Source organism: Chryseobacterium sp. BGA-UO-ETr-SB22, from assembly GCF_059567885.1.
Genome location: NZ_JCAQOV010000003.1, coordinates 288,357 through 394,913 on the forward strand (window position 1 = coordinate 288,357; position 106,557 = coordinate 394,913).

The 106,557-nt window shown below is 36.3% G+C and carries 104 protein-coding genes, 2 tRNA genes and 1 rRNA gene; 62 read left to right on the forward strand and 45 right to left on the reverse strand.

What is annotated here, in order from left to right; genetic code table 11:
• Positions 1-114 precede the first annotated feature (114 nt).
• A complete protein-coding gene (gene deoD / locus AC57AW_RS03185; protein WP_309434035.1) occupies positions 115-825 on the forward strand; it encodes a purine-nucleoside phosphorylase in 711 nt (236 codons plus the stop codon).
• A 60-nt stretch (positions 826-885) separates the two neighbouring features.
• Here the strand turns inward: deoD and AC57AW_RS03190 are convergent, their stop codons facing one another.
• The 7 genes from AC57AW_RS03190 to AC57AW_RS03220 all read right to left on the reverse strand — a co-directional run bounded on the left by AC57AW_RS03190 (position 886) and on the right by AC57AW_RS03220 (position 7,494).
• Positions 886-1,671, reverse strand: a complete 786-nt coding sequence (locus tag AC57AW_RS03190) for a TatD family hydrolase (RefSeq protein ID WP_496350796.1) — start codon at positions 1,669-1,671, stop codon at positions 886-888.
• A gap of 116 nt (positions 1,672-1,787) precedes the next feature.
• Positions 1,788-3,719: a hypothetical protein gene (locus tag AC57AW_RS03195; RefSeq protein ID WP_496350797.1), complete on the reverse strand. Its 1,932-nt coding sequence runs from the start codon at positions 3,717-3,719 to the stop codon at positions 1,788-1,790.
• Complete coding sequence (locus AC57AW_RS03200) at positions 3,706-4,227, reverse strand: hypothetical protein (protein WP_496350798.1); 522 nt, start codon at positions 4,225-4,227, stop codon at positions 3,706-3,708. The genes AC57AW_RS03195 and AC57AW_RS03200 overlap by 14 nt, the downstream gene beginning before the upstream one ends.
• 207 nt (positions 4,228-4,434) lie before the next feature.
• A tRNA-Gly gene (locus AC57AW_RS03205) sits at positions 4,435-4,506 on the reverse strand.
• An 88-nt stretch (positions 4,507-4,594) separates the two neighbouring features.
• Positions 4,595-5,959 (reverse strand): SDR family oxidoreductase, encoded by a 1,365-nt coding sequence (locus AC57AW_RS03210; RefSeq protein WP_496350799.1) that lies wholly within the window; start codon positions 5,957-5,959, stop codon positions 4,595-4,597.
• A 167-nt stretch (positions 5,960-6,126) separates the two neighbouring features.
• Positions 6,127-6,777, reverse strand: coding sequence for a tRNase toxin domain-containing protein (locus tag AC57AW_RS03215; RefSeq protein WP_496350800.1), 651 nt, complete (start codon positions 6,775-6,777; stop codon positions 6,127-6,129).
• Positions 6,778-6,780: 3 nt separating this feature from the next.
• Positions 6,781-7,494: a DUF434 domain-containing protein gene (locus AC57AW_RS03220; RefSeq protein WP_496350801.1), complete on the reverse strand. Its 714-nt coding sequence runs from the start codon at positions 7,492-7,494 to the stop codon at positions 6,781-6,783.
• A gap of 285 nt (positions 7,495-7,779) precedes the next feature.
• Between AC57AW_RS03220 and AC57AW_RS03225 the strand changes: the two genes are divergently transcribed.
• Complete coding sequence (locus AC57AW_RS03225; protein ID WP_496350802.1) at positions 7,780-8,619, forward strand: DUF4822 domain-containing protein; 840 nt, start codon at positions 7,780-7,782, stop codon at positions 8,617-8,619.
• 79 nt (positions 8,620-8,698) lie between these two features.
• Here the strand turns inward: AC57AW_RS03225 and AC57AW_RS03230 are convergent, their stop codons facing one another.
• The 4 genes from AC57AW_RS03230 to AC57AW_RS03245 form a co-directional block, all read right to left on the reverse strand.
• A complete protein-coding gene (locus tag AC57AW_RS03230) occupies positions 8,699-9,748 on the reverse strand; it encodes an MBL fold metallo-hydrolase (RefSeq protein WP_496350803.1) in 1,050 nt (349 codons plus the stop codon).
• A gap of 13 nt (positions 9,749-9,761) precedes the next feature.
• Positions 9,762-11,342 (reverse strand): Na+/H+ antiporter, encoded by a 1,581-nt coding sequence (locus tag AC57AW_RS03235; RefSeq protein WP_496350804.1) that lies wholly within the window; start codon positions 11,340-11,342, stop codon positions 9,762-9,764.
• 133 nt (positions 11,343-11,475) lie between these two features.
• A complete protein-coding gene (locus tag AC57AW_RS03240) occupies positions 11,476-12,039 on the reverse strand; it encodes a hypothetical protein (RefSeq protein WP_496350805.1) in 564 nt (187 codons plus the stop codon).
• A 253-nt stretch (positions 12,040-12,292) separates the two neighbouring features.
• Positions 12,293-14,044: an alkaline phosphatase D family protein gene (locus AC57AW_RS03245; RefSeq protein ID WP_496350806.1), complete on the reverse strand. Its 1,752-nt coding sequence runs from the start codon at positions 14,042-14,044 to the stop codon at positions 12,293-12,295.
• Between the two features lie 198 nt (positions 14,045-14,242).
• Between AC57AW_RS03245 and AC57AW_RS03250 the strand changes: the two genes are divergently transcribed.
• A complete protein-coding gene (locus AC57AW_RS03250) occupies positions 14,243-14,869 on the forward strand; it encodes a hypothetical protein (protein WP_496350807.1) in 627 nt (208 codons plus the stop codon).
• A gap of 42 nt (positions 14,870-14,911) precedes the next feature.
• On the opposite strand, the gene AC57AW_RS03255 is transcribed toward AC57AW_RS03250, so the two are convergent.
• A tRNA-Ile gene (locus AC57AW_RS03255) sits at positions 14,912-14,985 on the reverse strand.
• A 62-nt stretch (positions 14,986-15,047) separates the two neighbouring features.
• A complete protein-coding gene (mce, locus tag AC57AW_RS03260; RefSeq protein ID WP_047377770.1) occupies positions 15,048-15,446 on the reverse strand; it encodes a methylmalonyl-CoA epimerase in 399 nt (132 codons plus the stop codon).
• A 93-nt stretch (positions 15,447-15,539) separates the two neighbouring features.
• Between mce and rbfA the strand changes: the two genes are divergently transcribed.
• From rbfA to AC57AW_RS03305, 9 genes are all read left to right on the forward strand, one after another.
• On the forward strand, positions 15,540-15,899 hold the full coding sequence (gene rbfA, locus AC57AW_RS03265; protein WP_047382198.1) for a 30S ribosome-binding factor RbfA: 360 nt from the start codon (positions 15,540-15,542) through the stop codon (positions 15,897-15,899).
• A 3-nt stretch (positions 15,900-15,902) separates the two neighbouring features.
• Positions 15,903-17,108: an ABC transporter permease gene (locus AC57AW_RS03270; RefSeq protein ID WP_496350808.1), complete on the forward strand. Its 1,206-nt coding sequence runs from the start codon at positions 15,903-15,905 to the stop codon at positions 17,106-17,108.
• 80 nt (positions 17,109-17,188) lie between these two features.
• Positions 17,189-18,979: an endonuclease gene (locus AC57AW_RS03275; RefSeq protein WP_496350809.1), complete on the forward strand. Its 1,791-nt coding sequence runs from the start codon at positions 17,189-17,191 to the stop codon at positions 18,977-18,979.
• Between the two features lie 61 nt (positions 18,980-19,040).
• Positions 19,041-19,778 (forward strand): shikimate dehydrogenase family protein, encoded by a 738-nt coding sequence (locus tag AC57AW_RS03280; RefSeq protein ID WP_496350810.1) that lies wholly within the window; start codon positions 19,041-19,043, stop codon positions 19,776-19,778.
• A gap of 74 nt (positions 19,779-19,852) precedes the next feature.
• A complete protein-coding gene (locus AC57AW_RS03285) occupies positions 19,853-21,655 on the forward strand; it encodes a DUF349 domain-containing protein (protein ID WP_496350811.1) in 1,803 nt (600 codons plus the stop codon).
• A 63-nt stretch (positions 21,656-21,718) separates the two neighbouring features.
• Positions 21,719-22,744: a bifunctional diaminohydroxyphosphoribosylaminopyrimidine deaminase/5-amino-6-(5-phosphoribosylamino)uracil reductase RibD gene (gene ribD, locus AC57AW_RS03290; RefSeq protein WP_496350812.1), complete on the forward strand. Its 1,026-nt coding sequence runs from the start codon at positions 21,719-21,721 to the stop codon at positions 22,742-22,744.
• Between the two features lie 61 nt (positions 22,745-22,805).
• Positions 22,806-22,970, forward strand: a complete 165-nt coding sequence (locus AC57AW_RS03295) for a bacteriocin-like protein (RefSeq protein ID WP_496350813.1) — start codon at positions 22,806-22,808, stop codon at positions 22,968-22,970.
• 33 nt (positions 22,971-23,003) lie between these two features.
• The gene (locus AC57AW_RS03300; protein WP_496350814.1) at positions 23,004-23,186 is read left to right on the forward strand and encodes a bacteriocin-like protein; all 183 of its coding nucleotides are present in this window, start codon (positions 23,004-23,006) and stop codon (positions 23,184-23,186) included.
• A gap of 119 nt (positions 23,187-23,305) precedes the next feature.
• Positions 23,306-23,911, forward strand: a complete 606-nt coding sequence (locus tag AC57AW_RS03305) for an IMPACT family protein (RefSeq protein ID WP_496350868.1) — start codon at positions 23,306-23,308, stop codon at positions 23,909-23,911.
• On the opposite strand, the gene AC57AW_RS03310 is transcribed toward AC57AW_RS03305, so the two are convergent.
• Positions 23,908-24,618, reverse strand: a complete 711-nt coding sequence (locus tag AC57AW_RS03310; protein WP_496350815.1) for a zinc metallopeptidase — start codon at positions 24,616-24,618, stop codon at positions 23,908-23,910. The genes AC57AW_RS03305 and AC57AW_RS03310 overlap by 4 nt on opposite strands.
• A gap of 105 nt (positions 24,619-24,723) precedes the next feature.
• On the opposite strand from AC57AW_RS03310, the gene AC57AW_RS03315 reads away from it, so the two are divergent.
• The 19 genes from AC57AW_RS03315 (at position 24,724) to AC57AW_RS03405 (ending at position 44,541) form a co-directional block, all read left to right on the forward strand.
• The gene (locus tag AC57AW_RS03315; RefSeq protein WP_496350816.1) at positions 24,724-25,854 is read left to right on the forward strand and encodes a GTP cyclohydrolase; all 1,131 of its coding nucleotides are present in this window, start codon (positions 24,724-24,726) and stop codon (positions 25,852-25,854) included.
• 188 nt (positions 25,855-26,042) lie between these two features.
• Complete coding sequence (locus tag AC57AW_RS03320; RefSeq protein WP_496350817.1) at positions 26,043-26,219, forward strand: hypothetical protein; 177 nt, start codon at positions 26,043-26,045, stop codon at positions 26,217-26,219.
• A gap of 67 nt (positions 26,220-26,286) precedes the next feature.
• Positions 26,287-27,333, forward strand: coding sequence for a T9SS type A sorting domain-containing protein (locus tag AC57AW_RS03325; RefSeq protein ID WP_496350818.1), 1,047 nt, complete (start codon positions 26,287-26,289; stop codon positions 27,331-27,333).
• Between the two features lie 115 nt (positions 27,334-27,448).
• Positions 27,449-27,820, forward strand: coding sequence for an NADH-quinone oxidoreductase subunit A (locus tag AC57AW_RS03330; protein ID WP_047377762.1), 372 nt, complete (start codon positions 27,449-27,451; stop codon positions 27,818-27,820).
• Positions 27,821-27,911: 91 nt separating this feature from the next.
• Complete coding sequence (locus AC57AW_RS03335; RefSeq protein WP_002983540.1) at positions 27,912-28,472, forward strand: NADH-quinone oxidoreductase subunit B; 561 nt, start codon at positions 27,912-27,914, stop codon at positions 28,470-28,472.
• 6 nt (positions 28,473-28,478) lie between these two features.
• A complete protein-coding gene (locus tag AC57AW_RS03340; protein ID WP_496350819.1) occupies positions 28,479-28,973 on the forward strand; it encodes an NADH-quinone oxidoreductase subunit C in 495 nt (164 codons plus the stop codon).
• Between the two features lie 75 nt (positions 28,974-29,048).
• Positions 29,049-30,272 (forward strand): NADH dehydrogenase (quinone) subunit D, encoded by a 1,224-nt coding sequence (nuoD, locus tag AC57AW_RS03345; RefSeq protein ID WP_103234090.1) that lies wholly within the window; start codon positions 29,049-29,051, stop codon positions 30,270-30,272.
• 104 nt (positions 30,273-30,376) lie between these two features.
• A complete protein-coding gene (locus AC57AW_RS03350) occupies positions 30,377-30,886 on the forward strand; it encodes an NADH-quinone oxidoreductase subunit NuoE family protein (protein WP_047377758.1) in 510 nt (169 codons plus the stop codon).
• A gap of 103 nt (positions 30,887-30,989) precedes the next feature.
• Positions 30,990-32,348, forward strand: a complete 1,359-nt coding sequence (gene nuoF, locus AC57AW_RS03355; RefSeq protein WP_496350820.1) for an NADH-quinone oxidoreductase subunit NuoF — start codon at positions 30,990-30,992, stop codon at positions 32,346-32,348.
• Positions 32,349-32,354: 6 nt separating this feature from the next.
• Complete coding sequence (locus AC57AW_RS03360; protein WP_496350821.1) at positions 32,355-33,266, forward strand: hypothetical protein; 912 nt, start codon at positions 32,355-32,357, stop codon at positions 33,264-33,266.
• 41 nt (positions 33,267-33,307) lie between these two features.
• Positions 33,308-34,306 (forward strand): NADH-quinone oxidoreductase subunit G, encoded by a 999-nt coding sequence (locus tag AC57AW_RS03365; RefSeq protein WP_318848599.1) that lies wholly within the window; start codon positions 33,308-33,310, stop codon positions 34,304-34,306.
• 89 nt (positions 34,307-34,395) lie between these two features.
• The gene (nuoH, locus tag AC57AW_RS03370; protein ID WP_124530867.1) at positions 34,396-35,460 is read left to right on the forward strand and encodes an NADH-quinone oxidoreductase subunit NuoH; all 1,065 of its coding nucleotides are present in this window, start codon (positions 34,396-34,398) and stop codon (positions 35,458-35,460) included.
• A 151-nt stretch (positions 35,461-35,611) separates the two neighbouring features.
• A complete protein-coding gene (locus AC57AW_RS03375; protein ID WP_040996950.1) occupies positions 35,612-36,169 on the forward strand; it encodes a NuoI/complex I 23 kDa subunit family protein in 558 nt (185 codons plus the stop codon).
• A complete protein-coding gene (locus tag AC57AW_RS03380) occupies positions 36,169-36,666 on the forward strand; it encodes an NADH-quinone oxidoreductase subunit J family protein (protein WP_318848598.1) in 498 nt (165 codons plus the stop codon). Before AC57AW_RS03375 ends, AC57AW_RS03380 begins: the two co-directional genes overlap by 1 nt.
• A gap of 4 nt (positions 36,667-36,670) precedes the next feature.
• Positions 36,671-37,000 (forward strand): NADH-quinone oxidoreductase subunit NuoK, encoded by a 330-nt coding sequence (nuoK, locus tag AC57AW_RS03385; protein ID WP_047494345.1) that lies wholly within the window; start codon positions 36,671-36,673, stop codon positions 36,998-37,000.
• A 2-nt stretch (positions 37,001-37,002) separates the two neighbouring features.
• A complete protein-coding gene (gene nuoL / locus AC57AW_RS03390; protein ID WP_496350822.1) occupies positions 37,003-38,916 on the forward strand; it encodes an NADH-quinone oxidoreductase subunit L in 1,914 nt (637 codons plus the stop codon).
• Positions 38,917-38,918: 2 nt separating this feature from the next.
• Entirely contained in the window at positions 38,919-40,412 is a 1,494-nt protein-coding gene (locus AC57AW_RS03395) for a complex I subunit 4 family protein (RefSeq protein ID WP_496350823.1), read from the forward strand.
• A gap of 151 nt (positions 40,413-40,563) precedes the next feature.
• On the forward strand, positions 40,564-41,943 hold the full coding sequence (locus AC57AW_RS03400) for an NADH-quinone oxidoreductase subunit N (RefSeq protein ID WP_318848595.1): 1,380 nt from the start codon (positions 40,564-40,566) through the stop codon (positions 41,941-41,943).
• Between the two features lie 285 nt (positions 41,944-42,228).
• Entirely contained in the window at positions 42,229-44,541 is a 2,313-nt protein-coding gene (locus AC57AW_RS03405; protein ID WP_496350824.1) for a GAF domain-containing protein, read from the forward strand.
• A gap of 9 nt (positions 44,542-44,550) precedes the next feature.
• Here the strand turns inward: AC57AW_RS03405 and AC57AW_RS03410 are convergent, their stop codons facing one another.
• Together AC57AW_RS03410 and AC57AW_RS03415 are read right to left on the reverse strand one after the other, a co-directional pair.
• Entirely contained in the window at positions 44,551-45,474 is a 924-nt protein-coding gene (locus AC57AW_RS03410) for a bestrophin family protein (RefSeq protein ID WP_496350825.1), read from the reverse strand.
• A gap of 21 nt (positions 45,475-45,495) precedes the next feature.
• A complete protein-coding gene (locus AC57AW_RS03415) occupies positions 45,496-46,671 on the reverse strand; it encodes a Pycsar system effector family protein (protein ID WP_496350826.1) in 1,176 nt (391 codons plus the stop codon).
• A gap of 26 nt (positions 46,672-46,697) precedes the next feature.
• On the opposite strand from AC57AW_RS03415, the gene AC57AW_RS03420 reads away from it, so the two are divergent.
• Both AC57AW_RS03420 and AC57AW_RS03425 read left to right on the forward strand, forming a co-directional pair.
• A complete protein-coding gene (locus AC57AW_RS03420; protein ID WP_496350827.1) occupies positions 46,698-50,414 on the forward strand; it encodes a metallophosphoesterase in 3,717 nt (1,238 codons plus the stop codon).
• A gap of 336 nt (positions 50,415-50,750) precedes the next feature.
• A complete protein-coding gene (locus AC57AW_RS03425) occupies positions 50,751-51,449 on the forward strand; it encodes a hypothetical protein (protein ID WP_496350828.1) in 699 nt (232 codons plus the stop codon).
• An 83-nt stretch (positions 51,450-51,532) separates the two neighbouring features.
• Here AC57AW_RS03425 and AC57AW_RS03430 read toward each other — a convergent pair whose 3' ends face one another.
• From AC57AW_RS03430 to ruvX, 6 genes are all read right to left on the reverse strand, one after another.
• The gene (locus tag AC57AW_RS03430; RefSeq protein ID WP_496350829.1) at positions 51,533-52,333 is read right to left on the reverse strand and encodes a hypothetical protein; all 801 of its coding nucleotides are present in this window, start codon (positions 52,331-52,333) and stop codon (positions 51,533-51,535) included.
• A 37-nt stretch (positions 52,334-52,370) separates the two neighbouring features.
• The gene (locus AC57AW_RS03435) at positions 52,371-53,243 is read right to left on the reverse strand and encodes an SdiA-regulated domain-containing protein (protein ID WP_496350830.1); all 873 of its coding nucleotides are present in this window, start codon (positions 53,241-53,243) and stop codon (positions 52,371-52,373) included.
• Positions 53,244-53,299: 56 nt separating this feature from the next.
• On the reverse strand, positions 53,300-54,067 hold the full coding sequence (mazG, locus tag AC57AW_RS03440; RefSeq protein ID WP_318848587.1) for a nucleoside triphosphate pyrophosphohydrolase: 768 nt from the start codon (positions 54,065-54,067) through the stop codon (positions 53,300-53,302).
• 288 nt (positions 54,068-54,355) lie between these two features.
• Complete coding sequence (locus tag AC57AW_RS03445; RefSeq protein WP_496350831.1) at positions 54,356-54,910, reverse strand: DUF5606 family protein; 555 nt, start codon at positions 54,908-54,910, stop codon at positions 54,356-54,358.
• 75 nt (positions 54,911-54,985) lie between these two features.
• Positions 54,986-55,558: a peptide deformylase gene (gene def / locus AC57AW_RS03450; RefSeq protein ID WP_318848585.1), complete on the reverse strand. Its 573-nt coding sequence runs from the start codon at positions 55,556-55,558 to the stop codon at positions 54,986-54,988.
• The gene (ruvX, locus tag AC57AW_RS03455) at positions 55,555-55,971 is read right to left on the reverse strand and encodes a Holliday junction resolvase RuvX (protein WP_318848584.1); all 417 of its coding nucleotides are present in this window, start codon (positions 55,969-55,971) and stop codon (positions 55,555-55,557) included. Before ruvX ends, def begins: the two co-directional genes overlap by 4 nt.
• A 115-nt stretch (positions 55,972-56,086) precedes the next feature.
• Here ruvX and AC57AW_RS03460 point away from each other — a divergent pair, with 115 nt between their 5' ends.
• Together AC57AW_RS03460 and AC57AW_RS03465 are read left to right on the forward strand one after the other, a co-directional pair.
• Positions 56,087-56,563: a SixA phosphatase family protein gene (locus AC57AW_RS03460; RefSeq protein ID WP_318848583.1), complete on the forward strand. Its 477-nt coding sequence runs from the start codon at positions 56,087-56,089 to the stop codon at positions 56,561-56,563.
• Positions 56,544-57,437 carry a Zn-dependent protease gene (locus AC57AW_RS03465; protein ID WP_496350832.1) on the forward strand — a complete coding sequence of 298 codons (894 nt, stop codon included), beginning with the start codon at positions 56,544-56,546 and terminating at the stop codon, positions 57,435-57,437. Before AC57AW_RS03460 ends, AC57AW_RS03465 begins: the two co-directional genes overlap by 20 nt.
• A 271-nt stretch (positions 57,438-57,708) precedes the next feature.
• On the opposite strand, the gene AC57AW_RS03470 is transcribed toward AC57AW_RS03465, so the two are convergent.
• Positions 57,709-59,253, reverse strand: a complete 1,545-nt coding sequence (locus tag AC57AW_RS03470) for a serine hydrolase (RefSeq protein ID WP_496350833.1) — start codon at positions 59,251-59,253, stop codon at positions 57,709-57,711.
• A gap of 98 nt (positions 59,254-59,351) precedes the next feature.
• Here AC57AW_RS03470 and AC57AW_RS03475 point away from each other — a divergent pair, with 98 nt between their 5' ends.
• The 6 genes from AC57AW_RS03475 to rsmD all read left to right on the forward strand — a co-directional run bounded on the left by AC57AW_RS03475 (position 59,352) and on the right by rsmD (position 62,830).
• Entirely contained in the window at positions 59,352-59,816 is a 465-nt protein-coding gene (locus tag AC57AW_RS03475) for a hypothetical protein (RefSeq protein ID WP_496350834.1), read from the forward strand.
• Positions 59,817-59,900: 84 nt separating this feature from the next.
• A complete protein-coding gene (locus AC57AW_RS03480; protein WP_309434000.1) occupies positions 59,901-60,350 on the forward strand; it encodes a hypothetical protein in 450 nt (149 codons plus the stop codon).
• A complete protein-coding gene (locus tag AC57AW_RS03485; protein WP_318848578.1) occupies positions 60,350-60,847 on the forward strand; it encodes a metallophosphoesterase family protein in 498 nt (165 codons plus the stop codon). The genes AC57AW_RS03480 and AC57AW_RS03485 overlap by 1 nt, the downstream gene beginning before the upstream one ends.
• Positions 60,848-60,943: 96 nt before the next feature.
• Complete coding sequence (locus AC57AW_RS03490; RefSeq protein ID WP_496350835.1) at positions 60,944-61,438, forward strand: DUF8465 domain-containing protein; 495 nt, start codon at positions 60,944-60,946, stop codon at positions 61,436-61,438.
• Positions 61,439-61,456: 18 nt separating this feature from the next.
• On the forward strand, positions 61,457-62,173 hold the full coding sequence (locus AC57AW_RS03495) for a DUF3822 family protein (RefSeq protein WP_318848576.1): 717 nt from the start codon (positions 61,457-61,459) through the stop codon (positions 62,171-62,173).
• A gap of 84 nt (positions 62,174-62,257) precedes the next feature.
• On the forward strand, positions 62,258-62,830 hold the full coding sequence (gene rsmD / locus AC57AW_RS03500) for a 16S rRNA (guanine(966)-N(2))-methyltransferase RsmD (RefSeq protein WP_318848575.1): 573 nt from the start codon (positions 62,258-62,260) through the stop codon (positions 62,828-62,830).
• Here rsmD and AC57AW_RS03505 read toward each other — a convergent pair.
• Positions 62,827-63,174 (reverse strand): winged helix-turn-helix transcriptional regulator, encoded by a 348-nt coding sequence (locus AC57AW_RS03505; RefSeq protein WP_318848574.1) that lies wholly within the window; start codon positions 63,172-63,174, stop codon positions 62,827-62,829. The two genes, rsmD and AC57AW_RS03505, sit on opposite strands and share 4 nt — an antisense overlap.
• Before the next feature lie 82 nt (positions 63,175-63,256).
• On the opposite strand from AC57AW_RS03505, the gene AC57AW_RS03510 reads away from it, so the two are divergent.
• Entirely contained in the window at positions 63,257-63,856 is a 600-nt protein-coding gene (locus tag AC57AW_RS03510; RefSeq protein ID WP_496350836.1) for a nitroreductase family protein, read from the forward strand.
• Positions 63,857-63,937: 81 nt separating this feature from the next.
• Here the strand turns inward: AC57AW_RS03510 and murI are convergent, their stop codons facing one another.
• From murI to AC57AW_RS03535, 5 genes are all read right to left on the reverse strand, one after another.
• Complete coding sequence (gene murI / locus AC57AW_RS03515) at positions 63,938-64,768, reverse strand: glutamate racemase (RefSeq protein WP_426477153.1); 831 nt, start codon at positions 64,766-64,768, stop codon at positions 63,938-63,940.
• A 61-nt stretch (positions 64,769-64,829) separates the two neighbouring features.
• A complete protein-coding gene (gene hemW, locus AC57AW_RS03520) occupies positions 64,830-65,954 on the reverse strand; it encodes a radical SAM family heme chaperone HemW (protein ID WP_496350837.1) in 1,125 nt (374 codons plus the stop codon).
• A gap of 51 nt (positions 65,955-66,005) precedes the next feature.
• On the reverse strand, positions 66,006-66,956 hold the full coding sequence (locus AC57AW_RS03525; RefSeq protein WP_318848570.1) for a PorP/SprF family type IX secretion system membrane protein: 951 nt from the start codon (positions 66,954-66,956) through the stop codon (positions 66,006-66,008).
• Between the two features lie 51 nt (positions 66,957-67,007).
• Positions 67,008-68,081: an RluA family pseudouridine synthase gene (locus tag AC57AW_RS03530; protein ID WP_496350838.1), complete on the reverse strand. Its 1,074-nt coding sequence runs from the start codon at positions 68,079-68,081 to the stop codon at positions 67,008-67,010.
• A gap of 73 nt (positions 68,082-68,154) precedes the next feature.
• A complete protein-coding gene (locus tag AC57AW_RS03535) occupies positions 68,155-69,234 on the reverse strand; it encodes a PASTA domain-containing protein (RefSeq protein ID WP_496350839.1) in 1,080 nt (359 codons plus the stop codon).
• Positions 69,235-69,390: 156 nt separating this feature from the next.
• Here AC57AW_RS03535 and AC57AW_RS03540 point away from each other — a divergent pair, with 156 nt between their 5' ends.
• From AC57AW_RS03540 to AC57AW_RS03560, 5 genes are all read left to right on the forward strand, one after another.
• A complete protein-coding gene (locus tag AC57AW_RS03540) occupies positions 69,391-70,374 on the forward strand; it encodes a D-alanine--D-alanine ligase (RefSeq protein WP_496350840.1) in 984 nt (327 codons plus the stop codon).
• An 84-nt stretch (positions 70,375-70,458) separates the two neighbouring features.
• Positions 70,459-70,923: a pantetheine-phosphate adenylyltransferase gene (gene coaD, locus AC57AW_RS03545; RefSeq protein WP_076356137.1), complete on the forward strand. Its 465-nt coding sequence runs from the start codon at positions 70,459-70,461 to the stop codon at positions 70,921-70,923.
• A gap of 23 nt (positions 70,924-70,946) precedes the next feature.
• On the forward strand, positions 70,947-71,318 hold the full coding sequence (locus tag AC57AW_RS03550; protein WP_496350841.1) for a four helix bundle protein: 372 nt from the start codon (positions 70,947-70,949) through the stop codon (positions 71,316-71,318).
• Between the two features lie 49 nt (positions 71,319-71,367).
• Positions 71,368-72,003 (forward strand): trimeric intracellular cation channel family protein, encoded by a 636-nt coding sequence (locus tag AC57AW_RS03555; protein WP_318848566.1) that lies wholly within the window; start codon positions 71,368-71,370, stop codon positions 72,001-72,003.
• 4 nt (positions 72,004-72,007) lie between these two features.
• Positions 72,008-72,541, forward strand: a complete 534-nt coding sequence (locus AC57AW_RS03560) for a hypothetical protein (RefSeq protein WP_496350842.1) — start codon at positions 72,008-72,010, stop codon at positions 72,539-72,541.
• Positions 72,542-72,576: 35 nt separating this feature from the next.
• Here the strand turns inward: AC57AW_RS03560 and AC57AW_RS03565 are convergent, their stop codons facing one another.
• Both AC57AW_RS03565 and AC57AW_RS03570 read right to left on the reverse strand, forming a co-directional pair.
• Complete coding sequence (locus AC57AW_RS03565; protein WP_496350843.1) at positions 72,577-73,143, reverse strand: DUF2892 domain-containing protein; 567 nt, start codon at positions 73,141-73,143, stop codon at positions 72,577-72,579.
• A gap of 133 nt (positions 73,144-73,276) precedes the next feature.
• Entirely contained in the window at positions 73,277-73,774 is a 498-nt protein-coding gene (locus AC57AW_RS03570; protein WP_318848563.1) for a dihydrofolate reductase, read from the reverse strand.
• 73 nt (positions 73,775-73,847) lie between these two features.
• On the opposite strand from AC57AW_RS03570, the gene AC57AW_RS03575 reads away from it, so the two are divergent.
• From AC57AW_RS03575 to AC57AW_RS03595, 5 genes are all read left to right on the forward strand, one after another.
• Entirely contained in the window at positions 73,848-74,453 is a 606-nt protein-coding gene (locus AC57AW_RS03575; protein ID WP_047377718.1) for a LemA family protein, read from the forward strand.
• A gap of 3 nt (positions 74,454-74,456) precedes the next feature.
• Positions 74,457-74,885: a TPM domain-containing protein gene (locus AC57AW_RS03580; protein WP_318848561.1), complete on the forward strand. Its 429-nt coding sequence runs from the start codon at positions 74,457-74,459 to the stop codon at positions 74,883-74,885.
• Entirely contained in the window at positions 74,866-75,684 is an 819-nt protein-coding gene (locus AC57AW_RS03585; protein ID WP_496350844.1) for a TPM domain-containing protein, read from the forward strand. The genes AC57AW_RS03580 and AC57AW_RS03585 overlap by 20 nt, the downstream gene beginning before the upstream one ends.
• 196 nt (positions 75,685-75,880) lie before the next feature.
• Positions 75,881-76,402 carry an NAD(P)H-dependent oxidoreductase gene (locus tag AC57AW_RS03590; RefSeq protein WP_318848559.1) on the forward strand — a complete coding sequence of 174 codons (522 nt, stop codon included), beginning with the start codon at positions 75,881-75,883 and terminating at the stop codon, positions 76,400-76,402.
• 3 nt (positions 76,403-76,405) lie between these two features.
• Entirely contained in the window at positions 76,406-78,295 is a 1,890-nt protein-coding gene (locus AC57AW_RS03595; RefSeq protein WP_496350845.1) for a monovalent cation:proton antiporter-2 (CPA2) family protein, read from the forward strand.
• A gap of 1 nt (position 78,296) precedes the next feature.
• Here AC57AW_RS03595 and AC57AW_RS03600 read toward each other — a convergent pair whose 3' ends face one another.
• On the reverse strand, positions 78,297-79,124 hold the full coding sequence (locus AC57AW_RS03600; RefSeq protein WP_318848557.1) for a GIN domain-containing protein: 828 nt from the start codon (positions 79,122-79,124) through the stop codon (positions 78,297-78,299).
• A 259-nt stretch (positions 79,125-79,383) separates the two neighbouring features.
• Here AC57AW_RS03600 and AC57AW_RS03605 point away from each other — a divergent pair, with 259 nt between their 5' ends.
• Positions 79,384-81,525 (forward strand): M3 family metallopeptidase, encoded by a 2,142-nt coding sequence (locus AC57AW_RS03605; RefSeq protein WP_496350846.1) that lies wholly within the window; start codon positions 79,384-79,386, stop codon positions 81,523-81,525.
• A gap of 144 nt (positions 81,526-81,669) precedes the next feature.
• Entirely contained in the window at positions 81,670-82,047 is a 378-nt protein-coding gene (locus tag AC57AW_RS03610) for a YchJ family protein (RefSeq protein WP_496350847.1), read from the forward strand.
• Positions 82,048-82,260: 213 nt separating this feature from the next.
• Here the strand turns inward: AC57AW_RS03610 and AC57AW_RS03615 are convergent, their stop codons facing one another.
• Together AC57AW_RS03615 and AC57AW_RS03620 are read right to left on the reverse strand one after the other, a co-directional pair.
• Entirely contained in the window at positions 82,261-82,761 is a 501-nt protein-coding gene (locus AC57AW_RS03615) for an FKBP-type peptidyl-prolyl cis-trans isomerase (protein WP_318848552.1), read from the reverse strand.
• A gap of 118 nt (positions 82,762-82,879) precedes the next feature.
• On the reverse strand, positions 82,880-83,131 hold the full coding sequence (locus AC57AW_RS03620) for a VF530 family protein (RefSeq protein ID WP_318848551.1): 252 nt from the start codon (positions 83,129-83,131) through the stop codon (positions 82,880-82,882).
• A 120-nt stretch (positions 83,132-83,251) separates the two neighbouring features.
• Here AC57AW_RS03620 and AC57AW_RS03625 point away from each other — a divergent pair, with 120 nt between their 5' ends.
• The 3 genes from AC57AW_RS03625 to AC57AW_RS03635 are packed head-to-tail and all read left to right on the forward strand — an operon-like array spanning position 83,252 to position 87,701.
• Positions 83,252-83,407 (forward strand): hypothetical protein, encoded by a 156-nt coding sequence (locus AC57AW_RS03625; RefSeq protein WP_318848550.1) that lies wholly within the window; start codon positions 83,252-83,254, stop codon positions 83,405-83,407.
• 49 nt (positions 83,408-83,456) lie between these two features.
• Positions 83,457-84,662: a metallophosphoesterase family protein gene (locus AC57AW_RS03630; protein ID WP_496350848.1), complete on the forward strand. Its 1,206-nt coding sequence runs from the start codon at positions 83,457-83,459 to the stop codon at positions 84,660-84,662.
• 3 nt (positions 84,663-84,665) lie between these two features.
• Positions 84,666-87,701 carry an AAA family ATPase gene (locus AC57AW_RS03635; RefSeq protein WP_496350849.1) on the forward strand — a complete coding sequence of 1,012 codons (3,036 nt, stop codon included), beginning with the start codon at positions 84,666-84,668 and terminating at the stop codon, positions 87,699-87,701.
• A 75-nt stretch (positions 87,702-87,776) separates the two neighbouring features.
• On the opposite strand, the gene AC57AW_RS03640 is transcribed toward AC57AW_RS03635, so the two are convergent.
• Together AC57AW_RS03640 and AC57AW_RS03645 are read right to left on the reverse strand one after the other, a co-directional pair.
• Entirely contained in the window at positions 87,777-88,802 is a 1,026-nt protein-coding gene (locus AC57AW_RS03640) for an LLM class flavin-dependent oxidoreductase (RefSeq protein ID WP_496350850.1), read from the reverse strand.
• A gap of 329 nt (positions 88,803-89,131) precedes the next feature.
• Positions 89,132-91,270: a S9 family peptidase gene (locus tag AC57AW_RS03645; RefSeq protein WP_496350851.1), complete on the reverse strand. Its 2,139-nt coding sequence runs from the start codon at positions 91,268-91,270 to the stop codon at positions 89,132-89,134.
• A gap of 437 nt (positions 91,271-91,707) precedes the next feature.
• Here AC57AW_RS03645 and AC57AW_RS03650 point away from each other — a divergent pair, with 437 nt between their 5' ends.
• Both AC57AW_RS03650 and ygiD read left to right on the forward strand, forming a co-directional pair.
• Complete coding sequence (locus AC57AW_RS03650; RefSeq protein WP_496350852.1) at positions 91,708-92,220, forward strand: YceI family protein; 513 nt, start codon at positions 91,708-91,710, stop codon at positions 92,218-92,220.
• A gap of 85 nt (positions 92,221-92,305) precedes the next feature.
• Positions 92,306-93,133: a 4,5-DOPA-extradiol-dioxygenase gene (gene ygiD / locus AC57AW_RS03655; RefSeq protein WP_496350853.1), complete on the forward strand. Its 828-nt coding sequence runs from the start codon at positions 92,306-92,308 to the stop codon at positions 93,131-93,133.
• 72 nt (positions 93,134-93,205) lie between these two features.
• Here ygiD and AC57AW_RS03660 read toward each other — a convergent pair whose 3' ends face one another.
• From AC57AW_RS03660 to hutH, 4 genes are all read right to left on the reverse strand, one after another.
• A complete protein-coding gene (locus AC57AW_RS03660) occupies positions 93,206-94,687 on the reverse strand; it encodes a S8 family peptidase (RefSeq protein ID WP_496350854.1) in 1,482 nt (493 codons plus the stop codon).
• Between the two features lie 91 nt (positions 94,688-94,778).
• Positions 94,779-95,225, reverse strand: coding sequence for a GNAT family N-acetyltransferase (locus AC57AW_RS03665; protein ID WP_496350855.1), 447 nt, complete (start codon positions 95,223-95,225; stop codon positions 94,779-94,781).
• 83 nt (positions 95,226-95,308) lie between these two features.
• The gene (locus AC57AW_RS03670) at positions 95,309-95,758 is read right to left on the reverse strand and encodes a DUF2059 domain-containing protein (RefSeq protein ID WP_496350856.1); all 450 of its coding nucleotides are present in this window, start codon (positions 95,756-95,758) and stop codon (positions 95,309-95,311) included.
• A 5-nt stretch (positions 95,759-95,763) separates the two neighbouring features.
• The gene (gene hutH, locus AC57AW_RS03675) at positions 95,764-97,257 is read right to left on the reverse strand and encodes a histidine ammonia-lyase (protein ID WP_496350857.1); all 1,494 of its coding nucleotides are present in this window, start codon (positions 97,255-97,257) and stop codon (positions 95,764-95,766) included.
• Between the two features lie 130 nt (positions 97,258-97,387).
• Between hutH and AC57AW_RS03680 the strand changes: the two genes are divergently transcribed.
• A complete protein-coding gene (locus AC57AW_RS03680; RefSeq protein ID WP_496350858.1) occupies positions 97,388-98,149 on the forward strand; it encodes a hypothetical protein in 762 nt (253 codons plus the stop codon).
• A gap of 86 nt (positions 98,150-98,235) precedes the next feature.
• Positions 98,236-100,029, forward strand: coding sequence for an excinuclease ABC subunit UvrC (uvrC, locus tag AC57AW_RS03685; protein WP_496350859.1), 1,794 nt, complete (start codon positions 98,236-98,238; stop codon positions 100,027-100,029).
• Between the two features lie 423 nt (positions 100,030-100,452).
• Here uvrC and AC57AW_RS03690 read toward each other — a convergent pair whose 3' ends face one another.
• From AC57AW_RS03690 to AC57AW_RS03700, 3 genes are read right to left on the reverse strand one after another with little or no spacing between them, the layout of a single operon-like run.
• Positions 100,453-101,193, reverse strand: coding sequence for a hypothetical protein (locus tag AC57AW_RS03690; RefSeq protein ID WP_496350860.1), 741 nt, complete (start codon positions 101,191-101,193; stop codon positions 100,453-100,455).
• 10 nt (positions 101,194-101,203) lie between these two features.
• On the reverse strand, positions 101,204-102,283 hold the full coding sequence (locus tag AC57AW_RS03695; RefSeq protein ID WP_496350869.1) for a putative type IX sorting system protein PorV2: 1,080 nt from the start codon (positions 102,281-102,283) through the stop codon (positions 101,204-101,206).
• 16 nt (positions 102,284-102,299) lie between these two features.
• A complete protein-coding gene (locus AC57AW_RS03700; protein ID WP_496350861.1) occupies positions 102,300-103,178 on the reverse strand; it encodes a DMT family transporter in 879 nt (292 codons plus the stop codon).
• 492 nt (positions 103,179-103,670) lie between these two features.
• On the opposite strand from AC57AW_RS03700, the gene AC57AW_RS03705 reads away from it, so the two are divergent.
• Positions 103,671-105,299 carry an acyl-CoA carboxylase subunit beta gene (locus AC57AW_RS03705; RefSeq protein ID WP_496350862.1) on the forward strand — a complete coding sequence of 543 codons (1,629 nt, stop codon included), beginning with the start codon at positions 103,671-103,673 and terminating at the stop codon, positions 105,297-105,299.
• A gap of 191 nt (positions 105,300-105,490) precedes the next feature.
• Here AC57AW_RS03705 and AC57AW_RS03710 read toward each other — a convergent pair whose 3' ends face one another.
• The gene (locus AC57AW_RS03710; protein WP_496350863.1) at positions 105,491-105,685 is read right to left on the reverse strand and encodes a hypothetical protein; all 195 of its coding nucleotides are present in this window, start codon (positions 105,683-105,685) and stop codon (positions 105,491-105,493) included.
• Between the two features lie 802 nt (positions 105,686-106,487).
• A 5S ribosomal RNA gene (gene rrf / locus AC57AW_RS03715) occupies positions 106,488-106,557 on the reverse strand; the annotation flags it as partial.

Here is a 106,557-nt window from a genome sequence, read left to right on the forward strand (position 1 = left end):
TTTATTGATAACATCTTATATATTGTGTTGATGTGAGAAGGCTTCCTTGTTTCCATTATCGTAATCGCGGAGACAATCTAAAAGTTATTATCTTTGTCCATTCAAAATAACATTATGAGTATTCACATCAGTGCAAAAAAAGGAGAAATTGCCAAAGTAGTATTGCAGCCGGGGGATCCGCTTCGTGCACAGTATATTGCTGAAAATTATTTAGAAAATGCCAAACTGGTAAGTAAAACCAGAGGAATTCTTTATTATACAGGTCTTTACAAAGGAAAAGAGATCACTGTAGGAGCTAGTGGAATGGGTTTCCCAAGTATCGGGATCTATTCTTTTGAGTTATTTACAGAATATGAAGTAGAGACGATTATCAGAATCGGGACTTGTGGTGCTTACAATACGGATCTTAAGCTTTTTGATATTTTAAATATTGAAAATGCTGCCAGCGAAAGTACTTATGCCAAATATGCATGGGGAATTGAAGATGAAATCCTTCCTCACCAGGGGAATATCTTTGGTACCATCAATGAAACGGCTAAAGAATTATCATTAAATGCTAAAGCAATCAACATCCACAGTAGTGATATTTTCTACAGAAAAGATCCTGCTACTCCTGAAATTGCTACAAAATACAACTGTCCTGCAGTAGAAATGGAAGCATTCGGTTTATTTGCCAATGCTCAACATTTAGGAAAAAATGCAGCGACTATTCTTACGGTAACGGATATCATTCCTACTCATGAAAAAATCTCTGCTGACGAAAGAGAAAAAGCTTTGAATCCAATGATGGAACTGGCTTTGGAATCAGCAATAAAGAGTTTATAAGAAACGAAAGACAATTTTGTTTATAAAAAAAGAGCTTTACTTTATCAGTAGAGCTCTTTTTTATAGTCTGAAAAAATTTCTGGCCGTTTCTGTGGTCTCATCTGCGACCTCAGAAATACTTATCCTCTTCAGATGGGCAATTGTTTGTGCTACATAAGGTAAAAATGCTGGTTCATTTCGCCTGTTCTGCATTCTGGGCATATTTTTCGGCAGCATAAAAGGAGCATCTGTTTCAATCATCATTCGGTCAAGAGGAACATATTTTATAACGTCTTCGAGATGTTTAAATCTTTTCTCATCACTGATGGCTCCGGTAAATCCTAAATACAATCCTTTGTCCAGATAGCTCTTCGCCTCATCCAATGTTCCGGTAAAGCAATGTACAACGGCTTCTGGCAATTGGGAAAGGTATTCATCTGTGATCTCATTAAATCTTTTAAATGCGGATCTTTCATGAAGAAAAAGTGGTTTATTGACTTCTATAGCAAGCTCCAGCTGTGCTTTGTAGCATTTTTCCTGAACAGGTCTGGGAGAAAAATCCCTGTCAAAATCCAGTCCGCACTCGCCTACTGAAACCACATGATCCTGTTTTAATAACTTCCTAAGTTCAATGATGCTTTCTCCATTAAAAGATTTGGCATCATGAGGGTGAATTCCGGCTGTTGAGAATAGAATATCCGGATATTCTTCTGCAATTTCAGCAGATTCTTTACTTCCTCTTACGCTCGTACCTGTGAGAATCATATGTTCTACACCCTGGTCCAAAGCGCGGTTGATAATTTCTTCGTGTTCATTATAGAACTGTTTATTGGTCAGATTAATGCCAATATCAATGTATGTGTTCATTTGTTTTTAAATTTAATTACATTTTTTAGTTTAAAAAAAATAGAAACAGACCGGGTTTGAACCGACAATTTTCCTTTGAGTGGAAGGTTTTTCCAGTTAAACTACTGTTTCTGATTTTAAGTTTCTGCTCTCAGGAGATTAAAATATTCTGACGCTGTCAAAGGTCTTATCTCTCCGGATGGAGCTATTTTTTCCTTCAATTCGCAGATCAGCAAATCTCCCTGTCTTTTTAAGCATTTTATATATGGGATCAAATTATGATGTATCCTGAAAGTAGATGCAATAGCTGTTAATGCATCATCTTTATATTGCTGTTCTATCCACAGCCAATGCTCTTTTTTGGTGGAAGGACACCAGCATTTTACTGCATAAGAATACTGCTGTCTTCCGCCCCATACAAACATTCCCAGTTTCTGATTTTCAACTTCGTGAACTTCATAACGGTTTGTTTTCCTAATTAATTTTTGGTTTCCGTTTTCATCATATTCGATGTAATCAACTTCAATTTCTTTTTCATTGATTTTTTGAGCTTCCAATTTTTCCATCAGATTTCCTACTCCATAATAACTAAAGCAGAAAAGCTTAAAGTTACGGTCTTCTGTATTAAAAAATTCTTCATACTTCATCGGCTCCACCTCATCCCAAAGACTTTCAATTTTATCTAAGATCTGTGTAAAAAACGGAGTTTCAAAATTTTCCCATTGTCTTTTATATTCACGGGTCTCGAAATTCTGAAAACTGCTGTGTCTTAATTTTAGAATCGCAATCAGTTTTCTCAGGGGATAACGTTTTTCCTGAAAAATATAAGGAAAAGTCGACCTGGAAATAATAAATTGATCTTTCATAAGATATATATTATTATTTATTTTAAAATAAATATTCTTTGCGACCTCTTCAAAGCCTGGATTTGTATGGTACAAATAATTGGTAACACATTTCAAAGCCGGAAATTTCAACTCCTGCAACCTTGGACCTCCCCATTCTCCGAGATACTCCAATGATGTAAAATCTATATGAACGTCCGCATGATAAGGAATCTGAATTTTTCCATTAATTTTCTGAAGGTGTCTGAAATCACCATTTTCATGGATAATCAAGTCACCTACCTCAGCAATATTGGGAGCAATAGTTTTAAATATATTGAAACTACCTTTTACATATTGAAGCGCATGCAGATAGCAGGTTTCAGAACCATAATACTGGTAGTTTCCGTTGATATCAGTCAACACCGGAAATGCTACTCCGCTTCCACCATTGATCATAACATTTCCACATTTCTCAAGCACCTGAAAGTTAACATAAGATCCATTTTGCAGATTAATGCTTCCGCCGGCTTCCTGAAGTTTTGGAAACAAAACTCTTGTATTGTCCAGTCTCAGATTACCAATCAGTTTTTTCAGTTCCGGAAAATGATGGGTAAACCTGTGTCCGGATGCCTCATTACATCTTATTCTAAGCGTACCATGAACAAATTCCAGATTTGGGAATGAGATATTTTTACCCACAACATTGATCTTACCCCGCATTTCCCGATGAGGAATGACAATATTGTCTCCAAGAATATTGATATCAAAAATACCATCATTCAAAAGCGCATCGGCCTGGAACTGATACTGAACAGGAATCACGACCCGCGTTTTCAGCAATTGCCCGTATTTATTATATACTGTAGTATTTTTTACTGAAACATACCCACCAATTATTTCCAGATTTTTAAAAGTACAGTTGATGATACATTTAAAATGACCGCTTACTTTTTTAAGCAGATCCAGCTGAGTATAACAATGCATTTTAAAATGTCCTTCCACCGTTTCAAGAAGTGGAATTTCACAGTTCGGGGCATCAATAGAAAGATTTCCCTTAATGTGTTTCAGTTCCGGAAAATGGCAGCCTTCGCCACGTAAAAGCAAGCTTCCTTCAATTTCTGTGCAATGAAAAGTCATGTTTTTAGCATATACCTCTATCAAAGCATGTTCATTAAAAACAATCTCCTTCCAGTCTTCTTCGGAGAATATTTTATATCGTCGTATGGTATCAGTCGTATGCATTTTCTATCATTTGAGTGATCGGGTTGTATTCCTGCTGAATATATTTTACAAAGCAATCGCTTTCTATTCGCAGCATTTTATGTTCATTATGGGCTATAAAAGCATCTTTTGCAATCAGGAATGTTTCTGTAGTTCCGTTTTTAGCATAGATATGATAGTCTTCAGCTTTCAGCATGTGCTGATTGCTTGTTTTTTCAAGACAGTATTCTTTATAACCTTTTGTATATTCTTCCAGATTTCTAATTCTGTTCAGATAGTTTCTGTTGGTTTTTCTTTCTCTTCCTTTTGAAAAGTATTCCTGTATATTTTCATCTTCGGTTGCGATTTTACTTTCAAAAGTTTTCTGTGTACTTTCCATCGAAATCACTTCCGGTTCTCCCACCTGTTCTGTTTTAGAAACTCTTGGCCTTACGACTCTTTCTACAGGTTTTCTTTCCTGCCACTGCATCGGTACAGGAACTTTTACTTCGTTAATGATATTCAAAAAAATCAATAAATCTTTAAGCATGGTATTATATTTTAAAATGAAAGCCAAACAGACCGGGATTGAACCGGCATCCTATCCTCCGTGGATATATTTTTCCAGATTACACTACTGTTTGGGCTTTCGGTTAGGGAGATAAGCGTGATTCGAACACGCAACCATTCTGTGCAGAAATGATTTTTCCATTTAAACTATTATCTCCATTATTTATATTGGGAATATGTATCCTTTTGAAACGGGCGGGACTCGAACCTGCAGCCTCTGACTTGGAAGGTCAGCGTTCTTCCTTTGAACTACCGTTTCCAGGATTGGGAGATAAGCAGGAATCGAACCTGCAACTCATTTTAGCAAAATGTATTTTTCCATTATTACTATTATCTCCGTATAGATTTTACCAGGTATGAACTTTATAATTTTTCAATAAAACTCCACTCAGATAATTTCCTTTTATACCTTCTATAATAGGATGTAAAATTCTCGCTGCTCCATCCACAGAATCCAGCGGCGGAATGTATCCCATCTCAAACTGTTTCTTTCTAAGACTTTCCTTGGCTCCTGTGGAAATCCATCCTACATCTACTGCACTCATATAGATCTGATCGGCTTCAAATTCTTTTGCAGAAGTAAGTGTCATCATATTCAAAGCAGCTTTTGTCATATTGGTGTGCGGATGAAAAACTGTTTTATTTTCGTAGCTGAAAATTCCTTCTGATGAGGTCACATTGATGATGAATTTTTCTTTAAATGCTGAGTTTTTCATCAATGGTTTCAGTTCTTTGATCAGGAAATAGGGCACTATATGATTGATAAGATTGACTTCTACCAGCTCATACATAGAAACTTCCTCCAAAGTAGAATTCCAGCTTGTTTTTTCTCTGTTATCCACAGGCTGTCCAAAACGGGTAAGCGCAATATGAGTTTCTTCATTTTGGGCATATTCCAGTTTTGCTGTTTCACTTGAAATCTCTGTCTGATTCGGAATCAGCGTCTGAATATTTTTAAACTCTACCAGTTTTTCTTTTTCTCGTTTTATAATCGGCAAATAATATTCATCGGGATATTTTATTGTTTGAGCGGCATTATTGATCAGAATATCCAGCGTATCAAAATTGAATTTATAGAAGTCTATAAAATCCTGAATAGCCTTCAGATTTCTTAAATCCAAACCGTAAATCCACAATCTGTCTTTCCAGTTGTCATAATCTGCTTCCTGCTGCATCAATTCCATCGCCAGTGCCGGAAAACGGGTTGTCAAAACCAAATTGGCCCCGTTTCTCAATACTTTCAGTGCGATGGCAAAACCTACCTTTACTCTTCCTCCAGTAAGGATTACGTTTCTTCCCGTAAGATCTGCCGTTTCAAAACGCTTTTCATAGTTTTCTTCAGCGCAGACAGGACATAATCTGGAATAAAAAGAGTGTGCATATTGATAGCTCTGGTTACAGCAGTAGCAGTTTTTGGGAATCTGAAGTTTTGTAAGCTGTACTTCTTCTCTTTCATCATCATAAAAAGCAGAAACTCCCGCCAAAGCATTCTGCATCAATACAGAAGTAGAATTTACTGTCAGATCATGAGATTTCATCTCTGAATAATTCTCGTGACGACTTTGTCTTTTGGCACTTTTATGAATTTTTGTAATCAGCCCTGAAAATGTTTTATTATCAGGATTCAGGAAAGGGTCTTCTTTCAAGGCATTCAAAACCTTGAGACATGTTTCCCATTCTTCGGTTGAAAATCTTTGGTCTGATTGATTCATAGCTTCTGTTTTATGTCTGCAAAACTAGAAGGCTTCTGCGCAATGTTTTTACGCAGTAAAATAAGAATGAAAAAGGTGAAAAGTAAAATTGCTAAATCTGCTTGATCTGAATAATTTACGAGAGTTTTATTTTTCTCACAGATTTTGCAGATGACACAGAGGTTTATTTATTCGTTGATGAATTTTTCAAGAAAGCCGATCAGTTTTGTTCCTCCATGGCTCCAGCGGATGCCGTGGCCTTCTTTTTCCCTGACTTCAAAAACCAGTTCGTGTTTGTAATGGAAGAAAACATTCCACCAGGTTCTGTTGTCAAGGATATCATGAATTTTCGCCATTACTTTTTCCTGTTTCTGCTGATTGTTTCCTTTGATTTCTCCCCAGAAATCGTCATCCATTCGTCCAATGTGTTTTTCCCAGGCTCTTTGTGCAATGGTAATTTCAGTGTTGAAGGGTTCCTGACAGGCATTGATCAGCATTGTTTTCAAAGGCGGGATCGCACTTTCATCACGGATGCTTGCGGAGGTTAATCTTTGTCCTAAGATATTCAGCCAATGTTCAAACGGCGTGGTTTCCAGAGATTTTGCTTTCACCTCATCTGAGTCGTTACTTTCAAGAATAGTAATCAGTTTTTCAAAGCTTTCTTTTCTGTCGATTATTATTTCTTCATTAAAATAAGGCAGGTGCAATTCTAAAGTATCATCCTTAAACTTCTGAATATTTTTTTCAAGATGCTCAAGATGTTCTTTTTCTAAAATTGCTTTGTATTTGTCTTTCCATGCTTCAGAAAAGAGAAAAATATAAGGGTCAAAAAGATTCATATTTTACATCATTTTAATCAGATTAACAGAAAGTTTTTCTTCTTTGGTCAAATAGCCAATCAGGTTAAACCATTCTTTACAGTGATCCAGAATCCAGGCATCGGAAGAAATAATGACTTCTGAACTTTCAGCCAAAAATTTATCCGGATTAAATTGCAGATCACCTTCCCAATTGAGTTGGTACTGTTCTGCGAATTCAAGAATAATCTGTTTAATCCGTCCACTGTTGGAAACCGGTTTATCAAAGATCCAGACAAGTTTGTGAATCTGATTTTTCTGGTAAAAAGCAGCCACCAATTCTATAGCTCTTAAGGTCTGATTCACTCTTTTATACGTTCCATGAACTCCGGAAAGATCCCGGAAACAGCCATCCAGTCCTTCAAATATGTACGCTTCTGAAAGGAGACTTTCCAAAAGGATCAGGACATTAAAACCATCAAGATAAACTGTTTTTCCTTTTAAATCTAAAGTTTCTACGTGTTTCAACTGTCTGTTGTAAAGTTGTGAATCTGCTGCTGATGCTCCCCGTAAAGCCTGTATCTGGCGGGTTTTCAATCTATATCTGTTTCCAACAAGGTCAGAAGCCGCTTTTTCCGGGTATTCTCTGGTTAGCAGATACCGCATATCTTCAACAGCCAATTTCAGTTTGCCAATCTGCTTCTCTGAACCGAACAGGGTATCATCACCCGTGTTTTTTCCGCGGTTTCTGTTATTCATACTCAAAAATAGAATTTTTAGTGTAAGATATTGTTTTTATTTTGGGATATTAAACCACCCCGTCAAAAATTCTTTGAATTTTCGCCACCCCTCCAGGAGAGGGGAATTATACCCATACAGTAATCCTTGTCAACGTTATTGATATCTTGAAGAGAGGCCCCAATTAACACTATTTCTTTCATTCCAATTTCTGATCTGTTATGTTTTCTACAACAAAAGAGATATTCTGTACAACGTTTTGATATTTATTAGAAATAAGTTTGCAAAGACTTAAAAAATACTCTTATGAATACACTGAAAAAATTATGTTATCTGTCTGCAGCAATGCTGTTATCAGCATCCTTCGTTTCATGTTCAAGTGATGACAATGAAATCATGTTTGAACAGCAGACTCCCTCACAGGTATTATCTTCTACTCCATGGGAAACTACCGGCGCTAAGGATAAAACTGGAAATAATGTAGCACTTACCGATGCCAGCGTTGCCGGATATGTAGGTTTTGCCTATTTTAAAGCAGACGGAAAGTTTGCCATTTATAACCTGACTGATGTATTGAGATCTATGGGAACATGGTCTGTAGATGCACAAGGAAAAACAAGAACAATTGCCGCACTGAACCCGGATGGAACTACTATTTTCACTCGTGATGTTGAAATTCTTGTTTTGAACAAAAATGAATTCACGTACAGAATTAGTCCTAACTCAAGTGATCCTTCTGTATATTATGACATCATTCACACAAGAACTTCTCATACGGAACCAACCAACGGACAGCTTACTTTAGCTTCTACTCCATGGGAAACAACTGGTGCGAAGGATAAAAGTGGAAATAATGTTGCATTAAATGATGCCACTGTTGCCGGATTTGTAGGATATTCTTACTTCAAAGCGAACGGAACTTTTAAAATTTTCGGATTAAATGATGTATTGAGATCTGAAGGTACATGGTCTATTTCTCCTGACGGGAAGAAGAGAACTCTTACCACTCCAACTTTTACTCGTGTTGTGGATATTCTGGTTCTGAACGAAACTACGTTTACTTACAGAATTACACCTGACGCAACCAATCCAACTATATTTTACGACATCATTCATACTAAGGTCAACCATAAGGAGCCTTTGTAGTGATTATTTTTTTAATAAGAAGGAAAAACCTGCTCAGTGATGGGCAGGCTTTTATATTTTAATGTACGCTCGTAATGCATTACCAACAGTCCTCCCACCATTTTTTCCAGTTTATGGTTCCTAACTGATCCAGATCTACTTTTTCTCCGATCATAGGAAGGGTAATTGGTACATTGTTTTCTTCTGCATGTTTTGAGGCTAGTTCCAGAGGTTCATACCATGTGTGCTGTGCCAGCTTGAATTTGGAATTGTGGACAGGAATAAAGTTCTTAGCTTTCAGTTCTTTTATTTCTGTCATCAGCTGATCTGGCAAGGTATGAATGTAGGGCCACTTTTCGTTATACTGACCGTTTTCCATTACAGCTAAATCAAATGGTCCATATTTATCACCAATTTCTGCAAAATGATTTCCATAGCCGCTGTCACCACCCAAAAACAATTTTTTCGTAGGTGTTTTCAGGACAAAGGAAGTCCAGAGTGAGATATTGCGGTTCAGTAATCTTCCTGAAAAGTGCCTTGCAGGTGTAAGCGTAATTCTGAAACCTTCTGCGATGTCTATGCTTTCCCACCAGTTTTTTTCGATGATTTTGTCAAAACTCCAGCCCCAGTATTCAAAATGCTGGCCAGTTCCCAAACCACAAATCACTTTTCCTACTTTATCTTTTAATTCCTGAACAGTTTTATAATCCAGATGATCCCAGTGGTCATGTGAGATAAGCAGGAAATCAATATCCGGCATATGTTCCGGTTTATAATAATCGGCTCCCTGAAAAGCTTTTATGGATCCTGGCATTGGGGAAGCATTTCCACTGAAAACAGGGTCTATCAGAAATTTTTTGCCATCCACCTGTATGAAATAAGAACTGTGCCCAAACCATACGAGAACGTTTTCTTCCGGCTGAAGGTTCTTTAGATCAGTTACTACAAATGGAAGTTCTGTCTTTGGTGAAGTGTTCTCTACTTTACACAGAGTATGAAAAAGTACCTTGGTCATACTTTCTCCTTCTAATAAAGGAGGTGTCGTCAATATATTCTGAAATCTCCCATTAAGATAATTGGGAAGTGTATTGAAATATTCTTTTCTTTTTTCATCGGGAAACTGCCCGAGCTGCTTTTTTAAATTTTTCATTCCCTTTATTTTTTTACATTCTAAGCCTTTCTTCTTCAAGGTCCAGTCTTGTTAGATAATGTCTTATATATTCTTCGTCAATATTTGGGTTGCGTCTGTTTTCTTCCCGGAGCCAGATTCTTTGCTGTTCGAGGGTTTCAAAATAGATTGCTTTCGCTTCTTCAGACAGTTTATGAATAGAATCTTCTTTATCTTCCTGTTCCCAGCGGTCCATCAGTTTGCTAAAATATTCATTTTCGCTTCTTCTTTCTTTATAATTTTCATCCAGATATTTAAAGGCTACCCTCCGCATTTCCCTTCTTAAGAAATGTTCAGATTCTTCTTCTGACAAATACCCTCCTCCAATATCTGATAAATCTAGTTTTTTAATCAAAGTAGGTAATGTAAGTCCCTGGATAATCAAAGTAGCAAGAATCACAATAAAGGTAATGAAGAGAATGAGATCACGGTGTGGGAAAGGCTGCCCGTTTTCCATCACTACCGGAATAGATAATGCCGCTGCAAGAGAAACCACCCCGCGCATTCCCGTCCAACCCATCAGTATTGGAGCTTTCATTCCGGGGTTTCTATCGGCTACATTAATAAAGTTTCTCATAATCAATGTTACAAAAACAGCACCGAAAGAAGAAAGCAAACGAACAATGATCAGTACAACTGTAATCAGCAGTCCGTAACCAACAGCATCGGATAGACTTATTCCTTCTTTGTTTAAACCTACCATAATTTCCGGAAGATCCAATCCGATGAGTAAGAACACGATTCCATTGATCAGAAATACAAAACTTTCCCAGACATTGGAACCTTTTAACCTGGATTGTGAAGTTCTGAAAATTTCATGTCTTCTTACTGAAAGAAATAAACCTCCGCTCACTACAGCCAGTACTCCCGAAGAATGAACTTCTTCCGCGGCAATGTACATCACATAAGGAGCTACCAGACTTAGTATAGCATCCATATTAACATCGGTAGGAAATATTTTTTCAATTTTAAGGAATACAAAAGCCAATACGACTCCAATTCCCAGACCTCCGAAGACCATCCATCCAAAACTAATGGCAGCATCCTGCCATATAAACTGTCCTGTAGCCACTGCTACCATTGCAAACCTGAAAATGATCAGAGAGGAAGCATCGTTGAACAGGCTTTCCCCTTCCAGAACGGTTGATAGATTTTTAGGAACTTTTACAAATTTTAAAATAGCTCCGGCACTCACAGCATCTGGTGGTGATACAATTCCACCCAATACAAAGCCTAATGCCAATGAAAATCCAGGAATGTATGAATTCGCTACAAAAGCTACAGTTATTGCGGTAAGAAAAACCACAATGAAGGCAAAACTGGTGATAATCCTCCTCATTTTCCATATTTCCTTCCAGGAAACGGCGAAAGCTGCTTCGTATAAAAGCGGAGGCAGGAAAATAATAAAGATCAGTTCGGGATCAATTTTTAACACCGGCAGTCCGGGGATAAAACTGATAAGAAGTCCCGCAATAACCAGTATGATAGGATAGGCTACTTTCAGCCGATTAGCCAGCATAATGGCCCCGATAATGACAAGGACCAGTCCTAAATAATAAATAAAATTTTCCACCATTGCTTTTTCAATTAATTTTAAACTATGTCCCTGTTTACCAAATAACAAAATTTAAAAGAAAAATAAATATAAGCATAAGATTTTGAGATGTGAAAATAAATTTGATTGAGGGAAAATTTTAACAGATGGATTGTTAATGTAAATAAATCTGATCTTTAGAAAGCCATTTAGCCAGTCCCAGCATAATACATCCCAATATAGAGCATAATAGAATCATTACTGCTAAAGTCTTCGCAAACGCTGTCCAATATTCCTTTTTATCAAATGTAAAATCTACAGGATTGATATTGTATGTAGTATAAACGGAAGGATTGATACGCAAATTCGGTCTGAAGTAAACAATTCCCTGAATATATTTTCTCCGCAAAGCTTTGAGATTGACAATATAGCTAGTGTAACCCGCATCCACTCCATCAAAATCTACGTTTGTTACAGAGTCATTATGTTTTACTTTTAATACATAGATTTTATTTCTGGGGCTAAGATCTACATCATATTCATCCGCAAGGTTATATTTTTCCAGATTCTGGTAAAGAATATGATCAATTGTACCATCTTTTCTTTCATAATGAACTCCCTTATCATCAACTATAATCTTTTTAACTTCTCTTTTTCTGACTGTCTTCTGATAAAGAATAAAACGGTATAAACCAAAACCTAAGGCCGGATAGAACAATATTGATACTACAACAAGCATTGCAGTATTTTTACAAATAATAACGGGCAATATCAATAACACTAAAAACATCACCAATAATAAAAGTACGGCCGACGTTCTGGTCAGCCACGTCATGAACCTCCATGACTTAGAAACTAACGGCAAAAAATCTTTTCTTATTTCCTCTTGCATCTGTTCAAGATACAAAAAAAGTCAATAACATAAAAGAGCCACAGTGGCACACCATGACTCTTTTTACTCAAATTGAAAATAAGATATAATTAAATTGAAACTATGAAATCGTATATGTTTTTTCTGTCGTTGTATTGTACGTATCGGAGATGACGTTGTCTACAAATCTCCATTCTGCCATAGAACTTCCCATTGTAAATTTCACATGCAGATACCCTCTTTTATAGAGATTGGCATAATCCAGATCATCAATCAGCAATGAAAATGCCTGCGCCAGTTCTATTGCTTTTGTAGGATCAGAGGTGATTCCCAGATAGCCTTCCAATCCCGGAGAAGAAACGGAGCTGCATGCCAGTTCGGTTCCGATAAATTTCCCTTGAGCATCAGTTAACTTTCCTAACCATGCATTGTGGGTATCTCCTGCCAGTACCACTACATTTTTTCCTGCAAGAAGGGAATACAGCTGTTCTCTTTCCATGAAATATCCATCCCACGCATCCAAATTATACGGCAAAGTAGTTGTGATTCTTGCAATTTCCTGTGGTGTTAATGTCGGATCCTGCTGTTGGTGTCTTGTCTTAAGAATAATTAATTGTGTGATGGTACTCTGAAGGGCCTGCATGGTGGCCGGCTGTGCATTTCCGTGTTGTTTTATTTCTGCTAAAATCTGATTCAGTAACATTAGAAGTTCTGCAGGAACCATCATTTTAGTCATTAAAATCTGCTGTCCAAGCACCTTCCATTTTGCAGTATCCCCATTCATCTGAGAACCCAGCCATGACATCTGTTCATTCCCGATCAGTTTTCTGCTGGTACTCAGAAAATCTGTTTTAAATTGCACCTGATTGAAATTCCCTGCATTATCCAGATAATCAGAATATTCCATTTGTTTATCTCTTGCAATCACCCTCGTATCCATCATATAAAGAGAAACAATATTTCCGAAATTGAAGCTTCTGTAAATTCTCATATCTTTCCCCGTTTTAAGAGGAATATATTCGCTGTATGCCTGGAAAGCAGCCATTTTTCTGGCCTGAAAATCTCCTTCGTTGGGTTGATGGTTCTCTGCCCCGGATTTATAGGTATCATTGGCAAATTCATGGTCATCCCAAACACAGATGAATGGTTTTTTCTGATGAAGAAGCTGAAGGTTTTTGTCGCCTCTATACTGTCTGTATCGTTCTCTATAATCGCTGAGGTTAAGAATTTCCTTAGCCGGCTGATGAGCTCTTCCTAATTGATTGGTGTAAGGATTTGTTCCATATTGTCCAGGAGCATATTCATAGATGTAATCTCCAAGATGTACCACTACATCGGCTTCAGATTTTGCAATCGCCCCATAGACATTGAAAAGCCCAGCAGGAAAGTTGGAGCAAGACACTACTGCCATTTTTACTTCATTTACAGCATCTGATTTTGAAGGCAAAGTAAGGGTTTCCCCTGTTACACTTACTTCTTTACTTTTGCTATTATAGAATCTGTAGTAATATTTGGTATTGGAAGAGATATTCTGTACATCTACGGCTACCGTAAAGTCATTGATTACTGTTGCATTCGCTTGACCTCTTCTTACAATGTCTAAAAAGTTGCTATTTTTACTGATCTCCCATGTAATTTCCGCATCTGTACCCTTAGAATATCTTGTCCAGATGATGATTCCCGTAGCGCTTGGGTCAAAGCTTGCTACTCCGGATTCAAATCCTCCGTTTTTAAGATCATCAGGGGCATTCCCGCTTTCAGTAAAATCATCGCTGCAGCTTTCAATTAAAGGAGCTATAAAAATTCCTCCGGCTGCTAAAAGTGAATTTTTAAGAAATCTTCTTCTGTTGAATTGGTTATTGTTTTCCATCATTACTTTTTTTGCAAAGCAACGGTATCTGTGGAAGAAGGCTGTTAACTGAATTTTAATTAATCCTTATACTTTTTTAAACATTTGTTTAGCATCTGATTTTCTTCAAAAAAAATTAAAAACTCATAAGAGTAAATTTCTACGCAAAAAGACTGCGTAATTATATTTTTAATTTGCTTCATAATCATACAATTAAAAAAAATGAAACCTATTGCAGCAGATAATAATTTCATCCCTGATCTTCATGATTTAGATAAATTTTGGGAAAATGTTCACTATAAAGTTATTGATAGAGAGTTTAATTTCATCACTTTGCTGAGAAAGAGCATTGGTGGGCTTCTTTTATTTAAAGGATTCCAGTTTGAAGAAAATGATTTATTTGACTGGTATTTTGGAAGAGGTTTACTTCATGATATAAACTTTACTGATTATTTTTTACGCTCTAAAACTGTTTTAAATGAGTTTAGAACATGTAGTGTTTTTCCAGGTGAAATGATAGAAATCGGTGAAATTTCTACTATTGATAAAAAGCCCGATTTCACTTATATTAATGGGCTTTGTCTTGATGGTTCTTTAGCATCTCTTCTTTGCTATGGAGGTGCTTACCGATCAAAATTTGAAAGTTCTGTTCTGGAAAGTAAAAGGTTTGCCCGTGAATTCTGTATGGAACTTTTTGATGAAGAGTATGATCAACAATCTTTATTGTGCTGGAGTTCCAATACAGCCTGGAACAGCTGGTTCATAGATTTTATTATGGATGAAACCTTTCTGATCTTATGTAAGAAAACAAGGACCTTATGGATATTGGCACATACAGACCAACCCTGAAAAAAACAAACCGCTCACATTACGTAAGCGGTTGATTTTCTGTGGTCCCACCTGGGCTCGAACCAGGGACCACCTGATTATGAGTCAGGTGCTCTAACCAACTGAGCTATAGGACCTCAAAACTTGGTTAAATTTTGTGTTTGCAAAAATAGTAAAATTTCTTTTACTACAAAATTTTTTATTGCTTTTCTTGGCAAAGTTCTACCAGCACGCCGTTTGTAGACTTTGGATGAAGGAAGACAACTAATTTATTATCAGCACCTTCTTTCGGTTCTTCAGAGATAAACTGAAATCCTTCTTTTTTCAGTCTTTTCACTTCTTCCACGATATTTTCAACTCCAAATGCCAGATGATGGATGCCTTCACCCTTTTTATCGATGAATTTTGAGATCGGACTTTCAGGATTACTGGCTTCCAACAGCTCTATCTTACTTTCTCCTGTTTCATAGAAAGAAGTTACAACCCCTTCCCTTTCTACAGATTCTTTTTTATAGGATTCTTTTCCTAGTAGTTTAGCAAAAAGCTCGTCAGAAACTCCTAAAGACTTTACGGCAATACCAATATGTTCTAGCTTCATAAATACTAATAAATATAATTAAATCGTAAATTTGATACTACAGTGTAATTTCAAAGTATCAATTCAAACAAAAGTACTAAATTTGCAGAAATTATGGAAAGTAACAGACAAAGAAAAGTAGCACAGATTATTCAGGAAGACTTCGCAGAGCTTTTCCGCAAACAGGCTTCAGAAAGCAAACAGAGCATTTTAGTATCTGTTTCAGATGTAAAAGTAACTGCTGACTTAGGAATTGCTAAGATTTATTTAAGCATTTTCCCACAGGAATTTCGTACCGCAGTGATGAAGGAGATTGAAGAAAACAAACCTCAATACAGAAATTTCATCGGACAGAAAATGTCAAAACAGGTACGTATTATTCCACAGCTTAACTTCTACCTTGATACTGCTCTGGATGATGTTGAAAAACTGGAAAGAGAATTAAGAGGCGAAGGCGACAATCCTGTTTTATAAATCTTGAAGAATATTGCATTTTACATAGCATCCAGATACCTTTTGGCTAAAAAAGGCAGCACCGCGGTTACGTTCATTACGTGGTTGTCTGTAGGTGCCATGACGGTTGCTGTGACTGCAATGTTCGTCATTATTTCTGTTTTTTCAGGCCTTGAGGATCTGAACAAAGACCTTATTTCTAATCTTCATGCTGACCTTACTTTAAAAAGCACTTCCGGAAAAACTATTAAAAATCTGGACACTGTCAATAAGGTGCTAGGTTCGCAAAAAGAAATCAGCAGCTTCTCCCGTGTTATTGAAGAAAAAGTATACATCAGTTTCAACGGAAAAGGAGATATTGCTTATTTAAGAGGTGTTGATTCTGCATACACCAAAGTAAACCCTATCAATAAAGACGTTTTCTACGGAACTTATCCAAGCTTCAAATATTCCAATGAAGTATTGATGGAAAATAGTCTGGACAACAGACTTTCTATTCCTGTGGATTCTTCCAACCATTATGCAACAGTCTTTATGCCTAAACCCGGAACAGGGATCATCAATAAAGAAGAAGACATTTATAACAAAAGAGATATCTCGGTAACCGGTGTTTTCCCCGGAAAAGATCAGCTGGACAGCTATATTATCTCCCCCATTGAGCTTGCGGAAGAATTACTTAACCTTCCCAAAAAATCTGCTTACCAGATTGTCATTAAACTAAAAAATCCGGAAAATGCAGATGCTGTAAAACAAAGTCTGCTTTCTTCTCTCGGAAAAAATATTGAGATCAACACCAAGGAAGAAGAAAATGCAGCTTTCTGGAAGATGATCAACACTGAAAAACTTTTCATCTACCTTATTTTTGCACTGGTTATATTCATTACCACTTTTAATCTTGCAGGAGCGATTATTATCCTTCAGATTGATAAAAAGGAGCAGGCAAAATCACTTATTTCATTCGGTTTTCCTTTGAGTCATTTAAGAATGACCTATTTCTACACTGGCCTCCTGATTGTTGTTTCCGGAGTGATTACCGGATTGATTCTTGGAACTGCACTTTGCTACTTCCAACTCTACACAGAATTCTTCAGAGCCAATGAAGTGCTTCCTTTCCCTGTAAAAATTGTAGGCAAAAATTATCTTATTGTAGCCCTTACAGCTTCTCTGTTTGGGATCACTATTTCATGGTTTTTCTCAAAAATCAGCAAGGAATATCTTACTAAGAACTAATCTACTAGGTTCGTATATTACATTAAGTTAATACACTTCGTTTTCATTTTTTCGTACCTTTACGCCCCAATTTTAAATAAATGAAACGAATTTTATCTTTTTTACTGTTAAGTATGACATTTATCGGCGGTTTTGCACAGGCTCCCGCAGGATATTATAATCAGCAGGCAGGATTAACGGGTGCTGCTCTTAAAACAGCTCTTAAAAACATTATCAGCAATGGACATGTTGACCATGGATATGGCGGTTTATGGACAGCCTATGCTACCACTGACCGTGATTACTTTTATGAAAACGATGGAACCATTCTGGATATTTATTCTGAAAATCCCAATGGGGCGGATCAGTATAATTTCATCCTGGGAACCAATCAATGTGGATCTAATGGCTACTCTAATGAAGGTGACTGCTACAACAGAGAGCACGTAATTCCTCAGAGTTTATTCAACAGTGCTTCTCCTATGGTCGCTGATATTCATTTTATCCGTGCTACTGATGGAAAAGTAAACGGAATGAGATCCAACTACCCTTTCGGAGTTGTTGGCGCTACTTCTTTTATCTCTAAAAATGGATCAAAACTAGGTACATCTGTATCACCAGGATACGCAGGTACTGTATTTGAGCCTATTGATGCTTTTAAAGGAGATATTGCCAGAATGTTCTTTTATTTTGTAACAAGATACGAAGGCCAACTTCCTAATTTCACTACCGGTGATATGCTTGGCAACACAGCATTCCCGGGACTGCAGCCTTGGGCACTGAATCAATATTTAGCATGGAATGCAATGGATCCTGTATCTGCGGAAGAAATTGCAAGAAACAATGCTTCTTATACATACCAGGGAAACAGAAACCCTTTCATTGATCACCCTGAGTATGTTACTCAAATCTGGGGATCTCCGGTAATTGATAACCAAGCACCTACAGCAGCAACTAACGTGGTTGCCAACAACCCTACTTCAAACTCTGTCGCTGTAAGCTGGACTGCCGCTACAGATAATGTAGGTGTAACTTCTTACCAGGTTTATGCTAACGGTACTTTAAAAGCTAATGTTTCCGGTATAACAACATCTACTATTGTATCAGGATTAGCTCCACTTACTCAATATACTTTCTATGTAATTGCCAAAGATGCTTTTGGAAACTCTTCTCCACAAAGTACAACCGCTACAGAAACTACTCTTGACACCCCTGCAGGAGGCGGAAGCTGTGGGACCGAGGATTTTGAAATGATCACAGGAGCAGCAAATACTTATCTGACAGCAACCTGGACAAACAACGGAATTTCATGGACTGCGACAGACGCAAGAGTTGACCAAACCATCAACAATAAAGCAATCACAATCAGAAATGGTTCTTTAACAAGTTCAACACTTTCAAGCGGAATCCAGAATTTAACTTTAACAACACAATTAAAATTCTCCGGAAACGCAGGATATTTCAATGTTTTTGTAAATGATGTTAATGTAGGAACTATTCCTTACAGTAATGTTGTCACTACAACTACCATTAACAATATAAACGTAAGCGGAAATGTTGTTATAAAGCTGACAAATTCTTCTACTTCCAACAGAGTTGCTCTGGATGACCTTAGCTGGGCATGTTTCGGTACATTAGGAACAGCTGAAACTCAAAAAGACAAATCAGAATTCACTATCTATCCTAACCCAGTAAGAAACAATGAATTATTTGTAAAAGGAGAAAACCTTAACAAAATTTCAAAAGCCGATATCTATGACCTTTCAGGAAAATTAATTGAAACGATCAATAATCCTTTCAAACATTCAAATAAAATCAACCTTAAAGGTGCTGTAAAAGGAACTTACATCCTGAAAACAGATAATTTCTCTACAAAATTTATCGTAGATTAATTATTAAAAAATATTTCAAACCAAGGCCGGATTTATCCGGTCTTTTTTTTACTTTTGATCTATGGATTCCAATAAAAAATTAGGATTGATAGGAAAAAATATTTCCTATTCTTTTTCTAAAAAATTCTTCGAAAATAAGTTCCAGAAGCTCATGCTGAAGAACTTCTCCTATGATATTTTTGATCTGAACGAAATCAATGAAGTGGAAAACCTTTTTTCTACTCCTGACCTTTTAGGATTCAATGTTACCATTCCCTACAAAGAGAAAATCATTGATTATCTCGATGAATTAAGCGATGAAGCAGAGAAAATAGGTGCCGTAAACTGTGTTCTTATTCAGGATGGAAAAAAAACAGGGTATAATACGGATGCTTTCGGATTTGAAAAGACCCTTCTTTTACACAAAACCCCTTCTCAGGACAAAGCACTGATCTTAGGAAACGGCGGCGCTGCAAAAGCAGTCAAATATGCTTTAGATAAACATAACATTCCTTCTATAACCATTTCCAGAAGTACAGAAGTTAATTTTGAAAACCTTGATAAAGAAACCGTTGCGGAACACAAAATAATCATTCAGTGTACACCAGTAGGTACTTTCCCGAATGTTAAAGACTGTCTGAATTTCCCTTTTGAAGGACTTTCTTCTGAACACCTGATCATCGATCTTATCTACAATCCCAACTATACCCAATTCATCATCAATGCCTCTGAAAAAGGAGCAAAGACCGTGAATGGATATTATATGCTTGAACAGCAAGCAGAAAAAGCTTGGGAAATTTGGAATTTTCAAAAAAAATAACATAAATTAGTGCTTTAATTGGCCTTAAAGCTATATTTAAAGGATATAAACGCCATTCACATAAAAGATTTGCTATGACTACAGAAAACAATCTTTCTGAAAACGAAGAAAAGAACAATCCTAACGAAGTATCTCAGGACACATCAGAAAACCCGGTTTCTCATGATGCAAACCGACATGAAGATGATGCAGAGCACCTGGAAGAACATGAAGAGGTAGAAATTTCTCTGACTGATGCTTTAAAGGAAATGGAAAAAATCATCAACACTCCCAACGCCGGTGAGAATTTCAAAAGATTCAGCCAGCTGAAGGAAAAAGCAAGTCATTATATCCATGATGAAGTGGAAGACAAAAAGCATGAATATGTAGAAGCCGGAAATCCTGCTGAAAATTTCAGCTATGAGCATCCTTCTCAGACTAAATATTCTGCATTGGTGAATATTTTCAAGGAAAAACATGACAACTTCCAGAAAGGACAGGAAGAGGAGCAAAAGAAAAACCTTGAACACCGTCAAAGCATTATCGAAAGACTTAAAAATCTATATACCAATTCTGAACCGGGAGTCAATCTTTTCAAATCCATCCGCGAAATTAAAGAAGAGTGGTCAAAAGCCGGACAGGTTGCAAAATCTGAATTCAAAATTCTTAACAATAATTACTTCCACCACCTGAATCAGTTTTATCAGATGCTGGATCTTAATAAAGAATTTCTTGAGCAGGAATACAGCCACAATCTGGAAAAAAGAGAGCATATTATTGCCCGCGCTAAAGAGCTGGAAAACGAACCGGTGATCCAAAAGGCTTTAAATGAGCTTCAATACCTTCATAAACTTTGGAAAGAAGAGGCTGAACCTGTTGCAGAGGAGTTTCGTGAAAAAACATGGGAAGAATTCAAAGAAATTTCCAACAAAATTCATGAGAGAAAATCTGAGCTTTCTGCTTCTATTGAAAAAGAACAGACTGTAAATCTTGAAAAGAAAAACGAGATCATTGCTGAAATCAAGAAACTTTCTGAGCCATCAGAAACTCCTAACCACAACTATTGGCAAAACTCCATCAAAAGAGTTGAAGATCTACGTTCTGACTTCTTAAAAACCGGAAGCGTTCCAAGAAAATTATCCAACCAAAATTGGAATGATTTCAAAACAACACTGAGAGGGTTTAATACAACGAAAAATAACTATTATAAATCGTTGAAAGGTTCACAGCAAGCGAATCTTGAAGAAAAATTAAAACTAATCCAGACTGCACAGGACAATATGAACAATGAAGAATGGGATATTGTAGTTCCATTATTCAAAAAACTGCAGGAAGACTGGAAAAAAGTAGGCCACGTTCCAAAGAGCATGACCAATAAAATCTGGGATGAATTCCGTGATGCCTGTAATGCATTCTTCAACAACTACAGAGAGAAAAGCAATACTTCCACCGACAACTGGAAAGAAAACTATAAAAACAAAAAAGCGCTTCTTGATGAGTTGAAATTGGTTTCCAATGAGGAAGGCAGCATCGAAAAAATTGAGCAGATCAAAACTTCATGGAATAATATCGGTAAAGTTCCGAGAGATAAAATTTCAATTAATTCTGAATTCAATAAGACATTGAGAGAGAAATTGAAAATAAACAAAATCAACGAACTTGAACTGAAAGAAGAAGGGCTGTCTGAAAACCAACTTACTGACAAAGCAAGAAAGATCAAAAACCAGATTTCTGATCTTGAAGGTGAAATTGTAAAACTGGAAAACAACCTTTCTTTCTTCAACAAACCATCGAGAGAAAATCCTCTTTTAAGAGACACTTACAACACCATTGATGAGAAAAAAGCTCATCTGGAAACATTAAAGCAGAATCTTCACAGCATCATTAGCGGAGATTAATAAATAACAAAATAAATAAAGGCGGAGCAAAGCAATTTGTCTTCGCTTTTTCTTTTTATAAACATGAACAAAGACGAACTATATATCAAAAGATGTATCGAACTGGCGCAAAAAGCCCTTGGCAGAACCTACCCCAACCCTCTTGTAGGCAGTGTGATTGTACACAACGGAGAGATCATTGGTGAAGGCTACCATCATAAAGCAGGAGAAAACCATGCTGAGATCAATGCCATCAATTCCGTTAAAAATAAAGACCTTATTCCGGAATCTACCATCTACGTATCTCTGGAACCCTGTGCGCATTATGGAAAAACTCCGCCTTGTGCTTTAAAGATTAAAGAATTAGGATTTAAAAAAGTGGTTATTGGCGCTATGGATTCCCACGATAAAGTCAATGGCAAAGGAAAAAAAATCATCCAGGATGCAGGAATTGAAGCTATTTCAGGAATCCTGGAAGAAGAGTGTATTGAGCTTAATAAGAGGTTTTTCACTTACCATGAAAAGAAAAGACCCTATATTATCTTAAAATGGGCAGAATCTGGTGACGGATTTTTAGATAAAGACTTTAAACCAACGGCTGTTTCCAACACTCTGGTGAATCAGTTTGTTCATCAGTTAAGAGCTGACGAGCATGCTATTTTAGTAGGAACCCAAACTGCTTTAAATGACAATCCAAGTCTTACGGTAAGAAATGCTGAAGGAACAAACCCTGTCAGAATTCTGATCGACTTTGATTTAAAAGTCCCAGCCAATTTCAACATTTACAACAATGAAGCAAGGACATTGGTTTTAAATGCTGTAAAAGAAGGCATGGAAGGATCTATTCAATTTATTAAAATCAATAAGGATAATTTTCTTCCTGAACTTATGGTAGCATTGTATAAAGAGCAGATACAGTCTGTCATTATTGAAGGCGGCCGTTTTACACTGCAGCATTTTATTGATGCTGATCTTTGGGACGAAGCTATTGTCATCAAAAATGAAAATTTAAAGCTTGAAAACGGAACAAAAGCGCCTGAATTCAATCACACAGCAGCTAAAATTGAAAGTTTAAGAGATAATACCGTTTCATTTTTCAGAATAAAATAAAGCCATTTTATCACCATCAAATGAAATAATTTCTTTACATTAGTTTTACAAAAAAATTACTATGAAAAATTTAAAGAAAATTTCAAGACCAAATTTAAAGAAAGTAAATGGAGGAAGTGCTCCTGAATGCTGCTCATTTTATCCACCTTCATTACAACACTGCTGTGCAACGCCTTCAAGTATGAGCTGCCCACCACCTTGGGCAGATGGAACATTCTCATGTTAATATTATTGAATTAATCAAACAAAAAATATTACCATGAAAAACTTAAAAAAAGTATCCCGAACCAGCATGAAGACCATCAAGGGAGGTATTTTCGTAACATGCATACTACCTAATGGACAGCCTACAAGATGCAGAGATCATTGTCCTCAGGATTTTTGCGGTCCAACAAGCTACATGTGCCTGATTCCAATGGATCTGTGTGGAGATGTGATGTAAGATCGTAATTTTTACATTTAAAATATATAAGCCGTCAAATTTTGACGGCTTAATTTATGATCATGATGCAAAATACTAAAGCATTTAATATTTTTGTAACATTAAAGCCGGAATATACCATGACGTTTGAATACAAAACCATAGAAAAACCCATAGAAAACACTCTTTTAAAGGAAAAAGGGAGCAAGTTTATCGGATTTGCTTTCCCGGTAACCCATGAAAGAGAACTGAAGAATGCGCTGGAGAAAATAAGAGAAGAGCATCCAAAAGCTACTCATCACTGCTACGCCTTCAGAATGGGATTAAATGGTGAAAACTACCGCGCCAATGATGATGGTGAGCCTTCCGGAAGTGCAGGATTACCTATTTACAATCAGCTGTTGGCTAACGAGGTCACCAATATTCTTGTGATTGTAGTCCGGTATTATGGAGGAACCAAACTAGGAGTTTCAGGATTGGTAAAAGCTTATAAAGAATCTGCCAAGGTCACATTGGAAGAAGCCCAAATCATTACCCGTGAACTGGAAACAGAGGTAGAGATTCAGTTTAATTTCAATCAACAGAATACAATATTCACTCTGCTTTCAAAATTCGATGCCAAGGTTTTAAATTTTGATGCTAACGAAAACTGTATTCTTACAGCCTCATTGAAACTGGCACAAAAAGAAAACATCTCGGAAAAACTCTCCGAGATGCAATATGTTTCATTTGAATTTAATGATTAATCTCTCCTTCCGCTAAGAAGTAATGATCCCCAGTAAAGAAGCTGTGCCAGAGATCCTAAAGCCGCTACTACATAAGTTCTAGCCGCCCACTTCAGACTATCCTGTACTCCTACAAATTCTTCTGCGGTTACAGTTCCTGTATCTTTAAGCCATTTCATAGCTCTGTTACTTGCATCATATTCCACAGGAAGCGTTACAAAAGCAAAGAGTGTTGTCACAGCAAACATGGCAACTCCAATAGCAAGAACAGTTGTATTCCCATTGGGGTTTTCCATCGTTCTTGATGCAGCCATTACCGCGATACCTGCTATAAGGACAAATTGCATCAGATTGGAACTTATATTAACAATAGGAACCAGTTTTGAACGCAAATTCAACATAGAGTATCCTACAGCATGCTGTACAGCGTGTCCGCATTCATGAGCTGCTACTGCGGCTGCAGCGGCATTTCTTTGCATGTAAACCCCTTCAGAAAGGTTCACTGTTTTATCTGCCGGATTATAGTGGTCCGTCAACTGCCCGGGAACAGATATTACCTGAACATCATTTATCCCGTTATCTCTCAACATTTTTTCCGCTACTTCTTTCCCCGAAAGGCCATTTCGAAGGTGTACATTGGAATAATATTCAAATTTAGATTTCAACCTGGACGAAACCCACCAGCTCACCAGCATTGAAATACCAATAATGATATAATAACCCGCCATTTTATATAGATTTTGTGTTTAATTTTTATCCATAATGATATAAAAACTGTGCCAAAGTATAAGATATTATTATTTATATTTGTCCTTAAATTACCATCAAAAGTTATGTCTAAGGTTTCAATTATTGAAGTAAAAACAGCCGGTCAACTCAAGCAATTCGTAAAATTTCCGATGGATCTGTACAAAAATAATCCGTACTATGTTCCATCCTTTATTAAAGACGAAATGAAAATATGGGATGCAAAAGAAAATCCGGCATTCCTCTATTCCGAATCCAAGCAATTTCTGGCACTAAAAGACAGTAAAGTAGTGGGAAGAATTGCTGTAATTATCAATCATAAAGAGGAAAAAGAACTAGACATCAAAAAAGTCCGCTTTGGGTGGATCGATTTCATTGATGATACAGAAGTTTCTAAAGCGTTGATCCAAACAGCTATTGATTACGCCAAAGAACATGACATCAATAAGATTGAAGGACCTATGGGATTTACCAATCTTGACAAAGCAGGTATGCTGACAATGGGATTTGATAAACTGGCAACAATGATTGGAATTTACAATCATGCCTATTATCCTAAACATCTTGAAAATCTTGGATTAACCAAAGAAAAAGAATGGGTAGAATATGAGATGAATTTCCCGAAAGTACTTCCTGAAAAGGTAGAGAAATTCAGTGGGTTAATTGCTCAGAAATACAAACTCAGCGTTCTTGCATTCAAATCAAAGGAAGAAATTCTCCCGTATGTAGAACCTATGTTCAAACTATTGGACGAAACTTATAAACACCTTTCTACGTATACTCCAATTTCTGATGAACAGATCAAGACATACAAAGAAAAATATTTCCCATTCATTGATAAAAATTATGTGATCTGTGTAGTGGATGAAAATAAACAACTGGTTTCTTTCGCCATTACAATGCCTTCTTACTCTAAAGCTTTACAAAAATCAAAAGGGAAACTATTTCCTTTCGGATGGTGGCATTTTTTACAAGCCGGTAAAAAGAATGACAGAGCTAATTTTTACCTTATCGGAATTCACCCTGAATATCAAAGACGTGGCGTAACTGCTATTATCTTCAAAGAAATTTTTGTAAGATTTACCAGTATGGGAATTAATTTTGCAGAAACCAACCCTGAACTGGAAGAAAATAAAAGTGTCCAGGTCTTATGGCAGGATTACAATCCGGTAAATCATAAGAGAAGAAGAACCTATTCGATGGAGGTGAATAAGTAATATTGTATTTTGTAAAAATAATGTACAATGTAAAAAGTGCATTATAGGGTGCAGGAATAAGAAAGGTTAAATAACATCCGGATAATTTATAATCTAAACGAATTTTAAATCTTCAGTCCTGCATCCCCGAAAACACTACACCCCCTCACCCCATTATCTGCTAGCTAAAACCTATAAATCTTTACTCTATGAAACCGCAGCTTATTATTTTCGCTATTTTAATCGCTGGATTTATCAGTTATAACTTATTTTTCCAGTCACAGGATGACAGGTCAAATACGGTGATTAATATTGCTTTTGCCAGTATTCTTTTTGGATACATCTCTTTTATAGCTTATACTCTTTTGAAAAAAATAAAAAAATAAAAAATATTAAATCATAATCAGATTCTATGAAATAAATCTATATTTACTCCTGCTAATAACCACCTTCATGAACAAAATATTACTATTCTTCGGAATATTCCTTATTCCGATATCAATATATTCTCAGGAATTTTACGTCAACACTTTTTCGGTAAGCAATTATATTAACTTTATCAATAATGTATACAGATTTGACGTTTCCGGTCCTTCAGAAGTTGTGGAATCATTCTGTACTCCAAATGCTATAGCCAATGAAATCTATACAGATATTGCCATTGACAGCAATAACAATATGTACTACCTTACCGGTTCAGGTTTATTATACAGAAAAAAGAATACAGATTCCAGTTGTGAATTTCTAGGTGATTTCACCACTGGTATTGCTGCAGCCAATTCATTAGTAGCCGATTCCGGAAACTATCTTTATGCTGCAGGAAATAATCCTAATGCATTATACAGATATGATATGAATACCGGTATTTTCACAGAGATTGGCAATCTGTCTGATGGGCAAACCCCTTCGGGAGATCTGTTTTTCTATGAAGGCAGACTTTTTCTAACCATCACCGGCGGTATTGTTGAGATTAATATGGAAAATCCTTCACAGAGCTGTCCTTTTATGGCCATCAATACACAGAATCCATACGCCGCTTTTTCTATTGATTACGGAACATATTCAAAAGCATACCTTATAACGTATGAAAACAATAAATCTACCTTCTCTGAAATTAATATGATCAACAAACAGATAGGAGATCCAATACGTACTTATAATCATCTTATCTACGGTGCAGCAGCCCGCTATACTTTAACATCCACCAATTCCACCTGTACTTTGACCCCATTGAGCACCAAGGAAAATCTTTCACAAAAAACATATTTTAGCGTAAGCAATCCTTCTACCCATAAAATTGTATACAAAACCAATATTGAAAGCAACCAGATTATCTCCATCCAGCTGTTTGACAACTCCGGAAGACTTATCAAAGACTTCTCTAATCAAAACAATATTGGAACTCTGGATATCTCCAATATCCCTGATGGCCTATATCTTTTGACAGTTAGTACAAAAAATGGGGAAAAACACACTAAAAAAATAATCACTAAAAGCTAATTTTTATTGATTCTAAATTACTGATTTCACTCATTTTCATCCGACTTTTAAGCTTATTAATTTCATGCTTTCTTGTTTATTCGCTAAATTTGCAAATTGAGATAATAATGCAAAAATGAATTTACCTGAAAGTTATATTCCAATCCTTATCCAGGCTGGTGTAGCAGTAGGATTTGTAGCTGTTTCTTTGCTTGGGGCACATTTCTTGGGGCCACAACAGAAAAAAGGAAACTCTGTAAAAAACCAAAGCTGGGAATGCGGGATTCCTGTAGAAGGAAATGCGAGAACACCGTTTTCTATCAAGTACTTCCTGACTGCGGTATTGTTCGTACTATTCGATATTGAAATCGTATTCTTTTATCCTTACGCAGTAAACTTTAGAGAATTCGGCATGGAAGGATTCCTTGCTGTGCTTACGTTCGTTGCGATCTTCTTCGTAGCGTTTTTCTATGTTTGGAAACGCGGTGCGCTGGATTGGGATAAATAAATTTTAACATTAAAAGATTGAACAATTTAATCATTGAAATCAGAAATGATAATTTTTAAATGCTTAATCTTTAAATATTTAACAAAAGAAAATGTCAGATAAAAAACCAGTAATAAGAACAGATGCACCTGCTCCCGAAGGATATGAAGGAGAAGGGTTTTTCGCAACAAAACTGAGCAGTGTAATCGGGATGGCAAGAAAGTTTTCACTTTGGCCGTTACCATTTGCTACCTCTTGTTGTGGTATTGAGTTTATGGCTACCCTAAACCCAACGTATGATGCTTCAAGATTTGGTATGGAAAGAAACTCTTTCTCTCCAAGACAAGCAGATATGCTGATGGTTTGCGGAACTATATCAAAGAAATTAGGACCAGTCCTGAAAGAAGTTTACACTCAGATGGCAGAGCCGAAATGGGTAGTAGCAGTTGGAGCTTGTGCTTCCAGCGGTGGTATTTTTGATACGTATTCTGTACTTCAGGGAATTGATAAAATTATTCCGGTAGACGTTTATGTTCCTGGATGTCCTCCAAGACCTGAACAGATCATTGAAGGTGTAATGCAGGTACAGGCTCTTGCTGAAAGCGAAAGCATCAGAAGAAGAGATATGCCTGAATATCAGAAATTATTAGATTCTTACAACATAAGCAACTAAACGGAAATGACAAACGAATTTGTATTAGAAGCAATCACAAGAGAATTTCCGGAATCTGTTATTTCAAGTTCAGAACCTTATGGGATGCTGACCATTGAAGTGAAGAAAGAAGATATCAAGAAGATCATTCACTATCTTAAAGATTCATCTTTGGAATTTAATTTCCTTACGGATATCTGTGGTATTCACTATCCTGAATTCCCTGAAAAGGAAATAGGTGTTGTCTACCATTTGCATAATATGATGGCCAATTTCAGATTACGTCTGAAAATATTCATGTCCAGAGAAAATATCGAAGTAGATTCCCTTACGGAGTTATATGCCGGAGCGAACTGGATGGAAAGAGAAACGTATGATTTCTATGGGATTAAATTTAAAGGACATCCGGATCTTAGAGCTATTTTGAATATGGAAGATCTTGGATACCACCCAATGTTGAAAGAATATCGCCTTGAAGACGGTACCAGAACCGATAAGGACGATAATATGTTCGGAAGATAAAAAATATAAATGATTACTGATGGTTGATTCATTATCAATTATCCTTTATCAATTATCAATTATATATTATATATTATGAAAGATAACTCATTATCTAATATACTAAACCAGTACGAAAGTAAGGAACAGATTGACGGGCAGTTGTACACCCTCAATTTAGGACCTACCCACCCTGCTACTCACGGGATTTTCCAGAATATCTTAACGATGGACGGAGAGAGAATTCTTCATGCTGAGCAAACGGTAGGATATATCCACAGAGCATTTGAGAAAATTTCTGAAAGAAGAAACTACTCTCAGATCACTACCCTTACAGACCGTATGAATTACTGTTCTGCACCCATCAACAATTTAGGTTGGCACATGACAGTAGAGAAACTGATTGGCGTTAAAGTTCCAAAGCGTGTAGACTATATGCGTGTTATCTTAATGGAGCTGGCAAGAATCGGTGACCACCTGATCTGTAACGGGGTAACCGGAATGGACTCAGGAGCTATTACAGGTCTTACTTATATGTTCATCGAAAGAGAACGTATTTATGATATGTACGAGCAGATCTGCGGAGCAAGGATGACAACCAATATGGGAAGAATTGGAGGATTTGAAAGAGATTTCACTCCTAAGTTCCATGAGTTACTGAAAGATTTCTTAAAAACCTTCCCGGCAAGATTCAAAGAATTCGGTACTTTATTAGAAAGAAACAGAATTTTCATGGACAGAACCATCGGTACAGGAGCTATTTCTGCCGAAAGAGCATTGAGCTATGGTTTCACAGGTCCCAACTTACGTGCAGCAGGTGTGGATTATGATGTGAGAGTTGCACAACCTTATTCTTCTTACGAAGATTTCGACTTCATCATTCCGGTAGGAACTTCTGGTGACACTTACGACCGTTTCATGGTTCGTCAACAGGAAATCTGGGAATCCCTTAAAATCATCAACCAAGCATACGACAACCTTCCGGAAGGACCATTCCACGCGGATGTTCCTGATTTCTATTTACCTGAAAAGGCAGATGTTTACAGCAAAATGGAGGCATTGATCTACCACTTCAAAATTGTAATGGGAGAAACAGATGTACCGAAAGGAGAAGTTTATCATGCTGTAGAAGGTGGAAACGGAGAATTAGGATTCTATCTTGTGAGCGATGGAGGAAGAAGCCCTTACAGACTTCACTTCAGAAGACCATGTTTCATCTACTACCAGGCATATCCTGAAATGATTACAGGTTCTGTAATTTCAGATGCCATTGTAACGATGTGTAGTATGAATATTATTGCGGGAGAATTAGACGCATAAAAAGAAGAGGTCAGACATCAGATTTCAGATGTTAGACTCTTCGCTTTACATATAAATTTAAAATCTGATGTCTGAAATCTGGCATCTGAAATCTTAGATAAAAAATGAGCGAAACAATAGCTTTTAAACCGGAAAGTTTAGCACAGGTACATAAAATTATCGCAAGATATCCTGAAGGAAGACAGAAATCTGCTCTTCTTCCTGTACTTCACTTAGCACAGAAAGAATTCGGAGGATGGTTAGATGTTCCTGTGATGGATTATGTTGCCGAACTATTAAGTATCCAGCCGATTGAAGTATATGAGGTGGCTACTTTCTATACCATGTTTAATATGAAGCCTGTAGGGAAATATGTATTGGAAGTTTGCAGAACAGGACCTTGTATGGTTTGTGGAAGCGAAAAAATCCTTGATCATATCAGAACCAAACTGAATATTAAAGATGGGGAAACTACCGAAGACGGCATGTTTACACTAAAACCTGCTGAATGTCTTGGAGCATGTGGATATGCGCCAATGCTGCAGTTAGGGAAATTCTTTCATGAAAATTTGACAATAGAAAAAGTAGATGAGATCCTTGAGCTTTGCAGACAGGGACAACTTGCTTTAGACTAATAGAAATTCTGAATCTTAGATTTAGAATTTTACATTATTCACTTAACGTTTAATAATAAATTAATGCAGGAAGCCAAAAGCCGATTGCAATAAGCAAATAACAATGAGTAAAAAACTTTTACTTAAAGACGCACATATAGAAGGTATTCGCTACTTTGAAACATACCGTAAACAGGGAGGTTATACAGCAGCTGAAAAAGCCTTGAAGATGACTCCTGACGAAATTCTTGAAGAAGTAAAAGCTTCAGGACTAAGAGGACGTGGTGGAGCTGGATTCCCAACAGGAATGAAATGGAGCTTTTTGGCTAAGCCTGAAGGCGTTCCAAGACACCTTGTTGTGAATGCTGACGAATCTGAGCCTGGAACATTCAAAGACAGATACCTTATGGAATTCCTTCCTCATTTATTGATTGAAGGAATGCTTATTTCATCTTATACTTTAGGTTCTAATGTTTCATATATCTATATCCGTGGAGAATATTCTTGGATTCCGGATATTTTAGAAGAAGCTATTGAAGAAGCTAAAGCTGCAGGATTTTTAGGTAAAAACATTCTAGGAACTGGTTTCGATTGTGAAATTTATGTTCAGAGAGGAGGTGGAGCTTATATTTGTGGTGAAGAAACTGCATTGCTTGAATCTCTTGAAGGAAAGAGAGGTAATCCAAGACTAAAACCACCATTTCCAGCTGTAAAAGGACTTTGGGAAAGACCAACGGTAGTAAACAATGTTGAATCTATTGCAGCGATTGTTCCAATTATTGATATTACAGGAGCTGAATATGCTAAAATTGGAGTAGGAAGATCTACAGGTACAAAATTGATTTCTGCTTGTGGGAACATCAACAAACCGGGTGTATATGAAATCGATATGACCATCACTGTAGAAGAATTTATTTACTCTGATGAATATTGCGGTGGTATTAAAGACGGAAAAAAATTAAAGGCTTGTATTCCAGGAGGAAGTTCTGTTCCAATCGTTCCAGCAAATTTATTGTTGAGAACTGTGAATGGAGAGCCAAGATATATGAACTATGAATCATTGTCAGATGGTGGTTTTGCTACCGGAACAATGATGGGTTCAGGAGGTTTCATCGTTTTAGATGAAGACCAGTGTATTGTAGAACATACCATGACATTGGCGAGATTTTATCACCATGAAAGTTGTGGACAATGTACACCTTGCCGTGAAGGAACGGGATGGATGCACAAGATTTTGAAGAAAATCGAGAAAGGAGAAGGAAAAATGGAAGATATCGATCTACTTTGGGATATCCAGAGAAAAATCGAAGGAAATACCATTTGTCCATTAGGTGATGCAGCAGCCTGGCCGGTTGCAGCAGCAATCCGTCACTTCAGAGATGAATTTGAGTGGCACGTGAAAAACCCTGAGTTGTCACAAACTCAAAATTATGGATTGGCACATTATGCAGATCCTATTCCGGCTGTTGAAAAAAATGCTTAGTTTAAAATGAAGAAGTTATTAGTTGTTGGCTTAATGATGTCGAATTTTGTATTTGCACAGAATAAGAAAACAGATACTGCAAACTATAATAGATCCGTTGAAGAGGATTTGTCATATGTAGCGAGTGAAAAACAGCAGATTAAAGCTGAAAAAAAGGAAAAGCCTTTACCATTAAGTAAGAAAGGTCAGGTTTTCGTATTCTACGGCTGGAACAGAGCGGCCTATAGCAATTCTGACATCCATTTTACCGGAAACGGATATGATTTTCAACTGAATAATGTAACGGCACAGGACAGACCTACAAAATTCGGAATTGTCTATTTTGATCCAAGCTGGTTTACTGTGACACAGTATAATTTCAGAATAGGATATTTTATTAAAGACAATTTAGCATTGGTACTTGGGATAGACCATATGAAGTATGTAATGGATCAGAACCAGACTGTAGGTTTCAAAGGTCATATTTCAGATCCTGAATATGCAGCAATGGTTCAAAACGGGCAGGTTAATCTTGCAGATGAGAAGTTCCTTACTTTCGAACATACAGATGGACTTAACTACGAAAACTTAGGTCTTGAGAAATACAAAAATCTGGTTCATAAGAAAAATATAGATTTAGTATGGTCTTATGGAGCAGGAATCGGGTTTATGTTTCCGAAAAGTAATGTAAAACTTTTTGGAAATGAAAGAAGTGACCGTTTTCACGTTGCAGGGATGGGAACCGATATCAGATCCAGTATTAACTTAGTTTTCTGGAAAAACTGGATGCTGAGAGTAGAAGGAAAAGCCGGTTATATTAATATGTGGGATATTAAAACTACATTAAATAACAAACCTGATAAAGCACGCCAGGATTTTGTTTTCGGACAGGTTCTGGGAGGAATTGGATATACATTTAATACGAAGAAATATAAATAACAAAGCCTATTGCTTAACGCATAAAGCTTAAAGCATATCATATGAGCGAAGAAGTTAAAAAATTCAAAATAACTATAGACGGACAAACTGCTGAAGTGATGCCTGGTACTTCCATTCTGGAAGCTGCAAGACAAATCGGTGGAAAATCTGTACCTCCTGCTATGTGCTACTACAGCAAGTTAGAGACCAGTGGAGGGAGATGTAGAACATGTCTTGTAGAAGTTTCTAAAGGGTCTGAAGCAGATCCTCGTCCTATGCCAAAATTAGTAGCAAGCTGCAGAACTAATGTAATGGATGGGATGGAAGTAAAAAACCTTACTTCTGAGAAAGCGCAGGAAGGAAGAAAAGCCGTTACCGAGTTCTTATTGGTCAACCACCCGCTGGACTGCCCTGTTTGTGATCAGGCTGGAGAATGTCATCTTCAGGATTTGGGTTATGAACACGGAAATCTTCAGACAAGAACTGAATTTGAAAGAAATACTTACGAAGCTGATGATCTTGGACCGAACATCAAATTGAATATGAACCGTTGTATTCTTTGTGCAAGATGCGTATTAACAGCTAATCAACTTACAGAAACAAGAGAGCACGGTATTCTTTTCAGAGGAGACCACGCGGAAATTTCTACTTATTTAAATAAAGCTTTAGACAATGACTTCATCGGAAACGTTATCGACGTATGTCCGGTAGGAGCATTAACAGACAGAACAGCACGTTTTACAAGCAGAGTTTGGTTCACAAAACCAATGAATGCTACTTGTAAATGTGATAAGTGTTCCGGAAAAGCTGTAGTATGGATGAAAGGTGACGAAATCGTAAGAGTAACTGCAAGAAAAGACCAGTGGGGTGAAGTGGAAGAATTCATCTGTGATACATGCCGTTTCGAAAGAAAAGCATTATCAGACTGGAACATCGAAGGTCCTAGACATATCGACAGACACTCTGTAATTTCATTGAACCACTACGAAAAACCTAAGGATGAGCTAAGAGTTTTAGACAATCCTATGGCTAAAGAAATCAGTGAAAAAGACGAAAAATAATTAATAAGACATCAGATTTCAGATACCAGACTTCAGACAACAAATTAAATCTGACATCTATTATCTGACATCTTAATATCTAAATAAAAATGGATTTACTTACATTTAAACTTATACTTGTACTAGCACTTTTCCTGCTATCGTTAACGATTGCAGCCTACTCTACCTGGGCAGAAAGAAAAGTTGCCTCTATCATGCAGGATAGAATTGGTCCTAACAGAGCCGGACCTTTCGGATTACTGCAGCCCCTTGCTGATGGTGGAAAGTTTTTCTTCAAAGAAGACTTTACTCCGGCCAATGCAGAAAGATTCCTTTTCGTATTAGGACCAGCACTGGTGATGTTTATTTCATTGATTACAGGAGCTGTTATTCCTTGGGGTAAAAGTTTAAATATTGCAGGTACTTCTTTTGATCTTCAGGTAGCTAACATTGATGTTGGTGTACTTTTCATCATCGGAATGGCTTCAATCGGGGTTTACGGAATTATGATCGGAGGTTGGGCTTCCAACAATAAATATTCACTATTAGGTGCTATCCGTGCTTCTTCTCAGATGATTTCTTACGAATTGGCAATGGGATTAGCACTTCTTTCTATCATTATGATGACAGGAAGTTTAGATTTAAAAGAAATTACTGAAAGCCAGACTACTGGGAAATTATGGGGCGTGATTCCTTGGGTTTCCGGTATGAACTGGAATATTTTCTACCAGCCGATCGCTTTCCTTGTTTTCTTTGTAGCAGCATTGGCAGAAACCAACAGACACCCTTTCGATTTACCTGAATGTGAATCTGAATTGGTAACAGGATACTCTACAGAATATTCTTCCATGAAATTAGGTTTATATATGTTCGGGGAATACGTGAACATGTTTATTTCCAATGCTTTCATGGTGGTTCTTTTCTTCGGAGGATACAACTATCCTGGTATTGAATGGGTAACTCAGAACTGGGGTGAAAACGCTGCAGGAATCCTGAGCGTTGTAGCATTCCTTACGAAAACTGTAATCGGAATTCTGATCTTCATGTGGATCAGATGGACGCTTCCAAGATTCAGATACGATCAGTTAATGCACTTAGGATGGAAAACATTAATCCCAATGGCATTGGTAAACCTATTAATTACAGGAGCTGTAATTTTAGCATTTGCAAACTAAGAAATTTGAAAATGAGCTGATTTGAAAAGTTGATAATAAAATCAAAGCTTTATCTTTAGCCTATCATATTCAATCATCAATATTAAATAATTAAGATAACAGACAAGATTAGTCTAAAATCTAATGTCTAACATCTAATATCTATAATTAAATGAAACTTACAAACAGATCAAAAGTTGTTTCCAACAAAGAAATGACCCTTGCTGAAAAAATCTACCTTCCTGCCATCTTTACAGGGATGGGGATTACATTTAAGCATGCTGTAAGAACCGTGATAAAGGGTGCTCCCGCAGTATATTCGTATCCGGAAGTACAGAAGCCGAGAACAACCATCTGGAGAGGCCAGCACGTTTTGAAAAGAGACGAGGAAGGCAGAGAAAGATGTACAGCTTGCGGACTTTGTGCGGTAGCTTGTCCTGCAGAAGCCATTACGATGACTGCTGCTGAAAGAACTAAAGAGGAAAAAGGCCTTTACAGAGAAGAAAAGTACGCTTCAGTATATGAAATCAATATGCTAAGATGTATTTTCTGCGGTATGTGTGAAGAAGCTTGTCCTAAATCTGCCATCTATCTTACAGACAGATTGGTAGATGTGGAAACCAACAGAGGTTCTTTCATCTATGGAAAAGATAAATTAGTTGAAAAAATAAATGAAAGGATTGATATCACGACAAGACAATCCGAGAAACAAAAAAATGCGGTAAAATAATGGATCAGTTTTTATTTTTCTTGGTGGCGTTTTTAGCAGTGGCAAGTGCAGTTTACTTTGTATTTGCAAGAAATCCTCTCTATGCTATTTTGTCATTGATTGTTACGATGTTTTCAATTGCAGGTATGTACGTTCTTCTGAATGCACAGTTCCTGGCAATTATCCAGATCATAGTGTATGCAGGTGCCATCATGGTACTTTTCCTTTACATCCTAATGATGCTTAACCTTAATAAAGGAGACGAAAGTAAGAAGAACAATACTTTAAAGTTTGTTGGAGTTTTTACAGCAGGTATTCTTTTAGTAGGTGTACTGGGAGTTTTCAGAGGAGTACAGGACAACCACATTGTTGTTGAGAATGTAGACAGAGGTATTGGTCTTACAAAAAATCTGGGTAGACTTTTGTTTAATGAATATGTTTTACCGTTTGAGCTTGCTTCCATCCTAATTTTGGCAGGTATTGTAGGCGCGGTATTAATCGGTAAAAAAGATTTATAAAATTATGGGAGAAGTAAATACATTTATACAAAGCATCCCTTTGGAGTACTTCATCATTCTTTCATCAGTATTGTTCTGTTTGGGAGTAATGGGAGTATTGCTTAGAAAAAATGCTATTGTGATTCTGGGCTGTGTAGAGCTTATGCTGAATTCTGTAAACCTTTTATTGGCAGCTTTTTCAGCGTATAAAGGCAACGGCGACGGACAGCTTTTAGTTTTCTTCATTATGGTAGTGGCTGCTGCTGAAGTAGCAGTAGGTTTGGCAATTATTGCTATGCTATATAGAAATACCCGTTCTGTAGATGTGAGTATATTTAATAAATTAAGAGGATAAGAATGGAGAATCTAGTATATGCAATAGTACTTTTACCACTTTTAGGGTTTCTTATTAACGGTTTATTCGGGAAAAATCTTCCAAAAATATTGGTTGGATCTTTGGCTACAGCAATGGTTTTCGGGTCATTCTGTATCGCTGTAAGTCTTTTTATGAATTTCAATTCTGAAAGCCAGCCTGTAATCGTAAAAGCTTTTGAATGGTTTAGAGTCAATGGAATTCAAATTAATTTTGGATTTCAGATTGATCAGCTTTCTTTAATGATGGTGATGATCATTACAGGTATCGGTTCACTGATCCACTTATACTCTATCGGATATATGAGTCATGACAAAGGATTCTATAAGTTCTTTACTTATCTGAATCTTTTCATCTTCTCTATGTTACTTTTAGTAATGGGAAGCAACTACCTTATCTTATTCATCGGATGGGAAGGGGTAGGTCTTTGTTCTTACCTGTTGATCGGATTCTGGTATACTAACGAGGAATATGGTAAAGCAGCAAGAAAAGCTTTCATCATGAACAGAATTGGTGACCTTGCGTTGTTGATCGGTATCTTCATGATCGCTTCTCAGACCAATGCTGTAGATTATCTTTCTGTAGCAGAAAACGCTTCAAAATTTGAATTAGACGGAACAGTGATTATCTTTATCACAGCGAGTTTATTCATCGGTGCTACCGGTAAATCTGCTCAGGTTCCATTATATACATGGTTACCAGATGCGATGGCTGGGCCAACTCCTGTATCAGCGTTGATCCACGCGGCAACGATGGTAACTGCTGGTATCTATTTGGTAGTAAGATCCAACTTCTTATTTACCTTAGCACCTACAGTACAGGGAGGAATTTTATTCATTGGATTCTTAACTGCTGCTTTGGCAGGATTCTATGCACTTCGTCAGAACGACATCAAAAAAGTATTGGCTTACTCTACCGTTTCACAGCTTGGATTCATGTTCATTGCTTTAGGTCTTGGAGCGTATACTACAGCGATGTTCCACGTAATGACGCACGCATTCTTCAAGGCTTTATTATTCTTGGGTGCGGGTTCTGTAATCCACGCAATGAGCAACGAGCAGGATATGCGTTTCATGGGAGGTCTTAAAAAATATATTCCTCTTACCCACGCTACATTCCTTATCGGGACATTAGCCATCTCAGGTTTCCCTTTACTATCAGGGATGATCTCAAAAGACGAAATTTTAGTAGCAGCTTTCGCTAAAAACCCTATTTACTGGGTTATCTTATTTGCTTTAGCGGCAATGACTGCAACCTATATGTTCAGACTGTATTATTTGACATTCCACGGAGAGTTCAGAGGTACTGAAGAACAGAAACACCACTTACATGAAAGCCCGTCAAATATGACATTACCATTGATCGTATTGGCTATTCTTTCTGTAATCGGAGGTTTCATCAACCTGCCACACTTCATTGGTCACGGTCATTATGCCAAACTGATGGAATGGTTAAAGCCTGTTCTTACGGAACAAAGCTACAGCCAGATGGAAGCTACTCTTTCAGGAGTACCTTTCAATACTGAAATGATCTTATTAGCAGCTACAGTGATTATGTTCTTCTCTGTATGGTTCATCGTTAGAAATACCTATCTGGGTAAGAAAAAGATGGCTGTTGCAGAAGAAAATTATACCGGATGGGAAAAGCTTTCTGCTAAAAAATTATACGTTGACGAACTTTACAACGCATTGATTGTAAAAACTGTTGAAGGATTAGGACGCGGAGGAAAGATGTTTGATAAGGGGATCTTAGACCGTTTTGTAAACTTTGTAGGTGATGGTGCTGAAGACAGCGGAAAAGCTATGAAGCGTGTTCAAAACGGAAATGTAGAGACGTATATTCTTATCATGTCTTTAGCTGTGGGAATTATATTAATTGTTAACTTTTTATTACAATAATAATGTCTTGTTTATTATTAACATTATTACTATTACCTCTAGTAGGTTCGGGATTAGTTTTTGCATGGAAGAGTAATTCCAGCAAATATTTGGCACTGGGAATTGCATTGATTCAAATGCTTCTTACATTTTATATACTTTCGGATTTCGATTTTAGTCCGACGGTAGATAGTGTATTGCAGCATGAGATCAATTATCCTTGGTCACAATTTATGAAGAGTTCTCTTCACTTCGGTATCGATGGGATGAGTATGCTTCTTTTATTATTGACCAATATTCTGGCTCCAATTATTATTTTATCATCTTTCAACGAAAATGTAAACTATAGAAATACATTCTACGGACTGATTCTATTGATGCAGTTCGGGCTTGTAGGAGTGTTCACTTCTTTAGACGGATTATTATTCTACATTTTCTGGGAAGTAACTTTGATTCCAATTTGGTTTATTGCCGGACTTTGGGGACAAGAGAATAAAAGGTTTGAATTCACTACGAAATTCTTCGTATATACATTCGTTGGATCTTTGTTTATGTTAGCCGGATTGATCTATGTGTACAACCACTCTGCATCATTCGCTTTAACAGATTTATATAATGCCCAACTGAACGAAGTACAGCAGACTGTGGTATTCTGGTTTATTTTCTTTGCTTTTGCAGTGAAATTACCGGTATTCCCTTTCCATACATGGCAGCCTGATACCTATACCTACTCTCCTACTCAGGGATCGATGTTGTTATCAGGGATCATGCTTAAAATGGCAGTATACGGTGTAATGCGTTATTTACTACCCATTACTCCGCTTCCGATAGCAGGAATTTCAGGACAGATTGTGATCATCCTTGCCATTGTAGGAATTGTTCATGGTGCGTTGATCGCTATTATCCAGACGGATATGAAGAGAATCATTGCGTATTCATCTTTCTCTCACGTAGGATTGATGGTCGCTGGTATCTTTGCTTCAGCAGTAGTTACACTTAGAGGAACTTTCACTGTTGAAGGTGCTGAAGGAGCTTTGGTACAGACTTTCGCTCACGGTATCAACGTAGTGGGATTATTCTACTGTTGTGATATTTTATACAAGAGATTTAAATCAAGAGATATCAGACAAATGGGTGGGTTAGCTAAAGTAGCTCCTAAATTTGCTGTATTGTTCCTGATCATTATATTAGGGTCAATGGGAGTTCCATTAACGAATGGATTCATTGGAGAATTTATCTTGTTGAAATCTGTTTATGATTTTAACGGAACAGCAGCAGTAATTGCTGGTCTTACGGTAATTCTTTGTGCGGTGTATTTATTGAGATTCTACGGAAAAGCAATGTTTGGAGAAGGAGATGAAGCCGTTTTAAGTACAGCAAAAGATGTATCGGCTGTGGAATTTTCAGTACTGGCAAGTTTAGCGGTTTTTGTGATCTTACTAGGTATTTTCCCACAACCGGTAATCGACATGGTGAGTAGTTCAGTGAAGTTTATCTACACGGCGATGGCTAACTAAAAAATTAAAAGATTTAAAAATTAAAAAATTAAGAGATTCGAGAGAATAAAGATAAAAGGCGAAGAGATAATAGACAGGAACTTTTGAACTGAAAATTATAACTCTAAACATTGAACTTTAAACTTCAAATCTCACATCTCAAATCTATATTATGAGTGTTTTAATTATTGTTTTCCTAACGGCAGTTATTGCGTTATTTTCAGGAGTTTTTGAACAAGGAAAATTCGCAAGATACATTGGGATTTTGGGATTAATCATTGCATTGTACGTAAGTTTTATGCCGGAATGTTCGTTCTTCGACCATTACAAGCATATGTATGAGTACAGTGACAATACGGCGTTATTCACTAAAATATCAATTGTAACAACATTATTATTGTTCTTCCTGGGAGGTTTTGCATTCAGCAACCACAGAAGCCACCAGTCAGAATTATATGCATTGATGCTATTTGCATTATGTGGAGGGATTATCCTTTTCGGATATCAGAACCTTGTGACGATGTTCCTGGGAATTGAAATCCTTTCCATTCCATTATATGTAATGGCTGGAGCTAACAAAACTGATCTTAGATCTAACGAAGCTTCTATCAAATATTTCCTTATGGGTGCATTCGCAACAGGTTTCTTACTGTTCGGGATTGCGTTCATCTACGGAAGTACAGGAAGTTTTGACCTTTACAAGATTCATGATTTTGGAGTAGCTAATTCAGGGAATGTAATGTTCATTTTAGGAGTATTACTGATTCTTTGTGCATTGGCATTCAAAGTAGCTTTGGCACCTTTCCACATGTGGAGCCCTGATGTATATGCAGGTTCTCCTTCATTGATTACAGCTTTCATGGCGAGTGTAGTAAAGATCTCAGGATTCTTTGCGCTGTTCAGATTGATGACTCTTGGTTTCACTGGAGTTACTCATGAATGGATCAATGTTTTAGGCGTATTCTTAATCATTACTTTACTTTTAGCAAACGTTATGGGTCTTGCTCAGACGAACGCAAAAAGAATGTTAGCGTACTCTTCAGTATCTCATGCAGGATATATCGGATTGGTATTCTTCGGAATGACCAGCCTTTCTACTTATAACCTTGCCTTTTATTTATTTGCTTATTCTTTATCTACAGTAGGAGTTTTCATGTGTCTGATCTGGGTAGAGAAATTAAAGAGAGAGACTTCTTTCGGAGCATTCAAAGGATTGGCAAAAACTGAACCTTTACTAGCAACAGCAGCAGCAATCTCTATGCTTTCAATGGCAGGAGTTCCGTTAACAGCTGGTTTCATGGGGAAATTTGCTTTATTCTCCCAGGCTATGAACGGTGCAGCTTTCTTAGTATTAGTAGCTGTGTTAGGTTCTGCCCTATCTATCGCTTATTATTTAAGACTGATCATTGCCATGTTCTTCTTTAAAGAATCAACATTCAAATCTTCAGAAAAAGTAACACTTACTTACAATATCATTGCCGTAATTATAATTGCTTTGATTATTGTCCTTGGGGTTTTCCCTGATTTATTTGCAAGAATGTTCGGATTGTAAAATTTGAATTTAAAATATACTAAGCACAACTTTTCAGTTGTGCTTTTTTATTATAGTAATTGTAATATGAAATGAAACCAGAATAGTAAAAATGATCTGATTCATCTAAAAATCAATAAATTTATTAATCAGTAATGCTATGATACCCCTTCTCAAAAAAGAGCAATGAATGATAAAATACCTTGCACAATTTCTGAAGGCATAATTGAATTTTATATAATAAAATAAAACTTTCACCCTGCCAATATTCTGCTTTTTTCATAACTTTACTCTAAATTTCAGCTTTTGGCTAATCTCTATAAAAAAGACTCTCCTTTTCAGGTTTATATATCATTCAAAAAATATTTGGATGTCCTGGAACATATCCGATATAATGACAGATTGGAATACAGAGTCAATTATGCAGAATCTTTGATAGAGAGTATCAGAAATTTTAAAGAGCTAAGAGAAGGGTTTCAAGATACTGCACTGCTCGAAAAATATGAAGACCTCATCAGGATGCTTCTTGCTGATCTTTTCCCAACCGGTCTTACCAGAAATGAGATAAAAGCAGCAAGTATTCCTCTTTCTAATATTACATTCAACTATACTGAAAGGTTTAAAGATATCCTTAAAGACGCCGGGAAAGACTTCGAAATAGAACTCAGAAATATTTCAGATAATGAGTTTTATGTATTCTGCTGCTGCCTTATTCTACAGAGCTACTTCAAAAAAGATATTAAAAGTATAATCCCGTTCTATTATGACATCCCCAACAAACAGGGGATTATGAAGCATTATAAGATTACAGTCAACTCAGATTTTACGGAAATTACCCCTACAGAAGAGGCTAAAATCCCATCTGATGATGTTCTGGATATGCTGCTGGAAAATCTGGATGATTTTAAACTGTGGAAAAAACATTTCCCATCAGAATCATGGATACTGAAAGGATTTACCATTATCTCACTGGTAGATTGCACCTCTGAAGTAGCACTTTCCGACCTGAAATCAAGCATGATTGAAATTGACCCCGAAGATTTGAATCCCAACGAAAATCTGACTGAAATTTTCAAATCTTATTTTGATGTTCCGGAACTTAGTTTCGGACTGATGACTTTCAACAAAAAAGAACAGAAGCTTGATAAACTTCCCATTTATGAAAGTCTTCTCACCAATCATATACTCGATTTCTGGATCAATACTTTTGATGAAGAAACCCGTAAGAATACTTTTAATAATTTAAATCATAATTCAAAACCCGTTGTTGTTTCTAATGTAGACAACCTGGATGAAAATGTCAAACAGCTTCCTTCCTTCAGTATTTTAAAGGATAATAATATCAACAGCTTCATGGTAATCCCTATCATGAAAGACGGTGACCTCCTTGCGATCATGGAATTCACCTCTCCTATTGCTGGCAGCTTCAATGGTTTAAAACTCAAAAAACTGGAGTTTTTTACCGATATGATTCTTTTCTCTCTAAGCAGATTCTACTTTGAGAAAAATTATCAGATAGAAGCCATTATCCAGCGTGAATATACTACCATCCATGACAGTGTAGTCTGGAAGTTCAGAAATGAAGCTGAAAAATACTTTACCGCATCACTAGGAAAGAAAATATATACATTAAAGCAAATTGCTTTTAAAAACCTTACTCCGCTGTTTGGGGTTTCGGATATCCGTTCTTCTTCGGAAAAACGTTTTAATCTGATGCTTCAGGATCTTAATCAGCAGATTGAATGGCTGAATGAGATTTTTATACTCACTAATTCCGATTCAGAAAAATTCCTGCTGGCACTGGATATTTTTGAAAATGAACTGAACAATGAAATCAAAGCCGATACAGAACAGCGTTTTCAAAGATTATTAAGGGAAGAAATTCATCCTTTTTTACAGGGAAAACTGGAAGTAAAAACTTCCAGAGAAATAAAGGCAAAAATTAAAGACTACTTTTCACATATCTTTACCCCTACTGACCTGTTTTATCATCACAGAAAAAACCTGGATGACTCTATCACTCTGGTCAACCGGAAACTGGCGGATTTACTGGATGAAAGCCAGATAAAAGCACAGGAAATTTTCCCGCACTACTATGAAAGATTTAAGTCTGATGGTGTGGAACATAACCTGTATATTGGTCATACCATTGCTCCTGATCTTCACTATACCTCAAAAGTTGTTCACAAACTGAGATACATGCAGCTGAAAACCATCTGTAAAATGGAACTCGAATTTCAATCGTTCAAAAAACAACTTCCTGTACAGCTGGATATTGCCTCATTAATCTTTGTTTATAATGAAAAAATAGACATCCGTTTCCGAATGGATGAAAAGCGCTTTGATGTAGACGGCGCCTATAATTCTTATTACGAGATTATCAAAAAACGTCTGGATAAAGCCCATGTGAAAGATTCTGCAGAACGCATCACTGCTCCCGGAAAAATCACTATCGTCTACTTCGGAATGGAAAACCAAAAGGAATACCTCGATTACATTTCCAGACTTCAGAAAAAAGGCGTATTACAGCATGACGTGGAGTTTCTTAAGGTAGAAGATCTTCAGGGAATTACAGGCTTGCTGGCACTGAGGGTTTCTTTTATGCTTCCACAGGAATAGAAAATAAATTTAATCTACAAAATAAGTATCCGGCTTCTTCAATTCCCCTTGAGGAATTCCTGCCTGTTCAAAAATAGAAAACTCTATGGTACGACAGATACTGTTCAAAGCAAGATCATTTTCTTCCTCTCCAAAAGGCTCTCCAATTTCCTGAATAATGGCATCAAGAGCGATAAAGGTATAACTGATGAGCAGCACAATCAAAGGCATCATCCAACCTAAAGAATCTACCAGTCCGAAAGGAAGCCAGAAGCAATACAGGTACACGGTACGGTGCAGCAAAACACTATAGGCAAAAGGTAAAGGAGTATTATAAATTCTCTCACAGCCACCGGAAATATTAGAAAACTGGTTAAGCTGATGATCCATAGATGCCATCACGATGGTATCAATATTTCCTTTTTTATTCTGTTCGTTGAGCCAGTCAGCAATAAATCCCAGAATAATATTAGGAATGAATTTTTTATCTTTTACCTGCTCAAGCTCTTCATGAGAAAGTAGCCTTTCAAGATGCTCTGTACCGGATTTATCCCTCAATTGAAAGTTCAGAGACCAGCAGAATGCAGAGATCAGCCTGATAATCCTTTCTTTGTCTTCTTTAGCTTCGGGAGAAGAATCATTCACTAATGATAAGATCTGTCTCGTCAGAGATCTGGTTTCAATCACAAGTAATCCCCAAAGTTTCCGGCCTTCCCAGAAACGGTCATAGCTCGCGGAATTACAAAATCCCATAAAAATGGCCAATGCCAATCCTATCAATGTAAAAATAGTAGGGTTAAGATGTACTTTATAATCAAATACTTTTCCTTTGAAATAGTAGATAGATACAGAAAACAGCGTAATGATCGTAAGCTGAACAATAATTTTCTTCAGCACAGAACCTCTCCATATAAATAACATTTTCAGCCAATTTGTACGCTGTCTGACTATCATTTGTGAATGTATATCTTTTAATTAAATACTAAGAAAAGCAACCCCGAAAGACAAAACAGAGATAATAATCCCTGCCATAAAGATCTTATAGGTAATTGATAAAAGCTTGTACTTTCTGTCTAAAACTTTCCCCAGATAATACAGATCTTTTACCATAGAATCATAAATATAGTCTCTGTCTTTGATAAGGTCTTTCATCGCATTGTGATAATCATCAAACAACATCTGCTGAAAGTTTCCGAAGAACAGCAGGTTTACTTTTCTGTTCGCAATATCCTGAGACGTAAAAGTTGTTTTGGTCACATTCGGTTTTGTAGACAGGATAGCAAATATGATCGTCATTACGCTGGACAATAACAATATAAAACTCGGAAGAATCAAATGTGAATTTTTAGGAGCATCCAGCTTAGGAATTAACACAGAAAGACAAACCGAAATAATGATTGCATTTACAGATAAGAGGATATTGGCCTTGCTGTCTGCAATATCACTTAGTCTGGTATGGTTGTTAAGTGTTACTCTGAATAAAGTATCTACACTTCTGTCTGATTTTTCTTTTTCCTTTTTCCCTTCAGAGCTTTCTTTTTTTTCCTCTTTCTTCTCTTCTTCTTTTCCCAGCTTCTTTTCGATCTTTTTAATATTCTTCTTTTTCAGAGGTTCCCAGTTTTCTTTGGCATAATCTGTATAGAAAGTATGCTTATTTTTCAGCATATCAAGATTTCCGGCATTCCATTCTTCATTAGAAAAGCATCTTACATTAGTCAGTTCCCATTCTTTTCTCAAAGCATCGGAAATATCGTTATAATCATGACCTGCAAAATGACTGAAATCAGCATCTTTTACGATTTTTTCCAGTAAATTCTGGGGTTCATAATATATCTTCGTAGCCAGAATCAGTTTCTCAACATCCGCTATATAATTTTCCGGATAATTTTCCTGCTGTAAAAAGGCTTTCATCACCTCTACACTCCTCTCTTCATGGTTCAGGGCACATTCTATATACCCCGTATCATGAAACCATAATGCTACAAGTACTTTCTCCTGATCCTCTTCAGAAACAGGGGTATTTTTCATGATTTCCTCAGCCTTATTCACCGTATAGGCAGTATGGATAAAATTATGATAAAAATATACTGAAGATAACTTATCTTTGAATAAGATTTCAACATAATTTTTGGCTTTTTGTAGAATGCTCATTCCTGAATTTTTGTTAATGTAAATTTATGAATTTATCCTTTAAAACTCATCTAAAAAATACTTCTATTGTTCTTCGAACTGTAATGTCCGCAGGAGCCCTTTATTCCTGTGCTACCTATAACGTACAAAAGGGCAAAAACTTATTTGAAGTAAAAGATTCTGAGATAAAATCTGAAAATGATTTTAAACTTTTTCTGATTGGAGACGCAGGAAACGCAGATGAACCTCAGGCACAAAAGACACTGAGTTTACTGAAAAACAAACTTGATTCTGCCGACAGCAATTCTATGCTGATCTTTTTGGGAGACAATATCTATCCAAATGGGATGCCCAAAGAAACAGATAAAGAGTATGAATCAGCTAAAAATAAACTGGAAAATCAACTTGCCATAACCAAAAATTTCAAGGGTAAAACATTGGTAATTCCCGGAAATCACGATTGGTACAACGGAATAGAAGGATTGAATACTCAGGAGGGATTGGTAAAAAAATACCTTGACGACAAAAAGGCTTTTCTGCCTAAAAACGGATGCCCTATTGATGATATCAACATTTCTAAAGATATTAAGCTTATTGCTGTTGATTCGGAATGGGTGATTGCAAACTGGGACAATTATCCGGGAATCAATAAAAACTGTAATATCAAAACCCGTGAGAATTTTTTTGATGAATTTAAAGATCTCATTATCAAAAATCAGGGTAAAAAAATCATTGTTGCTTTACACCATCCCATTATCAGCAGCGGAACCCATGCAGGCTTTAATTCTGCAAAGTCACATCTTTTTCCTTTAAAAAGTAAGGTTCCTGTTCCTGGTGTTGCAAGCTTAATCAATATTTTAAGAAGTTCCTCAGGAGCCAGTCCTGAAGATATCAATAACCAGCATTATGCGGATCTGGCCAACAGACTGAAAAGTATTGTTCAGGATAAGGAAAATATTATTTTTGTTTCCGGACATGATCATAATCTTCAATATCATGAGGATGAAAACATAAGACAAATCATCAGTGGTGCTGGTTCTAAAACAGATCCGTCTACCATTATAGAAAAAACTGACTTTTCCTATGGAGGCAGCGGTTTTGCTGTTTTAAATTTCAGAAAAGATGAAAGTACTGATGTTGAATATTTTTCCACAAAAGATGCACAGCTTCAAAAACTGACTCATATTTCAGTAATTTCCAAGCCGGATGTATTTATCAATAATTTTCCCAATTCATTTCCGCAGACATTCTCTTCCACTATTTACCCGGTACAGCTTACTCAAAAAAGAAAATTTTACCGTTGGCTTTGGGGGGATCACTACAGAAATTATTACGGAATTCCGATTGAGGCTCCAACGGCCAATCTTTCAGAATTAAATGGCGGATATATCCCTTTCAGAGAAGGTGGAGGAAACCAATCCAACAGCTTACGATTGAAATCTGCTGACGGACAGGAATTCGTCATGCGTGGAGTGAAAAAAAGTGCCATCCGTTTTCTTAACAACATGGCTTTCACAAAAAGTACATTAGGAGAAGAACTTACGGATACTTTCCCTGAAAAGTTCCTATTGGATTTTTATACTACCAATCACCCTTTTACTCCGTTTACGATTGGAAATATGTCAGAGAAACTGAATATTCTGCACAGCAATCCAAAACTGTATTATATTCCTAAACAGCAAGCTTTGGGAAGATATAATGAGAATTACGGAGATGAAATGTATATGATTGAAGAACGTTTTTCTTCTGATCCTAAAACATTGGCCTATCTCGGAAATGCAAAAGACATTGTTTCTACGGATGATGTATTAAAGAACCTCAGCAAAAGCAATAAATATTCTGTTGACAGAGAATCTTACATCAGAGCAAGATTATTTGATATGCTTATTGGCGACTGGGACAGACACTCAGATCAATGGAAATGGGCAGAATATGAAGTGGGTGACAAGGTAGTTTACAAACCAATCCCTAAAGACAGAGATCAGGCATTCAGTAAATATGACGGAGCTGCATTTAGGCTTATTATGAATGTTCCGGCAATCCGCCATATGAAAACCTTTACAGAAGATATCAGCAGTGTAAAGTGGCTTGCTATGGAGCCTTACCCAATGGATCTGGTCTTTTTAAAAGGGGCTGATCAGACAGAATGGGAAACACAGGCAAAATATATTCAGGAACATCTCACTGATGCGGATATTGATGATGCTTTCCATAATCTTCCTAAAGAAGTACAAGACAGCACCATTGCTGAGATCCAGAGAAAACTGAAAGTAAGAAAAACAAAACTTCAAAGCTACGCTGCTCAATATTATAATGTATTGCAGAAAAAAGTACCGCTGGCAGGAACTGTAAATCCTGATAAGTTTATCATTACCAAAGACGGGCACTCAGTACTTGTACAGCAATATAAACTGGGCAAAAATAAGGATCAGAACGAACTGGTTTTTGAAAAGACCTATCATGATTCTAAAACAAAAGAACTGTGGATCTACGGACTGGAAGATGATGATATTTATGAAGTAAAAGGCACCGGAAACCCTAAAATGAACATCAGACTGATTGGTGGATATAATCATGATACGTATACTGTTGCTGATGGAAGAAAAGTGAAGATTTATGATTTTAAATCTCAGAAGAATACCTATAATGCTGGTAATGCAACCAAAAACATCACTGATGATTATGACATCAACAGCTATAATTATAAGCACCCGAAATACAATTCTTTTGCAGGATATCCAAACCTGGACTACAACCCGGATGATGGTGTTATTGTAGGTGTTCTGGCCAATTATACCGTTAATAATTTCATCCGTGATCCTTACACCCAAAGACACAGCTTAAAAGCTAATTTTTATACTGCTACAGCAGGATTTAGCCTTACCTATAAAGGAGTATTTAAAAAAGCAATCTCAGGTTGGGATTTCAATCTGGACGCATTTTATACGACTCCAAGGTTTTCTCAAAACTTCTTTGGACTGTCTAATGAAAGTGAATATGACAAAGAAAGTACAGAAAGAGAATACAACAGAGCCAGAATTTCAAAATTCAACTTTGCACCTTCTATCTCTCAGAAGAGCTGGATGAATCTGAGCCATCAGTTTCAATTGACTTTTGAAGATAATAAAGTACAGAGAAAAGCTGACCGCTTTATCAATCAGTCACCGGACGTAAGACCTGGCGTATTTAACAGCCAACAGTTTGTAGGAGCCAATTATACATTTGGTTATAAAAATGCGGATAATGCAGCCTTCCCTACTCTTGGGCTGGAATTTATGCTTAATGCAGATTGGAAAGCAACTCTTTCTGATTTTAATAAAAATTTCCTGACTGTAAAAGGAAAGCTTGCTGTTGATCACAGAATTGATAAGAAAGGAAAATTTGTTTTTGCCAATGCCAGTAATGTCATGTGGATGAATAACAATAATTTTGAATTCTATCAGGCAGCGACTATTGGAGGTAATAATGGAATGAGAGCTTTCAGAAACGAAAGATTCTCAGGAAGATCCTATTTTACCAATAACTCAGAAATACGATGGGATTTTGGGAGAGTAAGAAACAATATTATTCCTGCAAATATGGGAATCCTTATCGGATATGATATCGGCCGTGTATGGAATGACAATGAAAATTCCAGAAAATGGCACCAGTCTGCCGGCGCCGGTGTTTGGCTGAGTATTGTAGAAATGATGTCTGCAAGACTGAATTATTTTTATGGTTCAGACGGCGGAAGACTTTCGGCAGGGATAGGAATGAAGTTTTAAGTGATTTCGTTATAAAAGAAATTAACTCAGATCTACAGCACAACAATTAAAAAGGAAGTTCAAAACTCTGGTTGTCAATTAATTAAATTAACTATTATTGAACATTCAAAAAAAAAATCAATTTTAATTAAATTTAATAATTCTAATTTTCAGCTTACATTTTTCACTAATAAAACAAATATGGCTTTTAAATAAAAGCCATATTTTCAGCTATATAAGTCAATGCAACACATAGCACTATATGTTTATCAATTCTTTAAAAAAAGGACATTTTAAAAACATTTTATATTTGCTGCAACAAAAAATCAACAGATGATGAAAAAAAAGCTATTATATATGGCACTATTTGTCATGTTTATTCATTTAAATGCACAGATAGGGATTAAGACTTCAACACCTCAACATACATTACATGTCAATGGTTCACTGCAGGTAGTTAAAGACCTAAATGTAGGCGGTGATGATAGAACAAAAGGTAATTCAGGAAACAAAGGGGAAGTTCTGATGTCAAACGGAGCTGGAAATACTCCGGTATGGAAAACGATAGAATCTGAAAACTTCTTAAAAGTGGTCTACGTTGGAAATAAAACAGACATCAGCCCATCCAGCGGTAGTTATACAGGAACACATTCTACTCCAGTCAGCACACATGAAAGTTATTCACAAACCTATGTTTTCAATGTGAGCAATAAGATTGATACTGCTTATTTGACTTATAACTCATCAACAGGGCTTTTCACAGTAGTAAAACCTGGGTTCTATAATATTGTTCCTTATGCAACCTATGATTTGAATTTAAATCCATCAGGACAAACTGCAGGAACAGCCAATTCTTATATCCAAAAAGTATCTCCTGCATTGACAACACTTGCAGGAATATCTACCGGACATGGAGAGCGTACTACAGGATTGAATCATAATCTTTCATCCATTAACTTTTTTAACACAGGAGAAACCTTTAGAATACGCTGCCGATATACTCAGGATTTCCGTTTATCGAGTGGTAATATTCACATTTCTTACCTTACTCCATAAGTTGTAAAATGTCAATCACTTCAATACATTCATATATTCAAAAACCCCACAGACTTCTCTGTGGGGTTTTATTTGATATATAGTTAAAGTTGAAAATATAACAATACTTGTCCGTTAGCATCGTACTTATAAGTCCATTTCGCCTTTGATATTCCAGGCTGAGGAGGTATACCTACAGGATACTCTGCATATTCAATAACTGATTCCTTAGCTCTAAAATTATTTTTTGATAAACTCTTTTCATAAAAATCATCATTGATCAGGTATAATTTCTTAAATGGATTTTTAGCATTGTCAAAATCTGAATACACAGTAGTTGTAAACTGCTTATTCTTGTCTCCTGCCTTTTCTAATGTTTCACTTTTAGAAAGATTATTATTTGAATCAAAATAATACGTGCTAAACAATTCCTGATATCCTCGTTTTGTATATACACTTATTGTATTGGATCCATAGGTATAGGTTCTTGACATTTCCAGTTCGGAGACACCATCATTATACTTATAATACTGTTCAGCCTTAACAGGTCTGTTATTTTGCATCAGATAAGAAGTCATTCTATATCCAGAAGTTGTTCCTGATTCAAGATAATCTACCTGTATCTTATTGTTTGTATAAGTTAACTGAGTAATTACATCAGGATAAAAAAATTGGAAATCCGCTGTTACAGAATAGTTCCTTCCAAGCATTTTCAGCAAATGTCCATTTTCATAGAAAAACCGATAGTATTTTTCAGGACTAGGCAGTGTTTTGCGCTGATCCATCTCAAAAATATACCCTTTATCAGGTTGTAAATCTTCAGTTTGATTTTCAGCTACTGCTTCATCATTTGTACTGCACGAAAATAAACTTAGTGCAAATAAAATATAAAATATTTTTTTCATGGTTATCTAATCGGCTGCAAAAGTAAGAATAAACAACCTAAAAAGAAAATGTATACACATTTCCACCTTCATCCTTCCCTTTCTCATCAGCAATCATTACTGTTTTATCATCAAGAAAAACAATAGCTTCTTTTTGTGAATTATGATTCAATGAAATTTTCTGAATTTTAGCAGAATTGAAATCATTAGCAGTAAAGCCTGTAAGGACATGGATGTTTTTATGCGCCAGCAACACAATTTTATCCTTGGTACTGTTGATCGTAGCTGAAGTAATGGCAGCATCATTATACCCGCCCTGAAGTTTCAATGTTCCTATTAACTTTGCTTCAAAATCACCTTCTTTATTAGGCACCTGGAATACAAGGAAAGTTCCGTCAAAACCTTTGCTCCTGTTTTTTGTGAATAAGTAAAAATTACCATCCATTTCTACAAAAGCTTCACAATCGTACAACAGATTTGATTTTTTGGGAGGAAATTCTGTCTGGCCCTGGTAATGGAATTTTGTTGTCTGAACAACCTTTGTTGTTGTCTGTGTACTGCTGGTAAGATCAGTTTTTAAAATAGCAAGATCGGTTCTGTTATTATCATTATTTCCAAAATCTCCGATATAAATATTTCCTTGAGAATCTGATATGATATCTTCCCAGTCTGTATTTTCAGTATTTTCTACCGGTACTTTTGCCAGCATATCACCTTTATCACTCAGTCCGTATATAGCATTTTTATTTCCTCTGTCTTCTATCACCCAGATTGTTTTCTTATCTTTTGACAAAGTAATTCCGGAAACTTCCTTTAACTTTTTAGGTAGAGAAAACTGGACTTTCAATTCATCCTCATTAGGCGGAGAATTCTGAGCTTTAGGATTGCAGCTCAATAAAAGCAAAGCAGGTAAAATAAGAAAGCGTAACATATTTATTTTTATTTTTTTAATTGAATGTAAGAAGCATTAATTGTTCCAATCGGAAACTATGAAAGTTTTTTTGCCTTTTCCCAAAGAACATCCATTTCTTCCAGAGACATATCTGCCAATTTTAGATCCTGCTCTTCCGCAAGTCCTTCCATCTTTTGAAATCGTGAAATAAACTTCAGGTTGGTTCTTTCTAAAGCAGAATCGGGATTAATTCCTGAAATTCTTGCATAATTGATCAGTGAGAAAAACACATCACCCAGTTCCTGTTCCTTTTTATGAAGATCAGTCTCAGCGTGAAACTCCTGAATCTCTTCATCTACTTTTTTCCAGGCATCCTCAGCATCATGAAATTCAAAACCAATTCCTTTTACTTTATCCTGAATTCTATACGCTTTTACCATACTTGGCAAACTTTTCGGTACTCCGCCCAAAATGGATTTATTTCCTTCCTTGAGTTTTAGTTTTTCCCAATTCTGTTTCACCTCTTCCTCATCTTTCACTTCAACATCTCCATAGATATGAGGATGACGGAAGATCAGCTTTTCATTAAGGGAATTGATGACATCTGCGATATCAAAACTTTCTTTTTCTGAGCCAATTTTAGCATAAAAAACCAAGTGAAGCAGAACATCTCCCAGTTCTTTTTTTATTTCCTGCAAATCGTCCTGTAAAATAGCATCTGAAAGCTCATAGGTTTCTTCAAGGGTAAGATGGCGAAGAGACTCTAAGGTCTGTTTCTGGTCCCACGGACATTTTTCACGCAGATCATCCATGATATCCAGTAATCTTCCGAAGGCCTCTAGTTTCTCCTGTTTCGTATTCATAAGTAATGGGAAATTCAATCTTATACAAATGTAAGGGATATTTCGGGTCTATGGCAAAGGTTGGGGTTGAAAGTTGAGAGATTATAGATGCGTTACAGGGTGCGAGATTCGTCTTCGCGTTCAATGTTTAATGATAAAGACGAAATTTGAACTCAGCAGAAAATTTCCCTAATCCCTAATCCCTAATCCCTAATCCCTGCTACCTATCATCTCCTACCTGCTACCTAAAAACAAAAAGCCTTGCCAGGAAATCCCGACAAGGCTTTGTATTTTTAATTCAGAACTGAATTATCCTTGTTTTCTGTGTGTACTTTTTGGAGCTGATTTTGCAGCTGAAGTAGCTTTTACTTTTGGTGCAGCAGGTTTTTCTGCTTTTGGAGCTTTTTTAGCATCTTTTTCAATGTTTAGCTCTTCTGCAGGCTCTCCATCTAAAGTTTCAGCCTCAGCTTTCACAAAACTTTCAGGAGTAATATATCCCGCTTTATGAAGTACATTGTACCACTGAGCCAATTTTTTGATATCAGAAGCATATACTCTTTCTGTATCATAGTTAGGAAGAGATGCCAACATAAAATCTTTTAGATCTGCATCAGAAGATTTGTGAGAGATTGTTTCTTTATAGTCGTTGTTTTTAGCAATATTTTCAAAAACTTCGAACAAAGGAACTTCTTTCTCAAATGTAAACATGGCAATATTGTCCAATAAACTTACCTGGCTTGAGTTTCCGATACTCACTTTTTTCTTACTGGTAACATCTTCAATGATGAATCCGTTTCTTAATTGAGAAACTAATTTGTAAAGTCCTGGTTTTCCAGAAATTGAAATTATTTTTTCTAACAGCATAATTTTATTTTTTGTAAATTCTGCAATCAGCCCTAAGCTTTTTGCTTTATATTATTTCTTTTATCCTTGTTTAAATTATTTTGGAAATCTCATTTTGTAACCAATATTCACGTCACCCTGAGAGATTTTTGTCAGTTTACCTTTTACCAGTTTCTTCTTCAGAGCACTCAGATGGTCAGTAAACAGTACCCCTTCAATGTGGTCATATTCATGCTGAATTACGCGGGCTCTAATATCGGAAAAAGTTTCTGTATGTTTCACAAAATTTTCGTCATAATATTCAATAACGATTGTGCCTTTTCTTTTTACGTCTTCTCTTATATCCGGAATAGACAGACAGCCTTCATTGAACTTCCATTCTTCACCTGATTCTTCAAGAATTCTGGCATTGATGAATACTTTTTTGAACTCTGCCAACTCATCTTTAATATCTTCATAATCCTCATCTTCAGCAAGAGGAGTCACATCTATTATAAATATACGGATATCTAAACCGATCTGAGGCGCTGCAAGACCTATGCCGTTTGCGCTGTACATCGTTTCAAACATGTTATCTAACAGTTCCTGTAATTCGGGATAGTCTTTGTCTATATCTTTTCCTACTTTTCTCAAAACAGGATCCCCAAAAGCTCTTATCGGTAAAATCATCTTAATCTTTGTTCTAAAAAATTCTGCAATATGATGGTTGCACTTACTTTATCTATTAATCCTTTTTCCTGCCTCTTTTTTTTACTTTTTCCACTTTGGGAAATAAAAAACGAAGCCATTTTGGAAGTAAATCTTTCATCAAAACGATGGACCGCAATATCCGAAAATTCTTTTTTAAATTCTTCAATGAATTTTAAAATATCGGTTTCCACTTCCGAAACGTTTCCTTTCAAATCTATGGGAAGTCCAACGACTACCTCATCTACCTTATTTTCATTGAAATATTTTTTCAAAAATTCCAGTAAAAAACGGTTCTCTACAGTCTCCAGCCCACTGGCTATAATCTGCATATCATCTGTTGCAGCGATACCACAACGAGCCTTTCCGTAGTCAATTGCAAGGATTTGTCCCATAAGTCTGCAAATTTAGTAAAATTTACTGATTTTATTCATAACGCAGTTTTTTTATATAAATCATGTTTTATTCCATTATTTTTTTTATAATTTTAATCTTCCAAAAAACAATTATATGAAGAAACTCATCCTCGTAAGACATGCAAAAAGCGACTGGCCGGAGGAAACGGAGGACTTTGACAGACCATTGGCAGACAAGGGTTTGACAGACGCTATGCACATGTCCAGATTCCTTAAAAACAATAATATTTCCATTGATCACTTTGTGTCCAGCCCTGCGGTACGTGCACTGAATACTTGTAAAATTTTCAATCAGGCCTATCAACTAAACTGTTCTACTGATGAAAAATTGTACAATCCATCGGAAACAAGTTTTGAATCTGTAATCTATGACCTGGATGATACCCTGAATTCTGTTGCTTTTTTCTCTCATAATAATGGAATTTCCAATTTTGCCAATTCCATTTCTGAAGATATTTTCCATTTTCCCACCTGTGGGGTTGCTGGTTTTGAAGTAGACTGTGAATCCTGGTCCGAGTTTGACGGTGCCAAAAAGAAACTTCTTTTCTTTTATGAACCGGGGAAAATATAAATTTACTTCACTATTTTTTTATGCAACGATATTAATCCTCCTTTTCTCCTGTCAGAAACAGAAGAAAACGTACTATGAATCTATTGCACCGAATGATATTAAGCTTTCTTCTTCTCCAAAGCCCGGAAGCTGGCGGTACAATCATGATGAAAAATTTCAGACGTTTGAAGATTTTCAGAAATTAAAAAAAATAAAACCTGAACCTGGAAAAAATACCATTTATCTTCAGCCGATCGGAAATTTTGATGAACTTCAGAAAAGAGAAATAGCACTCACCAAGGAATATTTAAAAATATATTTTCAGCTGGAAATCAAAATACTTCCCGTTTTACCCAACACGATTTTCCATGAAAAAGTCAAAAGAATTTCAAAGGAAGGACAGGAACAGATTCTGGCAGGTTATGTACTGGACAGCATTCTGATCAAAAGAAAACCCAAAGATGCTGTGGTACTGATGGGAATTACTGAGAAAGATCTTTTTCCAAAACCGGAATGGAACTATGTTTTCGGACTAGCATCTTATGAAGATGGTGTAGGGGTAACTTCTATATACAGATTTGCCAATGGTTATTTAACAGACTCCAATTTCAATGAAAGTTTTCTAAGGTTAATAAAGATCAGTTCCCACGAAATCGGGCATATGTTCGGAATCAGCCATTGTCTGAATGCCAACTGTGTGATGAATGGGACCAATTCATTGCCAGAAACTGATTATCATCTTGCAAGAGCCTGCTCGTTATGTCAGAGAAAACTGAATGCAAGTATACAATATGACAATAAGAAAAGATTACTTGAATTAAAAAGTTTCTTTGGGAAACAATATCTCAACACAGAGCTTTCTTTAGCAGAACAAGACCTAAGCCTGCTACAATAAACGATATTTCTTTTACCGTCTGCATATTCCCCTCCTCTGGAGGGGTGGCAAAAAATTTATTTTTTGACGGGGTGGTTAAGTTTCAGCTAAAGCCATTATCATGGTAAAAATGAAAAAACAGCTAAAGCCCGCCCCTATTGAATTACAAAAGCTATCGTTATTTATAAATCTGCGCCATCAGCCAAATCCGCGAGAAAATAATTTTTCTTAGAAACAAAAAAGAACGGATCAATGCCCGTTCTTCATAGAATATCTTTTATACTTTCGCTTTTTATTTTCTCTTCAAATCCAGATCATCAAAATCAAAACTGAAATCTGTCACATCAGAAACCGCCTTTAATTTTGCAGACTCTGCCTTTCCGTTTTCGTCATAACTGAAAATAATATAAGCATCTGCATCATAGCTTCTGTCGTCCCATTTGATAATGAAAGAATTGTTGGAATAAGGAAGCAGTTCTCCTTTTAATCTTGGAGAATTTTTGCATGAAATTCTATAAGTACTTCCCTGTTGTGCAACTTCTACATCACCAAACCATACATCACTGTAAGTTCCTGTAAACTGCTCTGCTTTTGGCTGAAGGGATTTTTCTTTTTTAAATGCTTCAGATTTTGCAAACGCATCTTTCTTTTGTTTGTTGAATTCAGTCTCCATTTTAGACATTCTCTCACCATATGTTTTCAGCCAGTTTCTGTCTGCCACCCCAAGGTAAGAATCTTTCACCGTATTGGTAATGGTATTGAAAGCTGCTCCGGACTGTTGATTCGTTAATACAACAATTCCTAGTTTCATATCCGGAATCAGAGTAAACTGGGTAACCGTCCCTATTAATCCACCCGTATGCTGTATTTGTTTATGTCCTTTAACATCGCTCAGGAACCAGCCTAAACCATATCCGTAGAAGCTTGTATCATATGGATTTTTTGCCGCTACTCTATCAGGGATCTGAAGATTCCAAAGCTGCTGAACATTTTTATCTGAAACTAATTTTTTCCCATCTTTAGTGGTGAAATTGTTTAGCAGACATTCTGCCCAGGTCGTCATATCTTTAATGTTACTCATGATACCCCCTGCAGCATTTCCTGTTTCGTTCCAGTCATGGGGAACGGCAATTGCTTTTCCGTCTACAGGAGCATGTGCGTCAATTTTGTTGGCTGTTGCTTTTGCTCTGTTATAGCTCCCAAAACTTGAAGTCATTCCTACAGGCTTCATGATTCTCTGTTCAATAAATTCGGCCCAGCTTAGTCCGGAAATTCGGTGAATCACTTCTCCGGCAACAATAAACATGATGTTATTGTAATCTAATTTTGTTCTGAAAGGATTTTCTGGTTTCAGATATCTTACATTGTGAACAATATCATTCACTGTTAAGTTTCCTCCTTCCGGAAAAAACATTAAATCTCCCTGTCCAAGACCTAATCCGGCTCTGTGGGTAATAAGATCTTTTATCGTTACATTTTGAGAAACGTAAGGATCGTACATTTGAAATTCAGGAATATATTTTGAAACTTTATCATCCCAGTTCAGTTTTCCTTCATCTGCCAAAATTGCCAATGCTGTACATGTAAAACCTTTAGAATTGGAAGCAATACCTACCAACGTATTATCATCCATAGGCTGTTTGGTCGTAAGAGAACGTACTCCAAAACCTTTGGAATAGATTACTTTTCCATCTTTTATAATTCCTACGGACATTCCCGGTACATCAAACGTTTTCAGGGTATTTTGGATCAGTTCATCCAGCTTTTTTTCTTCAACCTGCGCGTTGGCCAATCCCACGGTCAAAAGAAAAATGAAAAAAGAAAGTTTCTGTTTCATTGTTTATTTTAATTTTCCCAAATTTACTAAATATTAAGTGATGCTAATTTTAGCATTGTTAAAAGTTTACTTATTTTACCGATAAACCCGTTGTATTCATGAAAAAGCCTATCTCTATCTGTATTCTCTCTCTATTTGCTATCAGTTGTATCAAAGCTCAGGACAGAACTTCCAATCCTTTACTTTTACAAACATGGAATCTCAGTAAAATGGATACTTATATTTATACCTACGAAAAACAGGATGGTTTTGAGGCAAGAAGAGAAGGCATCAGATTTCAGAAGAATGGAAAAATTACAGGAAACCTGATTAAATCTACATTAAGATATGATACTTTGGAAGAACCGGTTACTAAAAGTGAAAAACCAGACCGTTACATCGGGAACTGGAAAAAAGCTTCAGATTCTACAGTGACTTTAATATTTCCTTCCAATACCAATATGACTGGCACTTTTGTTATTTCAAAACTTACGGAGAACCAACTGAAACTAAAAAAGGTTTTCAGTGCGGATATAGAAAAGAAAATGGATTCTATCAGGAAAACAAAAAATATCACTGACTGATATTCTTAATTATTTTCGGAGAATAATCAGATCTGATAAGTTGATTAAAGCTTCTTATATTTGCAGTCTTAAAAAAATCAAAAAATGGCAGTAAACAGATTATTGGCTTTCTTCTTACTGATGATAAGCTGTAATTTATATTTTTCTCAGGACGTAACCATCAAAGATGATAAAGTTTTATTGGATGGAAAGCAGATCCTGAAGGCTGAAAAAATCAATGTAGCCCAGTATTCATTTTTTTCCATGAAAGATGATGAAGAGATTCTTCTTTACCGATATATGGATAATGAAACTCCTAGCTATGTAAGCGATGATTATTTTATCCTGAACTTTCTGCCTGAAAAAACAAAAGTAGAATCTACAGATATAGCCAAAATCGCCAATTTTATGAATTCTAAAAAAGGAATGGAAAAGCTGGTAAAATGGTTATTAAAAGAAAGAGTGATCAACCATGACGGAGAACTGAATCCTGATCGTGTAGCGATATTCAAAGATAAATACCACGAAAATATTACAGAAAGAACCCTTAGATAATGACAAAGATCCTTCTCCTTTCCGACTCACATTCTTATATTGATGACAGGATCCTGGAATATGCTTCTCAGGCTGACGAAGTATGGCATTGCGGCGATTTTGGAAACCTTGATGTCATTGAACAACTGGAAAAAATAAAACCTCTGAAGGGAGTGTATGGAAACATTGATGAGGCAAAAATTCAGGCTGAGTTTCCGGAAGTCAACCGTTTCTTTTGTGAAAAGCTGGAGGTCTTGATGATTCATATCGGAGGCTATCCCGGAAAATATACTCCACTTACTAAAAAAGAAATAGCAGAAAAAACTCCGAAATTATTTATTTCAGGACATTCGCATATTTTGAAAGCGATGTATGATGAGAAAAATAACCTGCTGCACCTTAATCCGGGGGCTTGTGGAAAACAGGGCTGGCATAAGGTAAGAACGATGATGCGATTTGTTGTAGATGGTGAAGAAATCAAAGATCTGGAAATTATTGAACTTGGCCCGAGAGTTTGATGGGCGAGAGGTTTTGAGTGTAAAGGAGTTTGTCTTCAATACATTTTACTTTCTACCTTTGTACAAATAATAGATTCAGACAAGTCTTAAAAAAATATGAAAATTGGCGATAAGGTTTCGGTAGTAGATGAAGATTTAAGCGGAGTGGTAACTTCCGTGAAAGGAAATATTGTCGTTTTTAAAGATGAATATGGTTTTACTCACCAGTATGCAAAAGAAAAACTGGTTCCGAAGGATTCGGAGCTTTATGAGAATATCAGAGTGGTAAGAAAAGCGGAGTCTAAAAAAATCATTTCTAAGAAACATCAGAAAAATCATTTGGTTTTAGACCTGCATTTTCATAATTTGGTGAAGAATCCCAGTGACTATGACAGCTTTGAAAGATTGTTTATTCAAAAGGAGAAACTCATTGCAGTGATTGAGTTTTGCAGGAAAAACAACCTGAAGAGACTCGAAATTGTTCATGGTATTGGTGACGGCACCCTGCAGAGGATGGTTCGGGATGTACTGGAAAGCCAGATTAATATTGATTTTTATAATAAGGAAATACTTCACCATCAATCGGGTGCGGTAATGGTAGAATTTCACTAAATTTGCAGCAATTGAAATATGAACGTACTTAATTTACTTTTTACCAAAGACGGATTGATCTGCCAGATTGTTAAAAACAAAAACATTCTGGAGGAAAAGTCTTATTTCGTTACTGAAGAGACACCAGCCGATCTTATTGAGCAAAAGCTGGACGAAGTTCTTATTAAGCAGCGCTATGATGAGATCCAGGTGATTTCGGCATTTAATCATTTTACCCTGATGCCTGAAGGTTTTTCCGAGCATGAAGCAGGATTTGATCTGATTGCCTTCAATGCCCCTACCGACAGAGAGAAGGAAGAACTGATGCTTTCTATCAACAAAAAATTCAATATCCAGTTTTATTATACTTTCCCGAAAAACTACTATAAGAAAATAAAGGAGCTGGCGATACCGGTTCATTTTAATTTCTCCGGAGAAAAGTTTCTGAGTTCAATCAATAATAAAAACAGCAAGGAAATTCACATCAATCTTTATCACAATCAATGTGAGTTTTTTGCGATAGACAATAAAAAAATCATTCTTTATAATAGCCTGGATGTGAATTCAGAAGTAGATTTTCTTTACTTCATTATGTTTACATTGAGCAAGATAGGCTTTGGAATCAATGAAACCAGCTTTTATGCTTATGGAGAAACTACGGAGAATGAAACATTCATCTCTGAACTTCAGAAATTTGTTAAAAACCTAAAAATTGTTTTTGACAATATTCCAAACAAAAATTTTATACTTAACTAGATTGCAGACCACAGGTAATAGGGATTAGATTCCGGACATATTACCCGCCACCTATAATCTTTTACCTAAAACCTTAACAAAAATATGTTCAGAATAATATCAGGCAAATGGAAAGCCAAAAAAATTGCCGCTCCTAAAAACTTTGATGTAAGGCCTACCACCGATTTTGCGAAAGAGGCTTTATTCAGTATCCTGGAAAACAAATATGATATGCAGTCTATTGCTGTCCTTGATCTGTTTGCAGGAATTGGCTCTATTACCTTCGAATTTGCTTCCAGAGGATGTAAGAGTGTAACTTCCGTAGAAATGAATCCGAAACATACCTCTTTTATCAATTCTACAGCTTCTGAACTTGACATGTCACTTCAGATCAATGTACAAAGAGATGATGTCTTCGACTGGCTGAAAAAATTCAGAAATAAAAAGTCATTTGAAATTGTTTTCTCTGATGCTCCTTTTGAAATGGAAGAGAAAAAGTATTACGAAATGATTTCTTTGGTTTTAAACAATAAATACCTTAAAGAAAACGGAGTCCTTATTGTAGAACACCAAAGCCGTATGAAAATTGATCATCCCAATTTTATAGAAACCCGAAAATACGGAAACGTAAGTTTTAGTTTTTTTGAACCCAATAAACAAGATAATCAGGAACTTTAATTCCTGATTATTTTTTTTGATATTACCGGGGCTTCTTCACCCCATTTTGTAATAGCTTCCAAAACCGGCAATAAAGTTTTTCCAAAATCTGTTAACTCATACTCAACAACCAAAGGAGGCTTTTCTGTAAAAACAGTTCGGTTTATAATCCCGTCTTCCTCCAGCTGCTTAAGTTGCAGGCTTAAGGTTCTTTCTGTAATGGTAGGAATAGATTTCCTTAATTCATTATATCTTTTGGCTCCATCAATTAAATGATGCAGAATTACTGCTTTCCATTTTCCTCCTATAAACCTCATGGTTACGCTCGTACAGCAAGGATAGGATTTATTATCTACTGTATACATTTATACTATCATTTTTTACCGTTATTGCAAAGTTATTAAACTTAAATTAATTTTGTAACTATAAAAATGATAGTATAAAATTATGAACTTTTTAGACAAAATGAAAAAAAGGTATACTGTAAAAAAGTATAACCCTCAAGGAAAAATCAGTGAAGAACAAATTGCAGTACTTCAGGAGATTTTAAATTTAAGCCCTTCATCCATCAACAGCCAGCCATGGAATTTTATTTTTGTAAATGATCCGGAACTGAAAAAACAGTTGGGTGACAAGTCTTACTTTAATAAAGAAAAAGTTTTGGATAGCAGCCATGTCATCATCTTCCAGGTGATCAAAAACATAGAAAACTTTGAAAAACAAATTGAAGAAAATCTTCCGGAAGGCTCTGTTAATTATTACCGGACTATGGTAAAGCCCAAAGGAGACGATGCCATAAAATCATGGTTAGGGCATCAGGTATATTTATCATTGGGAGTACTTTTGTCTGCCTGTGCAGCAATGGGAATAGACTCTACTCCTATGGAGGGAATTGAACCTGAAGGATATGATGCTATTCTGAAAAATGAAAAATATGAAACATTATTCGCGGTAGCTATTGGGGAAAGAGATGAAACAGATGCCAATCAGCCAAAGTTTAATCCAAAGAAAAGACTGAATGCTGAAAAAGTAATTGTAGAGGCCTAATTTTAAACACAAATATTACAAATTATTTTCACAAAGAACACTCATAAAAAAGTCTGCTTCACTACGAGGCAGACTTTTTATTTATAATACTTTCAATTCTAAATCAATTGTTTTTCCGAAGAACTTCTTAGAGATCTTTTCAAAATTCTTGGTAAGATCAGAAAGGTAGAAATGATAATTCGGTTTGTGATTGTTATCATTTAAAAGGTTGTATTTATCCAGAATAATCTTCAGATGATTGGCTACAATATTCGGAGAGTCTATGACACGAACTCTGTTTCCGTAATACTGTTTAATTTCATCTATTAAAAGAGGATAATGAGTACAGCCCAAAATGAGCGTTTCAATATTCTTTAATTTGCTATTGCTTAAATAATTATAAATAATAGCATGGGTAATAGGATGGTTTTTAAATCCTTCTTCAATAGCAGGAACCAGCAATGGTGTTGCCAATTCATCTACTTTGATCCATTTATTATGCTTTCGGATACTCTTTTTATAAAGCCCGGAATTCACAGTAGCTTTGGTCGCAATAACCCCTACATTATTATGGATCTCGTAGGATACTTTTTCAGCCACGGGATTGATAACATCTATGACAGGAACTTTTCCCGCTACAGACTGCATCACTTCATTTAAAGCATTAGCCGTTGCCGTATTACAGGCAATCACAATCGCTTTACAGTTCTGTTCCAGCAGAAAATTGGTGATCTTTGTAGAATATTCAATGATGGCTTCCCTGGATTTTTCTCCATAAGGAAGGTGCTTTGTATCTCCAAAGTAAATCAGATCTTCATTTGGCAGAAGTCTTTTGATTTCTTTGGCAACGGTAAGGCCTCCCACCCCGCTGTCGAAAATTCCGATAGGCTGGCTTGGTGAAAGATGTGAATAATCTTGTTTTTTAGTTTTCAAATGAACTGAAATTTTATACAAAAATAGTGAATTTTATGGCATATCTGTATATATAGAAACATTATACAATAAACAAATCCGAAGCAATTCCGTCTGCCATAAACCAATGTTTCTCAGGAATTTTTAAATGGTCGTTTTCAATGATTAAAATACCTTCTTCAATTTTCGTTTTGATTTCTCTCTGAAAATGCTCCAGTAATCTCTCTGAAAATTTATTTTTTAAGCTCGTAAGATCCACACCCCAGATGGTACGCAAGCCAATCATGATCATTTCATTGAACTGATCTTCCTTAGAAAGAATTTCTTCTTCTTTGGCTAATAATTTATCATTAAGCTTTTTAATGTATTGCTGGTTATTGGCTACATTCCAGCTTCTGACATCAAATCCGTTATAAGAATGTGCCGAAGGTCCTATTCCCAGATATTCCTGATATTTCCAATAGGAAGAATTGTGGCGGGAGTAGAATCCTGGTTTGGCGAAATTAGATACTTCATAATGTTCAAAGCCGTTATCTTTTAAAAAGTCAGATAAGTAGTAAAATTCTCTGTTCTGTTCTTCTTCTTTAGGACTTTTTACTTTTCCTTTTGAAATCCAGTTTTCTAAAGCTGTTTTGGGTTCTACTGTCAAAGCATAAGACGAAATATGAGGAACTTCCAATGCTATTGTTTTGTTCAGGTTTTCTTTCCAGATCTCAAGATTAGAGGTTGGTGAGCCGTAGATCAGATCAATACTCAGGTTTTCAAAGCCAAAATCCTGTGCCCTTTTGATAGAACCTTCTGCCTCGGAAGCAGTGTGGGCTCTGTTCATTAGTTTTAAATCTTCTTCAAAAAAACTTTGGGTACCAATAGACAGTCTGTTCACCGGTGTTCCGGCTAATTGTTTTAAAAAGCTTTTATCCAGATCATCCGGATTGGCTTCCAGAGTAATTTCAATATCTTTTTCAAAACTGAAATACCGTAATGCTTCATCAATTAAGGAATTGATTTCGTCCACGGAAAGAATAGAAGGGGTTCCTCCGCCAAAATACAGGGATTTCAGAGTTCTGTTCTGTAGTTCATCTTTTCTGAGCATCAGTTCAGTTTTCATTGCCCGAAGCATCTCATCCTTAAAATTCAGGGATGTTGAAAAGTGAAAATTGCAATAACTGCATTTTTGTTTACAGAACGGAATGTGAATATATATCATAAAAAAAGCTCTGAAATTTTTCAGAGCTCAAATTTATTTAAATTAAATTGATTAGTATCTAAATCCTCTAACATTAATAAAGTTGTCAAAGTTATAACCAAGACCAATCATGAAGCTGTTTCCACCATAGCTTTGGATATCAGATATTCCAAGGTTATAAGTAGCGCCGATCATGAATTTGTTGAATCTCACTTTTACAATTGGAGAGATACTCAGGTTCTGATTATCAAATCTGTTCTGAACCGTTCTGTAGCTTACCCCGAAAGAGAATGCGTTGATATCATTAGAGAAAGTCGCCATTAGGTTCCAGTCGATCATTCTCGTTGAGTTTGTATTCAGGTTGATCAATGCTGAAGGTGCAATTGTAATATTATCAGCAATGTTCCAGTTATATCCTAAGTTTAAGAAGAATTTAATTGGAGAAGGCTCGTAGTTGTTTACGATAGAAGCATCATTACTTAATGCAATATCATTTACGGAAACACCCCCGAATAGTCCTCTATAGGTAGCTGCCAAACCGAAGTTTGCATACACCATGAAGATATTACTTTCTTCACCTCTCAATAACGGGTCACCTCCTTCCTCAGTATTAATTTTAGAATAATCAAAGTTCATGTTATAGAAGTTAACACTTGTACCGAAAGAGAACTGGTCTTTTCTATCTCCTTCACTACTAAGAGGAATAAAATAGGAAGCACCTGCTGTAATTCCCCCTGCAGAAATAGGTCCGTTGCTATCTCTGAATACGGAGATACCAGCACCTACTCTATCAAAGATATTCGCATTAATCCCGATTGACTGTACATTCGGAGAATTGTTGAACTTTGAAAATTGTTGTTGATAATTGGCGTTGAGCTGTACGTAATCTGTTTTTCCGTATTGAGCTGGGTTGAACAGGAACTCACCATCCAAAAGATATTGCTGATAGTATGGTAGTGATTCTTGTGCTTTGTATGCATTTGACAAAAGAGCTAAACATACGATAGCATATAGTTTTCTCATAACAAATCTTGATTTCAATTCAACAAATATAAAAAAATTCTCAATATATTTTTAGTTTTCCAAATAATTTCTCCATTTTTTTACAGCATCCGCCATATCTTTGGGCATTGGGCTCTCAAAATATAATTCCTTTTTAGTCGTTGGGTGTATAAATCCGAGGGTATGAGCATGAAGCGCATGTCTTGGCAAAATTTCAAAAACATTTTTAATAAATTGCTTATATTTTGGAAGATTGACCCCTCTTAACGGAGTGTGGCCTTCATATCTTTCATCATTAAACAAAGTATGGCCAATATGTCTGAAATGCGCCCTGATCTGATGCGTTCTTCCCGTCTCAAGTTTACATTCTATCCATGTCATGTATTTGAATCTTTCAAGGACTTTATAATGGGTTACTGCATGTTTCCCCTGGCTGCCATCTTCATAGACAGACATCTGCATTCTGTTTTTAGGATGTCTTCCGATATGACCTTTGATGGTACCTTCTTCATCCTGTAGGTTTCCCCACACAAAAGCCCAATACAATCTTTTGGTAGTTCTGTTGAAAAATTGTTTCGCCAGAAAGCTTAATGCATACTCATTTTTGGCAATCACCAGCAGTCCGGAGGTATCTTTATCAATCCTGTGAACAAGTCCTACCCTGTCAAGATCAGACTTTGCTCCATTCTTTTCAAAATGAAAAGCCAGTGCATTCACCAATGTACCGTCCCAGTTTCCGAATCCCGGATGCACTACCATTCCCGGTTCCTTATCCACTACAACAAGATCATCATCTTCATAAATGATATTTACAGGGATATCCTGCGGAATAATGACATTCTCTCTTGGAGGATGGGTAAGCAGTACAGAAATCTGATCTCCCGGCTTCACACGGTAATTCTGTTTTACCGGAGCTCCGTTCACTACAACATTTCCGGCTCTGCAGGTCTGCGAAATTTTATTCCTTGAAGAATTTTGTCTGTGGATCAAAAGGAATTTATCAATTCTTAATGGGTCCTGTTTGCTGTCAACAGTGATATTAAGATGCTCATACAATCCTTTATTTTCCTCATCAATATCGATATTTTCAATACTGTTGGAATCTAATAATTCTTCATCTAAAAAATCTTCGTTATCTTCTGACATTGTTTTATATTTTTTACACAAAAGGCTTCAACATTTTGCAGTTGAAGCCAGTATTTTTTATAATAATTTGATCTTATTCTACGACTACTTTCTTAGCTTTCGGCTTTTGAGCAGGCTGTTGTGTAGTTGTTGAAGCAGCTGGTTTCGCTGTAGCAGAGGCAGCAGTAGAAGTTTTAGGCTTCTCTGTTCCTGAAGCAGCAGGTTTAGAAGTTGTTGTCTGAGTCTTAGGCGTCTCAGCTTTTGGTACTTCAGGCTTCGGAGTTTCTCTTCTAGGTGCAGGTACTACAGGAGCACTATAACTAGGCTCGTCATGTTGTACTTCTTCATATCGCACCGGAGGCAGTGAAGTATCTACTTTCATACGGTAGATAGAATTCAGCTGTTCTACTTTCGCTCTTAGTTCTGCCGGAGTTTTTTTACTGGCCCAAAGGTCAATCTGCATTCCCTGGTCACGAACATCTCCTGAAGCAGGATCCTGATAATAAATAATATCAGATTCGTCTTTGCTGCCATCTTCATGTTCTACCAATCCAACCTCAAACATACTTTTTGCAATAACTGCTCTTGCTTCTTTTACAGAAAGTCCCACTACATTAGGAATAGAAATATTTCTCATAGGACCAGAACCTACCACTACGTCGATTATGGAGAATCTAGGTAAACGTGCTCCCGGATTTACAGCATTTCCTTTATATAAAATACGCAAAAGCGCATCCTTCTGAATACTTGGTTCATAAATAGTATCACCAATCTTAAGACCTACCTGATCCAGTCTCTGGAATGCCAGCCCTGAATATTTATTGATAACATCAGGAACTGCAATTGGAGCCCATGTTCTAGGGTTTACAGTAAGATGCACAGTTCTCCCATCCTTTACACGGGAACCCGGTGCAGGATAAACCTGAAGAACCTGAAACGGTCTGTATTTAGGATTATAGTTGGCACTGTCTACCTCATATTCCAATCCTGTATCATCTAAAATTTTAACAGCATCATGTATAGATTTATTAACTATATTAGGAACAGGTATTTCCTGACCATGATTTGTATGGTGTTCCAACCAGCGAAATGTGAGCCATACCAACCCTGCAAAAACACCGATGGCTATTACTAAATTCAGTAAAACTTTCCAATTGAAAAGTGATTTAAGCATACTTAAAAATACTTTAATTATAACCGCAAATATAGCTAATAATTTTAGAATGGACTTTTTATTTAACACAATTCATTTTTGATCTTAAAATTTGCCGATTTCCCATATTGCATTACATAAAATGTTTAAATTTGCCCTAATTGATACTATATGGTTATGAACAAAAAAAGTGTTGCCGTAGTAATGGGAGGCTATTCTGATGAATATGTCGTTTCTTTAAAAAGCGGACAATTGATTTATGATTCTTTAGACAGAAATCTCTATGACGTATATAAAGTAGTAGTCCTTAAAGATGAATGGTATTTTTTAGGAGAAAATGATAAAAAATACGAAATCAACAGAGGTGATTTTTCTGTAACTTTAGACAATGGAGAAACCTTAAAATTTGATGCCTGCTTCAATATCATCCATGGAACTCCGGGAGAAAACGGAATTCTTCAGGCGTACTGGGATGCCATAGGTCAAAAATATACAGGCTGTGGTTTTTACCAGAGTGCTCTTACTTTCAATAAAAAAGATACCCTTGCCGTATTATCAAAGTACGGAATTCCCTCTGCGAAAAGTATTTATTTAAGAAAAGGTGAAGACATCAATGTTGATAAAATTATATCAGAATTAAATCTTCCTGTATTTGTAAAACCAAACCAATCCGGATCTTCTCTGGGAATTTCCAAAGTAAAAGAAAAATCTGAACTGATTGCCGCTACTGAAATTGCATTCAAGGAAGATGATGAAATCCTGATTGAAAGTTTCCTTGACGGTATGGAAGTATCTGTAGGAGTTATTGATTTTAAAGGAGAAACTGTCGTTTTAGGAATTACAGAAATTGTTCCTACCAATGAGTTTTTCGATTATGAAGCAAAATATGAAGGGGCTTCGGAAGAAATTACACCGGCAAGAATTGACGAAGAAACCACAAAAAGAGTGGAAGAAATAGCTAAAAGAGCATACAATTCATTAGGAATGAGCGGATTTTCAAGAAGTGAATTCATTTTGATGGACGGGATTCCTTATATGCTTGAAATGAATACCAATCCGGGATTCTCTCCTGCAAGTATTCTTCCTCAACAGGCAAGACACTATGGAATTTCCATTATGGATCTTTGTGGAAATGAAGTTGAAAAAGCTTTAAATAAATAAAATAGAAGTTAGAAATCATCTGTTAGAAGCTAAGTCAAAATTGATAACAGATAATTCACAAGTCAAAATTATAACTCGTACAACATGAAAATTGCTGTTTTCCCTGGGTCATTTGACCCGATTACACTAGGACATTACGACATTATAGAAAGAGCGGCACCGCTATTTGATAAATTAATCATCGCCATTGGACAGAATTCTCAGAAGAAATATATGTTCCCTCTTGAAAAAAGAATGGAATTTATCCAGAATTCCGTAGCAGAATTTCCCAATGTGGAAGTAGATTCATTCGAGGGCTTAACGGTAGATTACTGTTTTGAAAAAAATGCTCAGTACATTATCAGAGGATTAAGAAACCCAGCCGATTTTGAATTTGAAAAAGCGATTGCCCATACGAACAGAACTTTAGCCCACAAAAAACTGGAAACAGTATTCTTACTGACCTCTTCAGGAAAATCTTTCATCAGCAGCAGCATCGTCAGGGAAATCATCACCCACGGCGGCGAATATGAACTGATGGTTCCGGACTCGGTGAGAGTGGAGAAATAAATATAAGTAATGAGCAATAAGTAATGAGTAATTTTGATAGGATAGATTTTAACCAAATTTTTCGGGAAAGAACCAAAAGTTTCTCTATTGCTATCATTAGAACACTTTCTTTATTACCTTATTCGGATGATATTTCAATAATAAGAAAACAAATTATCAGATCTGCAACTTCTGTGGCCGCCAATTACCGGGCAGTATCCAGAGCTAGATCGGAGAAAGAAAAATTTGCTAAAATGTGTATAGTAGTTGAAGAAATTGATGAAACTCAACTTTGGCTTGAAATTATTGAAGAATTAGAATATGTAAATCCGGAAAAAATTCTACATTTAAAGACAGAATGCGAAGAACTTGTAAAAGTTATGACCACATATAAGTTTAAATTATCTCAAATTTAAATGGCATAATTTTTATTACTCATTGCTCATTACTTATCATTCATAATTTATGCACGAACAGTTCAATTTTGCAATAGAAGTCCTGGGGACCATTGCCTTTTCCATGTCGGGAAGTTTTGCAGCCATGCAGAAACGGCTTGATCCTTTCGGGGTACTTATTATTGCATTTGTAACTTCTGTGGGAGGCGGAACTGTAAGAGACCTGCTGCTTGATATTCCCGTATTCTGGATGCATGATATTCTGATGTGTACCCTGATTCTGGTGACCAGTATTTTTTCAATGGTCTTCAAGTCTCTTGAAAAGAATTTTAAGGTAACTTTATTTATCTTCGACAGCTTTGGGCTTGGATTATTTACCATTATCGGAGTTCAGAAAGGCTTAAATGCAGGCATCCATCCTATGATCTGTATTGCATTAGGAACCATTACAGGTTGTTTCGGGGGTATTATCCGGGATATATTGCTCAACAGAATTCCATTGATTTTCAGAAAGGAAATTTATGCCACAGCATGTATTATGGGTGGAGCAGTATTCTTATTGATGACAAAATACACTCTCCTTTCCTACACATTTGTACAGATTCTCACCATCCTTCTTATTGTGGCTATCCGAACACTTGCTGTAAAATACCATTGGCAAATGCCTAAATTTTATGGGTATGATCATAATAATTCGGAAATGTAATTTAGTGAGAAACTTACTTATCACCATTCTGTTACTTTCTTTATACTCCTGCAAACATGAAAGTAAATTTGACTTGAATAAAGATCTTTATCATTTTTCAGAAAGAATGGAAAACGGAGATACTATCAAAATAAAGACTGATCTTTCAGCCTGCATGTTCTTTGCATTTGAAGTTTATACTTTTACAAAACAGAATGACACTCTTTTTCTGGAGAAATATTCTGAAGAATCATCACATGATAAAAGCAGCCAAACGTTACCCAAAATAATCTACAAAGTAAAAGCTGGTGATCCTTTATCTTTTGAAAATTACCTTAAATTCCTGAATAAAGAAGATAAACCATATGAGAAAGGAGATTTTCCATTGGTAACTGTAACTTATAAAAACCAGAGCCGTAAATTTTATGATGATGGACTTCGGGATAAATTTATGAAGTATGACAGTTTATTTACCGTAAGGGAAAATATTTATCCAAAAGATACATTTTTTAAACAGAAAGCACCACCTCCTCCCATTATAAAAAACAAAAAGTCCTGATTTCTCAGGACTTTTATATTGATATCGGAAATTCCTTAGAATTTTCCTCTCTGTCTCATATTTGGATTATGCATATGTTTCTGCATAGTTGGCATTTTCAACTGATCTTTCATCATCTTGATCTGATCAGTCATCATACCTGCACTGTCTAGTCTCTTTGCTTCTTCCAACAACTTCTGCCCTTCCTGTCTTCTTCCTTTAGAAATAGCTGCTGCTGCAAGATTTAAAGTAGCCATCGCTCTGTCATGCTTCATATTCAAACCATAGTCCAAAGCTTTCTTCATGAAAGGTTCTACTTTTGCAGGGTGATCCTGAGCTTGTGTCAATCCAGATAAATAGTGGAAATATCCGTACTGTGTTTTATGAAGCTGTCCTTTATAGTCTGTTATTTTGGATAACCATTCTCCGGCTTTCTCCATATTTTGTTTTCTCAATTGCCAGAATGCCAAAAGTATATACTCATTTTTAAAGAAAAGAGCGATAGGAAATGCAGCTAAAAGAAAAACAACAATCCCCCATCCTAGATTTCTGGTGAAAATCATCAAATAAAGTCCTGCAAGGATAAGAAGTGCTGCTATTACAATTTTTATGTATTTATTCATTATTAAATTTTAGAAGTGCAAAGATAATAAATTTAAGGTTTAATGTTCAAAAAGTCAATGGTGAATGGTCAATTTTTCGTACCTGCCAAAAAATTCACTATTCACTTTGCGAAGCAAAATTGATTGGTGATTCCTAAGCTTCTTTTTTAATTCTTTCAAATGTCTGGAAGCAGAAATCATAGCCGTTCTTCTCATCTTTTTCGTGACAGATTTCGCCTACTTTTTTCCATATTTTCTGATCTATTTTCGGAAAGAAGGTATCTGCTTCAAGGTCTGCTTTCACCAAAGTAACTTCAAGTCGGTCTACAACATCCATAGTCTGTTCATAGATATTTCCTCCACCAATAACGAAAACTTCTTCGTCAATCTTTTTAGCAAATTTCAATGCTTCCTTGATGCTTCCTACAATAAGGACTCCTTCCTCAAACCAGTCTTTCTTTCTAGAAACAACAATGTTGGTACGGTTCGGAAGAGCTTTCCCAATACTTTCATATGTTTTTCTTCCCATTATAATAGGATGTCCTGAAGTAATATCTTTAAAATGTTTTAGATCTTTAGGAAGATGCCAAAGCAACTGATTTTCAAAACCAATTTCATTTTTCTCTCCCATTGCCACCACTATTGTTGTCATTCAAATAATTTTTTACAAAATTAGCACATAATTTGTATATTTGGTTAGCACAAAAAATTTAAAAAAATAAACTATGAAAAATAAAGGATGTTTGGGCGCTGGAACAATTGGTATTGCCCTCCTTATTATTGTTGCTGTTCTATTCTTCTGGGGAAAAAGCGGATATAATAACTTCGTAACCAAAGAACAGACGGTCAACACAAAATGGTCTAATGTAGAGACTGTGTATCAGAAAAGAGCGAATCTTATTCCTAACCTGGAAAGAACTGTAAAATCGTATTCAAAATTTGAACAGGAAACTTTAACGCAGGTTGTGGAAGCACGTTCTAAAGCAACTTCTATCAACATTGATCCTACAAACATGACTGAGGCTGATATTGCTAAATTCCAGGCAGCACAGGGTGAATTATCCGGAGCATTGAGCCGATTGATGGCTGTAGTGGAGTCTTATCCTAATTTAAAAGCAGACCAGCAGTATATTAACTTCCAAAGAGAATATACCGCTATCGAAAACAGCATCAGAACAGAAACTGTTTATTACAACGAAGCTGCACAGGATTACAACACTTCTATCAAGACTTTCCCAAATAATATTTTGGCAAATTTCACCAACTTTAAAGAAAAACCTTATTTCAAAGCTGACGCAGGAGCTCAGAAAGCCCCTGAAGTATTCAAATAAATAATGGGTAATTTCCTAACAAATCAACAGATCGCTTCCCTTGTGGAAGCGATTCAATCTGCGGAAGATCATTCTACAGGAGAGATCAGGGTACATATTGATTCCAATACGGACAACCGTGATGCCAAGACAGCATTTGAGGTTTTCAAAAAACTTAATATGGACAAAACCGCTGAAAGGAATGCTGTTCTTTTCCATGTCAATTTCGAACAGAAATATCTGACCATCATTGGAGATATCGGAATTCATGAAAAGGTAAAACAATCTTACTGGGATCATCTTCACGACTATATTACTGCGGGATTTGCCAAAGGACATTATTATCAGGCTCTGAAAAGTGCCATCCTGGAAACAGGGCTTGAACTCAAAAAACATTTTCCTGTAGAAGGAGAAAATCCAAACCAACTCTCAAATGAAATTACGTTCTCTTAAAATAGTATTTTCATTTTTATTGCTTTGCTTTTACACATTTGTATCAGCACAATATACTATTCCTGAAAAGCCAGCTGTTCTTTATCCTGTTTTTGATGAAGCCAATCTGCTTTCTCAGCAGGAAAAAGATGCCCTGAACAATAAACTGATCAAATTTGCAGATACTACCTCAACGGAAATTGAAGTAGTAATCATCCGTTCTACCAAAGGAGAGGATGTCAACTTTCTGGCAACTATGTTCGGGCAGAAATGGAAAATCGGAAAAAAAGGAGTGGATAACGGTGTTGTTTTCCTTATCGCAACAGAAGACAGAACAATGTCTATTCAGCAGGGACGTGCCGTAGAACAATACCTTACCGCTTCAGTAGCAGGACAGATCTTAGATTATATTGTAACCCCCAACTTCAAGAAGGGGCTTTGGTATGATGGGATCAATGGAGGAACCTCAGCCATTATGGAGGCTGTACAGGGGAAATTCAAACCTGTGGCAACCACGGCTCCTTCCGGTAATGGAAGCGCCTTTAAAGTTCTGATTATTGCTTTCGTTATTTTCATCATTATTGCCATACTTTTCGGTAACAGAGGAGGTGGACGTGGTGGAAATAATGACGATGATGACGATGTAATCATCACAAGAAAAGGACGCAGAAACTATCCTGATGGTTTCTTCCCATTCCCTGGCAGCTTCGGAGGAGGTGGCTTTGGCGGTGGAAGTTCCGGCGGCGGCGGTGGCGGAGGATTTGGTGGCTTCGGCGGTGGCGGAAGTTTCGGCGGCGGCGGTGCATCCGGAGGTTGGTAAATCAGTCAATCATTTTCAGATACATAAACAGATCAGGTCATCACGACCTGATTTTTTATTTAAAAAGCTAAAATAGCATGATTTTTTTATCTTTTCTTAACGTTAAATTGATTTTTACATATTAAAAAGTTAACAAAAGCATCAAAAAACCATCTTTTATTCAATATTTTTTACTATATTTACTGAAAACAGGAGTATGAAGAAGACGCTGGTAGTATTTGCACACCCTTATCTGGAGCACTCCAATTCGAATGTAGAGCTCATCAATTTCTACGTTCGCCATCAGCATTATACCTTAAGAGATCTTTACGAAGAATATCCTGACTTTCATATTGCCGCTTTCAGAGAAAGAAAGCGTCTTAAAAATTACGAACGCTTTGTTTTCCAGTTCCCCCTGATTTGGTTTGGAATGCCTCCTCTTCTCAGATTATGGATTGATGAAGTTTTCGACAGAGACTGGCTGAAAGAAGGTGAGCACAATCCCCTGGAAGGAAAAGAAGTCTATATCCTGATAACCACCGGTGGAAAAGAAAGATCTTTCACTAAAACCGGTACCTATCAATATACAATTGATGAACTGATCAGCGGACTGATTGTTTCCTTGAAAGTTTTCAAAGCAGATATCAAGCACATCAAGATCGTATACGAGGCCAATAAGTTGTCTAAAAAAGAAATTATCCTGCATAAAAAAGAATTTACAGAACTCCTCAATCAATAGCATATGGAATCCAGCTTAGCGATGAACACATTAATTTTTTTGGGTGTAGCCATTATCATGGTTCCATTGGCCAGGAAATTAGGGTTGAGTTCTGTAATCGGCTATATTTTAGGAGGAATCATTATAGGACCATATGTACTCAGGCTTACAGGTAAAAATGTGGATGATATCATGCATGCCAGTGAATTTGGAGTCATCATGCTGTTATTCCTTGTAGGGCTGGAACTGGAACCCAGAAAATTCTGGGAAATGCGAAAGAAAATAATGGGCCTGGGACTTTTTCAGATGGTGCTTACCATCCTGTTACTTTTCTTAGTGTTCACCACTGTGGGCTGGAGAGTAGACAAAGCAATTGCTGTTGCCATGTGCTTTGCATTATCCTCTACGGCAATTGTTCTGCAGACTTTACAGGAAAAGAATAATCTTAAGACCACTGCCGGAGAAGCTTCATTTTCTACCCTTTTGTTTCAGGATATTTCAGTGATTCCTATTTTGGCAATACTTCCTATTGTAGCCAATTATAAAGCCAAGCATCATGATAATGAAATTCAGATTCTGATTCAAAAGCTGCCGGAGTGGCTGCAGGCCAGTACTGTAATTTTTGGAGTAGCTCTGCTTATTTTACTCGGCAGATATGTCTTCGTTCCTTTTTTACGCTATGTTTCAAAATCTGGAATGACTGAGCTTTTGACAGCCTCTTCTTTATTTCTGGTTATTGGTGTTTCTGAGCTGATGGTGGTCATCGGCCTTTCTCCCGCGCTAGGTGCTTTCCTTGCTGGAGTAATGCTTGCCAACAGTGAGTTCCGTCATGAGCTGGAGGCACAGATCAATCCGTTCAAAGGGCTTTTGTTGGCTGTTTTTTTCGTTAGTGTCGGATCTACCATCAACTTTAATATTATCCAGAAAGATCCATTATTTATCTTCAGTACTGTTTTTGCCGTACTGGCTGTAAAATTTGTTGTTTTATACACCATTGGAAAGTTTTTCAGGATAGATACCCCTCAAAGTCTTTTTTATGCATTTGCCCTTTCCCAGGTGGGAGAATTTGCGTTTGTACTGCTCAATTATGCATCGGATCTCTATCTGTTGGGTCCGGAAATGAATGCGCAGATGATGGCTGTAACAGCAATTACGATGTGTATCACTCCTATTCTTCTTATTATCAATGATAGGTTTATCACTCCGAAATTCATCAGAGAAATTCCTGAAGAAGAGCATGATTTTAATATCCTGGACAGTGATGTGATTCAAAAGAAGATCATCATTGTAGGTTTTGGGCATTTCGGAAGTACGGTGGGACGTCTTTTAAAAGCCAATAAAATATCAGCTACTGTTTTGGATAGAGATTCTGACCGGGTAAAACTACTCAGAAGCTACGGTTTTAAAGTATATTACGGGGATGCTACCCGAATTCCTATTTTAAGGGCTGCAGGAATTGAAGATGCTGAGATTCTTGTTTTGTGTTTAGATGATCCTGATGATAATAAATTCATTGCAGAACTTGTGCGCGAACATTATCCTGAGGTGAAAATTTTTGTAAGAGCAAAAAACAGGATTGATGCTTATGATTATCTCAACAGCGGGGTTAATCATATTTACCGCGAGACATTAGGAACGGCAGTAGACATGGCCGTTGATGTACTTCATGAAACAGGAATGAGGAAATATGCAGCGAGACGTCTCGGACAAAGATTTATGGCTATTGATAAAGCTTCAATCAGGAAGCTGGCAAAAATGAAGGAAAATGATGATGATATCACACTGTTTACAACAAAAGAAATCCTCCAGAGAGAGGAGGATTTATTAGCTTATGATAATCTTAATTTTGATAATAAAAATTGGGAAGGTTCCTCATCCACTGATGAAGAAGATGAGGATGAGCCCCAGGATTGATTTATTGGATGCTTACACTTCCACCACTGCTTTCTTCCTTGCTCACATTCTTAAGCTCTCCTTTTTTAGAGATATCCACACTTCCACCGGATGAAGCTCCTGCTTTCACACTGGAAACAGCACTGATATGAACACTTGCACCGCTGGATGCATCTGCTTCCACATCATCAGCAATAACTCCCTTGGCAGAAACACTGCTGCCTGAAGAAGCACTCACATCTACCTTTTTCGCTTTTCCTGAAAGATCAAGAGTAGATCCTGATGAAGATTCAATGTCAAGATTTACAGCCCATACTTTACCATCATAGCTGCTGCTGCTGCTTATGTTAATATCCATATCATTAGCTTCCAGATCTCCGGAAATACTTCCGGCACTAGATGCTTCAATATCTGTTTTTTCCTGAGTAAATTTATCTTTTATGATAATTCTTGCTGCCGAATCAGCTATAAGTTTATTAAAGTCTTTTGTATAAATTTTTGCAGTCACTTTGCTGATATTCATCACTCTGATACCTGGTTTATAGTGAATATGCAGTTTCCCTCCATTATTATCTACAAGAATTTCATCGATAATATTTTGAGGTGCAGAAATTTCCACTTTTTCTGTCTCCGATTTTATGATTTCAGCTTCTATCGCCTGAGAAACCTGAATTTCATCAAAATCTCCGCTAAATTCTTTATGCTGTATCGGGCCGCTTTCTTTGCTCACTACTTTCTCTACCCAGTTACTTCTGTCTTCGTCTCTATCTCTGTTTCTGTTCTCATGTTTATCATTACATGAGGCTAATGCCGCTAAGGCTGAAAAAATGAATAAAGTCTTTGTTTTCATGCTTATTTCTTTTGTCGATTATTTTTTTGATTTCTTTATATTTAAATAACAACTAATTTATAAAAAATATTACATTACCTATGAAAATACTGCAATTGTCTGCAATACAGATTTTTCAGAAAGAGCTTAATGCATCCCACAATACCTAACTTATTCATTTTAAAATCACTCACAACGCTGTTTCAGTAAATACGTGGGTCAAAATAGATTCTATGATACAAGTTTTTAATATCTTTATGGTTTAATAACAACTATATTTATGAAGAATATTTCATCGGTATTATTAATTTCTGCCTTGGCGTTCAATCAATCTTGTACTACAATGAAACAGACCGATACTCAACAGGAGCTACCTGCACCTGATTCCTCTTTATCTTCAAATCCTTTTATGAAGAAGAGCAAGCTTCAGTACGAAGCTCCGGAGTTTGACAAAATCAAAAATGAGCATTTCAAACCTGCTTTTAACTATGGTTTAAAGCTGCACGAAGCTGAAATTATAAAAATTGCCAACAATCCGGCTGCCCCTACTTTTGAAAATACAATCGTTGCATTGGAAAAAAGTGGTGAAGTATTGAGAAGAGCACAAATTATATTCTCTAATCTTACAAGCGCGAATACAAACCCTACTTTGCAGGCTTTAGATGAAGAATATGCACCAATTTTTGCGGCTCATTCTGATAAATTGTACCTGAATGAAAATCTTTATAAAAGAATACAATCCATCAAAGAAGACGGTCTTGATTCTGAAAGCAAAAGACTGGTACAGTATTACAAGCAGAATTTTGAAATTGCAGGAGCGAATCTTTCTGCAGCTGATAAAGAAAAATTAAAGCAGATCAACCAGGAACTGGCTTCTCTTTCCACTCAATACTCCAACAAATTATTGGAAGCTAGAAAACAAGGAGGCGTATTCTTCTCTGATGCAAAAGAACTGGATGGACTTTCTGCTGATGAAGTTGCGGCAGCAGCAGCTGATGCTAAAACGGCAGGACAGCCTGGAAAATATCTACTGGCTTTACAAAATACAACACAGCAGCCTCTTTTACAAAACTTAAAAAACAGAGCTACCAGAGAAAAACTGTTCAAAGCTTCATGGACAAGAGCTGAAAAAGGTGATGCTAACGATACAAGATCAACCATTGAAAAACTGGCTAAACTGAGATTGAAGAAAGCTCAGATTTTAGGAAAGAAAAACTTTGCTGAATGGAAACTGCAGGATCAGATGGCAAAAACACCTGAAGCCGCTACTAACCTAATGAACCAGATTGCAACTCCGGCAGTGGAAACAGCCAGACGTGAGGCAAAAGATATTCAGGATCTTATCGATCAGCAAAAAGGAGGTTTCAAAGTAGAACCTTGGGACTGGAATTTCTATGCTGAGCAGGTAAGAAAAGCTAAATTTGATCTTGATGAAAGTGAGATAAAACCTTACTTTGAAATTACAACGGTTCTTGAAAAAGGTGTTTTCTTCGCCGCAGAAAAATTCTACGGACTGACTTTCAAAAAGAGAACAGATCTTCCGGTTTACCATCCTGATGTAGTAACGTACGAAGTTTTTGATCATGATGGAAAATCTATCGCCATCTATTATCTGGATTTCTATACAAGAGATTCTAAAAACGGAGGGGCATGGATGAGCAATTTCGTTGAGCAATCTTATTTATTAGGAACAAAACCTGTAATCGTTAACTGTTATAACTATCAGAAGCCAGCTCCTGGAAAACCTTCATTGATCAGCTATGATGATGTTTCTACTATTTTCCATGAATTTGGTCACTCTATTCACGGAATGTTTGCAAGCCAGAAATATCCTTCTCTTTCAGGAACGAATGTACCAAGAGACTTCGTGGAATTCCCATCTCAGATCAATGAGCACTGGGCTTTAGATCCTATGGTTCTGAAGAACTATGCTGTTCATTATGAAACAAAACAGCCTATTCCGCAGACATTGGTAGAAAAAATCAAAAAAGCATCTACTTTCAACCAGGGATACATGACTACTGAATTGGTTTCTGCTGCTGAACTGGATATGGATTGGCATACAGTAAGTAATGACAGCCAGTTTATTCCTGTTTTAGATTTTGAAAAACAATCATTGGCCAGCCATGGATTCAATTTAGCAACGGTTCCGCCAAGATATCATACTCCTTATTTTGCACACATCTGGGGAGGTGGATATTCAGCAGGATATTATGCTTATCTATGGTCTGAAACTTTAGATAATGATGCATGGGAATGGATCAGTAAAAACGGTGGATTAACCAGAGAAAATGGTGACCGTTTCAGAAAATATATTCTTTCTGTAGGAAATTCTGTAGACCTTAATCAGGCATTCAGAGACTTTACAGGACATGATCCGGATATCAAACCTTTATTGAGAAACAGAGGGTTTATTAAATAAATCAAATGGAAGCATTCTTTAATAGAGTGCTTCTTTTTTTATAGATGCCTAAATGCATATTTGCAAGAATTTTTTTATTTTTTGGCTAAAGCCGTTTCTACCAATATTCATTATTTTTGCATTTCAACATTTAAAATACAATATATGAACTGTCCCTGCTGTTCAGGAAAATCCTACGAAGAATGCTGCAAACCTTATCATACCGGAGAAAAACATGCTCCTACTGCTGAAGCGCTGATGCGTTCAAGGTTCTCTGCTTTTGCCATTCCAAATGGTGAATATTTGATGGAGACTACGTTTCCGGGAAAAAGAAAATACCACAAGAAGAAAGACCTTCAGGAATGGGGAGAGATCAACCAATGGACAAAACTGGAAATCATCCGGACTCCCACTTCAAATCATGTGGAGTTTAAGGCTTATTATACAGATCAGGACGGTCATCCTCAGCTTCATCATGAGTTTTCACTTTTTCAGAAAATGCAGGAACGCTGGTATTATGTTTCAGGCGAATTTTTAGATTAATAATGCCGTTTTGGTTTGTTGGTAAGAAATTTAATGTGGAGTAATTCTTTGCATATAAAACCACCCCGTCAAAAATTCAAAGAATTTTTGACACCCCTCCAGAAGAGGGGAATGCCAAGCACTTAATCAATATTATACATAAAATTCCCCACAGAAGTATCTGTGGGGAATTTTTATCTTTTATCCAAAAAATGATTGGATTGATATTATTTTTTAGTGAGCTTCATTTCCGTCAACTCCATGAGCATGTCCGTGAGACAATTCCTCTTCTGTTGCTGGACGAGTATTTAAAATTTCCACCTGGAAATCTAAAACTTTACCTGCCATTGGATGGTTAAGGTCTGCTACTACAACTTCTGGTGTTACTTCTACCACAAAAGCCTGGAAATTATTTCCTTGGTTATCAGATAAAGGTAAGATAGCTCCAATAGGTGGAGTTCCTGATTCTTTAAACATATCAATTGGCAATTGTGCAATAGCGTCCGGCTGTCTTTCACCATAAGCTTCTTCAGGTTGAATGGTAAAATCAGCTTTATCACCAGCTTTTAAGCCTAAGATATTTTCTTCAAACTTTGGAATCATCATTCCCATACCGTACAAAAATGTAAGCGGGTTTTCTTCTGTTGTTTCTTCTACAAGAATCTTACTTCCATCTGGTTCGATAGTGTGAAGTATATACTTTACAGCTACAACATGATTGTTTTCAATTGTCATATTTTTTCTTTTTTTCGTGAGTTTTTTTCACGATTAATTTTACAAATATACTATTTTTGAAATGATTGTCCAGCGGACAAAAAATCAAACGAAAAATCTGAAAGCAAGATCTTGCTTTTTATTTTCTACCTTTGGTTTCATCCCGTTTTTTCTGTCTCAGTACAAAAAGATACAGACTTTCAACTTTTGTTCTGGCCCAAGGTGTTTTCCGTAAAAATTTCAGGGAAGAAGTGATGCTCGGGTTATCTGTAAAACATTTGATATTGATCTGCTCACCCAATTTTTCAAATCCTTCGTAGTATTCTACCAATTCTTCAAGAATAGCATCAAGCCTTTTCCCGTGTAAAGGATCTTTTGATTTTTCTTCCATAACACAGCAAAATTAAAACATTTTATCAGACTTAACCACTAAAATTGTTTAAACTCTCAATCTTTAGTATTTTTGAAGAAGCTATTGCTTAGCTATAAAAATTATTCGTTACCAACAAATATGAGCAAAAACAACGAAGCAAACAGAAAAAAAAACAAAAACAAAATTGATCAGAAAAAGCGGAAAATACAAAATGCAGAAACAGAAAGAAAAGCACGTTTAAAACAAATTCTGGAAGATTTCAAAGTAAAAGAAGAAACCGATAATCAACCATGAAAATCGGTTATGACTCAACTTATTTACTTTAAACAATAATACACTTTTTATGAAAATTCTGCATACCGCCGACTGGCATTTGGGAAAACGACTGGACCGCTTTTCACGTATGGAAGAGCAAATTCTGGTAATGGAAGAGATCATAGATATTGCTGATGAAGAGCATGTGGATCTTATTCTTGTTGCCGGCGATCTTTTTGATAATTTTAATCCAGGTGTAGAAGCCGTTGAGCTTTTTTACAAAACCCTCAAACGTTTATCTCTGAATGGGAAACGGCCAGTGATCGCTATTTCCGGAAATCATGACTCTCCCAGCTTAATCAATGCTCCAGACCCGTTGGCCAGGGAATGCGGCATTATTTTAATAGGTCACCCTAAAGCCGAGATCACACCTTTTGGAACAGAATATTTCAACATTTCAAACTCAAAAGCCGGTTTTATAGAACTTAAAATTGAAAGTATAGATTTCCCCATAAGAATTCTTCATACGCCTTTCGCAAATGAGATTCGTTTAAAGGAATATTTTGGCGAAAATAAAGAGGAAGAAATCAACAAGGTCCTTTCACAGACGTGGAAAGATCTTGCAGATCAGTTTTGCGATGATTCCGGAATTAATCTTCTGACTGCCCATTTATACATGAATAAAAGAGGTGCAGAAATTCTGGAAGAACCGGAAGGAGAAAAACCTATTAAAATTGGAAATGCAGACCTTATTTTTTCAGATAGTATTCCTGAACAGATTCAGTATACAGCATTGGGTCACCTGCATGGTTTTCAGAATATAGGAACGAAGGAAAAGCCTGTAATTTATTCATCTTCTCCCCTTTGCTACAGTTTCAGTGAAGCCGGGCAGACAAAGTATGTTTCTATTATTGATGCTGAACCGGGAAAGGCGGTTAACTATGAGAAAAAAGCATTAAAAAAGGGACGAAATTTAGTCAGAAAAACATTCACCTCCGTAGAAGATACAGTTCAATGGCTGGGTGAAAACCCCAATACCTTTATTGAGCTGACGCTGGAAAGTGAGACTTTTTTAACGGCTGATGAAAGAAGATTGATTTATCAGTCTCATAACGGGATTGTTCATCTCATTCCAAAAGTCAAAAACCGGGAGCTTGATGAAGAGCAAGGCCACGAAATCAATTTAAATCAGGACATTGATATATTATTCAAAGATTATTTTAAATCTAAAAATGGCGGGCAGGAAGCTAATGAAGAATTGATGAATTTGTTTAACGAAATTTTAAATGCATAAGCCATGATCCCTGTTCAATTAACTATAGAAGGACTTTATTCCTACCAGGAACGCCAGACTATTGATTTCAGAAATCTTACCGAAGCCGGATTGTTTGGTATTTTCGGGGCAGTGGGTTCCGGAAAATCTTCGGTTCTTGAAGCGATTTCGTTTGCTTTATATGGAGAAACGGAACGTCTGAACATGCGTGATAAAAGGGCTTACAACATGATGAATTTAAAATCAAACAGTTCTTATATAGAGTTTGATTTTGTGAATTATGAGAATAAGCTTTTCCGTGCCACCCGTGATTTTAAACGAAATTCAAAAAAATTCGAAGAGGTAAAGCCCAATGCAGTTACTTTCTATGAAAATAGTAATGGCAAATGGATTCCCTTGGATCACTCGAATGCAGAGATCATCATTGGTTTAAGCTATTCCAACTTTAAAAGAACCATCATCATTCCACAGGGACAGTTCAAAGAATTTCTTGAATTGGGTGCTGCAGAAAGAACGAATATGATGAAGGAGATCTTTAATCTTCAGAAATTTGATCTTCAGAACAATGTTTCTGCACTCAATGTAAAAAACAGATCTGAACTGGATCAGCTTGAAGGCCAGTTAAAAGGATTTGAAGAAATCAATGAGGAGAAAATCCAGATTCAGAAAGAGCAGCTGACAGAGGAACAGAAAATACTTTCTGAGTCTAATGAAAAACTGGAAAAGATTTCCCACACTTATCAACAGCTGAAAAATTTAAAAAGCGATTTTGACAGTTTACAGCAAAATAAGGAAAAATTCGGCAAGCTCTCTGAAGAAAAGCCACAGATGGATGCTCTGGAAACACAGGCAGAATTATACGACCGTATTTTCAGGCTTTTTAACCCTTTAATTATTGAAAAAAATAAGCTGTCAAAAGAAATTGCGGATAAGCGTAACGAGAAAGAACAGCAAATAAAAGCGTGGCAGGAAACTGAGAAGGTTTTTACGATTATAAAGGAACAACTTTCCGTTCTTGAACCACAGTTTAAAGCTCTGGAGCAGTCGAAGATTCAGGAAAATGATATGAACCTCATCATTCAGATCCTTAAGTTTTCTGAGGAGATCAAAGTACTGAATGAAAGAACTCAGAAAGGTTCCGAAAAGGTAAAAGAAGTAGATCTTAGTAAGGATAAAATTCAAAAGAAGATTGATGAACTTTCTGCACAGATTAAAGTATTAAAAGAACAAAAACTGGATTCCGCTTTGCTTTCTGAAGTGGGAAACTGGTTTATTCAACAAAAAAACTTAAAAAAATCACATCACGAACAAGCTGAAAAGATTGAGAAACATCTAAAACAGATCGGTGAAATTGCAGAGGAATTAAAGCCTTTTGCTTATACCGAAAATTATAAAGAAGATTTCAAAAGCAGGAAGGAAGCGTTAGAAGTCAAGAAAAAAGAGCTTTCCCAGAAACTGGATCATCTTAAAATACAGAAAGAGCTTTCCCGTTTTGCGAGTGAGCTTCATGATGGTGAAAACTGTCCTCTTTGCGGTTCTAAGGAACATCCGCATATTATAGAATTTCATGATGTCAATACTGAACTGCAGGAAATTCAGGAGAAAATAACATCTGCTGAGCAGGAAATAACCGATATTCAAAAACAGGAAGCTGACATTGACAAAATTCTGGACCGTAAAAAAATATTTGAAGAACAGCTTGTTTCAGAACAGAAAATTGTCTTTCAGATTCAGAAAGATATTGAAAATCATGTTCTGAATTTCACATGGAAACCCTTCTCTCCGGATCAGGAGGAAGAATTTGAGAAAAAACGTTCTGATTCATTTGCTTTAGAAAAAAAGATTGAAGAAACGGAACGAAACATCGCTTTGGAAAGAGAAACACTGGAAAAAGAAACCAAAATCCTGGAAAAATATAAGGGTGCGCTGGAAGCTTTTCGAATGGAAGAAGTTTCAAAACAGGAACAGATCAATATCAGCCGTTCCGCTCTTAAAATCCTAGACTGGAATCTGTATGCCCAAAAGGAAATAACTGAGGTTGAAGAAGCTTATCAAAAGTTGGTAAAATTCAATAAGGAAACTGAAGAGAATTACCAAAAGTTATTACAGCAGGAAAAAATTCTCTCTCCAAAATTAGCAGAACAAAAAGCGATTGTCAGCCAATCTGAGAAACAGATTACTGAACTTGAAAAGGAAATTTCCAGCAATGAAGAAGCTATTTCCAAATCTTTAACTGATCAAAGTTTCACTGAGTTCGGAGAAGTTGAAAATATCTTGCTTCAGGATATCAATGTTCAACTTGTAAGAGCTAAAATTCAGAATTTCAAAGTAGAATTCGAAGCTTTAAAGAAATTCATCGGAGAGCTGGAATTAAAGCTGAAGGGACTTTCATTCGATAATGAACAGTTTTCTCTAGCTGAGCAACAGTTTGGTGAGGCACAAAGTGAGCAGAAAAAAATCAGTGATTCTGTGGTAACAAAAACAGCTGAAATAGACCGACTGGAAAAAGAATTCGTAAAAAAAGGAGATCTTCTGAAAGAACTGACAAAGCTTCAGAAACGTTCTGAGAATTTAAAGGTAATGATGAATCTGTTTAAAGGAGCAGGTTTTGTACAATACGTTTCTTCTATTTATCTGAGGCAGCTTTGCGATCATGCCAATGTACGTTTCCACCGTATGACCAGAAACCAGCTGAGTCTGCAGCTTAATGAAAATAATGATTTTGAGATCATTGATTACCTCAACGAAGGGAAAAGCAGAAGTGTAAAAACCCTTTCTGGAGGACAGGCATTCCAGGTATCTTTAAGTCTGGCGCTGGCGCTGGCAGAAAGTGTTCAGGCCAATGCACAGGCAGAGAAAAACTTCTTCTTTATTGATGAAGGCTTCGGAACTCAGGATACGGAATCTGTTAACATTGTATTTGAAACGCTTACCAATCTGATGAAAGAAAACAGAATTGTGGGGATTATTTCGCACGTTGAAGAACTGAAGGAGAAAATTCCTACGGCACTGAATATTATCAAAGACGAAGAAAGAGGAAGTCTGATTGAGATTATTTAATTCAATATATTTTAAATTACAAAAGCCACAAAAGAGCATATCTTTTGTGGCTTTTGCACCTCATAAACTTCCCTGTTACAGTCCTTTTATAACAGGCTTCACTTCATTTCCAAACAATTCAATAGACTTCATCATTACGTCATGAGCAGGATCTCCCACATCCATGTGTCCGATAAATCTTGTAATCCCAAAAATCTCTTTCATATAAGCAATTTTGTCTGCTACTTCTGCCGGATTTCCGATAAATAAAGCACCGTCTTTGCTTCTTCCACCATCATACTGTGCTTTTGTGTAAGGAGCCCATCCTCTGGAAGCTCCTATTCTATCCATTTGAGATTTATAATTCAGAAAATACCCATCTACCGCTTTTTGATCATCACTCACAAAAGTATGTGAATGAACGGCAATCTGCATTTTCGAAACATCATGTCCCGCTTTTTGGTATTCCTGTTTATAAAATTCGATCAGATTTTTAAACTGAATCGGCATTCCTCCAATAATAGCTACAACTAATGGCATTCCCAATTGCGCTGCGCTTAAAACAGACTGTGGAGTACCTCCTACCGCTCTCCAGATGGAAAGTTTTCCGTCATTTTTTGCTCTAGGATATACGGTTTGATTATGCATAGGGGCACGAAGGTTCCCAGACCAGCTTACATTTTCTTCCGAATTGATTTTCAGTAATAATTCTAATTTCTCATCAAATAACTGTTCATAGTCATCTAACGAATATCCATACAACGGAAATGACTCAATGAAACTTCCACGTCCCACAAATATCTCCGCTCTTCCGTCTGAAATCAGATCCAGTGTTGAAAAGTCCTCATATACTTTTACCGGCTCCGAAGAACTTAAAACAGTAACTCCGCTGGCCAGTTTTATATTTTTTGTGATACTTGCTGCCGCTGCCAATACGATCTCCGGAGAGGAAACCGCATAATCCGGACGGTGATGTTCTCCCATTGCAAAAACATCAATTCCTACCTCATCCATCAATTTTACCTGATCCAATATTTCACGGATCTTAATTCCTGCATCTCTATATTTTCCGGTTGACTGATCAAAAGCCAAATCACCGAACATTCCTATTCCTAATTCCATATTGTTGATTTTAGTAATACAAAATTACGGCTATGAAAAGTCAAAAACATTGATGTTTGTTAAGATCGGAGGTCTTGTTGTTTTACACTATGATTTGTTGGAAAACGCAAAGGCGCAAAGGTTTTTAACTTGTAGGTGTAATTTTTAAGACGCAAGAAAACCAAAGATTTTTAGCAAGGATTAATTCTTATAGTATTAGGAATATAAAATTTTATCGCAGATAAAATCTTTGCGCATTAAAACGAATAATATCAAAAAATTGCGCCTTTGCGCTTTCCAACAACTCTATTTATCAAAAAAAATCCAGCCGTTCCGGCTGGATTCTATTATTATTTCTTAAGATATAAATCAAAATAATCTGTAATCTTCTGCATCAGATGTACTCTGTCTTTTCCGATCACATTATGCGGATGCCCCGGATAGGTAAAGTAATCTAACTGAACTCCATTATCAACAGCTGATTTAATGAATTTTATAGAATGCTGCCATACTACCACATCATCCTGTGCCCCGTGAATCATCAGTAATTTCCCTTTCAGATTCTGAACTTTATCCAAAAGATTAGCTGCTGCATATCCCTGTGGATTTTCCTGTGGCGTATCCATATATCTTTCTCCGTACATGATCTCATACATGCTCCAGTCGATTACCGGCCCTCCTGCTGCTCCTACTTTGAATACATCCGGCTTACGAAGCATGAAGCTTGTCGTCATAAATCCTCCGAAGCTCCATCCATGGATTCCCATTTTGTCTCCGTTTACATAAGGAAGAGATTTTAAGTATTCTACTCCTTTCATCTGATCGTTCATTTCTGTAGTTCCCAGGTTTCTGAATACAGCCTGCTCGAATTTCATTCCACGGTTAGAAGAACCTCTTCCATCCATTGTGAAGATGATGTATCCATTCTGAGCCATATATTCATACCAAAGGTTTCCTGAAGCCGGGAAAGTATTTGTGATCAGCTGTAAGTGTGGTCCGTTATACAGATAAACAATGGTAGGGTATTTTTTATTCGGATCAAAATTGGTTGGAAGGATAATTTTTCCATACAAAGGAGTTCCATCATCCGCCTTTAGTTCTACGTTTTTAATTTCCGGTCTCTGATAATTCTTTAATGGATTTTCAGAAGTAAGAATATTTGTAGATTTTAAATTGGCTGTATTAATAATATTGGCAATTCTGGGTGAATTGGCATTGCTGTAAGCATCATAAAGATAATTTCCGTCGCTGCTCAATGTTCCGATGTGCATTCCTTCAGCACTGTCCAGTCTCTGCATTTTGAAATTGGTCCAGTTGATTCTGTATAAATGTCTTTCTAAAGGAGTTTCTTTTGTTGAAGTGAAATAAATTTCTTTTTTCTTTTCGTTAAATCCTAAAATATCCGTTACCAGCCAGTCTCCTTTTGTAATCTGTGCTACCAATCCTTTTTCAAGACTGTAGTGGAACAAATGATTGTATCCTGTTCTCTGGCTCTGCCAGATAAAGTCTGTATTAGAATTCGGGAAGAAAGTAAGCGGATGCTGTGGCTCTACATATTTGCTGTCTGTTTCTTCAAATAATGTTTTTACCAGCTCTCCGGTTGCAGCATCGTACTGATTCATTTTCATATGATTCTGCCCTCTGTTCAAAACTCCTACAAAAATATACTTGGAATCCGGGCTCCATGTAACAGCTGTTAAATATTGATCTTTTTCACCTTCAACTTTTAAGAAAGTCGTAGCCTGAGTTTTAATATTGAAAACACCTAATGTTACCTGGTGAGAAGTCTGACCAGCCATCGGGTATTTGATGTTATGGTTTACAGCAGGCGTTACAGACCAGTCAATGATCGGATAATCTGCTACCATGCTTTGATCCATCTTATAGAAAGCTACGCTCTCTGAGTTGGGTGCAGGAAAAATTCCGGTATCAATTCCAAATTCATTTCTGTGAACCGCCTGTCCACTGATGACATTTTCATTAGACTCGTTAGTTACCGCAATGGTTTTCCCATTCCTGTTTACAAATAAATTATTCTTTGCTGTAAAGGCAAAAGTCTGGCCGTCACCAAACATTTTCACATTCGCAGCATCCTGATCTACAGCAGCTGTATTTTTGACTTTCCAGTCATTTCCTGATTTTTCAATCCACGACATTTTACCACCTGTAGTAAAATATCCATTAGAATTCCCTGTAAATTTGATGGCAGGAACAGCCTTCAGCTTATCATTGGATAAATTTCTATTCAGTTGGCTTAACGAGATCAGGGTATCCTGTTTATTGGTTTTCAAATCTGTAATCAGATAACCGCCTTTTACAGCCTGGATGTACGATTTTCCGTCTGCAGCCCATGAAAATTGGGAAATATTTTTCACCGCAAGGTTTGTTCTCATCCCATTTACAGCCTCTGCCATAGTAAATTTCTGGGTCTGGGCAAATGCAGAACTGCCTAAAACCAGCATCAATAAAGAAAATTTATGTAATTTCATTGTATAAAATTGAATCCATCAAAAATAAGAAATAAAAATCATCCGTTAATAAATGTTAAATTAAAACATTCATAAAATGGAATTCATGCTTTCAAAGAAATTATTTCTTAACTTAATAGTTAGGATTTTAAATAAGTCAATTGTGATAGTCAATTCGCTGCGCTTGTCAATTTTTAATTGCTGGAAAGCTATAGTATTCACCATTCATTTGCAAAGTAAAATTAACTATTGGTATTAAATGAGTCAATTGTGAATAGTCAGTTCGCTACGCTTGTCAATTTTTAATTGATGGAAAACTATAATATTCACCATTCACTTGCGAAGCAAAATTGACTATTGATGTAGAAAAATGCATTTCTTATCCTATATCAATGACTTGTATAGGTACTCTATCCTAAATTTGCATCATTAATAACAAACAAAAAATACAAAATACAATGGCAACAAAATGGATCTTAGACCCAACGCACAGTGAAATTACTTTCAAAGTAAAACACATGATGATCTCTAACGTAAAAGGAAGCTTCAGAACTTTCACAGCTGAAATTGAATCTGAAGACGAGTTTTTTGCAAACGCAAAAACTACAGCTACTATTCAAACGGATTCTGTGTTCACAAACAATACAGACAGAGATAATCACTTAAAGTCTGCAGAGTTTTTCAACGCTGAAGTACACCCTACGATCACTTTTGAATCTCAGGCATTAAATAATGCAATTGTTGGAAATCTTACTGTTAACGGAGTTACAAAACCTATTACTCTTGATGTAGACTTTGGAGGAATCAATGTAGACCCATGGGGAAATACAAAAGCAGGTTTCTCTTTTGAAGGAAAAATTAGCAGAAAAGATTTTGGATTAAACTGGAATGCAGCTCTTGAAGCAGGAGGTGTAATGGTAAGTGATGATGTAAAAATAGCTGGTGAATTACAGTTTGTAAAACAAGCATAATTTATAACACATATTATAAAAGGTTCAGGGATTTGTCTAAAAGCCTTGAACCTTTTATTTTTTTATACTCTTCAATATTTAATTTATGAACCTCAACGATCTTCAAAACATAAGCAATAGTTTTAACAACACACAGAGAATGCCCGTTTTATTTCTTGGACATGGTTCACCTATGAACGCCATTGAAGAAAACCAATTTGTACAAGGTTTCCGAAAAGCAACCTCTGAGATCCCTAAACCTAATGCAATTCTTTGTATTTCTGCTCATTGGTATACAGACGGAACTTTTGTAACGGCTATGGATATGCCTAAAACAATCCACGATTTTTATGGTTTTCCAAAAGCCCTTTTTGATGTACAGTATCCTGCTCCCGGAAGCCCGGAGCTGGCAAAGGAAACAGCAGAACTTCTGCTCCCGATTGATGTAGAAGAAGACCACAGCTGGGGACTGGATCATGGTGCATGGTCTGTGATAAAACATATGTATCCTGATGCTGATATTCCTGTGATTCAACTGAGCATTGACCATACAAAACCACCGCAGTATCATTATGATCTTGCCAAAAGACTCAACAAATTGCGTGAAAAAGGAATCTTAATTATCGGAAGCGGAAATATTGTTCATAACCTTCGCCTTATCGATTGGAAAAATATCAATACAGTTGGGGCCGGCTGGGACTGGGCAATCGAGGCCAGAGAAAAAACCAATAATTGGCTTTTGGATGGAAATTTCCAGAATATTATTGATTATCAAAAACAAGGAACTTTCTTACAGTATGCTGTTCCAACGCCTGATCATTATCTTCCTTTATTGTATACTTTAGGGCTGAAAGATCAGTCTGAAGAACTTACTTTATTCAACGATGAACTTATCGGAGGATCATTGAGTATGACGAGTGTAAGGATTGGATAATCTGATATTACAATAAAAAAGGAAATACCTCAGCTGAGATATTTCCTTTTCTTTTTATAATGGTAATATTATTTACTGTACTGCTTTTAAAACATTGATGTTTCCGTAACCGTAGCTTGAATTAACATTCGGATAGTACGTTGCAGACTGTCTCATTTTATTAAGTACCTGGTCTCTTGTCCATGATGGATTTTTAGCCCAAACTAAGGCTGCAATTCCTGCCGTAGCTGCTGTAGCAACTGAAGAACCTCCTACATAATCTGCCTGTCCGTTGTAATAGCTCAAAACCGGAACTGTATTTCCTGAAGGTCTCTCCATCTGGAAGGTAAAGTCGATCTGGCTTCCGGAGTGGCAAACATCACATTTCTGATTGGATGTATTCTCTTTTACTCCTGTTATCGCCTGGGTTTCTGACATTGATGCAGGAAAAATCACGCCCACGAAACTGGTAAAGCTTGTAGAAGTTCCTCCAGCACAGAAAATCAATTTTCCTTTAGAATAAGCATATTTAACACCGTCTTCAATTTTTCCGACAGAGAAAATATGTCCCATTGACATTGAAATGATTTTTACACTGGTATTATTACCCAATTCTGTAAAAGCTGTTTTTACAGCAGTCTGCTCGCTGGATGTTTCCAAAACAACGTTTTCTGCAGCTCTGTAGGCAATCAGATTGGCATTGTAAGCTACTCCTACAGGTAGTCCTGCATTATTTCTCGGAGCTGTCATCACAGAAGCCATTTTTGTTCCGTGTCCACACTGATCTCCGGATCCATCTGAGTTATATACTCCCAACTTACTGATTGTTCTTCCCGAAGATGCTCCGTTATTAAAGCTTCCTCCCAATAAAGTCTGCTCCGGAGAAACTCCTGTATCAATAAGTCCGATGGTAACACCTGCTCCTGTACTGTAGCTCCATGCTTCAGGAATGCTGTGTTTGGTAAAAGCCCAAGGAATTTTTGCGCTTGGTGTTGTAGAGGTGTAATCTGCCGTACTTAATGTTGATGATGAAAAACCACATCCTGACGAACCGCTTCCTGAAGATTTTGCTGCTGCGCTATATTGAGCTTCAAATTCAAAATAATGATAATCAGCCGGCTCTACATATCGGATATTTTTCATTTGTCGAAGAGCAGCAACGGTTTCCTCATTTTCAATAACAACATCCATTTGGTTAAGATACTGATCTGAAAGAAGAAGAAAATTTCTCTCCTCTTTCCCTTCATATTTTTTGATGACAGAAAGAACTTCTTTTTCCATATCGTTACTGTTTGGAGATTTACTTCTGTCAAAATCGTCTTTAGAAGCTCCGAAACCGATAGATACCATTTTGTTTCCGCGGAAAATAGCACTCCAGACGAAATGATCGGATTCATTCTTCCAGTTGAAAGTTCCGTCCGTTTTAATAGCCTGATTGATCCTTTCATTGATTTGCTTTGCAGTCAGTGGATCTTTCTGAGCCATTTCTGTTTTTACATTTTCGTTCTGAAGTTCTTCTCTGGAACACGAGTTTAAGGCAAAAAATATTGCCAGTAGGAATACAGTTTTTTTCATATGTTATAATTTTGGTTGGAGCCACAATATAACACTTTCATGAGAATTAAAAACTTTTAAAAAATGAATTTAGCATTACATGAATATTAAATTACAATATCTTCTCGTAGCAGACACTTTGCTCTATTCCAACGTATTGTCCATAATTGGGTATTCTGTAAAATCCGTTTTTCTCGTACACTGAAATAGCGCTTTTCAGATCCTGAGAAGTTTCTAAAACTGCTTTTTTAAAATTCAATTCTGCAGCCCATTTTTCCAGTTCTTTTACAATAGTTGAGCCCAGGCCATTCTTTCTGAATTTTGGGTCAGTAAACATTCTTTTTATTTCTACTGAATTTTCTGAAAAAGGTTTGAATGCTCCACAAGCTGCCGGAATAGCATCAATATAAACCACAATACAGTTTTTAAGAGTATCAATTGTATTAAACTGGGAAAAGAAATCATCTTTATCACCGTTATGTTCAGCCAAAGTAAAATCAAGAGATTGTACCAGTTTTTGAAAGTCTGTATTGGTGGAGTCTGTTCTGAGTATATGCATGTTTATTTAATTTAAAGATTAAAAAATTGAAGGATTTAAAGATTTATGAAAACAAAAAAGCTCCCTTTCGGAAGCTTTTATTTTTATGGAGCTGGTGGAGGTGGATTTTGAAAATGATAATGTTTATTAAGTTTATCCTTAACTTTTTTATCCAATGCCTCTGCATAACTATTTGCAATTTCTCCCGAATCTTTCATTAAGTTCGGCATGTTTTCAATCATCTTTTGACCTGCCGGAGTTTTATAGAATTTAATAAGTGTATCAATATCAGCATCTGTAAAGTATTTTTTATAGATAGGAATATACAGAGCAAATATTTTTTCTGGAGCCATGTCTTTTTTAAATTCATCCCAAAAATTAGCAGGTAAATCCTTATACTTATTATTGTAATGATCCATAAATTGTTGAAACCCCATAGACAACATCCGATCTGACCTTGTTAAAGTAATCAACTCTTTCACTTTTGCTTCATTGGACTGAGAAAAAGCATTTATTCCAAATAAGAAGAAACACAAAATAATTCCTTTCTTCATATATCCTATTTTATATCAACAACAAACTTTCTTTCATTGATCAGCTCTGCAATTGCCAGCATATCTTTACCGATTAGTCGGTCATCTTCAAGTTTAGCAACTTTGGAACGAAGAACTGTAAAGTTTTCTTCAATCACTTTAGAACATTTCGAAGGTCTTCTGAATTCCAGTCCCTGAGCCGCAAACATCAACTCAACCGATAAAATATTCACAAGGTTTCCAAGAACTTGATTGAATTTTCTTCCTGAAATACTTCCCATAGAAACATGGTCTTCCTGACCTAAACTTGTAGGAATAGAATCTGCCGATGCCGGGAAACATAGTGTTTTATTTTCTGTAACCAAAGCAGCTGAAGTATACTGAGGAATCATAAATCCAGAGTTTAATCCTGAGCTTTCCGTCAATAATCTTGGTAATCCGTACTTTCCTTCCAATAATAAGTAACTTCTTCTGTCTGAAATATTTCCTAATTCTGCAGCAGCCAGTGTAGCATAGTCTAAAGGTAAAGCCATCAACTGTCCGTGGAAATTACCTCCTGAGATAGATTCTTCAGCACTTAATACAATTGGATTGTCTGTTACGGAATTCAGTTCTGTTTCCGCCATACCTCTAAGATGTTCAAAAGCGTTTCTACTGGCTCCATGAACCTGTGGAACACATCTCATAGAATAAGGATCCTGAACTCTCTCACAATCTTCGTGAGCTTTCATATTTTCTGATCCTTTTAAGAATTTAAGCATTCTTGCCGCTACTTTTTTACTGCCCTCAAAAGGTCTGATCTCGTGAAGTTCTTTTTTGAAAGGGCTTTCAGAACCTCTGTATGCTTCTATACTCATTGCAGCCGTCATATCCGCAAGATCTAATAGGTATTCGAATTTTTCAAGTCCTTTGATCGCATGAGCAAGAATAAATTGTGTTCCATTGATCAATCCTAATCCTTCTTTTGGTCCTAAAACCAGTGCTTCAAGGTCATGTTTCTGCAAAACATCTATAGTATCAGAAACCTGATCCCCTTCCCAAACCTGTCCTAAACCAAGTAAAGGTAACACCAGATGTGCTAAAGGAGCAAGGTCTCCCGAAGCACCTACAGATCCTTGTTCAGGAACCACCGGAATGATATCTTTTTCCAGCATCAGGATCATTCTTTCAATGACTTCCAGAGAAACTCCTGAAAATCCTTTTGAAAGGGCATGAACTTTAGCAATCATCATGATCTTTGAAAGTTCTTTATCAATTGGTTTTCCTACTCCTACTGCGTGAGAAATAATCAGATTATATTGTAACTGAGCGGTTTCGTCAGCCGATATTTTAGTATCACATAAAGGTCCGAACCCGGTATTGATTCCATATACACATCTGTCGGACTCTACTATTTGCTGTACGTTTTTCTGAGATTTTAAGATTTGTTCTTTTGCCGCTTTATTAAGCTTGGCTTTATTTGGCTTTTTACAGATTTCCAGAACATCATGGAAAGTAAAAACATCTACCCCGTATATCATTTCTAAAAAATTTTCTTAAAATTACGCATTTAACAATAATTGGAAAAGCTAAATTTCAATCTTCTATATTTTTATATCAACAAGGAAATTATTTTACTATTTTTAGCCCCGAAATTAAAAACAATAATACATGAGACTGAAAACTCTACTCCTTGCTTTATGTGTAGCAAGCACAACAGCTTTCGCCCAGAAAGTAAAATACTCTAAAGAGGACATCAAAAAAATGGAAACTTACCTTTTTAATGAAGGTTTTAATACTCCATCTCCTAAGAAAACATCTACCATCATTTTAAAAGACGGAACTACCTACAAAGGTTTCTGTAATAAGATTGAAACCAAAAAAGGACAGATCTACGAAGTCGCTATTAAAGACAGTGTCACCAAAAAGAATGCAACTTTCAATGCTGATCAGATCAATGAGATGTATGTGTATCCAAGCAATGCAGAGAAGATTGCAAAAGTGGCAAAATACATGGGGAATATCAGAAATTTCGGAACTAAAAAATTGACAAAAAACACTAATAATGATAGAATTTATTTTGTGAACCAGACAGTTTCTTTAAAGAACAAAAAAGATGATAAGGAATTCCTGATGCAGGTTATCAATCCCGGTTTTGATGATATTATTTCAGTATATCACGATCCCAGAGCTAAAGAAACTACAGGCTTTTCTGTAATGGGATCTCCACAACTTGGAGGCGGTGTCATCAAATCTTACTATGTAAAAAAAGGTGACAAAGTAATGTGGCTTCATAAAGATGATTTTGAAGACAACTACGATTTTCTTTTTGGAGACAATCAGGATTTCATGAAAAAATATCCTAAGAATTCTGTGGAATGGGATTACTTCAGTTTTCTTATAAGTGAATATACTGCAATGGCAAACGGATAAAATACTTTGAACCATAAATTAAAACCTGTAGAGTCATCTGCAGGTTTTTCTTTTTTAAATAGGGAAAGTTTCCTTAATTTTGTTATATGAATCCTTCTTTAGAACTACAGCTCAAAACCTTACCATCCGAACCCGGCGTTTATCGTTATTATGATAAAAACGAACAGCTTTTGTATGTTGGGAAAGCTAAAAATCTGAAGAAAAGGGTTCTTTCCTATTTCAACAAAAACCTTTCCGGATACAGGATCAAAATAATGGTCGGGAAAATCCAGCGATTGGAAACCACAATTGTAAACAGTGAGTATGATGCACTTTTATTGGAAAATAATCTGATTAAGGAACATCAGCCGTTTTACAATGTCATGCTGAAGGATGACAAGACTTATCCGTGGATCTGCATCAAGAATGAAGATTTCCCAAGAATCTTTCTGACCAGAAATGTAATTAAAGATGGATCGGAATATTATGGCCCTTACGCAAAAGTACGCCCTGCAAAGATTTTACTGGACACCATCAAGCATATTTACAAACTCAGAACCTGTAATCTGAATCTTTCTCCAGCAAAAATTACAGAAGGAAAATATAAAGTATGTCTGGAGTATCATATCAAAAACTGTGAAGGCCCTTGTGAAGATCTTGAAAGCAAGGAAGAGTATGATGAAAAGGTAGATGCCATCCGTGGAATGATCAAAGGGGATTTCCGCAAAGCTAAAGACTATCTGCTGAGTCAGATGATGAAACTGGCTTCCAATCTTCAGTTTGAACAAGCTCAGATTATTAAAGAAAGGCTGGATATTCTGGAAGATTATCAGGCTAAGAATACTGTAGTCAACCCTAATATTGATGATGTAGATGTCTTCGGAATGACCAGTGATGAAACGGCTGCCTATGTCAATTTCTTTAAAATCAGAAATGGAAATATCATCCAGAGTTTTACTACCGAGATCAAAAAGATTCTTGAAGAAACAGATGAAGACATTATGGAAGAGGCATTGATTGAGATCCGTCAGAAGTTTTCTTCTGATTCCAAAGAAGTCCTTCTACCGTTTCATCTGTCTGTAGAAATTCCTAATGTAAAACTGATTGTTCCTAAAGTAGGAGATAAAAAAAGAATTGTAGAGCTTTCTGAAAAGAACGCTAAAGAATATCGTCTGGAAAAGCTGAAACAGGTTCAGATTATAGATCCTGAAAGGCATACCAACAGAATCATGGCTGAAATGCACAAACTTCTCAGAATGCCGGTAGAGCCCAGACATATTGAAGGTTTTGACAACTCAAATATCCAGGGGACCAATCCTGTCTCAGCATGTGTAGTTTTCAAAGATGGCAAACCAAGTAAAGCAGATTACAGAATCTTTCATCCAAAAACAGTGGAAGGACCTAATGACTTTGCAACTATGGAAGAAGTGATCTACCGCCGTTACAAAAGAATGCTTGATGAAGGTGAAGATCTTCCCCAACTGATTCTGATAGACGGAGGAAAGGGACAGCTGTCTTCTGCTGTAAAGAGTCTTAAATTATTGGGGCTTTACGGAAAAATCACCATTGTAGGGATCGCCAAAAGGCTGGAAGAGATTTTCTTCCCGGAAGATCCTATTCCTTTATATCTGGATAAAAAATCCGAAACGTTGAAAATCCTTCAGCGTGTACGTGACGAGGCTCACCGATTTGGGGTAAAGCATCACAGAACAAGAAGGAAAAATTCTACCATAAAATCTGAACTGGAAGAAATTCCCGGTGTTGGAGAAAAAACGATTGAACTGCTTCTGTCTAAACTGAAGTCTGTAAAACGTATCAAAGAAGCCAATCTTGAAACCCTGGAAGAAATTTTAGGGAAAAGCAAAGCTAAAGTGATCTGGGAGTTTTTTAATGCCAATTGATGATTTTTGTAACTCAACAGTTCTATTCACATTAAGAAAACAGTGCTTTTTTATAAAATTTGACATCCATTTTCTATTTCATCAATAAGTGACAAAAATTAACATTCCTTCAAACGCAAAGGTGATTTATCAATGAAAAATGAAAATAAATAAATATTTTACTAAATAATAGTATTATTTATATTTTTTTCATAAATTAGTATTATCAACTAATAACGATAATACTATGAAAACTTTTCTCATTTTATAAATATTTTACATTTTCATTTACCACAATACAGATGATGAGTTACTGTTATCTACAGTGAGTCCTATTATAAACACTTTTCAAATTTTCGAAAAAATGAAAAACACATCAGCATATATACTATAAAAGGCTCTTTTTGAAGAGCCTTTTATGTTTATTATTTAGTTATTTTCAGATTATTTTGCCACAAAAATTTCTTTGGAAAATCTTCCGTCAGCCTGTGGTATATCTATCACAATACTTCCATTTTCAAAATATCCTATGGTAGGGTTTCCATCAGCTAATTTCACTAAAAAAACAGCATTTTTCGAAGTAGTTTTGAAAACTGCAAACGGTACCGAACTGCCAGCCTTTGCCAGGATAAACTGATTGGAATCAATCTGTATTTTCTGAAGATCCAGCTTTCCATTTGAATAGCTATTCGCTTCCGGAGTAGTTGTAGATGCAACAGATACTACAGGTTCAGGGGATGTATTCTGTCCACTAGTGGATGCTGGCAATAGTGCTACAGGATTGGAAATTGGTAATTTTATTAATGCTTCTCTCAATGCATCCTGTAATCCCTCATCAAATTCTTTGATTTTTGAACCTCCTTTCGTTTCCAGGATCATATTATTATTACAATCCTTGAACTGTACAATTACTTTATTCTTAAATAAATTTTTATCATTCAGAACATCTGCAGTAATTACATTACAGAAATTACTTTTCGCTTCTGAAGGCCAATTATCTTTAATGACTGGAAGAATTATATATTTTTTTCCTGCCAAAGCTTTGGTGAAAAAGTTTTTTAAACCATATTCTTCCTTAAACGTTTCAAATTTTTCAGGAACTGTAACATATTTATAATCTGAAACCTTTTGTGCAAAAATAACTGTTGAACAAACTGTCAACATCAACATTGATAACTTTTTCATTTCTATAATTTTAATCGTTTCTGAATGCTCCCATATCCAGTTTCAATGAGAAGAAATTGGAATAGAAATTAGATCCGCCTATTCCTGAATTTGTAATCGCATAATCCAGTGTAAGCCCTCTGTATCTGATCCCAAGACCGGCACTCGGCTGGAAGGAAACTTTTCTTTTAAGATCTTCTATATCTGTAATTGATTGGAATCTGTTGATCCCTAATCTCACAAAAATCATTTTCTGATACCCCAGTTCCGCTCCAGCATAAGGACTGATACTTGCGAAATCTGTTGAAATCAATGAAGCAGTTTTAGCAAAATCAACATTAATTCCTGCTTCTGGCAATACGTAAACACTGCTATTTATTTCAAATAATTTACTGGCACCTACATTCAGCTTAGGCATTGTAAGTTCCAGTTTATCTTTCGGTGCCGGGTTGAATTCTTCTCCGTTTACAACAGTTGAAAGTTCCTTCTGATTGATGCTCCAGAAGTTTACGGTAGTCGTGATATCTCTTACCATACCTCCAAACTTCCATCCATTATCTGCTTTATAGATTGCTCCCACATCAAAACCAAAACCATAGCCATTTGCAAATTTACCTACATTTCTGTAAACAATTTTAGCATTTACCCCCACATCCAATTTCGGATTTCCTCCGGGTCTGAAAGCATAGGAAAGGATAGCGGCGTAATCGGATTGGGAAAATTTGGTGATTTTATCATAATCAATGTTCCCTTCAGAGTCAATCATCTGGGTGGTATTCAAAATATTGTCTACACCAAGTCTTACCACTGAAACACCGAATACCCCTTCTTCAAGTACTTTTGCATACGCCAAATAGTCATATTTTGCAATAGATTCAAAGTATTCTGCGTGCATGGCTGCACCCTGCCAGTCTCTTTCAACTGACATCAAACCTGCAGGGTTCCACATAGGAGAATATACATCATCCTGATTGGTGATTACTGCCCCACCCATTGCAAGACCTCTTGCTCCGGCTCCGATATTTAAGAATTCATTGGAATATTTCCTGATAATCTGAGATTGAGACAGCCCAAACAGCAGTGAAAATGCAAGTAAAAGATATTTTTTCATCATATAAATTTGATGCTTAGTTTAAGTTTTTAGTTTTTCTGGCTTTAATTAATCCATTCACAATGATTGCCAGTATCATAACTCCTGAAGCAATATAAAATATAGGGCTCATATGTTCTGATTCCCCAAAGATAAAAAAAGCTAGTATAATTCCGTAAACAGGTTCTAAATTAACTGTTAAAATTAAAGTAAAAGGGGATATATACTTCATTAATTTCACCGATTCTAACATTGGAAAAGCGGTAAAAACACTGGCTAACAAGCATATTAACGCCAAATCCCGATAGTTTATTTCGTTCATTTGAAAAATTTGCCCGGAAAGCAGATAAAATATCATTAAAATAAACCAACCACAGAAAATTTCATAAAAAATGATGTTTCCTGAACTTGTTTTGCCAAACATCTTCCCATTAAAAACTGAAAAAATAGTTCCAAATATGGCACATAGGATTCCGTAAATAATCCCTTCTTTAAAATGAAACTCTGTTTTAAAAATTAAAAGTATACAGGCAACGATGACCGTTCCCATTACGACTTCAGATACATCAATCTTTCTTTTGAAAATAATGGGCTCCAGGATTGAAGCAAAAAGTGTAGATAAGGAGAGACAGCTTAACGCGATAGAAACATTGGAAACTTTAATAGAATAAAAAAAGCAATACCAGTGAAGTGCCATCGCAAAACCTATTGCTGCCAGCTGAAAAAATATTTTTTTCGAAACCTTTATACTTTCTTTTTTAAAGACCCTCATAAATACAAAAAGAAAAATAGAAGCAAACAGCATCCTGTAAAATACAAGGATCTGAGCATTGGCTTGAATTAATTTTCCCAAAATTGCAGTGAACCCCCACAAAAACACAATTAAATGCAACCTGAAAAGTGCCAATTTATGCATAACCTATCTCCTTTTAATTTTTAACGTGCAAATTTACAAATACGCTTTTATAAATCTCACAAAAAATATAAATTTACGTTAATAAAAAAATGAGAAATAAAGTTTTTAATAGTTTTTTTTCCTAATACATCATCTATTCTATTAATTTCAAATAAAAAAAGATCATATCACTGGTCTCAATATTATAGAGTATAGAAAATACTACTAGCGCTTACAACGTCAATCATTAAAAAACCCTGAAAATTTGTTAAACTTTCAGGGCCTTCAAATAATAAACTATTAAAAAAATAAACTAGGAACAGAGTATTTTGCAGAGGATATCATCCCCTGTTACTCTAATGTAAAGTTAGAAAAAATATAAATAATTTAAATGTATTTTTCTGTTAAAAATTTCACAATTTACTAAAAACCAAATAATTAAACATCTGTTTTACTTCCAATTTATATTCTTCATAAAAATAGTATCTTTAAGCGTAAAAAATTGAAAATTTTATGGACATCGAATTCAATAAACGAGAAGATCAGAACAGATTAAAATTATCTGAAATAAATCGCTTACTCACTGAGATCAAAAAAGGAGGTGGTGAGAAGAGGCTTCAAAAGCTTCGTGATGAAGGAAAAATGACAGCGAGAGAAAGAGTAGATTATCTTCTCGATAAAGATTCAGATTCTATAGAAGTAGGAGCATTTGCGGGATACGAAATGTATAAGGAGCATGGAGGATGTCCTAGCGGCGGAGTTGTAGTGGTTATTGGCTACGTTTCCGGAAGACAATGTATCATTGTTGCAAATGATGCTTCTGTAAAAGCGGGTGCATGGTTTCCTATCACAGGAAAGAAAAACCTGAGAGCACAGGAAATTTCCATGGAAAACAAGCTTCCAATCATCTATCTGGTAGACTCTGCAGGTGTTTATCTTCCAATGCAGGATGAGATCTTCCCGGATAAAGAGCATTTCGGAAGAATTTTCAGAAATAATGCTAAGATGAGTTCTATGGGAATCATCCAGATCTCTGCCGTAATGGGAAGTTGTGTAGCCGGAGGAGCCTATCTGCCTATCATGAGTGATGAAGCTATGATTGTAGATAAAACAGGCTCTATTTTCCTTGCCGGAAGCTACCTTGTAAAAGCAGCTATCGGTGAAAGTATTGATAATGAAACTTTGGGAGGTGCTACCACACACTGCTCTATTTCAGGAGTAACGGATTATAAAGCTAAAGATGATAAAGATGCTTTGAATAGAATCAAAAACATCATGAAATCTCTTGGAAGTACTGAAAAAGCAGGCTTTGACAGAATAGAAAGTTTCCCACCAAAAGAAAACCCTGAAAACATTTTCGGAATTATGCCTGTTTCCAGAGCTGAGCAATATGATACCAACGAAATTATTAAATGTATTGTAGACAACTCCGAATACGAAGAATACAAAGCTGATTACGGCAAAAGTATTATCTGTGCAACAGCAAGAATTGATGGTTGGTCTGTAGGCATTGTAGCCAATCAGAGAAAGTTGGTTAAGAGTGGTAAAGGAGAAATGCAGTTTGGAGGAGTTATTTACTCCGACTCAGCAGATAAAGCAACCCGATTTATTGCCAACTGTAATCAAAGAAAAATACCTTTGATCTTCTTACAGGATGTTACCGGATTTATGGTTGGTTCAAAGTCTGAGCATGGAGGTATTATTAAAGACGGAGCTAAAATGGTAAATGCAGTTTCCAATTCTGTAGTTCCTAAATTTACTATTATCACGGGGAACTCTTATGGAGCAGGAAACTATGCAATGTGTGGGAAAGCTTATGATCCTAGACTAATTGTTGCATGGCCTTGGGCAGATTTAGCGGTAATGGGAGGAGCACAGGCTGCAAAAGTACTTGCACAGATCCAGGAATCTACCCTAAAAAAACAAGGAAAAGAAATTTCAGAAGAAGAGCACAACGAAATTCTGGATACAATTTCAAAAAAATATCAGCAACAAACTGAATCTACTTATGCGGCGGCAAGATTATGGACAGATGCTATCATCAACCCTGCAGATACAAGAAAATGGATTTCTATGGGGATTGAAGCAGCTAATAACGCTCCTATTACTGAAAAATTTAATTTAGGGATAATACAGGTATAATTGATTGATTTACAGATGAAAATAATGGCTATCTTAATTTTTTGAGATAGTCATTATTTTTATTTATAATTCTAAATTTTCAAAACATTAGATTCATCTAAATGAAATACAATAATTTATAGTAAGTTCAACAGAACCTCATAATATTGAAGTCAGGTAACTAAAGTATTTCAAAATGTAGGCACACCTAATTACAAATATTCTTCTCTACAAAAGTCTTTAGGGTGACCTATTTGGATACAACATTGATATTTAGTCATACAAATTCCATTAGGCCATCCTGGAGGATAACACAAACCAAATTGTGGATCATCCGGGCAACCAGAGCCTCCGCTTCCTTTAAGTGATTTTAAAATCTCTCTTGAAATCTTTACTAGATTTTTCATAGTTATTTAGTTTTTGATAGTTCATACTCTATGATAGCTTTTCGGATTACGCTTCCTCTAAAATACTATTTTTTCCATACTTGGTGAAATTTAATGAAAAATTATTATCAGAGTTTTTTTAAGAAGTGTTGAAGCAACATTCATCATGCAATTATATAGGAATAATGAGGAAATAGTTTAGTGAATAACAGCTGATATTTCAGGAGCTTTCTCCCGCTATCCATTCATACTCCTCACACCTGGCTTTCCTTCGCTCAAACCCATCGGCTCTCCTACTTAAGTTGCGGGGTAACCATTCCTATCGGGGCTAAGAGGGAGACGAATAATAAATGATAAGTTATGAATGATTCGGGATCCAGGTTGCGGGGTTAGTAGTTATAAGTATTTACATTCTAAGATCTACTATCCCCAATTATGTCATTCCGTAGGAATCCAGCCACATTGATTAGAGTGTAAAGGATTCAAAGGAATACTAGAGAGTTTTTTAATACTTAAGTGACCTAATAATCTTAGATATACTTGATGATAGAATAGAACAATAGATTTGTTTAGACTCCTACGGAGTGACATGTGCTATCAATGATAAGTGATGATTGATAAGCGATAAATGATTAGTGATCTCTGGTATTGGGTGGCAATAGGAATAATTATTCTTAATGATTACTGATTGCTCATTACTTATTATTCATTGCTCATTACTGATGGTTGGGATTGTATGGTTGTCCCTGTTGGGGTCTGGTTGGGTATAAAACAAAAAAAATCCTCTATCATAAGATAAAGGATTTTTTAAAAATAAAATAAAAACTGGCGGCGGCCTACTCTCCCGCTTTCGCAGTACCATCGGCGCTGGTGGGCTTAACTTCTGTGTTCGG

Bases quoted from the DNA above. Each gene is read 5' to 3' on its own strand.
- deoD (WP_309434035.1), top strand. From the start codon at position 115: ATGAGTATTCACATCAGTGCAAAAAAAGGAGAAATTGCCAAAGTAGTA.
- AC57AW_RS03190 (WP_496350796.1), bottom strand. From the start codon at position 1,671: ATGAACACATACATTGATATTGGCATTAATCTGACCAATAAACAGTTC.
- AC57AW_RS03195 (WP_496350797.1), bottom strand. From the start codon at position 3,719: ATGCATACGACTGATACCATACGACGATATAAAATATTCTCCGAAGAA.
- AC57AW_RS03200 (WP_496350798.1), bottom strand. From the start codon at position 4,227: ATGCTTAAAGATTTATTGATTTTTTTGAATATCATTAACGAAGTAAAA.
- AC57AW_RS03210 (WP_496350799.1), bottom strand. From the start codon at position 5,959: ATGAATCAATCAGACCAAAGATTTTCAACCGAAGAATGGGAAACATGT.
- AC57AW_RS03215 (WP_496350800.1), bottom strand. From the start codon at position 6,777: ATGAATCTTTTTGACCCTTATATTTTTCTCTTTTCTGAAGCATGGAAA.
- AC57AW_RS03220 (WP_496350801.1), bottom strand. From the start codon at position 7,494: ATGAATAACAGAAACCGCGGAAAAAACACGGGTGATGATACCCTGTTC.
- AC57AW_RS03225 (WP_496350802.1), top strand. From the start codon at position 7,780: ATGAATACACTGAAAAAATTATGTTATCTGTCTGCAGCAATGCTGTTA.
- AC57AW_RS03230 (WP_496350803.1), bottom strand. From the start codon at position 9,748: ATGAAAAATTTAAAAAAGCAGCTCGGGCAGTTTCCCGATGAAAAAAGA.
- AC57AW_RS03235 (WP_496350804.1), bottom strand. From the start codon at position 11,342: ATGGTGGAAAATTTTATTTATTATTTAGGACTGGTCCTTGTCATTATC.
- AC57AW_RS03240 (WP_496350805.1), bottom strand. From the start codon at position 12,039: ATGCTTGTTGTAGTATCAATATTGTTCTATCCGGCCTTAGGTTTTGGT.
- AC57AW_RS03245 (WP_496350806.1), bottom strand. From the start codon at position 14,044: ATGATGGAAAACAATAACCAATTCAACAGAAGAAGATTTCTTAAAAAT.
- AC57AW_RS03250 (WP_496350807.1), top strand. From the start codon at position 14,243: ATGAAACCTATTGCAGCAGATAATAATTTCATCCCTGATCTTCATGAT.
- mce (WP_047377770.1), bottom strand. From the start codon at position 15,446: ATGAAGCTAGAACATATTGGTATTGCCGTAAAGTCTTTAGGAGTTTCT.
- rbfA (WP_047382198.1), top strand. From the start codon at position 15,540: ATGGAAAGTAACAGACAAAGAAAAGTAGCACAGATTATTCAGGAAGAC.
- AC57AW_RS03275 (WP_496350809.1), top strand. From the start codon at position 17,189: ATGAAACGAATTTTATCTTTTTTACTGTTAAGTATGACATTTATCGGC.
- AC57AW_RS03280 (WP_496350810.1), top strand. From the start codon at position 19,041: ATGGATTCCAATAAAAAATTAGGATTGATAGGAAAAAATATTTCCTAT.
- AC57AW_RS03285 (WP_496350811.1), top strand. From the start codon at position 19,853: ATGACTACAGAAAACAATCTTTCTGAAAACGAAGAAAAGAACAATCCT.
- ribD (WP_496350812.1), top strand. From the start codon at position 21,719: ATGAACAAAGACGAACTATATATCAAAAGATGTATCGAACTGGCGCAA.
- AC57AW_RS03295 (WP_496350813.1), top strand. From the start codon at position 22,806: ATGAAAAATTTAAAGAAAATTTCAAGACCAAATTTAAAGAAAGTAAAT.
- AC57AW_RS03300 (WP_496350814.1), top strand. From the start codon at position 23,004: ATGAAAAACTTAAAAAAAGTATCCCGAACCAGCATGAAGACCATCAAG.
- AC57AW_RS03305 (WP_496350868.1), top strand. From the start codon at position 23,306: ATGACGTTTGAATACAAAACCATAGAAAAACCCATAGAAAACACTCTT.
- AC57AW_RS03310 (WP_496350815.1), bottom strand. From the start codon at position 24,618: ATGGCGGGTTATTATATCATTATTGGTATTTCAATGCTGGTGAGCTGG.
- AC57AW_RS03315 (WP_496350816.1), top strand. From the start codon at position 24,724: ATGTCTAAGGTTTCAATTATTGAAGTAAAAACAGCCGGTCAACTCAAG.
- AC57AW_RS03320 (WP_496350817.1), top strand. From the start codon at position 26,043: ATGAAACCGCAGCTTATTATTTTCGCTATTTTAATCGCTGGATTTATC.
- AC57AW_RS03325 (WP_496350818.1), top strand. From the start codon at position 26,287: ATGAACAAAATATTACTATTCTTCGGAATATTCCTTATTCCGATATCA.
- AC57AW_RS03330 (WP_047377762.1), top strand. From the start codon at position 27,449: ATGAATTTACCTGAAAGTTATATTCCAATCCTTATCCAGGCTGGTGTA.
- AC57AW_RS03335 (WP_002983540.1), top strand. From the start codon at position 27,912: ATGTCAGATAAAAAACCAGTAATAAGAACAGATGCACCTGCTCCCGAA.
- AC57AW_RS03340 (WP_496350819.1), top strand. From the start codon at position 28,479: ATGACAAACGAATTTGTATTAGAAGCAATCACAAGAGAATTTCCGGAA.
- nuoD (WP_103234090.1), top strand. From the start codon at position 29,049: ATGAAAGATAACTCATTATCTAATATACTAAACCAGTACGAAAGTAAG.
- AC57AW_RS03350 (WP_047377758.1), top strand. From the start codon at position 30,377: ATGAGCGAAACAATAGCTTTTAAACCGGAAAGTTTAGCACAGGTACAT.
- nuoF (WP_496350820.1), top strand. From the start codon at position 30,990: ATGAGTAAAAAACTTTTACTTAAAGACGCACATATAGAAGGTATTCGC.
- AC57AW_RS03360 (WP_496350821.1), top strand. From the start codon at position 32,355: ATGAAGAAGTTATTAGTTGTTGGCTTAATGATGTCGAATTTTGTATTT.
- AC57AW_RS03365 (WP_318848599.1), top strand. From the start codon at position 33,308: ATGAGCGAAGAAGTTAAAAAATTCAAAATAACTATAGACGGACAAACT.
- nuoH (WP_124530867.1), top strand. From the start codon at position 34,396: ATGGATTTACTTACATTTAAACTTATACTTGTACTAGCACTTTTCCTG.
- AC57AW_RS03375 (WP_040996950.1), top strand. From the start codon at position 35,612: ATGAAACTTACAAACAGATCAAAAGTTGTTTCCAACAAAGAAATGACC.
- AC57AW_RS03380 (WP_318848598.1), top strand. From the start codon at position 36,169: ATGGATCAGTTTTTATTTTTCTTGGTGGCGTTTTTAGCAGTGGCAAGT.
- nuoK (WP_047494345.1), top strand. From the start codon at position 36,671: ATGGGAGAAGTAAATACATTTATACAAAGCATCCCTTTGGAGTACTTC.
- nuoL (WP_496350822.1), top strand. From the start codon at position 37,003: ATGGAGAATCTAGTATATGCAATAGTACTTTTACCACTTTTAGGGTTT.
- AC57AW_RS03395 (WP_496350823.1), top strand. From the start codon at position 38,919: ATGTCTTGTTTATTATTAACATTATTACTATTACCTCTAGTAGGTTCG.
- AC57AW_RS03400 (WP_318848595.1), top strand. From the start codon at position 40,564: ATGAGTGTTTTAATTATTGTTTTCCTAACGGCAGTTATTGCGTTATTT.
- AC57AW_RS03410 (WP_496350825.1), bottom strand. From the start codon at position 45,474: ATGATAGTCAGACAGCGTACAAATTGGCTGAAAATGTTATTTATATGG.
- AC57AW_RS03415 (WP_496350826.1), bottom strand. From the start codon at position 46,671: ATGAGCATTCTACAAAAAGCCAAAAATTATGTTGAAATCTTATTCAAA.
- AC57AW_RS03420 (WP_496350827.1), top strand. From the start codon at position 46,698: ATGAATTTATCCTTTAAAACTCATCTAAAAAATACTTCTATTGTTCTT.
- AC57AW_RS03425 (WP_496350828.1), top strand. From the start codon at position 50,751: ATGGCACTATTTGTCATGTTTATTCATTTAAATGCACAGATAGGGATT.
- AC57AW_RS03430 (WP_496350829.1), bottom strand. From the start codon at position 52,333: ATGAAAAAAATATTTTATATTTTATTTGCACTAAGTTTATTTTCGTGC.
- AC57AW_RS03435 (WP_496350830.1), bottom strand. From the start codon at position 53,243: ATGTTACGCTTTCTTATTTTACCTGCTTTGCTTTTATTGAGCTGCAAT.
- mazG (WP_318848587.1), bottom strand. From the start codon at position 54,067: ATGAATACGAAACAGGAGAAACTAGAGGCCTTCGGAAGATTACTGGAT.
- AC57AW_RS03445 (WP_496350831.1), bottom strand. From the start codon at position 54,910: ATGCTGTTAGAAAAAATAATTTCAATTTCTGGAAAACCAGGACTTTAC.
- def (WP_318848585.1), bottom strand. From the start codon at position 55,558: ATGATTTTACCGATAAGAGCTTTTGGGGATCCTGTTTTGAGAAAAGTA.
- ruvX (WP_318848584.1), bottom strand. From the start codon at position 55,971: ATGGGACAAATCCTTGCAATTGACTACGGAAAGGCTCGTTGTGGTATC.
- AC57AW_RS03460 (WP_318848583.1), top strand. From the start codon at position 56,087: ATGAAGAAACTCATCCTCGTAAGACATGCAAAAAGCGACTGGCCGGAG.
- AC57AW_RS03465 (WP_496350832.1), top strand. From the start codon at position 56,544: ATGAACCGGGGAAAATATAAATTTACTTCACTATTTTTTTATGCAACG.
- AC57AW_RS03470 (WP_496350833.1), bottom strand. From the start codon at position 59,253: ATGAAACAGAAACTTTCTTTTTTCATTTTTCTTTTGACCGTGGGATTG.
- AC57AW_RS03475 (WP_496350834.1), top strand. From the start codon at position 59,352: ATGAAAAAGCCTATCTCTATCTGTATTCTCTCTCTATTTGCTATCAGT.
- AC57AW_RS03480 (WP_309434000.1), top strand. From the start codon at position 59,901: ATGGCAGTAAACAGATTATTGGCTTTCTTCTTACTGATGATAAGCTGT.
- AC57AW_RS03485 (WP_318848578.1), top strand. From the start codon at position 60,350: ATGACAAAGATCCTTCTCCTTTCCGACTCACATTCTTATATTGATGAC.
- AC57AW_RS03490 (WP_496350835.1), top strand. From the start codon at position 60,944: ATGAAAATTGGCGATAAGGTTTCGGTAGTAGATGAAGATTTAAGCGGA.
- AC57AW_RS03495 (WP_318848576.1), top strand. From the start codon at position 61,457: ATGAACGTACTTAATTTACTTTTTACCAAAGACGGATTGATCTGCCAG.
- rsmD (WP_318848575.1), top strand. From the start codon at position 62,258: ATGTTCAGAATAATATCAGGCAAATGGAAAGCCAAAAAAATTGCCGCT.
- AC57AW_RS03505 (WP_318848574.1), bottom strand. From the start codon at position 63,174: ATGTATACAGTAGATAATAAATCCTATCCTTGCTGTACGAGCGTAACC.
- AC57AW_RS03510 (WP_496350836.1), top strand. From the start codon at position 63,257: ATGAACTTTTTAGACAAAATGAAAAAAAGGTATACTGTAAAAAAGTAT.
- hemW (WP_496350837.1), bottom strand. From the start codon at position 65,954: ATGATATATATTCACATTCCGTTCTGTAAACAAAAATGCAGTTATTGC.
- AC57AW_RS03525 (WP_318848570.1), bottom strand. From the start codon at position 66,956: ATGAGAAAACTATATGCTATCGTATGTTTAGCTCTTTTGTCAAATGCA.
- AC57AW_RS03530 (WP_496350838.1), bottom strand. From the start codon at position 68,081: ATGTCAGAAGATAACGAAGATTTTTTAGATGAAGAATTATTAGATTCC.
- AC57AW_RS03535 (WP_496350839.1), bottom strand. From the start codon at position 69,234: ATGCTTAAATCACTTTTCAATTGGAAAGTTTTACTGAATTTAGTAATA.
- AC57AW_RS03540 (WP_496350840.1), top strand. From the start codon at position 69,391: ATGAACAAAAAAAGTGTTGCCGTAGTAATGGGAGGCTATTCTGATGAA.
- coaD (WP_076356137.1), top strand. From the start codon at position 70,459: ATGAAAATTGCTGTTTTCCCTGGGTCATTTGACCCGATTACACTAGGA.
- AC57AW_RS03550 (WP_496350841.1), top strand. From the start codon at position 70,947: ATGAGTAATTTTGATAGGATAGATTTTAACCAAATTTTTCGGGAAAGA.
- AC57AW_RS03555 (WP_318848566.1), top strand. From the start codon at position 71,368: ATGCACGAACAGTTCAATTTTGCAATAGAAGTCCTGGGGACCATTGCC.
- AC57AW_RS03565 (WP_496350843.1), bottom strand. From the start codon at position 73,143: ATGAATAAATACATAAAAATTGTAATAGCAGCACTTCTTATCCTTGCA.
- AC57AW_RS03570 (WP_318848563.1), bottom strand. From the start codon at position 73,774: ATGACAACAATAGTGGTGGCAATGGGAGAGAAAAATGAAATTGGTTTT.
- AC57AW_RS03575 (WP_047377718.1), top strand. From the start codon at position 73,848: ATGAAAAATAAAGGATGTTTGGGCGCTGGAACAATTGGTATTGCCCTC.
- AC57AW_RS03580 (WP_318848561.1), top strand. From the start codon at position 74,457: ATGGGTAATTTCCTAACAAATCAACAGATCGCTTCCCTTGTGGAAGCG.
- AC57AW_RS03585 (WP_496350844.1), top strand. From the start codon at position 74,866: ATGAAATTACGTTCTCTTAAAATAGTATTTTCATTTTTATTGCTTTGC.
- AC57AW_RS03590 (WP_318848559.1), top strand. From the start codon at position 75,881: ATGAAGAAGACGCTGGTAGTATTTGCACACCCTTATCTGGAGCACTCC.
- AC57AW_RS03595 (WP_496350845.1), top strand. From the start codon at position 76,406: ATGGAATCCAGCTTAGCGATGAACACATTAATTTTTTTGGGTGTAGCC.
- AC57AW_RS03600 (WP_318848557.1), bottom strand. From the start codon at position 79,124: ATGAAAACAAAGACTTTATTCATTTTTTCAGCCTTAGCGGCATTAGCC.
- AC57AW_RS03605 (WP_496350846.1), top strand. From the start codon at position 79,384: ATGAAGAATATTTCATCGGTATTATTAATTTCTGCCTTGGCGTTCAAT.
- AC57AW_RS03610 (WP_496350847.1), top strand. From the start codon at position 81,670: ATGAACTGTCCCTGCTGTTCAGGAAAATCCTACGAAGAATGCTGCAAA.
- AC57AW_RS03615 (WP_318848552.1), bottom strand. From the start codon at position 82,761: ATGACAATTGAAAACAATCATGTTGTAGCTGTAAAGTATATACTTCAC.
- AC57AW_RS03620 (WP_318848551.1), bottom strand. From the start codon at position 83,131: ATGGAAGAAAAATCAAAAGATCCTTTACACGGGAAAAGGCTTGATGCT.
- AC57AW_RS03625 (WP_318848550.1), top strand. From the start codon at position 83,252: ATGAGCAAAAACAACGAAGCAAACAGAAAAAAAAACAAAAACAAAATT.
- AC57AW_RS03630 (WP_496350848.1), top strand. From the start codon at position 83,457: ATGAAAATTCTGCATACCGCCGACTGGCATTTGGGAAAACGACTGGAC.
- AC57AW_RS03635 (WP_496350849.1), top strand. From the start codon at position 84,666: ATGATCCCTGTTCAATTAACTATAGAAGGACTTTATTCCTACCAGGAA.
- AC57AW_RS03640 (WP_496350850.1), bottom strand. From the start codon at position 88,802: ATGGAATTAGGAATAGGAATGTTCGGTGATTTGGCTTTTGATCAGTCA.
- AC57AW_RS03645 (WP_496350851.1), bottom strand. From the start codon at position 91,270: ATGAAATTACATAAATTTTCTTTATTGATGCTGGTTTTAGGCAGTTCT.
- AC57AW_RS03650 (WP_496350852.1), top strand. From the start codon at position 91,708: ATGGCAACAAAATGGATCTTAGACCCAACGCACAGTGAAATTACTTTC.
- ygiD (WP_496350853.1), top strand. From the start codon at position 92,306: ATGAACCTCAACGATCTTCAAAACATAAGCAATAGTTTTAACAACACA.
- AC57AW_RS03660 (WP_496350854.1), bottom strand. From the start codon at position 94,687: ATGAAAAAAACTGTATTCCTACTGGCAATATTTTTTGCCTTAAACTCG.
- AC57AW_RS03665 (WP_496350855.1), bottom strand. From the start codon at position 95,225: ATGCATATACTCAGAACAGACTCCACCAATACAGACTTTCAAAAACTG.
- AC57AW_RS03670 (WP_496350856.1), bottom strand. From the start codon at position 95,758: ATGAAGAAAGGAATTATTTTGTGTTTCTTCTTATTTGGAATAAATGCT.
- hutH (WP_496350857.1), bottom strand. From the start codon at position 97,257: ATGATATACGGGGTAGATGTTTTTACTTTCCATGATGTTCTGGAAATC.
- AC57AW_RS03680 (WP_496350858.1), top strand. From the start codon at position 97,388: ATGAGACTGAAAACTCTACTCCTTGCTTTATGTGTAGCAAGCACAACA.
- uvrC (WP_496350859.1), top strand. From the start codon at position 98,236: ATGAATCCTTCTTTAGAACTACAGCTCAAAACCTTACCATCCGAACCC.
- AC57AW_RS03690 (WP_496350860.1), bottom strand. From the start codon at position 101,193: ATGAAAAAGTTATCAATGTTGATGTTGACAGTTTGTTCAACAGTTATT.
- AC57AW_RS03695 (WP_496350869.1), bottom strand. From the start codon at position 102,283: ATGAAAAAATATCTTTTACTTGCATTTTCACTGCTGTTTGGGCTGTCT.
- AC57AW_RS03700 (WP_496350861.1), bottom strand. From the start codon at position 103,178: ATGCATAAATTGGCACTTTTCAGGTTGCATTTAATTGTGTTTTTGTGG.
- AC57AW_RS03705 (WP_496350862.1), top strand. From the start codon at position 103,671: ATGGACATCGAATTCAATAAACGAGAAGATCAGAACAGATTAAAATTA.
- AC57AW_RS03710 (WP_496350863.1), bottom strand. From the start codon at position 105,685: ATGAAAAATCTAGTAAAGATTTCAAGAGAGATTTTAAAATCACTTAAA.